This window comes from Micromonospora sp. WMMD730, from assembly GCF_049178955.1.
GTDB lineage: Bacteria > Actinomycetota > Actinomycetes > Mycobacteriales > Micromonosporaceae > Micromonospora > Micromonospora wenchangensis.
The window spans coordinates 1,832,806-1,948,148 of the sequence record NZ_JBMHML010000002.1; the positions used below are offsets into that span (position 1 = coordinate 1,832,806).

Genomic DNA, 115,343 nt, shown 5'->3' on the forward strand with positions numbered 1-115,343 from the left:
GACCTGGTAAAGCGGTACACCGGCGGGGAGAGCATCCGCGCGCTCGCCGCCTCGACCGGGCGATCCTACGGGTTCATCCACCGTGTGCTCACCGAGTCCGGTGTGCAGCTGCGGCAGCGCGGCGGCGCCCGGCGTCGCAAGAAGGCGTGACCCGCCCACCAGCGTCGTCCGTCAGCACGCCCCGGGCGGTCCGGTGACCGCCGAGACGACCGGGGTGCTACTGCACTGCGACGGGCCGGTCGCGACGGTCACGTTGTGCCGGCCCGACGTGCTCAACGCCCAGACTCCGGCGATGTGGCGCGCGATGAGCGACTTCTCCCGGGACCTGCCGGGCGACGTGCGCGTCGTGGTGGTACGCGGCGAGGGGCGGTCGTTCTCCGCCGGCCTCGACCTGTCGGTGGCCGGTGCCCAGGGGCCGGGTTCCTTCGCCGAGCTGTCCACCCTGCCCGAGCAGGAGTGCGCCGACCGGATCGCCGGTTACCAGCAGGGCTTCACCTGGCTGCACCGCCCCGACGTGATCTCGGTGGCCGCCGTGCAGGGTCATGCCATCGGCGCGGGCTTCCAGCTCGCGCTCGCCTGCGACCTGCGGGTCCTCGCCGAGGACGCCAAGCTGTCGATGGCCGAGGTCACCCTCGGTCTGGTCCCCGACCTGGCCGGCACGAAGCGGCTGGTCGAGCTGGTCGGCTACGCCCGCGCCCTGGAGCTGTGCACTACCGGCCGGCGGATGGACGCCGCGGAGGCCGACCGGATCGGCCTGGCCAACCTGGTGGTGCCGAACGCCGAGCTGGACGCGGCGGTCGGTGACCTCACCGCCGGCCTGCTCGCCGGCAACCGGGACGCGGTGGTGGAGATCAAGGCGCTGCTCGCCGGCGCCGCCGGCCGCTCCCACACCGAGCAGCAGCGGGCCGAGCGTGAGGCGCAGACCCGCCGGCTGCGTGACCTGGCCGGCCGGGGCGAGTAGCCGGCCGGCGGTCGGTAAGGACTGCCCGGGAAGAGCCGGGTTACCGCCGAGGTTGTCGTAGGCGTGGGGAGAATCGACCCCGACGGTGCGTGCCGCCACGACACGGAGGTGACCGATGTCCAACCCGATGACGGGCGGCAACATGGCCGGCTGGAGCATGCTCCGGTCGATCCGCCACGGCGACGAGGTCTCCGCCCACCGGCTCAAGCGCGGCACCGCCAAGCGGATCATGGCGTTCGCCCACCCCTACCGGCGGGACATCGTCATCTTCCTGGTGACCGTGGTGATCGCCGCCGTGATCGGGGTGGCCACCCCGGTGCTCGCCGGGCACGTGATCAACGCGATCAGCCGCGGCGGGCCGGAGGCCGGTGCCACGGTCGTGCGGTTCGCCCTGGTCATCGGCGGGCTGGCCGTCGCCGACGCGATCTTCTCCCTGGTCCAACGCTGGTACTCGGCCCGTATCGGCGAGGGCATCATCCTCGACCTGCGCACCAGGGTCTACGACCACGTGCAGCGGATGCCGTTGCAGTTCTTCACCCGCACCCAGACCGGGGCCCTGGTCAGCCGGCTCAACAACGACGTGATGGGTGCCCAGCGGGCGTTCACCTCCACCCTGTCCGGGGTGGTGAGCAACGTGATCCAGCTGGTGCTCACCGCCGGGGTGATGTTCACCCTCTCCTGGCAGATCACCACGCTCTCGCTGATCCTGCTGCCGATCTTCGTGATCCCCGCCCGGCGGGTGGGCCGGCGGCTGGCCGAGATCACCCGGGAGTCGTACAACCTCGACGCCAAGATGAACGCCACCATGACCGAGCGGTTCGGGGTGGCCGGGGCGCTGCTGGTCAAGCTGTTCGGCTCGCCCGGCGTGGAGGCGGGTCGGTTCGCCGCGCGGGCCGAGCGGGTCCGCGACATCGGCATCCAGTCGGCGATGTACTCACGCACCTTCTTCGTGGCGATGCTGCTGGTCGCCTCGCTGGCCCAGGCGCTCACCTACGGGCTCGGCGGCTGGCTGGCGGTCACCGGCGCGGTCAGCGCCGGCACCGTGGTCACGCTCGCCCTGCTGCTCACCCGCCTCTACGGTCCGCTGACCGCGCTGTCCAACGTCCGGGTCGACGTGATGAGCGCGCTGGTCTCGTTCGACCGGGTCTTCGAGGTGCTCGACCTGCGCCCCGGCATCGAGGAGAAGCCCGAAGCGGTGCCGGTGCCCGCCGGTGCCGGGCGGGTCGAGTTCCGCGACGTCCGGTTCCGCTACCCGGCTGCCGCCGACGTCTCGCTGGCGTCGCTGGAGGAGGTCGCCACCCTCGACCGGACGGCCGGCGAGCCGGTGCTCAAGGGGGTGTCGTTCCGGGTCGAGCCGGGGCAGATGGTGGCCCTGGTCGGGCCGTCGGGGGCCGGCAAGTCGACCCTGTCCATGCTGATCTCCCGGATCTACGACGTCACCGACGGCGAGGTGCGGGTCGGTGGGGTCGACGTCCGGGACGCCACCCTCGCCTCGCTGCGCGACGAGATCGGCGTGGTCACCCAGGACTCCCACCTGTTCCACGAGACGATCGCCGAGAACCTGCGGTACGCCAAGCCGGACGCCACCGACGACGAGATCTGGGCGGCGCTGGCCGGCGCCCAGGTGGCCGATCTGGTGCGTGCCCTGCCCGACGGGTTGGACACGACCGTCGGTGAGCGCGGCTACCGCTTCTCCGGTGGGGAGAAACAACGCATCGCCATCGCCCGACTGCTGCTCAAGGCCCCGTCGATCGTGATCCTCGACGAGGCCACCGCCCACCTCGACTCGGAGAGTGAGGCGGCCGTGCAGCGGGCGCTGGCCGTGGCGCTGACCGGGCGGACGGCGCTGGTGATCGCGCACCGGCTCTCCACGGTCCGCGACGCCGACCAGATCCTCGTCCTCGACGACGGCCGGATCGTCGAGCGGGGCCGGCACGACGAGCTGGTCGCGGTGGGTGGGCTCTACGCCGAGCTGTACCGCACCCAGTTCGCGGTCGCCGAGTCGCCCACGTACCCGGATGCCGTCGAGCCGGCCGAGCCGATCGTCACCACCGTGCCCATGGGCACCTACGTCGCCCAGGAGGCGCGACCTCCGGCTGTGGCCAACTGACACGTCCCCGGTCAGGGGGCGGCCGGCGGTGTCCGTGCGGACCGCCGGGTGGTGGGCGCCGGTCGGCGGCGTGTTGTCGCCGGCGATACGGGATCAGGCCGGGGGGAGCGGCCCCGACCTGGTCCCCATTCTGACGCAATTCCCACGCCGGGCGCCGGAGGACGCGGGTCACCGGCTGGTTGAACCGATGGCCGTCAATTCGGTGCCCGTTTCGTCATGCCGCGCGTACCACTCAGAAGTAGATCGTGCGGGCCTTCGTGTACGTCGTGTACTGGTTGCCCGGGTAGAAGGTGGAACCGGACACCGTGACCTCGATGTTGGTGAATCCATAGGCGGAGACGAGGTCGCCGGTGAAGGTCTCGCAGTTCTGGTAGTAGACGGTGTGCGCGGCGCTGGCGGTGCCGCCCTTGATGGTCACCTGGGAACTCGGGTAGGTGCTCTGCCCGCACAGCGTCACCGAGTAGGTTGCCTGGTTACTGCCCGTACCCGTGATGGTTCCGGTGGCGGTGCCGAGGGACTGGCTGTTGTTGTAGCCACCCTTGACCGAGACGGTGAACGGTGAGGTGCCGGCCTGGGCGCTGACCGCGGGCAACACGGCCACCGCGGCGGCCCCGGCGGCGCCCGCAGCCAACAGGCGGACGAAGCGGGAAGAACGGACTTGTGGCATAACTGCTCCCGACGTGAGGGGAAATGCGTTAACGGCGTGTAGCCGATTGCGGTTCCAATGTTAGACCAACGTGAACTCGAAAGCACGCGCGAAATAAATCTACGTCAATTGCAGTGGGACCCGTCGTTCGCAATTTATTGCCTTGATGTCGGCATTTACACGACACATCGTGAACGCGCGACGCGGCCTACCGTGAGTGCGGGGACGGTCGTGGTCAGCCGGCGGGGGAGGGCGGCAGGCCGGTCACCGCGGCGCGCAGCTCGCCGAAGGCGTCCCCCAGGGTCTGCGGGGTGAAGTGGGCGTTCAGGCCGCTCGGGTTGGGCAGCACCCACAGCCGCGCGCCGGCCAGCGGTTCCGGCTGCGGGCCGAAGCCGGCCCGGGGCCGGGCGAACCCGATCCGGTAGGCGGTCACCCCGACCACGGCCACCCAGGTCGGCCGGTAGCGGGTCACCTTGTCGGTCAGTGTCCGCGCGCCCGCCAGCAGTTCCGCCGGGGTCAGCTCGTCGGCCCGGGCGCTGGCCCGCGCCACCATGTTGGTGATGCCCAGGCCGAACCCGGGCAGCATGTCCTGCTCGCTCGGGTGCAGTTGGCGTGGGGTGAAGCCGCCCCGGTGCAGGGCCGGCCAGAAGCGGTTGCCCGGCCGGGCGAAGTGCCAACCGGTGGCCGCCGACCACAGGCCCGGGTTGATCCCGACGAAGAGCACCGTCAGCCCGGGGCCGATCACGTCCGGGATGGTGCGGTCCGCCGCCGCGGCCAGTTCCGCCCGGTCCGGCCGCCGCACCGGTCCGGAGGTGGTGCGGGCCGGTGCGGGGGTGGCGACAGGTCCCGTCGAGCGGCGTTGCGGGGTCACAGGCTGCGCAGCGCGCCGCCGTCGACCGGCACGCTGACCCCGGTGACGTAGCCGGCGGCGGGGGAGAGCAGGAACGCGGCGACCCGCCCGAACTCGGCCGGATCGCCGATGCGGCGCAGCGGGATGCCGGCCTCCGCGGCGGCGCGGGCCGTCTCGTCGTCGCCGAGCAGTTCCCGGTTGCGGTCGGTCAGGAAGCGTCCGGGCAGCAGGCCCAGCACCCGTACGCCGCGCGGACCGTGCTCGTCGGCCAGGTCCTTGGCCACCCCGGCGAGGCCGGGCCGCAGCCCGTTGGAGATGCCGAGGCCGGTGATCGGGGTACGGGCCGAGGTGGACAGCACCAGCCCGATCGCGCCGCCCTCGGTGAGCGCGGCGGCCACCGTCCGGGCCGTCCGCACGGTGCCCAGGAAGACCGTCTCGAAGGACTCCCGCCACTGCGCGTCGCTCACCTGGGCGGCGGTGCCGGCGGGCGGCCCACCCACCGAGACGAGCGCCCCGTCGAGCCGGCCGAAGTGTTCCCGGGCGGCGATCACCAGCCGCTCGGGCAGGCTCGGGTCGGCCAGGTCGGCGACGAGGCCGATGGCGTGCCCGGGCCCACCCAGCAGGTCGACCGCCCCGGCGACCCGCTCCGGCGTCCGGGCCGACAGGACCACCCGCGCCCCGTCGGCGACCAGGCACCGTGCGGTCGCGAAGCCGAGCCCCCGGGACGCGCCGGTCAACACGTACACCCGATCGGTGAGTCCGAGATCCATGCCGCCGATCCTGCCGTATCCGGCGGTGGCCGGCGCGGCGGCCCGGTGGTCAGCGGCGGGTGGAGCGCAGCAGGCGTACCCGGCCGGCGAGCTGGAGGGCGACGGCGTCGCCGCTGCGGGCCAGGGCCGGCAACCGGCGGCGGCGGGGCGGATGCCGGCCGTCGTAGCGGTGGGTGGCCTCGCGGGCGGCCAGCTCCTGTGCGCCGAGCGGGGGGAGGGCGCCCTGGTCGCGCAGCGTGCGGGCGAGGTCCCAGCCGTCGCGCAGCGATCCGGCGGTGGGCCGGCCGGCCGCCCAGCCGGCGAAGGTGGCCGGCCAGGTGTCGCCGAGCCCGGCGGCGAGCAGCGGCCAGTGGCGGGCGACCTCCCCGGCCCGCTTGCGTAGCAGTGCCCGCCGGGCGGCGTCGACCCGGTCGGTGGCGAAGCCGGCGGGCAGCGGAGCCCCGGCGACCAGGGCGGCGACCAGCGCGGCCTGTCGGGCGGCCAGCCCTTCCGGTCCGGTGGCGTCGGGCAACGGGGCCGACCCGAGGGGGTGCGTCGGGCTCATGTGACGACCGGGTGGCCGGCGGCGGTGGCGAGGGCGTCCAGCTCGGCCCGCAGCACGTCGGCGGGCGGGTAGTGGCCGTCGCGTTCCAGCAGCAGGGGCGGCGGCCGGCGGCCGGCGGCCAGCGCGCCGACCAGCTCCAGCACCTCGGTGGGCACCGGATCGGTGTGCGTGTCGTGGTAGAGCCCGCCGTGCTCGGCCCCGCCGGCCACGTGCACGTAGGCGATCCGTTCCAGCGGCAGCCGGTCCAGCAGGGCCTGCGGGTCCTGGCCCCGGTTGCGGGCGTTGGCATAGACGTTGGCCACGTCGAGCAGCAGCTCCGCGTCGGTGGCGTCGAGGATCTCGGTGAGGAAGTCCGCCTCGTCCAGCTCGTCGTCGGGCCAGTCGAACAGCGCCGCGATCGGCTCCAACGCCAGCGGCACCGGCAGCTCCGCCCGGGCCCGCGCGACGTTCGCCGTCACCGCCGCCACCGCCTCCCGGGTCCGGGGCAGCGGCAGCAGGTGCCCGGCCTCCAGCCCGCCGGCCCGGACGAACGCGATGTGCTCGCTGACCAGTGGCGCGCCGACCAGCTCGGCCACCCGGGCCAGGTGCGTCACCCGGGCCGGGTCGACCGGCTCCGCGCCGCCGAGGGAGAGGCGCACCCCGTGCGGTACGACGGTGACATCGCGCTCCCGCAGCGCGGCCAGCCCCGGTGGGAGGGGGCCGTCGGGGGCGAGCGACTCCGCCACCACCTCGACGAAACGCAGGCCGGGCAGCTCGGCGACGAAACCGGCGATCTCCGGCCGCCAGCCGATGCCCACCCCCTGCGGCCGGGTCATCCGCCGCACCCGCCGCCACCGCCGCATCCTCCGCCGCCGCCGCAGGAGCTGCCGCCACCGCACGACGAGCCGCTGTCGCCCGACGAGGTGCTGCCGCCGCACGTGACACCCGTGGAACCGGTGTAGCCGCTGCCGCTGCCGGCGTTCAACGCCTGCCGCTGGATCTCCGCCTGTGCGGCGAAGCCGGGGTCGAGCGCGTAGAGGGAGACGGTGCCGAACAGGGCCACCCCCATCGCCGCGCCGGCCGGACCGTAGGTCGCGTAGGCCGGGGCCGAGTCCGGGGCGAGGTGGTGGTTGCTGCTGCGCAGGCGGCTCATCATCACGTTCGCCGTCCTGGTCCGCCGGGGCGTGCGGGCCACCAGGGCGAACGCCACCCCGAGCCCGGCCAGGGCGAGCAGCAGCCAGCCGACCGGCCGGCCGTTGACCAGCCCGGAGACCAGCCGCACCACACCCAGGCCCAGCAGCACCAGCAGCAGGTTCCGTCCGCGCCGCAGGGCCCGTACCCCGTCGGCGTCGATCAGCAGGCCGCGCTGCTCCAACCCCTGCCGCAGCTCCTGCAGGGCGCGGGACACCCCGGCGTCGCGGCGCAGCTCGCGGGCGGCGACCGACCGGCGGGCGGCGTGCCGGATCGCGTGGTCGAGCGGGGTGAGCCCGTGGGGTGCCGACTCGGTGGCGGTCAACCGGCCGTTCGCCCTGACGTCGATCGCGCCGGCGCCGCGCAGCCCACCCAGCGCCGCCCAGATGGCGAGCTGGTCGCCGCCGTTGAGGTAGGCGACCTGCTGCGGACCGAGCTGTTCGGCGCCGACCGCGTCGGGTCCGGCGGCCGTGCGCCGCCGGTGCACCAGCACGCCGATCACGGCGACGACGGCCACCAGGAGGTAGAGCTTCAGGAAGAGCGGGCCGGGGATGCCCCAGGTGTCGCCCGCTGCGGCAAGGGTGTTCATGGGCTGCTCCTGTCGCGCGAGGGGGATCGCGGCCCCATTGTGGGACAGCCCCGCCACGCGGGCACGGCGGCGGTGGGCGAGTTACCGAGCCGAGACCTGCCCGCTCCCACGGCTGCCGCCCCGGGGTGGGGTCAGCGGCGGCGGACGGCCTCCTCGACCAGGTCCAGCACCGGCCCGAGATCGCCGGCGGGCCGGCCCATCGCCAGGTGCAGCACCAGCCCGTCGTACGCCAGCTCCAGGAACTGGGCCAGCACGTCGATGTCGATGTCCTCGCGGAGCACCCCGGCCTCGCGTTGCCGCGCGAGCCGGTCCCGGGTCGCCTCGGCGATGGCGGCCGACCGTTGCGCCCACCGGCTGGCGAACGCCGGGTCGGTACGCAGCCGGCGGGACACCTCCAGTTGGCTGCCCAGCCAGCCGGTGGTGTCCGGGGAGACCGCGCGGGCGAGCAGGTCCCGCATCACCTGGACGAGGCCGTTGCGGGCCACCGTGGCGACCATCGCGGCGGCGTCGTCCTCGGCGACGGCGAGGAAGAGCGAGTCCTTGTCGCGGAAGTGGTGGAAGATGGCGCCCCGGGACAGCCCGGTGGCCTCCTCCAGCCGGCGCACGGTGGCTCCCTCGTAGCCGTGCCGGGCGAAACAGGCTCGGGCCGCGCCGAGGATCTCCTGGCGGCGCGCGTCGAGCTGGTCCTGACTTACTCTGGGCACGGGTCGATCGTCGCAGGTGACCGTGCGCAAGGCAAACCGTACGTACGGCTTGCTATTGGCCGTCACCTCGGCCTGCCGGACGCGCGTCCGGTTAGGATCGGCCGGTGGCGACAGCCCTGGTCACCTCCCCCCACCCGTGCCCCGCACCCGCCCGACCCCGGCCGCCCGACGGCCGACGACGGGTGGTTCGACCCTGTCGGCGGCGGTCCCCTCTCCCGTAAGGTGCCTCAGTGCCGTTGCTCCTGCTCGACCTGGACAACACCCTGCTCGACCGGGCCGGGCCGTTCCGCGCCTGGGCCGAGGGTTTCCTGGCCGAGATCGGCGCGCCGGCCACCGACATCGACTGGCTGCTGTCCATCGACGCCGACGGCCTGACCGACCGGTGGGACATCGCCGACGCCATCCGGGACCGGTACGCGCTGCGCATCCCCTCCATCGACCTGGTCGAGGAGCTGCACGACGGGGTGGTCGGCTACACCCGGCTGGATCCGCTGGTGGCCTGCGCGCTGCGGATCGCCGACGACGCGGGGTGGCTACCGGTGGTGGTCACCAACGGTTCGGTCCGGCTGGAGGACGCCAAGATCCGGCAGACCGGCCTGGACCGTTACGTCGCCGACTGGGTGATCTCCGAGGAGGCCGGTGTCAGCAAGCCCAACCCCCGGATCTTCGCGCTGGCCGCCCAGCGGGCCCGGCTGCCGCTGCGCGGCGCGTGGGTGGTGGGCGACAGCCCGGAGGCGGACATCGGCGGGGCCGCCGCGGTCGGCCTGCCCAGCGTCTGGCTGCACCGGGGTCGGAGCTGGACCGACACCCGGTTCGCCCCCACCCGTACCGTCGACTCGTTGATCGCGGCCGTCTCGGTGGTGCTCGCCGGCGGGTAAATCGGTTGTGTCCCGCGCGGGGCGTCGGCCAGCATGGGCCGGCGCGCACGCGCAGCCGGGCGGGGCCCGGTCGAGGAAAGGGGGTCGGTCATGGCCGTCTTCGCAGGGTCGTACCACCTGCCTCCATCAGCCTCGATCAAGGGATCACCAGCACCGTGCGCGAACACGACATCCCGGCGCCGCAGCGCCGTGGCCGCGGCAAGAGCCGCTTCGACGACGACGAGACACCCCTTCTGACGTACGGCCGGCAGCCGGCCGGCACCGCACCCGAGGACGAACCCGACCCCGAGCCGGAGGACCACTGGTCCTCCTGGGACCAGGCCGTGCACGGGCCCGAACCGCACCCGCGGTGGCTGGTCACCGAGCTGGCCGCCCGGGACACCGACCTCGGCGTGCTCAAGACCGGCAAGGAGGCGGACGTCCACCTCGTCCGCCGGGCGGTGCCCGACACCGACCGGTCCTGCCTGCTGGCGGTCAAGCGCTACCGCGACGCCCAGCACCGGCTCTTCCACCGTGACGCCGGCTACCTGGAGGGACGCCGGGTCCGCCGGTCCCGGGAGAACCGGGCGATGGCCGGCCGGACGGCGTTCGGCCGGCAGATGATCGCCGGTCAGTGGGCGGCGGCCGAGTTCGCCGCGCTGTCCCGGCTCTGGGAGGTCGGGGCGGAGTCCGGGCGGATCGCCGTGCCGTACCCGGTACAACTGCTCGGCACCGAGCTGATGCTGGAGTTCGTCGGCGACCCCGACGAGGGGACCGCCGCACCCCGGCTGGCCCAGGTACGCCCCGACCCGGACGAGCTGCGCTCCCTCTGGGAGCAACTGGTGGACGCCCTGATGGTGCTGGCCCGGGCCGGCTACGCCCACGGCGACCTGTCGCCGTACAACCTGCTGGTGCACGCGGGGCGGCTCGTCATGATCGACCTGCCGCAGGTGGTCGACGTGGTGGCCAACCCGCAGGGGCCGGAGTTCCTGGCCCGCGACGTGCGGGTGGTGGCGACCTGGTTCACCGCCCGGGGCCTGCCCGCCGCCGACACCGATCCGGCTGCCCTCACCGCGCTGCTGCTGCGGGAGGCGGGGATGCGCTGACGCGGCGACGCCCCGGACGGCCGACGGCCGTCCGGGGCGTCGGGGGCGTCACTGGAGGTAACGCTCGACCTCCGACACCGGCCGGGCCCCCTGTGCCTCCGGGTCGCCGTGCGCCTCCCGGGCCGCCCGGCGGCGGCGCAGCAGGTCCCAGCACTGGTCCAGGGACTCCTCCAGCGCGCGCAGTTGTTCCTTGGCCTCGTCGTCGGTGCCGGATTCGTGGGCCTGGGCCGCCGACCGGAGCCGGTGCTCCTCGTCGACCAGTTCCGAGATCCGGTGCAGGATGCTCTTGTCGTCCATGCCCCTGAGCCTGGCACAGCGGGGTCGGCCGCGCCCGCGATCGGGGTCGGTCGTCCCGGCGACGGTCCCGTCCGACCCGCCGCCGGCCCGGCACCGCCGTCGGGCCGCTACCATCCATGGTGGTCACCATCGCCTCCGACCTGCGGCACCGGCCCCGCCTCCATGATCAGCATGGCTTGAGCGATGGTGCTGCCGACTGCTAGCGTGCGCCGGGTTCAGGTGTGTCGTGACGCGTCGGGCGTCCGGCGGCCACGGTCCGGCCCGGGGGCGGTGTGATGGGTTCCGGCAGCACACGTCTGCGTACCAAAATCGTCGCCCTGCTCACCTCGCTCGTCGCGCTCTGGTCCTTCGCGGCCTGGGTGACCGTCCAGGACGGCTTCACCCTGCTGTTCGTGCAGACGCTCAACAGCCGGGTGGCCGACCCGGGCCAGGCGCTGCTCACCGCGTTGCAGGACGAGCGCCGGCTCGCCAACGCCTACCTGGGCGAACGCGGCCAGCCGCAACTCGACGCCCTGACCGCCCAGTGGCAGCGCACCGACCTGGTGTCGGACGACTTCGGCACGTCGGTGGGCAGTTGGCAGGCCGAGCTGGCCACCGGGGAGGACACCCGCCGCCGGGTGGACGAGGTGCTGACCGGGCTCAGTGGTCTCACCGGCGTGCGGGAGTCGGTGCGCGACGCGGGGGTGAACCGGGCCGAGGCGTCGGCCGCGTACACCGCCATCCTGGCCGCGGTGCTGCGGATGTACGGCTCGCTCGGCCAGCTCGACGATCCGCGGATCGCCGCCGAGAGCGAGACCCTGGTCGACCTCTACCAGGTGCGGGAACTGATCTCCCAGCAGGACGCCCTGATCACCGGGGTGCTCGCGGCGGGCCGGATGACCGGCGACGAGTACGCCCGCTTCGCCCAGCTGGTCGGCGCCCAGCGCTACCAGACCGCGGAGGCGGCCGGCGAGCTGTCCCCGGCCGACCGGGTCCGCTACGACCAGCTCGCCGGCTCCGACGCGGTGGCCCGGTTCCGGGTGCTGGAGGACCGGGTGATCCAGCAGGCCCGGTCGGGGGCCACCCTGCCGTTGACCGCGCAGGAGTGGCAGTCGACCGTCGGGCCGGCGATGCAGGCCCAGGTGGACTTCGGGGTGACCATCGGCGACGCACTGATCGACCGGGCCACCCCGGTCGCGGTGGGCGTCATCGTCCGGCTGGTGCTCGCCGCCGGCCTCGGCCTGATCGCCGTCGTCGCGTCCATCGTGGTGTCGATCAGCACCGCCCGGCACCTGGTCCGCCAGGTGGCCCGGCTGCGGGACGCCGCGCTGCGGCTGGCCCACGAGCGGCTGCCCGGGGTGGTGGACCGGCTCGGCCGGGGCGAGGACGTCGACGTGGCCCGCGAGGCCCCGCCCCTGGACTTCGGCGACGACGAGATCGGCCAGCTCGGGCGGGCGTTCAACGCCGTGCAGGAGACCGCCGTGCGGACGGCGGTGGAGCAGGCCGAGCTGCGTCGCAACGTCCGGGGGGTGTTCCTCAGCCTGGCCCGGCGGACCCAGGCGCTGGTGCACCGCCAGCTCACCCTGCTCGACGCGATGGAGCGGCGCGAACACGACGCCGAGGAACTGGAGGACCTGTTCCGGGTGGACCACCTGGCCACCCGGATGCGGCGCAACGCGGAGAACCTGATCGTGCTCTCCGGCGCCACCCCGGGCCGGGCCTGGCGGCGCAACGTGCCCATGGTGGACGTGGTGCGCGGCGCGGTCGCCGAGGTCGAGGACTACACCCGGGTGGACGTGCTGCCGCTCGGGCCGGTCGCGCTCGCCGGCCGGGCGGTCGGTGACGTGATCCACCTGCTCGCCGAGCTGATCGAGAACGGGCTGTCCTTCTCGCCGCCGAACACCACGGTGGAGGTGCGGGGTCGACTGGTGACCGCCGGGTACGCCATCGAGATCGAGGACCGTGGCCTGGGGCTGACCGGGGAGGAACTGGTCGCGGCGAACCGCCGGATCGTCGACCGTTCCGAGTTGAACCTGGCCGACGCCGCCCGCCTCGGCCTGTACGTGGTGAGCCGGCTGACCGAGCGGCACGGGGTGAAGGTGCAGCTCAAGGAGTCCGCCTACGGGGGCACGACCGCAGTGGTGCTGATCCCGTCGGAGCTGGTGGTGCCCGGTGACCCGAGCCCGTCCGGCGCCCAGCCGGTCCTCGCCGCCGGCCCGGTCACCGCCGCCGCGCCGCCGACCCTCGCGGCCCCGCCACCGGCCACCGCGCCGCCGGTCCCGGCCGCCGCGCCGCCGACCGCCGCGACAGCGCCGCCGGCCACCCCGTCGCCAGCCGGTACGACCACGTCGGCGGCCCCGTGGGCTGTCCCGCCGTCGGGCGCGGTGACCCCGGCCGGGCTGCCCGCCCGCTCCCGCAAGCGGCCCCCGCGCCCGCCGGGCCCGGCCGCCGCCCCGCCACCGGTCAGTGACGCGCTGCACGGGCCGACCGTCCCGACCGGCCTGCCGGTCACCGGTTTCCGACCGTCCACCCCGGAGCCTGCGGCCACCGACGCACCCCCACCCGGCGGGCGGTGGACGGCCATGTCGGCCGATCCCGGACCCGCCCCGGCGACCGCCGGCCCGGTGGACGCGGGCCTGGTCGACGCGGGTCCGGTGGACGCGGGTCCGGTCGACACCGGCACGGTCGACGACGCCGGACCGGTCGACACCGACCCGGCCACGAGCCGGTCGGGCGGCTCAGACCCGGCCGACCGGGCGACCGGGGACGGGCGGACGGCGGACGACGGTGTCGACCCGCCGTCGCCTACTGTGGAAGGGCCGGTGACCGACGCGGGACTGCCGGTGCGGGTGCGCCAGGCGAACCTGGCACCCGGGCTGCGGGCCTCGCCGAGCGCCGGGGAGACCGCGGCCGCAGGCACCCCGCGGCGTGCTCCCGAGCAGATACGCCAACTGATGAGCGCCTACCAGTCGGGCACCCGACGCGGTCGCAGCGACGCGGCCCGGCTGCTGGAGGGCACCCGCGCCGGCGACCGGCCGGACGCTGCGGACAACCCGGCGGGCTGACGGCGTCGCGACGGATGCGACGCCGCCGACGGGACGGCAACGAGCACGGCGTACGCGCCGGGGAAGAGGACGACGAGTGGGGCAGACGACGGCATCCGGTGCCGACCTGACGTGGTTGCTCGACGATCTGGTCAGCCGGGTCAAGCAGGCTGAGCACGCCGTCGCGCTCTCCACGGACGGCCTGCTGATGGCCGCGTCCGGGGGGATGGGACGGGACGACGGCGAACACCTCGCCGCGATGGCCGCCGGCATCCAGAGCCTGGCCCGGGGCGCCGGCAAGCGTTTCGGCGGCGGGCAGGTCCAGCAGACCATCATCGAGATGGAGTCCTCGTTCCTGTTCGTCACCGCGGCCGGGCCCAACGCCTGCCTGGCGGTGCTGGCCGGCACGGACGCCGACGTCGGCCTGATCGCGTACGAGATGGCGATGCTCGTCGCCCGGGTGGGCAAGTACGTGGCGTCCCCGGCCCGGGGCGTCGATCAGCCGTCCGGCGGGAACTGACCGCGATGGCCGGTGACGGCGACCCCGTGGACGAACAGTGGGTCGACGAGCACGCGGGCCCGGTGGTCCGTCCGTACGCGGTCACCCGGGGTCGGGCCCGCCCGGTCACCGGCTCCTTCGACCTGATCTCGCTGGTCACGGCGACCCGGACGAACGCGGTCGAGGAGGCCGGGCTGGGGCCGGAGCACGTGGCGATCGTGGCGCTGACCCAACGCATGCAGTCGGTGGCCGAGATCGCCGCCCGACTGGACCTGCCGGTGGGCACCGTACGGGTGCTCCTCGGTGACCTGGTGGCGCGGGACCTGGTCCGGGTACAGGAACCCCGGGAGCCGGCCGGTGTCAACGACGAGAGCATCTACGAGGCGGTGATCAATGGACTACGGGCACTCTGAACGTCCGGCGGGGGCGCGGGTGCTGCCCACCGCGCTCAAGGTTCTGGTGGCGGGCGGTTTCGGGGCCGGCAAGACGACCCTGGTCGGGGCGGTCAGCGAGAGCCGTCCACTGCGGACCGAGGAGGTGCTGACCGAGACCGGCATCGGCGTCGACGACCTGTCCGGTGTGGAACGCAAGAGCACCACCACGGTGGCGATGGACTTCGGCCGGATCACCATCAGCAACGACCTGGTGCTCTACGTCTTCGGCACCCCCGGGCAGGACCGGTTCTGGTTCCTGTGGGACGAGTTGGCGGTGGGGGCGCTCGGCGCGGTGGTGCTGGCCGACACCCGACGGTTGGCCGACTGTTTCCCGTCCATCGACTACTTCGAGGGGCGGGGCACCCCGTTCGTGGTGGCGGTGAACTGCTTCGAGGGCGCCCGCCGGTTCGGCGTCGACGAGATCCGCGCGGCGCTGGACCTGGACCCGGAGGTGCCGTTGCTGCTCTGCGACGCCCGGCAGCGGGAGTCCGGCCGCAACGTGCTGATCACGCTGCTGGAGCACGCCATGAAGACCCGCGAGGCCCGCCGTCGGGCGGCCGGCGGCTGAGCACGACCGCACCGCGCGCCGACGCGACGGGCCCCCTCCGCCGGCGGAGGGGGCCCGTTCCGTGCACGGGGTACGTCAGCTCGCGATCATGCGGCGCAGCACGTACTGGAGGATGCCGCCGTGGCGGTAGTAGTCCGCCTCGCCCGGGGTGTCGATCCGGACCACCGCGTCGAACTCCACGCCGGTGTCGGTGTTGACCCGCACCGTACGCGGGGTGTCGCCGTCGTTGAGCGCGGTCACCCCGGTGATGGAGAAGGTCTCCGTGCCGGTGAGGCCGAGCGACTCGGCGGTGGTGTCCACCGGGAACTGCAACGGCAGCACACCCATGCCGATCAGGTTGGACCGGTGGATGCGCTCGTAGGACTCGGCGATGACCGCCCGGACGCCGAGCAGCATGGTCCCCTTGGCCGCCCAGTCCCGCGACGAGCCGGAGCCGTACTCCTTGCCGGCCAGGATGACCAGCGGCACGCCGGCCTCCTGGTAGGCGGTGGAGGCGTCGTAGATGGAGGTCTGCTCGCCGGTCAGGTGGTTGACGGTGAAGCCACCCTCCACTCCGGGGACCAGCTGGTTACGCAGCCGGATGTTGGCGAAGGTGCCCCGGATCATCACCTCGTGGTTGCCCCGGCGGGAGCCGTACGAGTTGAACTCGTGGCGCGGCACACCGTGCTCGGCGAGGTACCGGCCGGCGGGGGAGTCGGCCTTGATCGCGCCGGCCGGGGAGATGTGGTCGGTGGTGACCGAGTCGCCCAGCTTGGCCAGCACCCGGGCGTCGGCGATGTCGACGACCGGGCTGGGCTCCTGCTGCATCCCCTCGAAGTACGGGGGCTTGCGGACGTAGGTGGAGTCGTCGGCCCAGGCGAAGGTGTCGCCGGTCGGGGTGGGCAGCGACTGCCAGCGCTCGTCACCGGCGAACACGTCGGCGTAGGCGGCGCTGAACCCGGTCGCGCCGATCGCCTGGGCGATGACGTCCTGGATCTCGGCGGTGTTGGGCCAGATGTCGCGCAGGAACACCGGGTTGCCCTCGGTGTCCTCGCCGAGCGGCTCGTTGGCCAGGTCGATGTCCATCGTGCCGGCCAGCGCGTACGCCACCACCAGCGGCGGGGACGCCAGGTAGTTCATCTTGACGTCCGGGTTGATCCGGCCCTCGAAGTTCCGGTTGCCGGACAGCACCGACACGACGGCCAGGTCGCCGGAGTTGACGGCGGTGGAGACCTCCTCCGGCAGCGGGCCGGAGTTGCCGATGCAGGTGGTGCAGCCGTAGCCGACCAGGTTGAAGCCGAGCTTGTCGAGGTACGGCGTGAGACCGGCCCGCTCGTAGTAGTCCATGACGACCTTCGAGCCGGGCGCCAGCGTGGTCTTGACCCACGGCTTGCGGCTCAGGCCCTTGTCGACGGCGTTGCGGGCCAGCAGCGCGGCACCGATCATCACCTGCGGATTGGACGTGTTGGTGCAGGAGGTGATCGCGGCGATCACGACCGCGCCGTGGTCCAGCTCGTACTCCACGCCGTCGCTGCCGGTGACCCGGACCGGGTTGCTGGCCCGGCCCCCGGCGCCGACGGCGGCGGTCTCCAGGTCGCGCGGCTCGTCGGCCGGGTCGCTGAAGTCGTTGGCGGGCGGGTCGCTGGCCGGGAACGACTCGGCGCTGGCCTCGTCGGCCGGGCCGTTCGCGCCCCGGGGGAGCTGCTCGCGGGCCACGCCGGGCTTGAGGTCGCGCTCACCGGCGGAGTCGTCGGCGACGTAGTCGGTCAGCGCCGAGCGGAACAGCGTCTTGGCGACCCCGAGCGGGACCCGGTCCTGCGGGCGCTTCGGCCCGGCCAGGGACGGCTCGATGGTGCCCAGGTCCAGCTCCAGGCGCTCGGAGTACGCCGGCTCACGCTCCGGGTCGTGCCAGAGCCCCTGCTCCTTGGCGTACGCCTCGACCAGCGCCACCTGGGAGGCGTCCCGGCCGGTCAGTTCCAGGTAGCGGACGGTCTCGGCGTCGATCGGGAAGATCGCGACGGTGGAGCCGTACTCGGGGGACATGTTGCCGATGGTGGCCCGGTTGGCCAGCGGCACGGCGCTGACGCCGGGGCCGTAGAACTCGACGAACTTGCCGACGACGCCGTGCTTGCGCAGCATCTCGGTGATGGTGAGCACCAGGTCGGTGGCGGTGGTGCCGGCCGGCATCTCGCCTGCGAGCTTGAAGCCGACGACCCGGGGGATGAGCATGCTGACCGGCTGGCCGAGCATCGCGGCCTCGGCCTCGATGCCGCCGACGCCCCAGCCCAGCACGCCCAGGCCGTTGACCATGGTGGTGTGCGAGTCGGTGCCGACGACGGTGTCCGGGTACGCCTGGCCGTTCCGCTCCATGATCGTCCGGGCCAGGTACTCGATGTTGACCTGGTGCACGATGCCGGTGCCGGGCGGGACGACCTTGAACTCGTTGAACGCGGTCTGGCCCCAGCGCAGGAACTGGTAGCGCTCCCTGTTGCGCTCGTACTCCAGCTCGACGTTGCGGGCGAAGGCGTCCTCGCGGCCGAACAGGTCGGCGATGACCGAGTGGTCGATGACCAGCTCGGCCGGTGCGAGGGGGTTGACCTTGGTGGCGTCGCCGCCGAGGTCGCGGACCGCCTCGCGCATGGTGGCCAGGTCGACCACGCAGGGTACGCCGGTGAAGTCCTGCATCAGCACCCGCGCCGGGGTGAACTGGATCTCCACGCTCGGGTCGGCGGTGGGGTCCCAGGAGCCGAGCTGGGAGATGTGGTCGGCGGTGATGTTCGCGCCGTCCTCGGTCCGCAGCAGGTTCTCCAGCAGGATCTTCAAGCTGTAGGGCAGTCTGTCGTGCCCCGGCACCTGGCTGATCCTGAAAATCTCGTAGCTCGCGTCTCCGACGCGTAGCTGGGTCTTCGCACCGAAGGTGTCGAGGCTCGCCACGTCGTACTCCTTCACACCAGCGACCGTGAGTAGTCCTGAGCAGTCTGTCGCACCGGGCGGAACGTCGCCCAGGTTAGGTAACACTTACTGCCGATTCGTCGTCTTCCAACAAAACCGTACGTCCGTCTTGCTATCCACGCAACCTCGTGCCAGGGTTCGGGACGAGGAGGTGCCACCATGATCCACCATGTGCTGCTCGCCTGCCCGCCCGGTGCCGAGGCCTCGTCCCGGGCCTTCTACGTGGGCATCCTCGGCCTGACCGGGAAACCCAAACCCCCGGCCCTCGCCGCCCGTGGCGGCTGCTGGTTCACCGGGTACGACGCCGAACTGCACCTCGGCGTCGAGGCCGACTTCCGGCCCGCCCGCAAGGCGCACCCCGCCCTGCTGCGCCCCGATCTCGACGCCCTCGCCGACCGGCTGGCCCGCGCCGGCCACCCGGTCACCTGGGGTGACGACGACGAGCTGCCCGGGATGCGCCGCTTCCACACCGCCGACCCGCACGGCAACCGGCTGGAGTTCGTCGCCCCGCTGCCCGACCGGACGGCACCGCCGCCGGCCCCCGGTCGCTGAGCGCCACCGTGTCGGACCCCGCCGCTACGGTGTGCCGATGGCGTCGGTCAAGCAGGTCCAGATCACCTTCGACTGCGCGGAGCCCGAACGGGTCGCCCGCTTCTGGTGTGCGGTGCTCGGTTACGTCGTGCCGCCACCGCCGCCGGGGTTCGCCGACTGGGGCGCGTTCGACAGCGCCCTGCCGCCCGAGCGGCAGGGCTCCGCGTTCGCCTGCGTCGACCCTACCGGCGCGGGCCCGCGACTGTTCTTCCAGCGCGTGCCCGAGGGCAAGGTGGTCAAGAACCGGCTGCACCTCGACGTGCGGATCGGCCCCGGCCTGGTCGGCGAGGAGCGGTTGGCCGCGCTGGAGGCGGAGTGCGCCCGGCTGGTCGCTCTCGGCGCGACCCGGGTACGCCTGCTGACCGCCGACGGGTACGACGAGTCGTGCCTGGTGATGCAGGACGTCGAGGGCAACGAGTTCTGCCTCGACTGAGCCACCGCCGTCGGCCCGCACTATCGTTTCCGCGTGCACATCCGTTTCGACGTCCCCGCCGACCCCGCCTACCCGGGCCGGGTGGCCGCCGCGCTCAGCAGCGTCCGGTTGCGTCGGTTCACCCTGATCGGCGCGGCGCTGGCGGCGGCCGGGGCGGCCGGCCTGCTGGTCTCCCGGGGCGGCCGGCTCTCGTCGCTGTGGCTGGTGCTGCTCGTGGGCGGGCTGCTGTCGATGCTCTACGCGCCCTGGGTGCGCTGGCGGGCCCGACGCCGCTCCGACGACTACGCGGTCGAGGGCGGTTACGACATCACCGACGACAACATCATGATGCGCAGCGGCTCGGAGTCCGGCGGCATCGCCTGGGACGGGGTGGCCCAGGTACGGCAGGCCGGCGACTTCTGGATCGTGTACGTCGGTCGGATGCCGGCGACGGTGATCCCCCGCTGGTTGATGTCCCCCGGGGACGCCGAGACGTTGCGTGCCTTCATGGCCGCGCGCGGTCTGCTCCAGCCCCGGTGAACGGCCCTGTCGGACAGGTCGTCGCTCCCCGGCCGACCGGGGAGCCGAGGTGACGGGTAACCGGTCGCTGCTGCCGACCTTCGTCGAGGGCCTGGCCGCGCACCTGGCCGGGCACGGGTTCACCCGCGAGGGCGGCACCCGGATCTTCCGCCGCTACGCTCCGACCGGGGCCGCTCTGATCATGGAGGTGCAGTCCTCGGACCACTCCACCAGGACGACGAAAGCCTTCTACCTCAACGTGGCATTCGTGCTGGCCCCGCAATGGGAGAGCTGGCGTCGCCGGACCGGGCTGCCGGATTCCGCGCTGCCGAGCAGCGTCAACGGGATCTGGCGGCACCGGATCGGGCACCCGGTGCTGTCCGGGGGCGACCAGTGGCGCATCCACAGCACGACGGCCGCGACGGTGGCGCGGGAGGTGCGGCGACGTGTCGACGAAACGGTGCCGCAGCTCCTGCCGATGCTGGAGCGCGACCAGCTCTTCGTCGACGCTGCCCGGATCTTCGCTGCCCGCTCCTGGCAGGTGCGCGCCTGGCTGTTGGCGGTGCACGGGCCCTCGGAGGAACTCGACCGGATGTTGGCCCGGTGTCCACCGAATGCGGCCAGGATGATCCGCGACCACCTGGCCGGCTCCGGAGACGGATCGTCCGGGAAGCCACCGCTTGGCCGGCCATGGCCGACCCCCGGTCGGGACGACCACGCCCGGCCCGCCGCCGACGCGGCACCGGCCGTGCGGGGTTGGACCGCCGAGGAGGACCTCGTCCCCCTGCTGCGACGGATCAGCGGATGCATCGCCTACCCGTACGACGACCTTGACGAGGCGGCGCTCACCGGCGCGCTGGACGACCAGCCGGCCGACGGCGGGTTCTGCTACCCGCTCATGGGCATCCCCCCACTGACGGTGCGGTTGGCCCGCCCGCCCGGCGGCACCCGGATCAGCGTCGAGGTGGACGGACCCCTCGATCCGGTCCTGACCGACCGGCTCGGCACCCTGCTGACGGAGCGGTAGCGCGGACCCCACCGCGTGGGCCCGACCCGCAGCCGGAGTCCGCCCCGGGCCCGGACGGCCGGGCCCCCGAGTGCCCCGCCCGGCCCGTCCGGCGCGGGTAGGGTTCGAGGTCGGGTCGGAAGGGGTGCGCAGTGGTCGACGTTCAGCACTGGCTCGTAGCGCTTCCCCCGGGGGTGGTCTACCTGATCGTCGCCGGGGTGATCGGCGTCGAGAGCATGGGTGTCCCGTTGCCGGGCGAGATCGTGCTGGTCAGCTCCGCCCTGCTGGCCGCGACCGGGGTGGTCGAGCCGCACTGGGTCGCCACCGCCGCGGCGTTCGGCGCGATCGTCGGCGACTCCGTCGGCTACGCGGTGGGTCGCCGGGGCGGCCGTCCGCTGCTGGCCCGGCTGGGCCGGCGCTTCCCGAAGCACCTGGGGCCCGCACAGCTCGCCCGCGCCGAGCAGAGCTTCGCCCGGCACGGCGTCTGGGCGGTGTTCTTCGGCCGGTTCGTCGCCCTGCTGCGCATCCTGGCCGGGCCGCTGGCCGGCGCGCTGCACGTGCCGTACCGGCGGTTCCTGGTGGCCAACGCGGCCGGCGGCCTGGTCTGGGCCTTCGGCACGACCTACCTGCTCTACACCCTGGGCCGGGCGGCCGAGCACTGGCTCAAGGACATCTCCTGGGCCGGCCTGGTCCTGGCCGTGCTCGGCGGGGTGGCCAGCACCTGGTGGCTGCGCCGCCGGGCCCGCCGGCTGGAGTCGACGACGACCACCGACGAGGCCGAACCGGTGGCGGCCGGCACCGACCGCTGAGCCGCCACCGCTGCGGCCCCCGGGCACGGGAGCGAGCCGGCCGTACCGACGACAATCGGGCCGCCCCCGGGTGGGGGCGGCCCGATCGGTGTCCGGGGTCAGGACGGGCAGCGGGTCAGGACGAGTAGCCGCGGGTGGCGATCCAGTCGGCGAGGTTGTCCACGCTCATCCGGTAGGACGCGGTGTTCGGGTTGGCCGAGTCACCGATGGTCACGGTCTTCCCACCGTCGCGGTAGCCGATGACGCTGATGTAGTGGCCACCCTCGAAGGAGTGGGCGTTGCCGTCGGTGTCCACGGCGGTGCCGGCGATGTTGGCCACCACGGCCCGACCGTCGTCGACGGTACGCACGATGTCGGCGCGCAGCTCGTCGGTCTGCTTGTCGTCGGCCTTGGCGCTGCGGATCTCGGTGCTCTCGTACGCCTTGCGGCCGGTCTCCTTGTTCAGCACGGGGGTGATGTCGTTGATGCTGTCGGTGCCGGCCTCGGTGGTGCGCATCTCCTTGGCCATGGCGTCGACGTCAATCTTCTTGCCCTGGACGGACAGGGCGTTGCGGGTCGCGGCGGGGCCGCAGTAGTAGAAGTTCGGCTGCGCCTGGTAGTCCATCGTCAGCTCACGCTCGCCGGCGGGCCGGCGCTCGGCCTGCACGGAGGCGGGTGCGCCGGTGCGGGCCTCGGCGGCGTAGGCGGCGGTCAGCGGGCCGGCGATGGCACCGGTGGTGAAGGCGAGGCCGGCAGCGGTCAGGGCGGTCTTGCGGATCAGATCGGTACGCATGGTCGCGTGCTCCTCTGCATCGGGGGTGTGGCGTACGCCCACAGGGGGGTGGGGCGTGGCCGGAAGTTCGGGGGGATCGCCCGGCGATCGGGGGGACCTGCTCGGGCGTCCGGGGATTGTCAACCGACCCGGTGGCGACCGCATTCCGCGATCGGGGTTCCGGGGCCGTCCCCCTGGGGCGGGGGAGTGGCGGTGGTATGCCAGGTACAACGCCCCGCCCCCGGCGGCGATTCCGCCGTGCGGGTGGCCCCGGCCACGCGACGATCGGGCACGAACGGGTCTGTCCGGTGCGGGACCTCGCGCCCCGAACCGGACATCCGGCCCGTCACCGGACCCCGCGCGGTGGGCGGACGACCCGGCTCAGTCGGCCCGGATCAGGTCGACCACCGCGTCCCGGGCCGCCCGGACGGCCTCGCGGGACTGCTCGGTGTGGTCCAGGATGTCGAAGGCGTGCTGACCGTCCGGCACCTCCACCAGACGCACCGGTCGCCCGACCTGGGCGGCGGCGTCGAGGAACGCCGCGATGCCGGCCAGCAGCCCGGGGAGCTTGTCCTGCCCGGCCCGGGTCAGCACCACAGGCGTCGTCGAGCCGGCACCGAGGGCGTCGAGGGGGAGGAACCGTGCCGGCACCTCCCAGCCGGGCAGCGGGACGAGCAGCGGATAGGTCAACGCGATCCCCCGCACCCAGTCCGGTGCGGCGCGCAGCCAGTCGGCCGACAGCAGGCTCCCGCCGGAGAAGAACCAGAGCACCACCCGCTGCGGGTCGACCCGGGGGTCGGCCCGGACGGCCTCGACCAGGCCGGCGATCTCGTCGGCGGTGGCGGGCAGCCCGGCCAGGTCGGTCACCCGGTAGCTGATGACGGCGGCGACCAGGCCCTGCTCGGCGAGGAGCGCCCCGTAGCCCCGGTAGAGCAGCCAGTCCCGGGGGTCCGGCGCGCCCGGCGGAAGCGGGGCACCGTGCACCACGACCACCACGGGGTGCGGGCCGGGGCCGGCCGGCAGGTGCAGGTCGACCTGGCCGTGCCGCTCCACCGGCGCGGCGGGCGGCGCCAACACGAAGGGTTGCTGCTCGACCGCATCGTCCATGCCGGGGAGCCTAGCCCTCCACGGCCCGTCGAACCGTCCCGTCGGGACCACCGTGGACACCGCCCGTGGCCGAGCGGCCACGGGCGGCCGTGGGAACGGTCAGGCCGGGTCGTCGCCGGACGTCGCGGCCTGGGCGTGCCGCTCCCGCAGCCGGTCCCGGATCTCCTCCGGGGTGTACGCGCGACGCCGCCGCTCGGCGCGGGCGACGACCACCCCGGTCGCGGCGACCCCCGCGAGACCGGCCAACCCGAGGACCTTCCACCACTGCATCCGTTGCCGCATCGGCCTAGGGTAGACGCCCATGAGCATCAGCCTGGACGAGGCCGTCGACCTGACCCGTACCGGTGACGTCTGGGTGTTCCGGGGGCGCAGCGTGCCGGACCGGGCCATCCAGTTCACCACCAACAGTCCCGTCAACCACGTCGGTATGGCGGTGGTGCTGGACGACATGCCCCCGCTGATGTGGCACGCCGAGCTGGGCCGGTCGCTGCGGGACATGTGGACCGGCACCCACCAGCGGGGTGTGCAGCTGCACGACCTGCGCGACGCGGTCTGCGTCTGGGCCAACCGGTACGGCCAGCGGGCCTGGCTGCGTCAGCTCGAACCGTCGGCCGATCCGACCATGGAGCAGGCGGTGCTGCGGACGGTGGCCCGGCTCGACGGCACCCCGTTCCCGTCCACCGCCCAGTTGGCCTGGCGGTGGGCCCGGGGGCGGGTGCCGCAGCTGCGCCTGCCGCTGCCGGGCCGGCGGGACCGGGACGACGAGCCGGCCGACCGGGCGGCGGGTGACAGCGCCCTGGAGACCGCGTACTGCGCCGAGGTGGTGGCGGTGACCTACGAGGCGATGGGGCTGTTGCCGCCCGGCCGGCGGCCCAACTGGTACGACCCGGGCCGGTTCTGGAGCGGCGACGACCTGGATCTCGCCGGCGGCGCGCGGCTCGGCGCGGAGATCGAGGTGCGTATCCCGCCCCGGTGAGGTTTGCCGGCGGCCGGGGGCGGCAATTGGTGACGCCGTGAGAGCTTCCACCGACCTCGACACGTTGAGCGACTTCTTCGACAGGTACGGGGTGGCGCTCACCACCGGCGACGTGCCCACCATCGCCGGCTGCTACGCCCTGCCGGGGCTGGTGGTCGCCGACACCTACAGCTTCTCGTTCAGCACGATGGCGGCGGTCGCGCTCTCCTTCGTCGGTGCCGCGCCCGACTACCGGGAACGGGAACTGGTCGCGGCGCACGCGCTGATCGAGGAGGTGGAGCCGGTCTCCGCCCTGCTGACCATGGTGTCGGTGCGCTGGGAGTTCCTGGACAGCCAGGGCCGGGCGGTGCCCGGGGAACGCTACCGTTACCTGCTGCGCGGCACCGAGGACGGCCCGGCGATCTGCACCGTCATCCGGACCGGCTGACCGTTCGGTCGCCCCTGCCACGCCCCCGGTGATCATCCCTACCGGACGGTCGCTAATCTCTGCGTCCAGGGTCGACCGAGGAGGGCCATGCCGGGCACCCGTGGGACGCGGTGGACGTCCCGACTGCCCCAGGCGGTCGCCGCGACGCCCTGGCTGCTCGCCTCGGTCGGGGTGATCGTGCTGCTCCTGCTGCTGGTCAAGGCGCTGGTGGCGGTGCTGGGTCACGATCGGTACGCCGAGCACGGCGCCGGGTCACGCAGCGAGGCCGTGATGGTGCCCGGGGTGCCGGTGACGACCGCGCCGGCGTCGGCGACGCCGACGCCGTCGCCCACCCGCACCCGACGGACCAACGGCGGCGGGACCGGCGTGGTCCCACCGGCGGCCGGTCGGACGCCTGTCGCGTCCCGGTCGGCCAGTCCGTCGGCGTCGGTGTCGCCGACGACCGTGGCCCTGACGCCGACGCCGGTCACGCTGCTCAACGACGACGCCCCGGGCATCACCTACCGGGGGCGGTGGGCGGTCTCCCGGAACCGGCCGTACGGCGACCACCGCGACGACGTGCACTACACCATCCACGACGGGGATTCGTTCAGCTTCACCTTCACCGGCACCGGTCTGGACTACATCACCTCGCGGGACCCCGAGTACGGTGACGCCGACGTGTGGGTCGTCGACGCCGGTGGGCGACCGGTGAAGCAGCAACGGGTGAGCGCGCGGGCGCACCGTTACCAGCCGCAGCAGACCGTGTTCAGCGTGCAGGGGCTGCCGGTCGGGCAGTACACCATCTGGGCGGTCAAACGCGGCGGGGTCTACTTCCAGGTGGACGCGCTGCGGGTGCGCGGCTGACGGGACGAATCAAACTGTCCGGTTAGGACAAAGTCCGGACGTTGGGTACTTTCCGACAATCGCCTGAATCGTTACTCTTCTCGGACGGGGCCGACCAGGGAGGGTCATGTCCGGCATGCGTCGCGCGCAACCGCGGGCACACGGAGCGGGTGCGTTGGCGTCGTCGCCATGGGTCGTGGTCGCCACCGGGGTACTGGTGATGGTGGTGCTCCTGATCGTCGCGTTGGCGTCGTACCGCAGCCGGGGGCCGGCGTTCGAGGCCCGGCCGGCCGATCCGCTGCCGACGTACTCGCTGCCGGGCTCGGGGGCGACCAACCCGGCCCGGGTGGCGGCGAACCTCCCCGAACCGGTGGTCCCCGGGCTGACGCCCCGCCGCACCGACACGCCTCCGGTCGAGGTGCCCGTGGTGGTCGTACCGGGCGAGCCGTCGGGCGGGGACGACCTGTCCGACCCGCCGGCCGGTGGGGTCGAGTCACCGCCCGACGACCCGGGCGGTGAGCAGCCCCGGCCGACCACCCCCGCGCCACCGCCACCGCCCGCCGCGCCGCCGTCGTCGCCGGTCTCCGGCCGGTTCAGCGTGCGGGACAGTTGGAACAACGAGGCGTTCATCGGTGAGGTGCTGCTCTACAACCGCGACCGGGTGTCCCGGCCGTGGACGGTCCGGTTGGTGCCGCCACCGGGCAGCCGGCTGGTCACCTCGTGGGTCGAGGGCGCCCCGCAGGGCACTCCCCGGATGTCCGGCGGGGTGTTCACGTACACCAGCGGGGTGAACGTCGGGCCCGGTGCCTCGGTGCCGTTGCGGTTCCACTTCGAGAACACCGGCGGCAGCATCCGGCCGTCGCGGTGCACGGTCGACGGGGTGCCCTGCTCCGGCCTCTGACCCACCGGCTGCCGGTCCGCCGCGCCGACCACGCCGCCGTCCGGCCGTGGGCGCTGCCGCCGTCGGTGATCCCGAGTTCTGCAAGGTTACTGCCGTATTGCCGCAGTGTTTGCAAGGTATTGCAGATTTTTTCGGCAAGGGCTAGCGTGCGGGCGAATCAGCGACCATAGGAAGGCCGTCGATGACACCCCCGCTGCCGCGCAAGGCGCTGCTCGCTCTGGTCTCCACCCTCACCCTCGCTCTCGTCGGCGTCCCGGTCGCCGTCCGGCAACTCGGCGCCGACGCCACCGACCGGCCGTCCACCATCGACGCCCTCGCCGCGGCCGGCGCCGCCCAGTGGGGCGCCGAACCCTCCACCGACGCGCTGCTCGCCGCCGGCACCGGTGAGGGACGTAACGAACAGTTCTACTTTGTCCTGCCGGACCGCTTCGCCAACGGCGACCGCCGCAACGACACCGGCGGCCTGACCGGGGACCGGCTGCGTACCGGCCTCGACCCGACCGACAAGGGCTTCTACCACGGCGGCGACCTCAGGGGCGTCATCGACAAGCTCGACTACATCCAGGGGCTCGGCACCACCGCCATCTGGCTCGCACCGGTGTTCAAGAACCGGCCCGTGCAGGGCAGCGGCGCGGACGTCTCCGCCGGCTACCACGGCTACTGGATCACCGACTTCACCCAGGTCGACCCGCACTTCGGCACCAACGAGGAGATGAAGCGGCTGGTGAAGCTGGCCCACCAGCGGGGCATCAGGGTCTACCTCGACGTCATCGTCAACCACACCGCCGACGTCATCAAATATGCCGAGGACAGGTACGCGTACGTCGACAAGAAGACGTCGCCGTACACCGACGCGCAGGGACGCGAGTTCGAGGACCGCAACTACGCCGACGGCACCCGGGCCTTCCCGAAGGTGAACCGGGACTCCGGGGCGTACACGCCGACCTTCGCCAGCCCCGCCGACGCGAAGGTCAAGGTCCCGGCCTGGCTGAACGACCCGACGATGTACCACAACCGGGGCGACTCCACCTTCGCCGGTGAGAACAGCGAGTACGGCGACTTCTACGGCCTCGACGACCTGTGGACCGAGCGGCCCGAGGTGGTCCGGGGCCTGACCAAGGCGTACGGCGACTGGATCGCCAGCACCGACGTCGACGGGTTCCGGCTGGACACCGTCAAGCACGTCAACCTCGACTTCTGGCCGCAGTTCAGCCAGGGCATCAAGCGCGCCGCCGACAAGGCCGGTAAGAAGGACTTCTTCATGTTCGGCGAGGTCTACAGCGCCGACCAGGAGGTCACCTCCACCTACGTGCGGCGTGGCGGGCTGCCGGCCACCCTCGACTTCTCCTTCCAGGAGGCGGCGCGCGGTTACGTCACCGCCGACGGATCGGCGAAGGCGCTGGCCGACGTCTACGCCAAGGACCCGCTGTACGCCGCCCGGGACACCGACGCCGGCCGGCTGACCACCTTCCTCGGCAACCACGACATGGGCCGGATCGGCTCGTTCATCGCCGCCGCCGGAGGTGACGACGCCCGTCAGCTCGGCCGGGACCGCCTCGCCCACCAGCTGATGTTCCTCACCCGGGGGCAGCCGGTCGTCTACTCCGGCGACGAGCAGGGCTTCACCGGGCCGGGCGGGGACAAGGACGCCCGGCAGGACATGTTCGCCACCCGCACGGCGGACTACCTCGACGACGACCTGATCGGCACCACCCGCACCCACGCCAGCGACCAGTTCGACACCACCCACCCGCTGTACCGCACCATCGCCGAGCTGGGCCGGCTGCGGGCGGCGCACCCCGGCCTGCGCGACGGCGTGCAGGTCACCCGGTACGCCGCCGACGGGCCGGGTGTCTTCGCCTTCTCCCGGATCTCCCCGGCCGACCGCACCGAGTACCTCGCCGCGGTGAACAACGCCGGCACCCCGCAGACTGTCACCGTGCAGACCTGGTCACCCGGCACCACCTTCACCGGCATCTACGGCGGCACGGCCACCCCGACCGCCGGCACCGACGGAAAGCTGAACCTGACCGTGCCCGCCGGTTCGGCCGTGGTGCTCCGGGCCGGTCGGCCCGTGCCGCAGGCCACCACGAAGCCGACCGTCACCCTCACCGAGCCGGGCACCGACCCGGTCGCCACCCGGGCCGCCGTCACCGCGCAGGTGACAGGTGACCCGCTGGCCACCGTCACCGTCGCCGCCCGGGTCGCGGGTGGAAAGTGGACCCTGCTGGGCAGCGCGCACACCGCGCCGTACACCGTGCACCACGACCTGACCGGGCTCGCCGGGGGCACCCGGGTCGAATACAAGGCGGTGGTCCGCGACGGGAAGGGGCGGACGACCGCCACCCGGTCGACCGGGGTGGTCGGCACCCCCGCGCAGGGCGCGTCCCGGGACTGGGTGGTGGTGCACTACCAGCGCCCCGCCGGGGACTACGCCGACTGGGGGCTCTACGCCTGGGGTGACCTCGACCCGGCGTACGTCACGCAGTGGCCCGCCGGGCAGCCGTTCGCCGGGGAGGACCCGTACGGCCGGTTCGCCTGGGTGAAGCTCAAGCCCGGTGCGACGTCCGTCGGATTCCTCGTGGTCGACAAGGCCGGCACCAAGGACGTCGCCAACGACCGCACCATCGACGTGACCACCACCGGCGAGGTCTGGGTCAAGCAGGGCGACCCGGCGCTCTATCCCACCCGGCAGGCCGCCACCGGCGAACCCGACCCACCCGTCGACGCGGGCACCGCGATCATCCACTGGCGCAAGGCCGACAACGACTACGCCGGCTGGGGCCTGCACCTGTGGGACGGGGCGGCCAACCCGACCGACTGGGCCAGCCCGCTGCCGCCCGAGAAGGTCGACTCGTTCGGCGCGCTGTTCCGGGTGCCGCTGGCGGCCGGCGCGACCGGGCTCAACTACATCATCCACCGGGGCGACACCAAGGATCAGCCCGACGACCAGCGACTCGACCTGACCGGGGTCGGCCACGAGGTCTGGCTGCTGGGCGGGGTGCCCGGCCGGCTGCTCCCCGCCACCGCCACCGGCACGACGAAGGACCTCGACATCACGAAACAGCAGGCGCAGTGGATCGACAGGTCCACCGTCACCTGGGCCGTCGGCCCGACCGACGGCAGGGCGTACGCCCTGGTGGCGGCACCGGCGGGTGGGCTGGGTGTGGTCGACGGCGAGCTGTCCGGGACGTACACCTCGCTGCCGTTGCGGGCGCAGCGCAACGGGCTCACCGAGGCCCAGCGGGCGGCCTTCCCGCACCTGTGGGCCCACCAGGCGTTCCACCTCGACCGGGCCGACCTGGCGAAGGTGCCGGCGGCGCTGCGCGGGCAGCTCGTGGTGACCGAGCGGGACGCCCGGGGCGCGCTGCTGCGCGCGACCGGGGTGCAGATCCCCGGAGTGCTCGACGACGTCTACCGCGCCGCCACCGACGCGACGCTCGGGGTCACCTTCAGTGGCAAGGTGCCCACCCTCGCGGTCTGGGCGCCCACCGCCCGCACGGTCACCCTCGAACTGTCCGACACGCCGTCGGCGTCGCCACGCACGGTGGCGATGCGTCGTGACGACCGCACCGGCGTCTGGTCGGTACGCGGCAGCCGCGACTGGACCGGCCGCTACTACCGCTACCGGGTGCAAGCCTGGCAGCCGGCCGCCCAGAAGATCGTCACCGCGTCGGTCACCGACCCCTACTCGGTGTCGCTCGCGGCGGACTCCACGCACAGCCAGATCGTCGACCTGACCGACCCGGCGCTCGCCCCGCCCGGCTGGTCCGGGCTGCGTAAGCCGGCCGCGCCGCCCGCGTCGCAGGCGCAGATCTCCGAGCTGTCGGTACGCGACTTCTCCATCGCCGACACCACTGTGCCGGCCGACCGGCGGGGCACCTACCTGGCCTTCACCGACCCGGGCACGGCCGGCATGAAACACCTGAAGGCGCTCGGCGACGCCGGGGTCAACTACCTGCACCTGCTGCCGGTGTTCGACTTCGCCACCATCCCCGAGAAGCGGGCCGACCAGCGGCAGCCCGACTGCGACCTGGCGGCGCTGCCGCCGGACTCCGACCGGCAGCAGGCGTGCGTCGCGGCGGTCGCCGACACCGACGGCTACAACTGGGGGTACGACCCGCTGCACTACACCGTCCCCGAGGGCGGCTACGCCGTCGACCCGGACGGGGCGCGGCGGACCGCCGAGTTCCGCCGGATGGTCGCCGGGGTCAACGGCGCCGGCCTGCGGGTGGTGCTGGACGTGGTCTACAACCACACCTCCGCCGCCGGCACCGACGAGAAGTCGGTGCTGGACCAGGTGGTGCCCGGCTACTACCACCGGCTGCTCGACGACGGCACCGTCGCCAACTCGACCTGCTGCGCCAACACCGCCCCCGAGCACGCCATGATGGGCAAGCTGGTGGTCGACTCGCTGGTCACCTGGGCGAAGCAGTACAAGGTGGACGGCTTCCGGTTCGACCTGATGGGCCACCACCCGAAGGCGAACATCCTGGCCGTCCGGGCCGCGCTGGACAAGCTGACCCTCGCCCGCGACGGTGTCGACGGGAAGAAGATCCTGCTCTACGGCGAGGGCTGGAACTTCGGCGAGGTCGCCGACGACGCCCGGTTCGTGCAGGCCACCCAGGCCAACATGGCCGGCACCGGGATCGGCACCTTCAACGACCGGCTCCGCGACGCGGTCCGCGGTGGCGGCCCGTTCGACGGCAACCCGCGCGTGCAGGGCTTCGCCTCCGGCCTGTACACCGACCCCAACGGCGACGACGTCAACGGCACCGCCGCCGAGCAGAAGGCCCGGCTGCTGCGCCACCAGGACCTGATCAAGGTCGGGTTGACCGGCAACCTGCGCGACTACCGGTTCACCGACTCCGCCGGCCGGCAGGTCACCGGGGCGCAGGTCGACTACAACGGCTCCCCGGCCGGCTACACCGCCGCCCCCGGCGAGGCGGTCACCTACGTCGACGCGCACGACAACGAGATCCTGTACGACGCGCTGGCGTACAAGCTGCCGACCGGCACCTCGGCGACGGACCGGGCCCGGATGCAGGTGCTGGCCCTGGCCACCACCGCGCTCGGGCAGGGCACCGGGTTCGTGGCGGCCGGGTCCGAGCGGCTGCGCTCGAAGTCGCTGGACCGCAACTCCTACAACTCCGGTGACTGGTTCAACCAGATCCGGTGGGACTGCGCCCGGGGCAACGGGTTCGGTGCCGGGCTGCCCCCGGCGGCCGACAACCAGGACAAGTGGCCGTACGCCAAGCCGCTGCTGGCCGACCCGGCCCTGGTGCCCGGCTGCGCCGCGATCGACCTGGCCGACGCCCGGTACGCGGAGCTGCTGGAGATCCGGCGGTCGTCGCCGGTGTTCGGGCTGACCACCGCCGCGCAGGTGCAGCAGCGGGTCGCGTTCCCGCTGTCCGGGGCGAAGGAGACCCCGGGGGTGCTCACCATAACGCTTGACGCCCGGGGGCTCGGTGGCCGGTGGAAGACCGTGACCGTGGTCTTCAACGCCACCCCGGCGACGGCGAAGCAGACGGTGGCCGGGCTCCGGGGCACCGACACCGCCCTGCACCCGGTGCTGGCCGGCTCGGCCGACCCGGCGCTGCGGACCGCGTCGTTCGACCGGTCGGCGGGCACCTTCACCGTGCCGGCGCGCAGCGTGGCGGTCTTCGTGCAACGCTGACGCGGACGACGACCGGCCCCCCTCCGCGTGTCGCGGAGGGGGGCCGGTGCGTGTCCTGCCCGGTGTGCCGCCGTCACCGGCCGCACGTCACCCGAGGATGCTCAGCCGAAGCAGTTCGGAATGGTGTCGCCCGGGATGGCCAGGCAGTTGGTCGGACGGTTCGCGACGATCGCGGACTTGTCGTCCACGTTCACCACGCCCTCGAAGGTGAACACACCGCCGGGGGCGAGGGTGGCGAAGTTGTTGGCGACCTTCGTCCGGCTGAGGTTGACCTCGCCGAAGATGTTGAAGATGCCGCCGCCGACGCCGATCGGACCGAGGGCCCGGTTGGCGACGACCTCGGACTCGCGCACCGTGGTGACGCTGTCCGCGTTGAACAGCCCGCCGCCGAAGAAGCCGGCGGTGTTCTCCTTGAGGTGGCTCTTCTCGATGGTGACCGCGCTGTCGAACGCGACGGCCACGCCACCGCCGACACCGGCGGTGCTGTTCTTGGCCACCGTCGAGTGGTCGACGTTGACCTGGGCGTCCGCCACCGCGAGACCGCCACCGGCGAGCACCGCGGTGTTCGACAGCAGTTCGGAGTAGCGCACGGTGGTGTTGCCGCCGATGTCGAGCACGCCACCGCCGAAGCCGAGCGTCTCGTTGTCGGTGACCTTGGACTTCTCGATCAGGACGGTGCCGCCGTCGACGTCCTCGGTGAAGATCTCCGCGGCGCCGTTGGAGACACCGCCGCCACCGACGATGGCGGTGTTGTCGGTGATCGTGGACTCGTCGACCGTGAGCAGGCCGGCGTTGAAGATGCCCCCGCCGAAGAAGAAGGCGGTGTTGTGGGCGACCTCGGTGTGCCGCAGCGACGTGGTGCCGAAGTTGGCCAGCCCGCCGCCGTTGCCGCCGGACTGGTTCAGCACGACCGAGGTGTCGAACAGGTTGGCGGTGCCACCCGGCTGCACCAGGATCCCGGCGCCGTCGTTGACGCCCGGCTCCTCGATCAGCGTGCTGACCTTCCCCGGCTTGGCCTTCGGCGCGGCCTTCACCGCGGCCTTGCGGGCGGCCTTCGGCGCGGCCTTCAGGCCGGCCTTCGGGTTCGCCTTACGGGCGGCGAGCGCCTGGGCCAGCGGGGTGCCGGCCTTGACCTGGGCGGCGATCGCCTGGGAGTCCGAGTAGGCCCCCCACACCGCTGCCGGGGAGACCGGCTGCAACGCCTCGATGGTCTGCCCACCCTTGATGGTCAGCCCCTTGAGGTTCAGGTGACCGCCCGGACCCACGTTGAGGATCCGGAAGTAGTCGGCGGTGGCGTCCCGGGTGATCGTGGTGTGCTCACCCCGCAGGGTGATGTCCTGGGTGATCACCGGCAGGCCGTTGCCGTCCTGGTTGCGGGTCAGGTTGTAGGTGCAGCCCTTGGCCAGGTCCAGCACACCGCCGTCGCGGCTGTTGGCGAAGACGATCGCCTGGATGAGCCGGTCGGTGTCGCAGGGCACCTCCTTCCCACGTTCGTGGTCCTTGCCGTCGCGGTCGTCCTTGCCGCCACGGTCCGGACCCTCCTCGCCGCGGCCCTCGTCGCCGCGACCCTGGTCGCCGTCCTTGGTGACCTGCTGAGTGGTGTTCCACTTCAGTCCGCTCACCCCGACCGCCCCGGCGCTGCCGGCGACGCCCACCGCGGCGAGACTGACCACACCTGTCAACCCGGCGACGCCACTGGCGAGCCAGAGCTTGCGACGGCTCCTGCTCCCCGTCGCCCGCGCGGAGGCTTCGTTGTTCGTTAGGTAGTTGGACATCGGAGCTCTCTGCCCTCTCCTCGTACCAGACAGGGTCGCCGCGCCTGAGCGGACGTCCCCTGCTACAAATCGGTTGTAGCTCCCGAAACCCACGGTATGAGAAGGTTCCTCGCTATGAGGTCAAACCCGAGGAAAGCCCGCCTTATTTACACGTTCCGGCGGTCGGTGACCCTGGGGACGAGCAGGCCCTCCGTGGTGTGATCCGCGCGGGAGCGCCGGTGCGGTGTGGGCAGCAACGACGACGGCCCCGCTGCCGGAGGCGTCCGCCGAGGGGCGGGACGCGTCCGACGGCGGGGCCGTCGCGGTGGGTGCGGGGGTCAGCCGGGCAGGTGGGGACCCGCCTCACGCTGCTCGGCCAGCCAGGTCTCCACCTCGTCCGAGCGGCGGGGCAGACCCGCCGACAGGTTCACCGAGCCGGTCGCCGTGACCAGGATGTCGTCCTCGATCCGGACGCCGATGCCGCGCAGCTCCTCGGGGACCAGCTCGTCCTCCGGCTGGAAGTACAGCCCCGGCTCGACGGTGAGCACGTAGCCCTCACCCAGCGCTCCGTCGCGGTACTTCTCCTTGCGGGCGTTCGAGCAGTCGTGCACGTCGATGCCGAGCATGTGGCTGGTGCCGTGCAGGGTCCACCGCCGGTAGACCGTGGAGGCCGGGTCCATCGCCTCGTCGACGCTCACCGGGAGCAGACCGAGATCCTTCAACGCCTCGGCGAGCACCCGCATCGAGGTCAGGTGCACGTCACGGAAGCCGACCCCCGGGCGGATCGCGTCGATGCCGGCCTGCTGTGCCGCGTACACCGCGTCGTAGACCTGGCGTTGCAGCGGGGTGAACCGGCCGTCCACCGGCAGCACCCGGGTCACGTCGGCGGTGTAGAGGTTGCGGTTCTCCACACCCATGTCCATCAGCAGCAGCTCACCCGGGCGGGTCGCGCCGTGGTTGTGCACCCAGTGCAGGATCGTCGCGTGCTCGCCCGCGCCGACGATCGAGCCGTAGCCGACGTCGTTGCCGTCGTGCCGGGCCCGCAGCGCGAAGATCCCCTCCAGCAGCCGCTCGGAGACACCCCGGTCGGCCGGCAGCGCGCGGGCCACGTCCTCGAAGCCGCGTACGGTGGCGTCGACCGCCTCCTGGAGCTGGGCGACCTCCCACTCGTCCTTGACCAGCTTCAGCTCGGCGATCGCGACCGCCAGCTCCCGGTCCCGGCCCGGCTGCCCCTCCTCGCGGGGGCCGTCCCACGGGCGTACCGCCTCGTCGACCCGCCGGTCGAAGCCGCGCAGCACCCGGGTCCGCCCCGGCGCCATCCGGGCCAGCGCCCCGTCCAGCGCGGACAGGTCCTCGGTGGCCAGGCCCAGCTCGGTGGACTTCTCGGCCAGGGTGTGCCGGCGGCCCACCCACAGCTCGCCGTGCCGGCTGCGGAAGAACTCGTCGGTCTCCCGCGAGGAGCGGGGGCGCATGAACAGCGTCGCGTCGTGCCCCGAGCCGTTGGGTCGCAGCACCAGGACGCTGTCCGGTTCGTGGTCGCCGGTCAGGTAGGCGAAGTCGCTGCCCGGCCGGAACGGGTGGTCGGTGTCGTTGGCGCGTACCTTCTCGGTGCCGGTGGGGATGACCAGCGTCTCGCCCGGGAAGGCCGCGGACAGGGCTTCCCGCCGCTTGGCGTGGTGCGGAACCTCCGGCCGGGGACCGACCGGCAGGCTGGTGTCCCGCCAGCCCTGCCGCATGAAGGACAGGAACGCCTCCGGAAAGTCCGGATCGTGCGATTCGGTGCCGTCCGCCGGCTTGCCGTCCGTCCGTTCCTCGGCCATGTCGGCTCCCTTCGCCTCGTCGCTCGTCCAGACGGTACTCCGGCTCCGCCCGGACGGGGTGCCTGCGGTCCCGCACCCGACGCCCCGCCCGCACCCGACGCCGTCCGGGTGGCCCGACCCCGTCCGGGGCCCGGGGTCGGGGCCCGGCGGATCGTGCCGTGGGGAGGGGGACAGAGCCTGCGGTGCCGCGCGGACGGATTGCGCCGCGTGGAAAGATGTCGGCCATGTGCGGACTCCTGGCCTTCTTCAGCGCGAACGGCAACGCCGCCGCCCACCGCGACAACATCGCGGGGGCGTTGGAATGCCTGCACCACCGCGGACCGGACGAGACAGGGGTCGAGGTGGTCGGCGACGCCACCGGCCACTACGCGGACGGGGTGTTCGCCCACAAGCGGCTGGCCATCATCGACGTGGCGTCCAGCCACGAGCCGCTGCCCTATGCCAACGGTCGCTACCTGCTGACCTTCAACGGCGAGATCTACAACTACATCGAGCTGCGTGAGGAGCTGGCCCGCAGCTTCGGCGCCCAGTTCGCCACCGCCGGGGACGGCGAGGTGATCGTCGCCGGCTACCACTACTGGGGCGAGCAGGTGCTCACCCGGCTGCGCGGCATGTTCGCGTTCGTCATCTGGGACCGGCAGGAGCGCCGGGCGTTCGGCGCGCGGGACTACTTCGGCATCAAGCCGCTGCACTACCTGGAGACCGCCGACGGGCTCTACCTCGCCTCCGAGAAGAAGGCGCTGCTGCCCTTCGCGCACTCCTACTACCAGGGTGACGCCGGCATCGACACCGCCAACCTCAGCCACTACCTGACCCTCCAGTACGTCCCCGAGCCCGGCACCCTGCACCAGGGGATCAGCCGGATCGGCTCCGGGGAGTACCTGACCTGGTCGCCGGGGGGCCGGCTGGACGTGCGGCGCTGGTACCGGCCGGTGTTCCGGCCCGCCCCGGTCGCCGACGAGCAGCGGCTCTACCACGAGATCCGGGAGACGCTGCGGGAGAGCGTCCGGATGCACATGCGCTCCGACGTGCCGGTCGGCTCGTTCCTGTCCAGCGGCATCGACTCCACCGCCGTGGTGGCCCTGGCCCGCGAGTTCAACCCCAACATCCTCACCTTCACCGTCGGCTACGACGTGCCCGGCTACTCCGAGATCGACGTGGCCCAGGACTCGGCCCGGCACCTCGACGTGACCACCATCGCCACCAAGATCGGCCCGCAGGACATGATCGAGGCGCTGCCGAAGATCGTCTGGCACCTGGACGACCCGGTGGCCGACCCGGCGCTGGTCCCGCTCTACTTCGTGGCCAAGAAGGCCGCCGAGCACGTCACGGTGGTGCTCTCCGGCGAGGGCGCCGACGAGTTCTTCGGCGGCTACACCATCTACCGCGAGCCGCTCTCCCTCGGCACCGTCAACGGCCTGCCCGGCGGGGTGCAGAAGGGCCTGCGGGCGGTCTCCAAGGCGATCCCGCAGGGGGTCAAGGGCAAGAGCTTCCTGGAGCGCGGCACCACCCCGATCGAGCAGCGCTACTACGGCAACGCCCGGATGTTCACCGAGGAGGAGAAGCGGCACCTGCTGCGCCGCTACGACCCGTCGGTGCGCTACACCGACGTCACCGCCCCGATCTACGCCGAGTGCACCGAACTCGACGACGTCACCAAGATGCAGTACGTCGACCTGTACACCTGGCTGCGCGGCGACATCCTGGTCAAGGCGGACCGGATCTCCATGTCGCACTCCCTGGAGGTCCGGGTGCCGTTCCTGGACCGGATGGTCTTCGACGTGGCGTCGACCATCCCGGTCGACCTGAAGCTGCCGCCCCGCTCCGACGCCACCAAGTACGCCATGCGCCAGGCGTTGCAGGGCGTCGTGCCGCCGGCCATCGTCAACCGCAGGAAGCTGGGCTTTCCCACCCCGACCCGGGTCTGGCTGCGCGGCGAGATGTACGAGTGGGCCCGGCACGTGCTGTCCACCTCCGCCGCCGGCGACCTGATCGACCTGTCGTACGCGATGCGGCTGCTGGAGGAGCACAAGCGCGAGGAGGCGGACAACTCCCGCAAGGTGTGGACGGTGCTGATCTTCTGCATCTGGCACGCCATCTTCGTGGCCAAGACCCTCGACCCGGGCATCCAGCGCAACCAGTCGGCGCTGCTCACCAAGCCGGTGGTCGGCAGCATGGTCCGCTGACCCCGCCCCCGGTCCCGTCGGCACCGCCGCGACGGACACCGGGCCCGGACGGACCGGAGGCCCCCACCCGATCGGGTGGGGGCCTCCGGTGTGCGCGTTCAGCGTCGGGTCACCGGCCGGAGCAGGAGACCGTCGGCAGCCCGTTGGTGCCGGAGCTGCTCGCCGTGAAGCCGAACGTGGTCGTCTTCTCCGGCGCGATCGAGCCGTTGTACGCGGCGTTGGTGACGGTCACCGTCGACCCGCTGGTGCTCAGCGAGCCGTTCCAGACCTGCGAGATCACCTGCCCGTTGGGCCAGGTCCAGCTCGCCGCCCAGCCCCCGTAGGTACGGGTGCTGTGGTTCATGATGGTGACCTCACCCTGGAACCCGCCGGACCAGGCGCTGACCACCTTGTAGACCGCCATGCAGTCGCTGTTGCCCGGCGGCGGGGTGGTGGTCGGCGGCGGGGTCGTGGTCGGCGGCGGCGGGGTGGTGGTCGGCGGCGGGGTGGTCGGCGGGGGCGTGGTCGGCGGCGGGGTGGTGGTCGGCGGCGGCGTGGTCGGGTTGTTGCCGCTGCCGACCCCGGTCACCTGACCGTTGCCACCGTCGAAGGTGACGTCCGAGCAGCCGAAGAAGTTCTCCTGGCTGTCCGAGCGCACCCAGCGGGAGTAGATGATGTGCCGGCCGGACTTGCCCGACGGCAGGTTCCCGCTGAAGTAGTAGTGCCCCTCGTTGGTGCCCGACGCGCCCCGCTGGGGCGGGTTGGTCACCGTGAGGAAGGGCTCCTCCAGGTCACTCCAGGCCAGCGGCCGGGTCGGGCTCCAGCTGTCCTTCGTCACGTAGAAGTAGAAGGTGCCCGGGTGGTGGGCCCAGTTGCTGTACTTGAAGTCCAGCCGTGCGCCGGACGTCAGGTGGGTCAGCGGCCAGTCGGTGCGGGCCAGGTCGTACCCGGCGAAACCGGTGTTGCCGCCGCTGCACAGCTTGCCGTCGGGGATGAACCCGACGGTGCGGCCACCGGCGTCCGAGCGGAGCACGCTGAACCAGTTGTAGAGGGAGTTGGTGCCGCTCTGGGCGACGGCGGCGGAGCAGGCCGGGTTGTTCGGCCTGATCTCACCGGTCGGGCTCAGGCCGTCCTGCCAGCACAGGTAGGTCCGGCTGCCCGGCACGATCGGCGTGCCGTGGGCGGCAGCCGGTTCGGCCTGCACCGTCAGGGCCACGGCCCCGAAGGCGAGGGTGGCGGCCGCGGTGAACAACGCGGCCGTACGGGAACGGAGCACGAGCTTCTCCTGATCCGCGGGGTGGCGCGAGCGCCCGCCCCGCACAAGGGTGGGGGATGCGTCGGTCGCGGCTCTGGCCGGCGGCCCGACAGGGGCCGACGGACGCGCGCCGTCGGCGGTCCGTGCCCACGGACCGGTGCCTCTCGCGTCAGACCCCAGCTGATCGCCGAGCGGGTGCGGCAGCCCTCCGCGCCGGCCCGGCACCTCAATACCATCACGCCCGGATGAACCACGCAATAGTCGTTGCTCGATGGGTGGGATCTGGTTGCCCGGCCGGCCCCGATCGGCATGGACCGTTGTGCCAGCCTGGTAGCCGGACGACGACGCGCTGGGAGGCGACGTGGGGTACGCGGTGGTGCTCGGTGAGGCGCTGATCGACCTGTTGGACGCCGAGTCCGACGGGCAGCCGGTGTTCCGGCAGGCGATCGGGGGCGGCCCGCTCAACGTCGCCGTCGGGGTGGCCCGGCTCGGCGGCACCGCCGAGTTCGTCGGCTCCCTCGGCGACGACGTGCTCGCCGGCCGCATCCGCGGCTTCCTGGCCGACGCCGGGGTCGGGCTGACCGGCGCGGTCACCGTGCCCGCACCCACCACGCTGGCCGTCACCACCCACACCGGGGCGGAACCGGACTTCCGCTTCTACGGCGAACCACCGTCGTACGGCCTGCTCACCGCCGACGACCTGGACGTGGCGCTGGTCGAGGGCGCGGACGTGCTCTACTGCGGCTCGATCGTGCTGCTGCGCCCCCCGACGCTCGCCGCCGCCCGGCGGGCCTGGTCGCTCGCGCCCGGCCTGCGGGTCTTCGACCCCAACGTCCGGCCCCGGCTGCTGTCCGGCCCGGCGGAACTGGCCGGCCTGCGCCAGGTGGTGGTGGAGTTCGCTGCCTCGGCGCACCTGGTGAAGCTCAGCGGCGCCGACGCCGCCCTGCTCTGGCCCGACGAGCCGGTCGAGGGGGTCGCCGCGTACCTGCGGGAGCTGGGCGCGGGCACGGTGGTGGTGACCCTCGGCGCGGACGGTGCCCTGGTCGCCGCCGGTCCCGACCCGGTCCGGGTGCCCGCTCCGAAGGTACGCGCGGTGGACGCCACCGGCGCGGGCGACTCGGTGATGGCCGCGCTCGTCGCCGAACTGCTCGCCGACGGGGAACCGACCGCGCCGGCCGACTGGCACCGGCGGGTGGCGTTCGCGCTGCGGGTCGCCGGCCTGGTCTGCGAGTCACCCGGCGGCGCGGTCGCCATGCCCACCCGGGACGCGGTCCGCCGCCGCTTCGCCGAGTGAGCGCGGCCCACCCGGTCACCGCGGCGACCGGGTCGACGGTCGTGCGCGGCGCGGTGGCAGCCTGCCCGGACCGGCCGCTGCGGCCGGCGGCTCAGGGCGTGCCGTCGAGTTCCCGGTAACCCCGGCGGGCGGCGACGAGACCGGGACGCGCGCCGAACGGGGACTCGGCGGCCACCCGCTCCGGCGGGGCCCCGCCCGTGTGCGCGGCCCGGATCAGCCAGGCCAGCTCGACCAGCCGGGCGTGCTGGGCCCGGACGAACTCCACGTCCACCGGCGTGCCGTGGCCCGGCACCACCACCGTGTCGGGGGTGGTCATCCGCAGCAGGTCGGCCACCGCGTCCGGCCACTGCAACGGGTACGACTCCTCGAAGGCCGGCGGCCCGGACTGCTCCACCAGATCCCCGGCGACCAGCACGTCGGCGTCCGGCACGTGCACCACCAGATCCGCGTCGGTGTGCCCGTGCCCCGGGTGCCGCAGCACCACCCGCCGGCCCCCGACGTCCAGCACCGTCTCGGTGTGCACGGTGTGCGTCGGGGCCAGCAGGGGCGTCCCGGCCAGTTCGGCGGCGAGCGTGGGATGTTCCGCCCGCATCTCCTCGTACGCCGCCCGGCGCAGCTGCTCCGGTCGGTCGCGCAGGGCGGCGGCGGCCACCTCGTGGGCGTACACCGGGCGGGGCGGGTCGGCGGCGAGCGTCGCGTTGCCGAAGCAGTGGTCGAAGTGGTGGTGGGTGTTGACGAGCGTCCACGGGTACGGGGTGACCGCCCGCGCGGCGTCCGCCAGCGCGGCGGCCTGCCCGGCGGTGGACAGGGTGTCCACCAGCAGCGCCGCGCCGTCACCGACCACCAGCGTGACGTTGACGTCGAGCAGCGGCTCGCGCAGCACGTGGACCCCGTCGGCGACCGCCGTGAACCGGAACGTCACGACGCCCGCACCGCCCGTGCCACGAAGCGCTGCCGGTCGACGAGCGCCCGTTCCACCCGGCCCGAGGCCACGGTGGTGTCACCGTCGGTCACCGTCACCGCGAACAACAACCGCCGGCCGTCGGCCTCGACCAGCCGGGCGTGCGCCACCACCGTCCGCCCGACGGGGGTGGCGGCCAGGTGCGCGAGCTCCACCCGGACCCCGACCGTGGTGCTCCCGGCGGGCATCGCGGCGGCCGTCGCGGCCACCGTGGCCGCCTCGGCGAGGGCGAGCACCCGGGGGGTGGCCAGCACCGGCACGTCACCGGAGCCGACGGCTGCGGCGGTGTCGGCCCCGGTTACGGTCAGTTCGACCCGGGCGGTCAACCCCGGTGGGAACGGGGCGTCCGGTTGTTCCTGCATCCGCTCAGCCTAGTGGGGGTCACCGGGACCGACCGGACGACGGGCCGGCCGGGACACCCACCCGTCGACGCACCGGTGGTCGGCGGTGGTCGATGCGTCGCCCACCGTTAACCTTGACGGCGATGGCCGTTGTGACTGAGCCCCCGCCCCCCGTCCCGACCGACACCCCCGACCCGTCCGCCGGCGGGCGACGGCGGGTGACAGCGATGTCCGTCTGGGCCGTCGCCTTCGTCGTGACCTGGCTGGCCATCGGCCTGCCGACCGACCCGGCGTACGCCTTCCTGTGGATCTGGGCGGGCACCGTCGCCTGGAACTGGGGCCGGCCGTGGCGCAGTCACCTGCGCTTCGCCCGGGACTGGATCCCGGTGGTGCTGCTGCTTGCCGTCTACAACCTGTCCCGGGGCTTCGCCGACAACGGCCGGACCCCGCACGCCTACGAGCTGATCGTCGCCGACCGGGTGATGTTCGGCTGGGCCACCGGGGGCGAGGTGCCGACGGTCTGGCTCCAGCAGCACCTCTACCGGCCCGACGTGCGTTGGTGGGACGTGCTGGTGAGCTGGGTCTACTTCTCCCACTTCGTGGTGACGCTGGCCGCCGCCGCCGTGCTCTGGCTGCGCAGCCGCGAGCGCTGGGCGGCGTACATGCGGCGCTGGGGTTTCCTGTGCGCGGCGGGCCTGGTCACCTACTTCGCCTACCCGGCCGCGCCGCCCTGGTGGGCGGCGCAGAACGGTCTGCTGAGCGAGGTCGCCCGGATCTCCACCCGGGGGTGGAAGGAGTTCGGCATGCACGGCGCGGGCAACCTGCTCAACGCCGGGCAGATCGCCTCCAACCCGGTCGCCGCGATGCCGTCGCTGCACACCGCCTGGGCGCTGTTCGTGGTGCTGTTCTTCCTGCGTTCGACCCGTCGCCGGTGGTGGCCGCTGCTGCTCGCCTATCCGCTGGCGATGACCTTCACGTTGGTCTACAGCGGCGAGCACTACGTCATCGACGTCCTGGTCGGCTGGGCGTACGTGGGGATGACGTTCCTGGTCGTCGGGCTGGCCGAGCGGGCCTGGCGGGCCCGCCGCGCCCGGCGCGGTGCCCCCGACGACGGTCCGCCGCCCGGCGGATCCGCCCCCACCCCGGTCACCGTCAGCGGGAACGCCGGACGCTGATCAGCGGGCCCGGCGGGCGGCGTGCGCCCGCGCGGTCAGCTCCGCGGCGAGCGCCCACGCCTGCGCCAGGTCACGGTCGTGCGCGGCGGCCCCCGACCCGCCGGCCGTGTCGACGTGCACGGTGGCCAGCCGCAACCGGCGCTGCGCCGGCCCCTGCACCACCCGCACGCTCTGCATCCGGGCGTACGGCACCAGCGTCAACTGCCGGGTGAGCAGGCCGGAGCGGACGGCGAAGACCCGCTCGTGCAGGCCCGCGCCGAGCACCCGGGCGCTGAGCGGGCGCAACCAGCGGGCCCGGCCCGGCGGGGGCGTCAGCGGCAGCGCGGTCAGCGCCACCCCGGGCAGCACCTCGTCGACGATCGCCGCCCCGACGGTCAGGTCACCGACGGGCAGCAGCCGGTCGGGCCGGTTGCGGTCGTCGGCCTCGCCGCCGGAGTAGCCGGCGACCTCCAGCCGCAGCCGCAGCCACCCCTTCATCCGCCAGAGCAGCGGCCAGGTCACCCCGACGGTCTGCACCCGATCCAGCGGCACCGTCTGCACCCGGGTCTCCAGCAGGCCGTTGTGGATGCGTAGCCGGTCGGCCTCGCGGGCCAGCCGGAAGTTCCAGTCGTCGAGGACCCGGCGGACCGGTTGCAGCAGCACACCGGCCATCGCGGTCAGGGTGCTGGCCACCGCGATGAACGACCAGGAGCCCTCGGAGAGGAACTGCGCCACCACGAAGGCCACCCCGACCGGCAGCAGGAACGCCTGCGGGGTGAGCAGCTGGCTGACCAGCAGGTCGGTGTTGGTCACCGCGTGCAGCGGCCGGCCGGCCGGCTCCCGGTCGACCGGCGCGCCGGCGTCCCCGCCCGGCGGCACGACGGCTGTCGACTGCGGGCCGGGGCCGGTGGTCGCCCCGTCGGGCAGGCCGGCGGCCACGGCGAGCAGCCGTTGCCGTAGCCGGGCCGCGTCGGCGACCGACAGGTACGCCAGCGGCGCTTCGGTCTTGCCGCCGCCGACCACCTCCAGGCGCAGCTCGGCCAGGCCGGTGAGCTGCGCCAGCAGGGGGCGGACCACCTCCACGGCCTGCAACCGCTCCAGCGGGATCGCCCGGGTCCGCCGCCACAGCAGCCCCTCGTACACCCGCAGTTCCCGCCCGACGATGTGGTAGCCGGTGTTGTACCAGCTCACCACCGCCAGCACCGTCGCGCCCAGGGCGAGCACCGCCACCAGCACCGCGAACCAGCCGAAGCCGACCCGGGACAGTGTCGACCAGGAGAGCCCGGCGATCACCACGACCAGGGACTTCGCCCCCTGCAACACCGGGCTCAGCGGGTGCAGCCGCTGCCGTGGCTCGGCACCGGCCGGCCCGCCCGTCCCCACCGGCGGGGCAGCCGGAGCCGCCGGGACGTCGGGTGCCGTCGGGGCGTGCGGGGGCGTCGGGTGGGGTGCGCCGGGGCCGGGGGAACCGTCGGTCACAGTCCCTCCGCCCGGTCCTCACCGAGGGCGGTGAGGCGGTCGCGGAGCCGGGCCGCCTCCGCCGGCCGCAGGCCGGGCACCCGGGCGTCGGTGGCCGCCGCGGCGGTGTGCAGCTGCACGGTGGCGAGGTCGAAGGCGCGTTCCAGCGGGCCCGCGCTGACGTCGACGAACTGCATCCGCGAGTACGGCACGATGGACAACCGGCGGACCAGCAGCCCGTGCCGGACCAGCAGGTCGTCGGCGCGTTCGGCGTACCCCCAGGCGCGCACGGCGCGGACGATCGTCACCACCCGCCAGGCACCGCCGAGCAGCACCACGGCACAGCCGGCACCGAACAGCCAGTGCCCGGTGAACGCCCAGCCCAGCGCCAGCCCGACCAGCAGCACCGCCAGGCCCATCGCCAGGCGGAGCAGTTCGACCCAGATCAGGTCGGTCGAGATGGGCTGCCAGTGGACCGTGTCCGGCCAGGGTTCCAGGGCGCTCACCGGGGACTGGGGTGGCTCGGCAGCGTTCACGCTTCGAGGGTATGCGATCCGGGGAGCGCGGTGACGTCACGGAGGAAGCCGCGGGCGTCGAGGAAGTCGCCGAGGCTGCCCCGGTGGGCCGGGCAGGCGAGCCAGGTCTTGCGCCGCTCGGGCTCGTGCAACCGGGGATTGTTCCAGCGCAGTGCCCACGCGGCGGGCGCGCGGCAGCCCCGGGACGAACAGACGGGTGGCTCGCCTGCGGGGGTGGGATCGGTCACCAGGGGAGTGTAGGCGCGCGCCGGGGCCGGGGTCGTGCGCCGGGACCGGGGAGGTGCGCCGGGCCGGAGAAGCCGGGGCCGGAGAAGAGGTGAGCGCCGGGCGGCCACGGGGGGAGCCGCCCGGCGACGGGGTGAATCGTACACGTGGCAGGCCCCTTCGTGTCCAGCCTCGTTCAGCGATTCGGTGATCCGGACGGCGTACCCGAAATCGGGTTCTCCCCACCTCGGCTCTCAGCCGGGCATGCGAGTCTTGTTACCGCACCACGCCACGACGACCGAACATGCTGTGGAGGACCGGTGGCCCAGCCGACCACGCCCGACGCCCCGACCCCGAACGGGACGGCCCCCGAGACACCCGCGGCGGTGACCACCCCCGCCCAGGACGCCACCCTGCTGGAACGGGCCCTGTTCGAGATCAAACGGGTGATCGTCGGTCAGGACCGGATGGTGGAGCGGATGTTCGTGGCGCTCCTGGCCCGGGGGCACTGCCTGCTGGAGGGGGTGCCCGGGGTGGCCAAGACCCTCGCCGTGGAGACGATGGCCCGGGTGGTGGGCGGGCAGTTCGCCCGGGTGCAGTTCACCCCGGACCTGGTGCCGGCCGACATCATGGGCACCCGGATCTACCGGCAGTCGAGTGAGAAGTTCGACGTCGAGCTGGGCCCGGTCTTCGTGAACTTCCTGCTCGCCGACGAGATCAACCGGGCCCCGGCCAAGGTGCAGTCGGCGCTGCTGGAGGTGATGAGCGAGCGGCAGGTGTCGATCGGCGGGCAGAGCCACCGGGTGCCCGACCCGTTCCTGGTGATGGCGACCCAGAACCCGATCGAGCAGGAGGGCGTCTATCCGCTGCCGGAGGCGCAGCGGGACCGTTTCCTGATGAAGATCGTCGTCGGGTATCCGACCGACGCCGAGGAGCGGGAGATCGTCTACCGGATGGGGGTCGCCGCGCCCGAGCCGGCGCAGGTGTTCGACACCGACGACCTGCTCGCCCTGCAACGCAAGGCCGACCAGGTCTTCGTGCACAACGCCCTGGTCGACTACGCGGTACGGCTGGTGCTGGCCACCCGCAGCCCGGCCGAGCACGGGATGCCCGACGTGGCCCGGCTGATCCAGTACGGGGCCAGCCCGCGTGCCTCGCTCGGCCTGATCCGGGCCACCCGGGCGCTGGCCCTGCTGCGCGGCCGGGACTACGCGCTGCCCCAGGACGTCCAGGACATCGCGCCGGACATCCTGCGGCACCGGTTGGTGCTCAGCTATGACGCGCTCGCCGACGACGTGCCCGCCGACCACGTGGTGCACCGGGTGATGTCGACCATCCCGCCGCCCTCGGTCGCGCCCCGGCAGCAGGCGTCCGGGCCGCCGCCGGTCAGCGGCCCGCCGGCCGCCGGCTGGCCCGGGCAGCACCCGTGACCGCACCGGTACGCCCGGCCGACGCCAGTGGGGAGCGGACCGAGGCGGTGCTGTCCCGCCTGCAACTGCTGGTGACCCGCAAACTCGACGGGCTGCTCCAGGGCGACTACGCGGGCCTGCTGCCCGGTCCGGGCAGCGAGGCGGGGGAGTCCCGCGAGTACCGACCCGGCGACGACGTACGCCGGATGGACTGGCCGGTGACCGCCCGCACCACCACCCCGCACGTGCGGCGTACGGTGGCCGACCGGGAGTTGGAGACCTGGCTGGCGGTGGACCTGTCGGCGAGCCTGGACTTCGGCACCGGCCGGTGGCTCAAGCGGGACGTGGTGGTCGCCGCGACGGCCGCGTTGACCCACCTGACGGTGCGCGGCGGCAACCGGATCGGCGCGGTGATCGGCACCGGGGCCCCGCCGCCGGCCCCGCCCACCCGCCGGTGGCGCTCCGCCCCGCCACCGGCGCCCACCGGGCCCGGGGTGCTGACCCGGGTGCCGGCCCGGTCCGGCCGGCGGGAGGCGCAGGCGCTGCTGCGCGCGGTGGCGCACACCCCGCTGCGCCCCGGACGCGGCGACCTCGGCGCGCTGGTGGACCTGCTCAACCGGCCGCCGCGCCGCCGGGGCCTGGCGGTGGTGATCTCGGACTTCCTCGCGCCGCCCGTGCAGTGGGGCCGGCCGCTGCGTAAGCTGCGGGTCCGGCACGACGTGCTGGCCATCGAGGTGGTCGACCCGCGCGAGCTGGAGTTGCCCGACGTGGGGGTGCTGCCGGTGGTGGACCCGGAGACCGGGGAACTGCACGAGGTGCAGACCGCCGATCCGCGACTGCGCCGCCGCTACGCCGAGGCGGCCGCCGCCCAGCGCGGCGCGATCGCCACCGAGCTGCGGGCCGCCGGGGCCGGGCACCTGATGCTGCGTACCGACCGAGACTGGCTGCTGGACATGGTGCGATTCGTGGCCGCCCAGCGGCACGCCCGCACCCGGGGGACGACGCGATGATCCGTCTCATGCAACCGTGGTGGCTGCTGGCCCTGGTGCCGGTACTGGTCCTGGCCGCCGCCTACGTCTGGCGGCAGCGCCACCGCCGGGCGTACGCGATGCGGTTCACCAACGTGGACCTGCTGCGTACCCTCGCGCCGAAGGGGTTGGGGTGGCGACGGCACGCGGCGGCGACCGCGCTGCTGCTGGCGATGGTGGCGCTGGCCACCGGGATGGCCCGCCCGGCGATCGACACCGAGGAGCCGCTGGAGCGGGCCACCGTGATGCTCGCCATCGACGTGTCGTTGTCGATGCAGGCCGACGACGTGTCGCCGAACCGGTTGGAGGCGGCGCAGGAGGCGGCCAAGCAGTTCGTCGGCGAGCTGCCGGCCAGCTACAACCTGGGGCTGGTCTCCTTCGCCAAGGCGGCGAACGTGCTGGTGGCGCCCACCAAGGACCGGGCCGCGGTGACGGCGGCGATCGACGGGCTGACCCTGGCCGAGGCGACCGCCACCGGCGAGGCGGTCTTCACCTGCCTGGAGGCGATCCGGTCGGTGCCGGCCGACGGCGCGGCCGGTATCCCGCCGGCCCGGATCGTGCTGCTCTCCGACGGGTTCCGCACCTCGGGCCGGTCGGTGGAGGAGGCCGCGGCGGCGGCGCAGGCGGCGAACGTGCCGGTCTCGACCATCGCGTTCGGCACGGACTCTGGGCAGGTCGACATCGGCGGTCAGTTGCAGCGGGTGCCGGTGGACCGGCTGGCGTTGGCCCAGCTCGCCGAGACCACCGAGGGCTTCTTCTACGAGGCGGCCTCGGTGGCCGAGCTGAAGCAGGTCTACCAGGACATGGGTTCGTCGATCGGGTTCCGCACCGAGCCCCGCGAGATCACCCAGTGGTACGCGGGGGCGGCGCTGCTGCTGGCGCTCTGCGCGGGCGGGCTGAGCCTGCTCTGGACGTCCCGGATGCTCTGAGGTCGGCCGGGACGTCCCGGGGTGCGGTGCCCGTACCCCGGGACGTCCCGGCGGTGATCCGGGTCCGGGGCGTCCCGGCGGTGCTCGCGGGTGCGGGGCGCGCGGGTCGGCGCGGCGGTCTCAGTGACCGCCGCCGGCCAGCACGAACACGACGGCCACCCAGACGGCGGCGAGGGTGAAGCCCAACGGGGCGACGTAGCGGCTCATGAACGGCTCCGGTGGCGACTGGACGGTCCGCGGGGCGGGCGGGACCGCAGGGGTTGATCAGGGCGCGCACACGAAGTCGTGACCGGGGTGCTCCACGGGGGCGTCCCGGCGCGGGACGGCACCACCTACCGGTCTGTCGGCCGGGGCCGCAGGCGGGCGGTGACGGGGAGCGGGAGCTGGGTCAGCTCGACCGACTGAGTCGTGGCTCAGCGGGGCTGACGGACGGCCCGGCCACGACTGGGAGGATCGCTATCTCGCACAGCGATCACCTCCTGCGGTCGGCGGGGCCAGAAACGCGAGTCGCATTCGGCTCGCGGACGCTGATCATCGTACAACGGGGGCACCCGCGACGCGCATTCGGCCGACCCGGCCCCGGACGGTGGTCGCCTGCTCCCGGAGGGTGGTCGCCCCGCGATTCCTCCCGGCCGCCGCGCCGGGCCCGGTGGCGCACTGTTAGCGGTTACCTGCCGGTAACGCCTAGGCTCCGACCGGAATGATCAGCGGAACCGAAGGGGGACCCGTGGCCCGCACCGTGCTGGTGACCGGCGGCAACCGGGGAATCGGACTGGCCATCGCCCAGGCGTTCGCCAAGCAGGGCGACCGGGTCGCGGTCACGCACCGCAGCGGCGACGCGCCGGAGGGACTGTTCGGCGTCCGGTGCGACGTCACCGACAGCGCCTCGGTCGACGCCGCGTTCACCGCCGTCGAGGCCGAGCTGGGCCCGGTCGAGGTGCTGGTCGCCAACGCCGGAATCACCGACGACACGCTGCTGATGCGGATGTCCGAGGAGCAGTTCACCGGGGTGCTCGACACCAACCTCACCGGCGCGTTCCGCTGCGCCAAGCGGGCCTCGTCCAAGATGCTCCGGGCCAAGTTCGGCCGGATGATCTTCATCTCGTCGGTGATCGGGCTCTACGGCGGCGCCGGCCAGGTCAACTACGCGGCCAGCAAGGCCGGCCTGGTGGGGGTGGCCCGGTCGATCACCCGGGAGCTGGGCAGCCGCAACATCACCGCGAACGTGGTCGCACCGGGCTTCATCGACACCGAGATGACCGCCGCCCTGCCCGAGGAGCGCCGTACCGAGTACCGCAAGGTCATCCCGGCCGGGCGGTTCGCCGCGCCGGACGAGGTCGCCGGGGTGGTCACCTGGCTCGCCTCGGACGCCGCCGGCTACATCTCCGGTGCCGTCATCCCGGTCGACGGCGGCCTCGGCATGGGTCACTGAGAACGTACGGAGGAAGCCAACACATGTCAGGACTGCTCGCCGGTAAGCGGCTGCTCGTCACCGGCGTCATCACCGACGCCTCGATCGCCTTCTCGGTGGCGAAGCTCGCCCAGGACAACGGCGCCCAGGTCGTGCTCACCGGCTACGGTCGACTCTCGCTGGTCGAGCGGATCGCCCGGCGGCTGCCCCAGCCGGCGCCGATCATCGAGCTGGACGTGACCAGCCCGGAGCAGCTCGCCGGCCTGGCCGACCAGGTACGCGAGCACGTCGACGGCCTCGACGGGGTGGTCCACTCGATCGGCTTCGCCCCGCAGAGCTGCCTCGGCGGCGGCTTCCTCGACGCCTCCTGGGAGGACGTGGCGACCGCGCTGCACGTCTCCACGTACTCCTACAAGTCGCTGGCCATGGCGGCGCTGCCGCTGATGTCGCCGGGCGGCTCGGTGGTCGGGCTGACCTTCGACGCCACCAAGGCGTGGCCGGTCTACGACTGGATGGGGGTGGCCAAGGCCGGGCTGGAGTCCGCCTCCCGCTACCTCGCGCTGCACCTGGGCAAGAAGGGCATCCGCAGCAACCTGGTCGCCGCCGGGCCGCTGCGCACGATGGCCGCGAAGTCCATCCCCGGCTTCGAGCAGTTCGAGCAGGCGTGGACCGAGCGGGCCCCGCTCGGCTGGAGCCTCACCGACCAGGAGCCGGCCGCCCGCGCCTGCCTGGCCCTGATGTCGGACTGGTTCCCGGCCACCACCGGCGAGATCGTCCACGTCGACGGCGGTTACCACGCCCTGGGCGCCTGAGCCGCACGCGGGGGCCCCGGACCGGGGCCCCCACGTAACCTGCGGGACCAGGGGCCGTCGTCAGGCCGTCGCCGACCGCGGGGGAGAATGACCCCATGTCGTACGACGCATTGGTGCTGGTCTCCTTCGGTGGCCCGGAGCGGCCCGAGGACGTGCTGCCCTTCCTGGAGAACGTGACCCGGGGGCGGGGGGTGCCGCCCGAGCGGCTGGCCGAGGTCGCCGAGCACTACCTGCACTTCGGTGGGGTCTCCCCGATCAACCAGCAGTGCCGCGAGCTGCTCGCCGCGATCCGGGCCGACCTCGCCGCGCACGACGTCGACCTGCCCGTCTACTGGGGCAACCGGAACTGGGACCCGATGCTCGCCGACACCGTGGCGCAGATGCGCGACGACGGGATCACCCGGGCGCTGGCGTTCGTCACCAGCGCGTACGGCGGCTACTCGTCGTGCCGGCAGTACCAGGAGGACATCGCCGCCGCGCGGGCCGCCGTCGGCCCGGACGCCCCGGTGATCGACAAGCTGCGCCAGTTCTGGGACCACCCGGGCTTCGTCGAGCCGCACGCCGACGCGGTGCGCTCGGCGCTGGCCCAGCTCGACCCGGCCCGGCGGGACACCACCCGGCTGGTCTTCACCGCGCACTCCATCCCCACCTCGGCGGCGGCCACCGCCGGCCCGCACGGCGGCCGGTACACCGCGCAGCTGGCGGAGACCGCCCGCCTGGTGCACGCCGTCGCCGCACCCGACCTGCCCTACGACCTGGTCTGGCAGAGCCGCTCCGGCCCGCCGCAGGTGCCCTGGCTGGAGCCGGACGTCAACGACCACCTGACCGCCCTCGCCGGGCAGGGGGTGACCGGTGTGGTGGTCAGCCCGATCGGGTTCGTCTCGGACCACCTGGAGGTGGTCTGGGACCTCGACACCGAGGCGTCCGAGACGGCCAAGCAGCTCGGCCTGGACTTCGTCCGGGCGGGCACCCCCGGCACCGACCCGAGGTTCGTGGCGATGGTGCGCGAACTGGTGGCCGAACGCACCACGCCCGACGGGCCGGCGACCCGCCGCCGCCTCGGTGAGCTGCCGATGTGGGACACCTGCCCGACCCCGTGCTGCGTGCCGGCTGCCCGCCGCCCCTGATGCCGACGACCCGCCCTCCCCGACACCCCCTTGGGACGACAGATGCTTGACCGCAAGCCGGTGCAGAGCTGGCTCACCGACATGGACGGCGTGCTGGTGCACGAGGGCCAGCCGGTGCCCGGCGCGCCGGAGTTCATCAACCGGCTCCGGTCCTCCGGTAAGCCCTTCCTGGTGCTCACCAACAACTCCATCTACACCCCGCGCGACCTCCAGGCCCGGCTGACCCGGATGGGGTTCGAGGTGCCCGAGGAGGCGATCTGGACGGCGGCGCTGGCCACCGCCCAGTTCCTCGCCGACCAGCGGCCCGGCGGCACCGCGTACGTGATCGGGGAGGCGGGGCTGACCACCGCGCTGCACGCCGTCGGTTACGTGCTGACCGACTTCGCCCCGGACTACGTGGTGCTGGGGGAGACCCGCACCTACAGCTTCGAGGCGATCACCAAGGCGGTCCGGCTGATCAACGACGGGGCGCGGTTCATCTGCACCAACCCGGACGTCACCGGCCCGTCGGTGGAGGGCGCGCTGCCCGCCGCCGGGTCGGTCGCCGCGATGATCTCGAAGGCGACCGGGGTGGAGCCGTACTTCGTCGGCAAGCCGAACCCGATGATGATGCGCTCGGCGTTGAACACCATCAACGCCCACTCGGAGAGCACCGCGATGATCGGCGACCGGATGGACACCGACATCCTGTGCGGCCTGGAGGCGGGGCTGGAGACGATCCTGGTGCTCACCGGGATCAGCACCCGGGCCGAGACGGAGCGCTACCCGTACCGGCCGTCGCGCATCGTCGACTCGGTGCTCGACCTGATCGACGAGATCTGACCCGTACCGGCCCGCCCGACCGGGTGCGGGCGGGGGGCCCGGTGCGGGCGGGCGCGGTCAGGGACGAAGCGGGGCGTTGCAGGCGGCGACCAGCGCCTGCCGGCAGGCGGTGGTGAGTGGGCGCAGCGCCGCGTCGCGCTGCTGCGCCTCATGGTTGTTGATCGCCCCGCCGGGCGCGCTCTCCCCGGCCAGCGCGAGCACCCGGTCGAGCACGGCGGCGCGGGCGAACAGCCGCCGGGAACGCGGGTCGAACCCGGGGGGCAGGTCGGTCGCGCCGTCCGGGCGACGCAGCGCGGCGAGCGCCCCGGCCAGCTCGGGCCGCCACTGGGCCACGTCGAGCCGGGTCAACGCGGCGGTGGACTCGGCCAGCGCGGTGGCGAGTTCCGCCTCCGCCTCGGCGGCCCCCGGCGCGGTCAGCGACGCCCTCGCCGCGTCGGCCGGCAGCGGGTAGACCCGCCACAGCACCGTCTCCCAGGTCATCCCGGAGCCGGAGGTGTGGGTGCGCACCTCGGGGATCAGCCCGAGCGCACCGGCCACCACGGCCTCCCCGGCCAGCAGCGCCGCCCCGGCGAAGTCGCCCGGACCGGGCAGCCCCCGGGGGTCGCCCGGCGCGGGCAGCACCAACCGGATCTCGTCGGGGGAGAGCTTGGCCAGCGCCGGCAGGGCCTCACGCAGCGGCACGTCCCGCCAGGTGCCCGGCGCGTCGGCGACCAGGTGCTCCTCGTCGCCGGCGACCGACTCGGCGACCTCGTCGAAGGGCACGAGGCCGGCCCGCCAGGCGCGTACCCAGGCCACGAAACGGCTCGACCGGCGCGCGGCCATTGTGGCCGCGCCCGTTGCGGGGGAGGACATGCCGAAAAGGGTACGTGCTCCCCGCCGCCCCTGTCTCGACTGCCGGATCGTCGGCTGTCCGGTCCGCCCGCCGCCGCAGGTGGCGGGCCATGCGGGCACGGCCCGCTGCGGCGCGGACACGCGCCCGGCGGGGTGCGCGGCCGGGCGGGACGGTGGCCGGACGGCCGGCGTGTCGGATCGGGCGGGCGCGTCGGGAGGTGCCGGGGCGCGACGGAGACTAGCGTGCTCGACATGGCGGGGCGATACGGCGAGGACGTGCTGGCGGGCGACTGGCGGCGACGGAAGGTCACCCCCGAGGTCGACGCCGAACCGGAGCTCGTGGTGGAGGACGCCGACTCGGGGTTCTGCGGCGCGGTGGTCGGGTTCGAGGCGTCGGCGGTGGTGCTGGAGGACCGGCACGGCCGGCGGCGGGTCTTCCCGCTGCTGCCCGCCGCGTTCCTGCTCGACGGGGAACCGGTGACCCTGCGCCGGCCGGCCCGTGCCCCGGTGCCCGCCGCCCGCCGCCGGACCGCCTCCGGGTCGATCGCCGTGGCCGACGTGCGGGCACGGGTGGCCAAGGCCAGCCGGATCTGGGTGGAGGGCGTGCACGACGCCGCCCTGGTGGAGCGGATCTGGGGCGACGACCTGCGGATCGAGGGCGTGGTGGTGGAGCCGCTGGACGGCATCGACGCCCTCGACGCCGAGGTACGCGACTTCGCTCCCGGCCCCGGCCGCCGGCTCGGGGTGCTCGTCGACCACCTGGTGCCCGGCTCCAAGGAGAGCCGGATCGTGGCCCGGGTGAACTCCCCGCACGTGCTGGTCACCGGTCACCCGTACGTGGACGTGTGGCAGGCGGTCAAGCCGACCGCGGTGGGCATCCGGGCCTGGCCGGTGGTGCCGCCGGGCCGGCCGTGGAAGGAGGGTGTCTGCGCGGCCCTCGGGGTGGCCGAGCCGGCCGACATGTGGCGGCGCATCCTGTCCCGGGTGGACAGCTTCGCCGACGTGGAGACCCCGTTGATCAACGCGATGGAACGCCTGATCGACTTCGTCACCGAACCCGACTGACACCCACGGCCGGCCCGGCCCCGGCGGGGCGGTCAGGGCTCCTGGTCGGGGGTACGGGTGAAGACGAAGGTGCCGATGTCCAGGCCCACCGCCCGCCCGTCCGGGTCGCGCAGCACGGCGAGGACCTCGCTGTCCTCCTCGCCGGAGCGGCCCCGCCAGCGGTCCGGTCCGGTCCGGGTGAACCGCAGCGTCGGCTCGCCGGGCCGGCCGGCCCACAGGTCGCCGGCCGGGTCGGCCCGGACCTCGTACTCGATGCCCATCCACCACCAGCGGCCGGTCAGCTCGGCCAGTTCCGCCGGGGGTGGGGCGGCGGCCGGACGCCAGGGCACGACCGGGGTCGGTTCGGCGTCCAGGACCAGGGTGAGCAGTTGCCGGGACAGCCCGCCGATGTGCCCGGTGCGAAAGCCGTACGAGTTGGCGAAGCCGACCACGGCGGTCCGGCTGGGCCGGTGCACGGTGAGGGCGGCCACGTAGCCGGGCATCGAGCCGCCGTGGCCCACGTACACCCGGTCGCCGTCGCGGTACAGCTCCAGCCCCAGCCCGTGCCCGCCGCGCCAGGAGTCCAGGTCGTTGATCATCACCGGGGTGCACATCTCGGTGAGGGTGTCGGCGGCCAGCACCTCGTCGGTGGGGTCGGCCAGGAACGCCGCCCAGCGGGCGAGGTCGGTGACCGTCGACCAGAGCTGCCCGGCCGGGGCCATCGCCCCGGTGTCGGTACGCGGCTCCTCCCGCAGGGTGTCGTGCCACGGGTGCACCACGTACCCCGGCGCGTAGGGCTCGGTGGCGCGGTAGGTGGTGCGGCGCAGCCCCAGCGGGTCGAGGACGCGCTCGGTGAGCAGCCGCGCCCAGGGCGTCCCGGTGACCCGCTCCAGCACCCCGCCGAGCAGCCCGTACGCCAGGTTGGAGTAGTGGTAGCCGCGCCAGGCGGGGTGGCCGATCTTGTCCGTGGTGAGGCCGGCGACCAGGGTGGCCAGGTCGGTGCCCTCGGTGCGTTCCCACCACGGGCCGTCGGGCTCGCGCTGCAGGCCGCTGGCGTGGCTGAGGAGTTGGCGCAGGGTGAGCGCGCCGACGGCGGTGCCCGGCAGGTGCCGCTCCAGCGGGTCGTCCAGGGTGAGTCGGCCGGCGTCGCGTTCCCGCATGACCAGCGTGGCGGTCATGGTCTTGGTGATCGAGCCGAGCCGGTACTGGAGGTCGGCGTCGGGGCGCGGGTGGTCGCCGGCGGTGGCCAGGTGGACCAGCGCGCCGTCCCGGACGATCCCGAGCGCCAGCGAGGGGGCGCGCCCGGCGGCCTGGGTCTGCGCCACGAGGGTGTCGATCCGGCGGGCGGTCTCGGCGAGCAGGGTCACCAGCAGCTCCTTCGCGGGGTCGGTTCGGGCCTGAACCGAGCTTACTGATCACCAGAAGTGGGTGGATTCGCGTGGACGTGTCACGATCGAGGGGTGGACGCCGTGGTGTGGATCGTGCTGGGTGTGCTGTTGGCCGTCGCCGAGATCTTCACGACGACGCTGTTTCTGATGATGTTCGCGGTCGGCGCGTTCGCCGCCGCCGGGGCCGCCGCGCTGGGTGCGCCCGTCGCCGTGCAGGCGGTGGTCTTCGCCGTGGTGTCGGCGCTGACGGTGGCGCTCGCCCGGCCGACCATCCGCCGGCACATGCGGCCGTCGATCGACAGTGGCGAGCAGCCGTTCGGGGTGCAGGCGCTGGAGGGCGCCACCGCCCTGGTGATCGAGCAGGTCGATACCGAGCGGGGCATGGTGAAGATCGACGGCGAGTTGTGGACGGCACGTCCGTACGACGCGACGCAGACCTTCGCACCAGGTGTGCGGGTGCAGGTGATAAAGGTCCAGGGCGCCACCGCCCTGGTGTGGCAGGACGACATTTCCTCCCCCGGCGAGCTGCCGGAAGCGAAAAGGTGACGGTATGGAATTTCTAGCGGTCCTGTTGGTGGCCGTGGCGTTGATCATGGTGGTGACGTTGGCGAAGGCGGTACGCATCGTGCCGCAGCAGCGTCAGGACGTGGTGGAGCGGCTCGGCAAGTACAAGCGCACCCTGAACCCGGGCCTGAACCTGCTGGTCCCGTTCGTCGACGCGGTGCGTACCAAGGTCGACATGCGCGAGCAGGTGGTCAGCTTCCCGCCGCAGCCGGTGATCACCTCCGACAACCTGGTGGTGTCGATCGACACCGTTCTCTACTACAAGGTGGTCGACGCGGTCCGGGCCACCTACGAGATCGCGAACTTCATCCAGGCGATCGAGCAGTTGACCGTCACCACGTTGCGTAACGTGATCGGTTCGCTGGACCTGGAGCGGGCGCTGACCAGCCGCGAGGAGATCAACCGGCACCTCTCCGGGGTGCTCGACGAGACCACCGGCCGGTGGGGCATCAAGGTGACCCGGGTGGAGATCAAGGCGATCGAGCCGCCGGCGAGCATCCGCGACTCGATGGAGAAGCAGATGCGCGCCGAGCGGGACCGCCGGGCGGCGATCCTGACCGCCGAGGGGCACAAGCAGTCGCAGATCCTCACCGCCGAGGGCGAGAAGCAGTCCGCGGTGCTGCGCGCCGACGGTGACCGGCAGGCCCGGATCCTCCAGGCCGAGGGTCAGGCCAAGGCGATCCGGACCGTCTTCGACGCGATCCACACCGCCAACCCGAGCCAGAAGGTGCTGGCCTACCAGTACCTCCAGGCGCTGCCGCAGATCGCCAACGGCACGGCCAACAAGGTCTGGATCGTCCCGGCCGAGCTGACCAAGGCGCTGGAGGGCATGGGCGGCGCGCTGGGCGGGCTGAGCCGGATGGTCGGCGACGAGCCGGCTCCCGAGGCGAAGCACACCGCCAGCGAGGTCGAGCGGGAGGCCGCCGAGGCGGCCGAGGCGGCGGCGAGCGCCGCCCAGCAGATCCACGACGAGGTACGCGTCGCCGAGGCGCAGGCCACCGGCGGCAACGTGCCGAAGGGGCTGCCGGCGCCCGAGCCGGTCTCCCCGGCCAGCCTGGTCAGCGACCCGGCCGACCAGCGCGAACGGGCCTGATCCCGCCGCCGCCCACCCCGGGCGGCAAATGTGAGAAACGCTCATCCGGCGCCCCGGCGCCTGCCACGATCGGTCCTGAGGGACGGGTGGTGGTCAGGCCCGGGGCGTCGACGCGTTCCGTGTCACCCGTCGCCGCAGACGGGTCGGCCCCGCGGCCCGCCCGTGCAGGTAGCCGGCGACGCCCGGCGGAGCGGACGAGGTGAGGCATGAAGGACCCGGCGCAGCGGCTGTTCTCCCGTACCCCTGTTCCCGGTGCACACGACCCGGCCGGGCCGCTGGGCACCCGGCGCACCGGCGGCGGCTTCGGGGTGCTGCCCTTCGTCGGCGACCCCGGACCGGCCGCGCCGGCCACCGACGCCAGTTGGGCCTGGTCGCTGCGCCGGCTCGCCCGCGCCGCGGTCTGGCTGCTGCCCGCCTATGCGGTGCTGACCGGCACGGTGGCGATGGCCAGCGACGGCGGGGTCGGCAACGACCCCTACCCGGCCGACGGTCAGCCGCTCTACCTGCTCGGCTGGGTGGCGGCGATCTGGCTGGGTCTGCTCGCCCTGCTCGCGCTCACCGGCCTGCTCGCGGCCACCCGCAGCCGGCGGGGCGCGGTGGCCGGGTTGCTGACCAGCATCGGCGGTACGGTGCTGATGCTGCCCTTCGCCGGCCTGGCCGCGTCGACCCCCGTCTTCGGCACCACCGCCCGGACGCTGGTGCTGCTCGGCGCCACCGGTTACACCGTGGGTTGGCTGCTCATCGGCTGGGCGGTGGCCCGGTCCGGGGCGTTCGCGATCGGCGACGGGGCGATGCTGATGATCGCCGCACCCCTGCTCGGCCTCGGCGGCGCGCTGTTCGGCCCGTTGCAGACCTTCGGGGCGATCTTCGTGCTGGTCGCCGGCATCGGCATCGGCTACCGCTCCGGCCGGCTCGTCCCGGCCACCGTCGCCCGCGACGCCGCCACCGCCAGCGTCACCACCCCCTGACCCTCCCTCCCCACCACCCTCCCGCCCCGGTGATCAAGAGCTTTCGGTCAGGAATCCGGACGGGACGCGCCCAAACCTCTTGATCACCGAGCCGGGGGAGAGACGGGATGGACCGGACGGACGGGGACGACAGGGCATCCGGACGGGGAGGTCGCTGGCAGGTCACGGTGAGTTACCTGACAATCGGGTGCCGGAGTGGGCTGCTGGTCCGCGCGGTGGCAATGCTTACCCGCATGTCCTCACCCCGGACGCCGCTGACGCGGCTGCTCACCGTGCTGCTCGCCGGCCTGCTGGCCGGCCTGGTCCTCGCGGTCGCCGCGCTGCCGGGCAACCTGCTCGCGGGACTCGCCACCAGGGCGGTGCTCGGGGCGTTCGACGACCTGCCGGCGGCGCTGCGCACCCCGGCCACCCCGCAGCGCTCCTACCTCTACGCCAACGACGGTAGGACGCTGCTCACCACGTTCTACGACGTCAACCGCACCGACGTGCCGCTGGCCGAGATCGCCCCGACGCTGCGGCAGGCGATCGTCGCCGCCGAGGACCGCCGCTTCTACTCCCACGGCGGGGCCGACCTGCGCGGCATGGCGCGGGCCCTGGTCGCCAACGTCACCGGCGGCGGCACTGCCCAGGGCGGCTCCACGCTGACCATGCAGTACGTGCGCAACGTGCTCAAGAGCGACCCCAGCCGGACCGCCGAGGAGCGGGAGGCGGCCACCGAGCAGACCGTCGGGCGCAAGCTCCAGGAGATCCGGTACGCGACCGAGCTGGAGAAGACGCTCAGCAAGGACGAGATCCTCAACCGCTACCTCAACATCGCCTACTTCGGCTCCGGCGCGTACGGGGTCGCCGCCGCCAGCCAGCGCTACTTCGGCAAGGCACCGGCCGACCTGACGCTCGCCGAGTCGGCGCTGCTCGCCGGCCTGGTCCAGTCGCCCGACGAGTACAGCCCGATCGACGGGGACCGGGACGCGGCCCTGAAGCGGCGCGGGTACGTGCTCGACTCGATGATCGCCACCGGCGCGATCACCGCCGCCCAGGCCGACGCGGCCCGCGCCGAGAAACTGACCCTGCACCCCACCGCCCAGCCCAACGGCTGCACCGCCACGGTCACCGCCGACGCGGGCTTCTTCTGCGACTACCTGCGCCGCTGGTGGCTGGAGCAGCCCGCCTTCGGGGCGACCGCGCAGGAGCGGGAGCAGGCGCTGCGCCGGGGCGGCTACCGGGTGGTCACCTCCCTCGACCCGGACGTCCAGGCCACCGCCGCCGCCGAGGCCCGCAAGGTCTACCCCGCCGACGACGCCCGCGCGCTGCCGATCGCCGCCGTCGAGCCCGGCACCGGCCGGGTGCTCGCCCTGGCCGTCAACCGGGAGTACGGGGTGGGCGACGGGCAGACCGTCAACCCGCTGGTCTCCGGCGGCGGCAGCATCACCGGCTACCAGGCCGGCTCGACGTTCAAGCTGTTCACGATGCTGGCCGCGCTGGAGAACGGTCGTACCCTGTCCACCGGGTTCGACTCGCCGAGCCGGCTGACCACCCGGTTCCCCGCCGAGGGGGAGGCCTCCTGCGGCGGCAGGTGGTGCCCGGCGAACGCCAACCCGGCGCGGATGGACGGCTACCGGATGATGTGGGACGGCTTCGGCCGCTCGGTGAACACCTACTTCGTCTGGCTGGAGGAGCAGGTCGGCCCGGCCAAGGTGGTGGAGATGGCGCAGCGTCTCGGGATCACCTTCCGGGCCCGGACCGACGCCGACCTCGCCGCGCACGACGCCGACAACTGGGGGGCGTTCACCCTCGGGGTGTCCGCGACCACCCCGCTCGACCTGGCCAACGCCTACGCGACGGTGGCCGCCGAGGGGACGTACTGCGCGCCGACGCCTGTGGTGTCGGTGACCGGCCCGGACGGTTCGACCGTGCCGGTCGGTCAGCCGGCCTGCCGGCAGGTGCTGTCGGCGGACGTGGCGCGGGCGGCCACCGACGCGGCCCGCTGCCCGGTCGGGCAGCAGTCGGCGTACGGGCAGTGCAACGGCAGCACCGCCGGTGGGGTGGACGGGATCGTGGGCCGCCCGGTGGCCGGCAAGACCGGCAGCTCGGAGCAGAACGCCACCGAGACCTTCGTCGGGTTCACCCCGCAGGTGGCGGTCGCGGGCATCGCCGCCAACCCCGACGACCCGAGCGACGCGGTCGGCGCGGCCGTGCAGGGTGAGGTGATCACCGCGGTGGCCCGGACCATCCGTACCGCGGTCGACGGCCTGCCGGTACGGGACTTCACCGCCCCCAGCCGGGAACTCGCGGGCAACCCGCAGCGTCCCGCGCCCCGCCCGACCCCCCGGGCCCCGGAGCGGGAGGACCAGAACCTCCCCCTGGACCTGCTCCGCTGGCTGCAGAACCGCCGGGGCTGACCCGCTGTCGCCCGACCCGGGCTGCATGATCGGGCCTGCGCCGCTCCGCTCGGAGAGCCCACCCGCGATGTCGCCGAAACAGCGGTGTCCCTCCCGCCGGATACCGCTGTTCCGGGCCACCGCCGGGCGGGCCTGCGCTGTTCCGCGTTAACGCCGGGCGGGCCTGTCTACCGCCGGGTGGTGACGGGGGTGACCGCCCGGTCCAGGGCGGCGGCCACCGTCGTCGGGTCGGCGTCGCCGTCGATCAGGGTGAAGTCGGCGAACCCGGCCAGCGCCCGGTAGCCGGCGTCCAGCGCGGTCAGGTGGGCCAACTCCTCGGTGTCGATGCCCCGGGTCAGCACCCGCTGCCGGGCCAGCTCCGGGGTGACCGCCAGGAAGCAGACCAGGTCGGGCTTCGGGAAGACGGCGTACGCGGCGCGGACCAGGCGGACGCCCCGGTCACCCCGGGCCCGCATGATCACGTACTGGCACCAGGTCCAACGGTCCATCACCCCGACCCGCCCGGTCAGCCGGGTGACCGCCACCGCGCGGGCCAGCGCCAGCCAGCGCACCGTCGCCTCCAGCAGCGGATAGCAGCGCCGGCCGAACAGGTGCACGCCGTCGCGGCGGCCCACCGCCTGCGCCAGCCGGTTCCACAGTGGCCGGCCGCCGGCGTTCTCCAGGTAGACCGCCGGCACGCCCGCCGAGGTCAGCCGCCGGGCCAGCGCCCTGGCCTGGGTCGACTTGCCGGACCCGTCCACGCCCACCAGCGCCACCATCGTCGATCGTCGCACCCCGGGCACGCTAGCCCTCCCGGGCAACAACTCCGGGCCCACCGCCGGGCCGGGCGAGCCATGATCGACACCGCGTCCCATGATCGCCCGACCCGACCGGGTGCGTGACGATCGACAGGGCGGCGGGCCCGGCCCATGATCGACCCATCATCGCCACACCAGCGGTGTCGGTCCCGCGCCGACCCCGCTGGTGTGGCGACATGGCGAGCGGCCCCGGCCCCGGCCCCGGCCCCGGTGGCGGGCCAGCGGCGGGGGTGGGTCAGCGGCGGCGGGGGCGGGTCAGTGGCGGCGGGGACGGTAGGTGGCCAGGGTGGCGGGGATGCCCCGGCGGACGATGCCGGCCCGGTCGGTGTCGCCGCGCAGCAGGGCCGCCGCCGTCTTGCGGGCCTGGTCGAGGGTGAAGTGCGGGGGCAGCATCAGCTCCGCCGGGTCGACCACCGCGTTCACCACCACCGGGCGGTCGGCGGTCAGCACCCGTCGCCACAGGCCGTCGACCTGGTCGGGGGAGTCGACCAGCACGCCGTCGAGGCCCAACACCTCGGCCCACCTGTGGTACGCGACGTCCGGCAGATCCTGGCTGGCCGGATAACGCGGGGTGCCCTCGGTGGAACGCTGTTCCCAGCTGACGAACGCCAGATCCCGGTTGTTGAGCACCAGCACCACGAAACGCGGGTCGGCCCACTGCCGCCAGTTCTTCGCCACGGTGATCAACTCGTTGACCCCGTTCATCTGCATCGCCCCGTCGCCGATCAACGCCACCACCGGACGGTCGGGGTGGGCGAACTTCGCCGCCAGGGCGTACGGCATGGCCCCACCCATCGACAGCAGGGTGCCGGAGAGGCTGGCCAGCATGCCGGGGCGGACCTGGAGGTGGCGGGCGTACCAGGCGGTGGCGGTGCCGCAGTCCACCGCGATCATCGCGTCGTCGGGCAGCACGTCGTTGAGGGTGTGGAACAGCAGTTGCGGGTTCACCGGGTGCGCGGGCTGCCCGGCCAGTTCCGCCTGGGCCTGCCGCCAACCCGAGGTGGCGTCGGCGATCGTCGCCCGCCAGGCCGTCGGCGCGGGCCCGTCGCCCAGCTCCCGCAGCAGCGCCCGCAGGGTCGGGCCGGCGTCGCCGGTCAGGTTGACCTCCGTCGGGTAACGCAGCCCCATCCGGGTGCCGTCCAGGTCGATCTGCACCGCACGGGCCTGCCCCTGCGGCGGATAGAACTCCGAGTACGGCATGTTGCTACCGACGATCAGCAGCCGGTCGCACTCCTGCATGAGCTGCCAGCTCGGCCGGGTGCCGAGCAACCCGATCGCCCCGGTCACCCACGGCTCGCGGTGGTCGACGGCGGTGAAGCCGAGCAGGGCGGTGGCCACCCCGGCACCCAGCCGGTCGGCGATCAGCCGTACCTCCGCCTCGGCGCCGAGCGCGCCCTGCCCGACCAGCATCGCCACCTTCTCGCCGCCGCGCAGCACCTCGGCGGCGCGGCGCAGTTCCGCCTCCGGTGGCACGGTCGGCATGCTGCTGGGGGCCGCGCTGGTGTGGTAATAGCCGTGCGCGTGCGGGGGGTCGGGCACCGCCGGCTCGTCCTGCACGTCCAGCGGGAGCACCAGCGCGGTCACCGTCCGGCGGGACAGCGCGGTCCGGCAGGCCCGGTCCACCAGGTGCCGCACCTGGGACGGGTCGTCGAGCTGGGCCAGGAAGTCCCCGGCCACGTCCTTGTAGAGGGCGAGCAGGTCGACCTCCTGGTAGTAGCCGCCGCCCTCGGCGGTGAGCGCGGTGTTGCCGACCAGGGCCACCACCGGCTGGTGGTCGAGCTTGGCGTCGTAGAGGCCGTTGAGCAGGTGGATCGCGCCGGGGCCGCTGGTCGCCAGGGCGCAGCCGAGCGGGCCGCCGCCGTACTTGACGTGGGCGCTGGCGGCGAAGCCGGCGGTCTCCTCGTGGCGTACCTGGACGAACTCCACCCGGTCGCCGGCCCGTTGCAGGGCGGAGGTCATCCCGTTGATGCCGTCACCCGGGTAGCCGAAGTAGCGGTGCACCCCCCACTCGGCGAGCCGGGCCACGATGTGATCGGCGACCGTGGCGTTTCTCGGCAACCGGCCGTCGGTGGTGCCCGCTGCGCTCATCGTGGTGGTCCCTCCGGTCGCGTCCGCTTCCCGCCCCCCTTCCCGCTTCCTTCCCGCGCTTTCGAACCGCAAACCCGAGCATTCGTGCCACCTGTCCGGGCGGGCGGCGGACCGGCCGTCTAACGGAGCTGATTTCCGCCAATGGTGGTGGCGTCGCCTTTCCGGTCACGGCCCCCCGCCGATCGGTCGTCGCGGTCGGCCGCACCTGGTGAGGCCAACAGTTTTTCCGCATGCCAATATTGGTGACCTCGTCGATGTCGATCACTGATATTTCGGAGTTCCTGCCGTGAATGAATTACCTCCGCTCACCGTGCTGCTCTGCGACAACGACCAGGCGGCGGCGGGTCGGCTCTATCGCGAGCTGGCCGCCAGCCCGATGGTGGACCGGGTGCTGGTCGCCGAAGATCTCGACGACGCGGCCCAGCGGATGGCGGGCGGCGGCTACGAGGTGGTGGTCGTGGATCCCCTCAACCTGGGGCTCGGTGCGACAAGCGACTTCGTCGCCCGGATCCGGGGCCGGGATCCGCTGGTGGCCTTCGTGCTGCATGTCGACGTGGCCGAGACGGAACGACCGGCGAGCGTCTTCTACCAGGGCGATCGGGCCCGTTTCCGGGAACTGTTCGTGCTCGACAAGCGCGTACCGGACGAGATGCTGCCGGCCGAGACCCGGACGGTGCTGGCCCGGTGCCAGGCGCACCGGTTGCTGGCCGAGGGGCAGCGCAACGCGACCAGGCTGCTCGACGAGGTGTACGGCATCGCCGAGGCCAACCAGGACCCCTCCCTGCGGCAGCTCGCCGAGTCCGTCGACACCGCCCGGATCCTGGACCGGGTGCCGGTCGAGCCGGCGCTGGTGCAGCCGGCGCCGGTGCCCAACACGGTCTTCCTCTCCTACCGTTTCGTCGAGGAACAGGGGTACGTCGAGGGGCTACGTGGTCTCCTCGAGGACAACGGGTTCCAGGTGGTCACCGGCCGGGCGGCCGAGGGTTACGTCGGCAAGGCGGTGCTCAACCGCATCCGCGAGTGCGAGGCGTTCCTGTCGGTGATGACCCGTCACCAGCGGCTGGCGGAACCGGCCGACAACTACACCACCAGCGCCTGGCTGATCGAGGAGAAGGGTGCGGCGCTCGCCTTCAACAAGTACATCGTGTTGTTGGTGGAGACGGGGGTGGGCGACATCGGCGGCCTCCAGGGGGACTGGCAGCGGCACGAGTTCACCCCGCAGACCTTCCTCACCGCGGCCCGCGCCGCGATCCGGCAGTTGAGGGCCCGATTCGACACCCGGGGGTGAGCGCGCCATCGGCCGATGCCGCACCGGTCCCTCGTCCGTTCGGCTACATTGGCAGGTACTAATGGGTCTGCTGTCTGGAACTAGTTCCTGATATAGCTGGTCCCCGGTATTGATCGAATTGCAGATCGCGCAACGACCTGCCGTGCAGGCATGGAAGGGATGCGCGACTGTTCTACTCTGAGGCTCGCGATGAAATCTGGCACAGTCGGAGGGTGTTGTGGCAGATGCATTCGATCCGGTCCGGTTCGACGGCGACCTCGCGATGCTCGATTCCTCGCCGCCATTGCATCGGTCCGGTCGATTGTCGGACACCCGACAATCCCCTTTCTTCGAAAACGATCGACACCGTCGGACGGCGATCGAGGCGATCCGGGCGGGTCGGATAGCGTTGAAATACGCCTACGCCGGCAGTGCCGCCTACACCCACGACGCGTACGCCCGGTCCGACGACTACCTGGCGATGCTCGTCTCGGCCCGGCAGGAGGCGGAGGCGTTGCTGGGCTCCGGCATCCTCGACCCGTCGGCGACCACGATCGCCGAGATCGGTCCGGGCAACGGCCGCCGCAGTGGTGCCTTCCTCGCCCGGCTGGCCGACGGCGGTCGCCCCTGCCGGCGCTACCTCGCGCTGGACTTCAGTGCCACCCTGCTCTCGCTGGCCTGTGCCCGGCTCACCCACTCCGCCGGAGCGGCGATGACCGTCGACGCGCGGCTGTGGGACATCGAGTGCGGCTCTTCCGACCAGGTCGAGCGCTGGCGTCCCGCGGACGGTCCGGTGGTGAGCTGCCTGCTTGGGCACACCCTCGGCAACGTCGACTCACCGGCCGCCGCGTTGGGCAACATCCATGCCGGGCTGCGCCCGGGTGACGTGCTCCTGGTCAGCGTCCTGCTCCGGTGCGACGAGGGGACGGCCACGACGCTGGCCCCGTACCGCGGCCCGGAGTTCCGGGCGGCGGCGCTGGAGCCGCTACTGGCCGCCGGCATCGCCGAGGCCGACCTGGAGTTCGACCTCTCCTTCCACGATGGCGTGGTGACCGGTGCGGCGGTGCTGGAGCGGGAGGTCGTCGTCGACGGCGCGTGCCTGCCCGCCGGGCACCGGATCCACTGCTTCCAGTCACGTCGATTCAGCTGCTCGGACGTCACAGGTGCCGTCGCCCAGGCGGGTTGGCACGTCCGCGACGTCGTCACGGAACCCGGAGGCGTCCATCTGGTCGTCACCGCGACTCGAGGATAGGGAGTGGGTATGCCGATGGGTGGTCAGGACGAGGGGCCGGGCCGCAGATCGCCGGCCGATCTGATCGAACGGGCACGGCGGGCGAGCCTGTTCTACCGGGCCTCCTACGAGGGCACCGACCCGCATCAGGTGCGGTTGCCGGCCGCGGCCGGCGACGAGCTGATCCAGGGCATCGCGGCGGGAGTCGACACCGAACTCTGCCAGATCGTCCCGTTCGCCGCGGCCGGTCAGTCTTCGCAGGCGCCGTTCTCGCGCGCCGTCTGGCGTCAGCTCGCCGCCCGTTGCGTCGTGCAGCGGCTGTATCTGGTGCCGACCGGCGGGGTGGACACCGACGAGGTCGACCGCCAGATCGTCGAGGACCGGCACCACAAGCTGCAGGCGTTCAGCGTCCCGATCTCCCTCGCCGGTGAGATGGCCACCGTGCCGATGAACGACATGTGGCTGATCGACCGGAGCGTGGTGGTGCGGCAGGAGACCGGCACCGACGGCCTCGCCTCCTGGGTGGTCACCGGGAACTCCGAGGAGGTCGACCGGGCCCGCCGGCTGTGGGAGGAGCTGATGGGGCGACGATGCGCCCCCACCGCCGTCGCCCGACAGTATCCGGCCGGTCCGGAACTGACCCGCTGGATCCTCCGGTCGGCCAGCATGCTCTACGCCATGGCGCCGATGTCGTGCACCGCCTCGCACTTCGACCGTAAGAGCTGCGTCTGGTACCACAGCGCCTGGCAGTACCTGCGCCTGTTCGACATGGTGAGCAGCCCCAACTGGCACGCCACCTTCTACGCCACCCAGCTGGTCGAGGCGGTGCGGGGCGGTGCCCGGCGGATCCTGATCAGTGGCGCGGCCGACTACACCATGCTGGCGTTCGTGCTGGACGCGGCCCGCGCCCTGACCGGCAGGCTGCCCGACGACCTGGACGTGCACGCCCTCGACCTCTGCGAGACCCCGCTGCTCGCCTGCCGCTGGTACGCCGCCCAGGTGGGTGCGGAGGTGACCGTTCACCGCCGGGACATCACCCGCCCCGACCAGGTCGACGAGCTCGCCGACGACGGCTTCGACCTGGTGGTGACGGACGCGTTCCTGACCCGCTTCGACCGGCGGGCGGTGGACACCGTGCTCCAGAGCTGGTCCCGGCTGTTGCGACCGGGCGGACGGGTGATCACCACGGTCCGGCTGCATCCGGAGAACGAGTGGCCGCGCCGGGGTCCGGAGCCGCTCGACGAGGACGGCGAGGCAACGGAGGAGGAGCCGCAACAGGGCGGCCAGCCACGGATGACCAACCTGGTCGACGACTTCGAGCTGCGGTTCCGGGAGCGGGCGGCCGGCTGGCGCACGCTGCTACCGGTGGAGCTGGAGGAGCTGTCCCGAGCCGCCCGACGCTACGCCGCCCAGATGACCAGCAACGACCTCGGTGACGCGGCCGAGGTGCAGGAAGCCTTCCGGCGCAGCGGTTTCCGACTGTCCACCTGCGACGTCGGGCGGGTCGGCGGCGAACTGGTCGGCACGGAGTACATCAGACTGACTGCCGACTCATCGAGCGACAGGACGGTTACCAGCGGCTAACATCGGAGTCCTGTTGAGGAGACTCGCAGGGTGCGGCGCCGAAAGGGGTGAGGCGTCATTGTCCGATGGTGTGTACGCGCGGTGGGAGGCGGTTGAGGCGCTGGCACCCGAGGCCGGTGCGTACGACGTGCTGCTGGCGGCACGGTCCGATCTGATCAGGCAGCGCGACGAACTACTTGCCGGCCGGGAGGCGGCACTGAGTTTCCGGAAGCCGTCGATCCAGTTCCGCGACCGGACGGACGAACTCGTGATCGAGGTGCAGGCCGTCGGTGGAGACGTCTACGTCCGGCTGACCCCGGAGGTGATCCGCGCGGCGGTCGACCACCGGGACACCACCCCGCTGGACCTGCTCGCCGCCGGCCTGCTGGCCAGGGGAACGCTGGAGCGTGGCTGGCGGCCCCAGCGGGTGGGGCAGGCGCACGCACCGGGGCCGGAGACCCGGGCCTACTACGAGCGCATGTACCGCAGCACGCCCGCCTCCGCGAGGGTGGAGGGGCATCTGGACGTGGGCAACGACGTGGTGGTCATCGGCGACCCTGGTTCCGGCAAGTCGGCCCTCGCTGCGATCGTCGCCGATCGTTGGCTTGGTGCCGGAGGCGGGATGGTCTGGCTCAACCTGACCGACCCGGCCGACGGCCCGGAGTCCATCCTCGGCGCGCTGCTGCGGCACCCGGCCAACCAGCGCCGGCACCATCTGCTCGTGCTGGAGAACCTGCACGCCAACCTGCTGATCCTCGACGAGGTCTTCGCCGTCCGCGCCCGGTTGCGCGGGGAGTTCGGTCTCACGGTGCAGGTGTTGGCCACCAGCTGGAAGTCGGCCGGGGCCCTCCTGCGCGGCAGTGACCCGACCCGGGACCTGCACCAGGTGCAGGCTGAGGGGCGTGACCTGGTCCGGCAGCTCCTCGCCGACAGCGGTATCGGCGAGGCCGACCAGCGCGCGATCCGGCTCCTGGCGGAGGAGGACGCGCACATCGCCCTCACCGCGATCGACCTGTACGGGCGGGACGGCCGGGTGCCGACAGAGGCGGACCTGCAGGAGCACTACACCAGGCAGGTCGACGCTCCGGGCGAGCGGCGGATGCTCTACGTGCTCTCCTGCCTCGGTGTGCTCGAACTCCCGCTGTCGACCCGCGAGGCCGCTCAGTTCGGCACCGTGCCACAGCGACTGCGGGGCCTCGATCTCATCCACCAGGTGGACGGTGCCTACCAGGTGGGGCCCCGCCGCCGGGCGAAACTGGTGATGAACCACGCCCGCCACCACTGGGACGCCGACCGGCTGTGGAAGCGGCCGGAGCAGATCGTCTGGTTGCACCTGCAGCGTGGGGGCGAGCGCATGATGAAGGCGATGCTGAGCCGGCTCGACCGGCTGGTCTCACCGGGCGAGGCCCGTCGTGACGAACTCTATCTGCTCACCACCTGGGACCATCTGAGCCAGCTCGGCAAGTGGCTACGACGGCAGACCGCCAACGACCGCACCTGGGGCGGCAATCTCGGTGCGGCCGTCTTCGCCGCCAGCGCCCTGGCCCAGCTCAACCACGTCGACTCGTGGCGACAGATCGCCGAGGTGGTCCGCGACACGTGGCGCTACGACGATCCCGACCAGGACCTTCCGGTGCCGGCCGGCGCCAACACCGAGGACCACCAGGACTTCGTCGAGATCAAGGCGGCGATGGCCGAGGAGGACGCCCTGCTCGGGCCGGCGCCGCACCTGGCCGGTCTGACCGCCGAAGACCTGGACACCGACCTGATGTACCGCAACTGGGTGCTCGGGCTGCTGCTCGGTTTCGAGGGCTCGGCACCCCCGGAGGCCCACGACGAACAGCGGATCACCCGGCTCGTGGAGATGGCCGAGCAGGCCGCGGAGGACGACGGGAACTTCTATCCGGCCCGGGTGCCGTGGGTGACCGCCCGGGTGGTGCTCGGGCTCTGCCAGGCCGGTCTGCGACTGGATACCCCGGTGGTTCACAAGGCGTGCCAGTGGCTGTTGCGCGGAGTCGACGAGGGCGGGCCGTTGGGCGGCTGGTGGCGCAGTGGCACCGGCACCTGGAACCGGGCCGAGGCCACCACGGCGATGTGTCTGTCGGCGCTGACCCGGGCCGGGGTGGCCCGGAATCCGTCGATCGAGACCGCCTACGCCTGGTTGATCGGCCGGGAGGCGGAGTGGACGATTCCCGGCCGGGAGATCGACCTGGCCCAGGTGCTGGAGGCGACCCTGCTCTGCACGGAGAGCACCACCGGCACGCACGAACACCTCAAGACCCTGTTCTCCCGGATGAAGCAGGAACTTCGTGGTACGCGGCGCCTGCCGGGCGGGCCCGAGGAGCGGCTGCGGCTGCCTTTCGTCGCCTCCCAACTCGCCGACACCCTCTGGCAAGTGGTGCAGATGGAGAGCCTGAAACTCTACGGTGACGTGTTCAACGACGGCTGGCCGCAGACGCCGGTCGAGCCGGTACCGGGAGCCGCCCCGGAACCCGACGGCCACCACCGGGGCAACACCCTGACCACGCGACAACTCGCCGAGTGGCAGCAGGGTGTCGAGCAGATCCGCCAGACCATCCGGGAACAGATCGCCAAGCGGGACGGCACGATCCGCACCCGCGCGGTGGTGCAGGTCATCGAGCGTTACCAGGAGTTCCGGGCCCAGATCGCCGCCCTACAGCGCCAGCTGCACGCCGACGTCGACCGCGACGTGTTGCGGCAGATCAACAAGCTGGGCCGGGATGTCTGCGGTGCGGCCTGGTATCCGCCATGGCCGTTCGACACCACCGGCGACGACCCGGACGACGAACCGGACGGTGACCGGTGACCACGGTCCTGCCCGCGCCGTCCACGCTGAACTTCCTGGCCGGCCTCTTCGCGGGCGCGGGCATCAACATGCTCACCTCGGTCTCCACCGGCCCGCCCGCCTCCACGGTGTCCACCGGCAAACTGGCCCTGGACAGCACGCTCTGGATGGTCGCCGCCGGCTTCCTGACCTGGGCGGCGCACCTGCTCCAGGCGGCCGAGCGGGAGGCTGACCTCTACATCGACCGCGACTTCAGCGAGGCCGAGAAACAGGAGATCCGTCAGGAGTACCTGCGCCGAGCGCTACGTCGTGCCCGACTGCCGCTCTGCCTGACCCTTCTGGCGTTCCTGGGCGCCGTGCTGCTGCTGCCGGGGTTGATCCGGTGGGAGCACCTCCTCGGGGTGCTCGTGAACTGAGTCCGTGGGGACGGGCAGAATCGGGCGGTGCCCGTTCACGAGATCACCGACCCCGACGACGCCCGGATCGCCGACTACCGGGCGTTGACCGACGTCGAGCTGCGTACCCGTTGGGAGCCCCCGCACGGGTTGTTCATCGCGGAGGGGGAGCTGGTGCTGCGCCGGGCGTTGCGGGCCGGCTATCCGGCCCGGTCGTACCTGGTCGACGCCAAGCGGGTCGACCAGCTCGCCGACCTGGACACCGGGGACGCCCCGGTCTACGCGGCCACCCCCGACGTGCTGGAGAAGGCGACCGGCTTCCACGTCCACCGGGGTGTGCTCGCCTCGTTCCACCGCAAGCCCCTGCCCACCGCCGCCGAGGTGCTGGCCGCCGCCCGTCGGGTGGTGATCCTGGAGGACATCAACAACCACACCAACCTCGGGGCGATCTTCCGGGGGGCCGCCGCGCTCGGCATCGACGCCGTGCTGCTCTCGCCGTCCTGCGCCGATCCGCTCTACCGGCGCAGCGTGCGGGTCAGCATGGGGGAGGTGTTCGCGGTGCCGTACGCGAAGCTGGACCGCTGGCCGGTCGGCCTGGACGAGGTACGCGCGGCGGGGTTCACCGTGCTCGCGATGACGCCGGCGGCGGACGCCGTACCGGTGCAGCGGTTGACCCCGGCGCAGCGGGCGCGGGCGGCGCTGCTGCTGGGGGCGGAGGGTCCCGGCCTGACCGGGGCGGCGCAGGCGGCCAGCGACGTGCGGGTGGTGATCCCGATGCGGCGCGGCGTGGACTCGTTGAACGTGGCCGCGGCGGCGGCGGTGGCGTTCTGGGAGTTGGGCCGGGACGACCCGGTCGACGGGTAGCCGCCACGACCCCCGACTCATTTGCATGAGAATGCGGGCAGGTGCATAATCTTCCTTGTGTCCAAGGTTCTCACCTCCCTGCCCATCGGCGAACGTGTCGGCATCGCCTTCTCCGGCGGCCTCGACACCTCGGTCGCGGTCGCGTGGATGCGCGACAAGGGCGCCGTCCCGTGCGCCTACACCGCCGACATCGGCCAGTACGACGAGCCCGACATCGACTCGGTGCCCGGACGTGCGCTCAGCTACGGCGCCGAGGTCGCCCGCCTGGTCGACTGCCGCGCCGCCCTGGTCGAGGAGGGGCTGGCCGCGCTGACCTGCGGCGCCTTCCACATCCGCTCCGGCGGCCGGGCCTACTTCAACACCACCCCGCTGGGCCGGGCGGTGACCGGGACCCTACTCGTTCGGGCGATGATCTCCGACGACGTGCAGATCTGGGGCGACGGCTCGACCTTCAAGGGCAACGACATCGAGCGGTTCTACCGCTACGGCCTGCTGGCCAACCCGCAGCTGCGGATCTACAAGCCGTGGCTCGACACCGACTTCGTCACCGAACTCGGCGGCCGCAAGGAGATGTCGGAGTGGCTGCTGGAACGCGGCCTGCCCTACCGGGACAGCACCGAGAAGGCGTACTCCACCGACGCCAACATCTGGGGCGCCACCCACGAGGCCAAGACCCTGGAACACCTCGACACCGGCATCGAGACGGTCAGCCCGATCATGGGGGTCCGGTTCTGGGACCCGTCCGTGGAGATCCCCACCGAGGACGTCACCATCGGCTTCGACCAGGGCCGCCCGGTGACGATCAACGGCAAGGAGTTCGGCAGCCCCGTCGACCTGGTGCTGGAGGCCAACGCCATCGGCGGCCGGCACGGCCTCGGCATGTCCGACCAGATCGAGAACCGGATCATCGAGGCCAAGAGCCGGGGCATCTACGAGGCCCCCGGCATGGCGCTGCTGCACGCCGCCTACGAGCGGCTGGTCAACGCCATCCACAACGAGGACACCCTGGCCAACTACCACCACGAGGGCCGCCGCCTCGGCCGGCTGATGTACGAGGGCCGCTGGCTCGACCCGCAGGCGCTGATGCTGCGCGAGTCGCTGCAACGCTGGGTGGGCACCGCCGTCACCGGCGAGGTGACCCTGCGGCTGCGCCGGGGCGAGGACTACTCGATCCTGGACACCACCGGCCCCGCGTTCAGCTACCACCCGGACAAGCTGTCGATGGAGCGTACCGAGGACTCGGCCTTCGGCCCGTCCGACCGGATCGGCCAGCTCACCATGCGTAACCTCGACATCGCCGACTCGCGGGCCAAGCTGGAGCAGTACGCCACCCTCGGCCTGGTCGGCGGGGCGACCCCGCAGCGTGCGGTCGGCGCGGCGCAGGCCGCCTCCACCGGGCTGATCGGGGCGATGCCGCAGGGCGGCGCGGAGGCCATCGCCTCGCGGGGCGTCGCCACGGCCGACGACGAGGCCCTCGACCGGGCCGCGATGGAGTTCGGCGTCGACTGACCGTCGCGCCACCGGCCGGGACGGTCACCGTCCCGGCCGGTGGGGCCGCCCCCGTCGTCGGGGCGGCGACGCACGGTGGATGGCCGGGCTCGGGGTCACGGAGGGTAGCGTGTCGCCCGTGTTCCCTACCGTCCGTGAGGTGCTCGCGCTGGACCCGGTCCGCCGCGGCGCGCCCCGGCTGGTCGCCGGGGAGGCCGGCCTGGACCGGCCGGTGCGCTGGGTGCACGTGGCGGAGGTGCCCGACATCGCCACCCTGCTCGGCGGGGGTGAACTCGTGCTCACCACCGGCATCGGACTGCCCGCCGACGACACCGGACTGCGTGCCTTCATCGGCGACCTCGCCGCGGTGGGCGTCTCCGGACTCGTGGTCGAGCTGGGCCGCCGCTACCCGACCGAGGTGCCCCGGGTGATGGCCGTGGCCGCCGCCCGACGCGGGCTGCCCCTGGTCGAGCTGCGCCGGGCCACCCCGTTCGTGCGGATCACCGAGGCGGTGCACGCCCTGATCGTCGACGCCCAACTGCACGAGCTGCGGGCCGCCGAGGAGATCCACCAACGCTTCACCGAACTGTCCGTCGAGGGCGCCGGGGCCGCCGAGGTCGTCCGGCAGGCCGCCGCGCTGGCCGGCTGCCCGGTGGTGCTGGAGAACCTGTCCCGGCAGGTGCTCGCCTACGACCCGGCCGGGGAGAACGCCGAACTGCTGCTGGACGGCTGGGAGCAGCACTCCCGACGACTGCGTCCCGCCGGCCGCACGGCGTACGACAGCGACAGCGGCTGGCTGGTCACGACCGTCGGCGCGCGCGGACAGGACTGGGGTCGGCTGCTGCTGCGCTGGCCGGCGCGGGCGGGCCTCGGCGACGGCCGGCCCGTCGGCACGCCGCCAACCCGGCTGACCATCCTGGTGGAGCGGGCCGCCTCGACCCTGGCGCTGGGCCGGCTGATCCGCCGCGACGCCGAAGGACTGGAACGGCAACTGCACCACACCCTGCTCACCGGCCTGCTCGACCACTCCCGGCCGGTGGACGAGATCGCCCTGCGGGCGCGGGCGCTGGGGGTGCCCCTGGAGCGTCGGCACCTGATCGGCGTCATGGTCCGGCTCCGCCGCGACACCCCGGCCGAGCACGCCGGACCGGGCGAGGGCGGCCCGGCCGACGCCGAGGCCGGCCCGGCCCGGCTACGTGACCTCGCCGAGGCGGTCGGCCAGGCGCTGCGGGAGGCGAAACTGACCGGGCTGACCAGCCCCGTCGACGACCAGGCGGTGGGGATCCTGCTCGCCCTGCCGGACGCCGCCGCCGAGGACCGCGCGCTGGCCGCGTTCGCCGCCGCGCTGCGCCGCCGCCACCCCGACCAGCCGGCGCGCGTGCTCGTCGCCGCCGGGTCCGGGGTGGCGAGCCTGCGGGAGGTACGCCGCTCGCTGGTCGAGGCCCGCCAGGTCGCCGAGGCCGCCCGCCGGGACAGCCGGGACCTGCCGGTCTTCCGGCTGCCGCACGTCGGGCTGGCCGGACTGCTGCACCTGTTACGCGACGAGCCCCGGTTGCAGACCTTCGTCGAACGGGAACTCGGCGCGCTGCTGGCCCACGACGCCCAGCACCCCCGGGAGCAACTGCTCGGTACCCTGCGTGCCTACCTGGAGCAGGGCCGGAACAAGTCGGCCGGCGCGGTCGCCGCGCACCTGTCCCGACCAGCCTTCTACGAACGGCTGGCCCGGATCGGCCGGATCCTCGGCGTCGACCTCGACTCGGTCGAAGCCTGCCTCTCCCTGCACGTCGCCCTGCTGGCCCTCGACGCCATCCGCACCCCCTGACGCACCTCCCCACCCCGCCGCCCTTCCGCCCCGCCGGCCCGTGCCCGCCCGGCCCGTGCCCGCCCGGCAGGTCTCCGGTGATCAAGAGAAATGCGTCAGATTCCGTCGGCGGGGTGACGCGAACCTCTTGATCACCGCCCGCGCGGCCTGCCCGTCGACCGCGATCAAGAGGTTCGCGTCAGATTTCGCTGGCCGGGTGACGCATTCCTCTTGATCACCGACCGTCCGGCCGTCCGACCGACCCTCCGGCCGGCGGGTTCGCCGTGATCAAGAGGAATGCGTCAGAATTCGCCGCCCCGGTGACGCGAACCTCTTGATCACCGGGGTGATGGGGGCCTGGCGAGGTGGGCGGGGTGGGCGCGGGGGAGTGGGGTCAGGTCAGGGTGTCCAGGGTCTTGGCGTAGGCGGCGGGGACGTGGTGGGGGCCGGCGGGGGTGAAGACGTCGGAGGTGGCCGCCGTCGACCAGGCGGCGGCGGGGACCGCGTCGACCAGGGCGCGGACCACCGGGGCGTCACGCCACTGGTCCTGGGCGGCCAGCAGGCTCAGCGCGACCACCGACTCCTCCACCTCGCCGACGCACTCGAACGGCTTGTGCCCGTCCACGCCGAGCAGTTCCCGGTAGCCGGGGATCTGCGTCTCGTCGGCCAGCAGGTCACCGCCGAAGATGCCGACCACCCGGTCCCGGGGCATGAACGGGGCCATGGCGAGGAAGACGAACCGGCACTTCGGGCAGTCGCGGCACCAGCGGGCGCTGGCGTCGCGCAGCTTGAACGCGGCGTTGCAGCTGGTCACCACCGCGTCGTACCGGTCGATGGTGGCGAACAGCCGGGCGATGTGCAGCTCCGACAACGGGCGCAGCAGCGAGAAGTACGGCTCGGTGAGCCCCGCGTGCCCGGCCAGCGCCGCCCGCAGCAGCCCCTCCGCCTCGACCCCCTTCGACCACTGGTGGTTGATCTCGTGACCGTTCCAGATCAGGTTCGGGTCGGACGCGGAGCGCTCGTTGGACATCACCACCGGCCCGAGCCCGTGCAGCACGGCGGTGGCGACCGCGATCAGCGAGTTGATCGCGGTGACCGGGATGTGCCCGTTGCGTGCCCCGGCCGCGTTCAGGTCGAACAGCACCGGGTCGAGCCGCCGGCGGGCGGCCAGCGCCGGCAACCCGGACGCCTCGTTCACCGCGACGATCACGTGGTTGGGGTTGACCGAGAACGGCACCGGGTCGAAGCCGCCCCGGCGCAGCGCCTCCAGGCTGACGATGGAGTCCTTGCCCCCGCCGACGGCCGACAGCGGACGCCTGTCGGAGTCGTCGTACACCCGGGGTGGCGGGACCTCGCCGGCCGGCACCTCGGGACGCAGCTCCAGCACGTGCGGGAGCTGGTTGCGGTAGGCGTACTCGGCGAGGCCCTTGGTGTAGACGGCGGTGACCAGCGCGGTGGCGGCCCCGCCCAACGGCGTCGGCAGCACCAGGCGCGGCGGGGCGGCGGCCTTGTAGTAGCTGACCCCGGCCACCACGTGCAGCAGTTCCAGGACCCGGCCCAGGGTGGCCAGCGTCTGCGCCGACGGCGGCGTGGCCGGCACCGGCAGCGTGATCACCTCGGTGAACCGCTGCTCGCCGTCGGGGCCGGTCAGGAGGTAGTCGAACGACGCCGCGCCGGTGGCGGGCTCGAACGAGTACGACGGGAAGGTGAAGGCGTCCATCCGCCGGAGCTGCTCGTTGGGCACACGCCATACTAGGCCCTGGTTCGTCCGGCCGGGTCCGCTGTGCCGGACCGGGCCACCGCACCACCGTCGACACCCGAGGGAGAGTTCGTGCGCCTGTCCGATCTGCGCGGCCGTACCGTCGCCGTCTGGGGGGCCGGCCGGGAGGGCCGCGCCGCCGTGACCGCCATCGCCGCGCACGGCCCGGCCGACCTGGTCGCCGTCGACGACAGCGCGAACTTCCTCACCGTGGCCTGGGAGGGCCCGCTCGCCGAGGCCGCGCCGCTGGTCACCGGGGAGGAGGGGTTCGCCCGGCTGGCCGCCGCCGAGATCGTCGTCCGCTCACCGGGGGTGCCCAACACCCACCCGTGGCTGGTCGAGCTGCGGGCGCGGGGGGCGACCGTGACGCAGGGCACCGCGCTGTGGATGGCCGACCACGCCGACCGGACGATCGGGGTCACCGGCAGCAAGGGCAAGTCGACCACGTCCAGCCTGATCAGCCACCTGCTCGCGGCGGTGGACCGGCCCAACGTGCTGGGCGGCAACATCGGCGTGCCCACCCTCGACCTGCCCGAGGCCGAGCTGTACGTGCTGGAGCTGTCCAGCTACCAGTGCAGCGACCTGGCCGACTCGCCCCGGGTGGCGGTGGTCACCGCGCTGTTCCCCGAACACCTGGACGCGCACGGCGGCGAGGCCGAGTACTACCGCGACAAGCTGAACCTGATCGCGTACGGCCCGCGCACCGTGGTGGTCAACGGTAACGACCCGCGCCTCGCCCTGGAACTGGGCGACCGGGCGGCGGTGCGCGCCGGCCTGCCCGACTCCGTGCACGTCGCCACCGGCCCGGACGGCACCGACTGGTTCCACCTCGGCGACCGGCCGCTGTTCGCCCGGGGGGTGCTGCCGTTGGTCGGCCGGCACAACGCGGGCAACCTCTGTGTGGCGCTCGCCGTGCTCGACGCGCTCGGGGTCGACGTCGTCGCCCACAGGGACACCCTGGCGGTGGCGGTCGCCGGGTTCCACGGGCTGGCCCACCGGCTCACCGAGATCGTCGACCCGTCCGGCCTGACCTTCGTCGACGACACCCTCGCCACCAGCCCGTACGCGGCGATGCACGCGATCGACGCGTACGACGGGCGGCCGTTGACGGTGATCGTCGGCGGCACCGACCGGGGGTTGGACTACACCCCGCTGGCCACCCACCTGGCCGAGCGGGAACTGACCGTGATCGGCATCCCGGACAGCGGTCCCCGGATCGTGGCGGCGCTGGCCGGACTGCCGAAGGTGCGTACCGAAACGGTGGACGACCTGGCGGACGCGGTCCGGTTGTCGCGGGCGGTGACCCCGACCGACGGGGTGGTGCTGTTGTCCCCGGCGGCGCCCAGCTACGGCCGGTTCCGCAACTTCGAGCACCGGTCCGAGGTGTTCGCCGAGGCGATCCGGGCCACCGCCGCCGGCTGAGCCCGCCCGCGCCGCCGGTGCCGTCCGGCCGCGCCGCCCGCCCGGCTGCCCACGCCGCCCGCCAGACCGTGCCGCCCGCGCCGGTCGGGTGACGTCGTGTCAGGCGGGGGCGGCGGTCGGGCGACACAGTGGCAGTTGTCGGCGGCCGGCCGGGGTGGCAGCGTGCGAGGCACGCGAACCCCGCCGCGGAAGGGTGTGCCGATGACCGCCGACGACCTGCTGGCCCGACACCGGGCCGTGCTCCCGTCCTGGATGCCGCTCTACTACGCCGAGCCGATCGAGCTGGTCGCCGGGTCCGGCCGCCGGGTCACCGACGCCCAGGGGCGCAGCTACCTGGACTTCTTCGGCGGCGTGCTGACCAACATGATCGGCTACGACATCCCGGAGATCCGCGAGGCGGTGGAGCGTCAGCTGCGGACCGGCCTGGTGCACACCTCCACCCTCTACCTGATCCGGCAGCAGGTGGAGCTGGCCGAGAAGATCGTCCAGGTCGCCGGTATCCCGGACGCCCGGGTCTTCTTCACCAACTCCGGCACCGAGGCGAACGAGGCCGCGCTGCTGGCCGCCACCAGCTACCGCCGCTCGCACCAGATCCTCGCCGTCCGCAACAGCTACCACGGCCGGTCGTACGCAACGATGGGGATCACCGGCAACCGGAGCTGGACGGCCAGCGCGCACAACCCGCTGCAGGTGGCCTGGCTGCACTCCGGGGAGCGGCTGCGCGGGCTGCTCGCCCGGCTGCCCGCCGACGACCGGATCGACGCCGCCGTGGAGGACCTGCGCGAGGTGCTCGCCACCCAGACCAGCGGCGACGTGGCCTGCCTGATCGCCGAGCCGGTCCAGGGGGTCGGCGGTTTCGTCGCCCCGCCCGACGGGCTGTTCGCCGGCTGGCGCAAGGTGCTCGACGAGCACGGCATCCTGCTCATCTCCGACGAGGTGCAGACCGGCTGGGGGCGCACCGGCGCGCACTTCTGGGGCTACCAGGCGCACGGGGTCACCCCGGACCTGCTCACCTTCGCCAAGGGCATCGGCAACGGCTTCGCGCTGGCCGGCGTGGTCGGCCGGGCCGAGATCATGGAGTCGGTGCCGGCGATCAGCTTCTCCACCTTCGGTGGCAACCCGCTCTGCACCGCCGCCGGCAACGCCGTCCTGGACTACCTGCGTGACCACGACCTCCAGGCCAACGCCGCCCGGGTGGGCGCGATCCTCGTCGACGGCCTGCGGGCCGCGGTCGCCGACCTCGACGGGGTGGCCGAGATCCGGGGCCGCGGGCTGATGCTCGCCGTGGAGTTCGTCCAGCCGGGTGGCACGGAGCCCGATCCGGCGCTGACCGGCCGGGTCGTCGAGGCGTGCCGGGCCGGCGGCCTGCTGGTCGGCAAGGGCGGCCTGCACGGCAACGTGGTGCGGATGGGTCCACCGTTGACCCTGACCGAGGCCGAGGCCCGGGAGGGGCTGGCCATCCTGGTCGAGGCGATCCGGTCGACGGTGGCGGCGGAGGCGGCGCGGTGAACGGGGCGACCCGGCGGACGTCACCCGGCCCGCAGGCCGCGCCCACCGTGGACGGTGCCCGGATCGGGCACTTCGTCGACGGTGCGCGGATCGACGGGACGTCCGGCCGGCACGGGGACGTGTTCGACCCGGCGACCGGTCGGCGTACCGGACTCGTGGCGCTGGCCGACGCGGCGGACGTCGCGGTGGCGGTCGAGGCCGCCGGGCGGGCCGCCCGGAGCTGGCGGGACGCCTCGCTGGCCCGCCGCACGGCGGTGCTGTTCGCCTTCCGGGAGCTGGTCCACGCCCGCCGGGACCGGCTCGCCGAGGTGATCACCGCCGAGCACGGCAAGGTGCTCGCCGACGCCGCCGGCGAGGTGCAGCGCGGCCTCGAGGTGATCGAGTACGCCTGCGGTATCGCCTCGGCACTGCGCGGACGGTTCAGCGAGAACGTCTCCACCGGGGTCGACTCGTACAGCCTGCGGCAGCCGCTGGGGGTGGTGGCGGTGATCTCGCCGTTCAACTTCCCGGTGATGGTGCCGCTGTGGTTCGTGCCGGTGGCGGTGGCCTGCGGCAACGCGGTGGTGCTCAAGCCGAGCGAAAAGGACCCGGGTGCGGCGCTGCTGCTGGCCGAGTGGTTCGTCGAGGCGGGCCTGCCGGCCGGGGTGCTCAACGTGGTCAACGGCGACGCCGAGGCGGTCGACGCGCTGCTGGACCATCCCGACGTGCGGGCGGTGTCGTTCGTCGGTTCCACCCCGGTCGCCCGGCACGTGCACCGGCGCGCGACGCTCACCGGCAAGCGGGTGCAGGCCCTCGGCGGGGCGAAGAACCACCTGGTGGTGCTCCCGGACGCCGATCTGGACCTGGCCGCCGACGCGGCGGTCAACGCCGGGTTCGGCTCGGCGGGCGAGCGGTGCATGGCGATCTCCGCGCTGGTGGCCGTGGAGCCGGTCGCCGACGCCCTGGTGGCGCGGATCGCGGCGCGGATGACCGGGCTGCGTACCGGCGACGGGCGGCGCGGCTGCGACATGGGGCCGCTGGTGACCGCCGCGCACGCCGCCCGGGTACGCGGGTACGTCGAGGCCGGGGTGGCCGCCGGGGCGGTGCCGGTGGTCGACGGCCGGGACGTCGTGCCGGACGGGGACCCGAACGGGTTCTGGCTGGGCCCGACGCTCTTCGACCGGGTCACCCCGGACATGTCGATCTACACCGACGAGATCTTCGGCCCGGTGCTCGGTGTCGTCCGGGTCGACTCGTACGACGCGGCGGTCGCGCTGGTCAACGCCAACCCGTACGGCAACGGCACGGCGGTCTTCACCAACGACGGTGGGGCGGCCCGGCGCTTCCAGCATGAGGTGGAGGTCGGCATGGTCGGGATCAACGTGCCGATCCCGGTGCCGATGGCCTACTACTCGTTCGGCGGGTGGAAGGCGTCGCTCTTCGGTGACCTGCACGCCCACGGCGAGGACGGGGTGCGGTTCTTCACCCGGGGCAAGGTGGTCACCAGCCGGTGGCCGGACCCGCGCCACGGCGGGGTGAACCTCGGCTTCCCCACCCAGACCTGAGCAGCCATGGCACACCCGGCAGGCACGGGTGACCGTGTCCGGTGGCGGGGCCGTGCGGGCGTACGGTCAGAACGGTGCGGGTCCGCGGCCCGCCAGCGACATCAACACCTGCGTGGCGAGTAGTTTGCGTAAGCCGGTGACGGCGACCGTTCCGACGCGATCGTAGGGCAGTTCCAACTGCAGTCCCTCGACGGCGTTGCGAAGGTCCGTCGTGATCTCGTCCGGCCGGAAGGTGCCACCCCAGCCGTTGAGTCCACCGCGATGGTTGGTGCTGAGGGAAGCCATGCCGGTTATGCGTGCGCCGCCGGCCAGGATCAGCCTCGCCGGACCCGAGTAGGTCGTCGTCAAAGTCATCAGCCTTTCAGGGTGAACGCTGCGCACCTCGGCCCCCGGCCGCGGTCATCAGGAGCCGGGGCGTCGGGCTGTGCTGCACCGGGACCAGGGTCGTACGTGCCCCGACCGTCAGGGCGGCGGTGCTGTGGAACGTGGCGCGTAGCGGGAGGGGTCTGCGTCGGCTCACGCCTGGCCGGGGCGGCCCTGGTCGCTCAGCCGCGATCGCCGTGGTGAGCGGTGGAAACGCCGAACGGCGGCCCGCTGAACCAGTCGGGCCGCCGTGCGTGGAGTGTGGATCAGAGCGGGCGGATGTTCTCCGCCTGCGGGCCCTTCTGGCCCTGGGTGATGTCGAACTCCACCTTCTGGTTCTCGTCGAGGCTGCGGAAGCCGCTCGCCGAGATCGCGGAGAAGTGGGCGAACACGTCGGCACCGCCGTCGTCGGGGCTGATGAAGCCGAAGCCCTTGTCGGCGTTGAACCACTTCACGGTACCTGTGGTCATGTCTGCTCCTCTGCAGGCTGGGGAGAGACCGCACTGCGCGGACCCTTAGCCGCCGAGTTGATAACCCGCATCGAAACGACACGAAAAACGAAAAGCGCCCGGATGGGTTTCAGATAACCCATCAGGCGCCCGGAAACGTCTACGGAAATCAAAACTGCAACCCGCTCACCGTAGCACGCGATCCGTCGCGACTCCGGGGCGGGGGTGGGCCTGGACGTGATGTCGCGTACCCACCGGACCGCCGGTGGGTAGGCGGCAATCGCCATATCCATCGATGTTCGCCATCGTGCCGACCGCGTCCGGAGGCGTCCCGGTGAAAGACCCAGCCGGTCGGCGGCATCGGCGGAACTCGCTCACGAGCGACCCCGGGGAGAGTCGCCCTCCCCGTCGACGGGCGGGTCCGGCACGAACAGCGGGTGCAGAGCCGCTGGATCGGTGATCCCCGGCAGGTCGCGGACGGCGAGCCAGGCCGCCGCGCAGGCACCGTCGCCGGCCGGACGCAGCGGCGCGACCGGCCACCGCCGGGCCAGTTCCGCGGTGACGGCGACGGCCAGTGGGGTGCCACCGGTGAGCAGACCGCCGCCGAGGACCACCGGGTCCACCGCGCCGGCCGGTCGGATCCGCGCGACGCTGTCGGCCAGCAGCCCGGCGGCCCGCTCGATCAGCGTGACGGCGACCGGTTCGGTCTCGGCGGCGGCGACCACCAGCGGGGCGAGCCGGGCCAGCTCCACCGCCGGCCGGCGGGTGACCGCCTGCACCACCGCGTCCACGGTCTCCCGGGGCCGGTCGGCGACCCGATCGTCCCCCAGCAGGGTGGCGAGCACCCGGCGGCCCAGTGGCCCCGGCGTCCGGGCCGCGTCCAGGTCGGCGAGCAGACGCCGGACCGCCTCCCGGCCCAGCCAGAACCCGGAGCCGGCGTCGCCGAGCAGCCAGCCGTGCCCGTCGGCGACCCGGTCCAGTCGCCACCGGCACACCTGGGCGGCGATCGCCCCGGTCCCGGCGATCAGGATCGTGCCGTCGGCTGCGGCGGTGCCGGAGGCGTACCCGACGAGGGCGTCGCTGTGCACCGTGTACGGGCAGCGCAGGCCGGCGTCCGACCAGGCCCGGTCGAAGGCGGCCCGGCCGGCCGGGTCGGCGCGCAACCGGCCGGCCCCGGCCAGCCCGATCGCTCCGGCGCGGACCCGGGTCGGGTCGACGTCGCGCAGCGCCTCCCGCAGCGCGGTCGACAGTTCGGCGGCGGCCCGTTCGGCGCCGTGGCTGGTGGGGTTGCCGCCGCCGGCCCGGCCGGTGCCGAGGCGTTCGCCGGTGAGGGTCAGGGCGGTCGCCCGGGTGGACGTACCCCCGACGTCGAGGCCGACCACGACGGTGCCGGACATCCTCGCGGGCCTCCCGGGGGTGTGCTGGTTCGGGGGTGTCCATGCTGGTCGGTGCGGTGCCGCAGGGCAAGACCGGGGGGTGGGAGCGGGCCGCGCGCCAGGTAACAGTTTGAAAACTTCGCCCATGGTCTTGACAGGAAGGGGCCTTCAGTAAGAACTTTTACCACTAACAGTTAACACTCTTTTCCGAAAGGCGTGTCGATGGCCGAGCTCGAGACGGACACCACCGCGGCGACCGCGGTGGTCGATGCCGAGCCCGTCGACCGGCGCGGCGCGGACGGGGTGCTGGCCAGGGTCCGGGCCGGCACGGGAGAGTTGACGGGAGCGTTGCGCCGGGTCGCCGAGCAGGTGCTCAGCGACCCGGAGGCAGCGGCCCGCGCCACCATCGTCGAGCTGGCCGAACGCAGCGGCACCTCACCGGCGACCATCACCCGGTTCTGCCGGGCGATGGGCTTCGACGGCTACGCCGACCTGCGCCTGGGCATCGCCTCCGAGACCGGCCGGGCCCGCTCGGCCGGCTGGACCGTCGACATCGGCCGGGAGATCCAGCCCGGCGACCCGCTGGAACGGGTGCTCGACCAGATCATGGCCGCCGACACCCGGGCCATGCACGACACCGCCACCCTGCTCGACCTCGCCGAGGTCGAACGGGCCGCCGTCGCCATCGCCGGCGCCGCCCGGGTCAACATCTTCGGGGCCAGCGGCAGCGCGCTGGTCGGCGAGGAGATGCAGTTCAGCCTGCACCGCATCGGGGTCGCCGCGTGGGCCTGGAGCGACGTGCACGAGGGACTGGCCAGCGCCGCGCTGCTCGGCCCCGGCGACGTGGCGCTGGGCATCTCGCACACCGGACAGACCCGGGAGACCATCGAGATGCTGGCCGAGGCGGGCAGCCGGGGGGCCACCACCGTGGCGCTGACCGGGTTCCCGCGCTCGCCGCTCGCCGAACTGGCCGACACCGTCCTGCTCACCGCCAGCCAGGCCACCACCTTCCGGCCGGACGCGCTGTCCGCCCGGCACCCCCAACTCGTCGTGCTCGACCTGCTCTACATCGCCGTGGCGCAGCGCACCCACGACCGCGCCCACGCGGCCTTCCGGCGTACCGCCCAGGCCGTGCAGGGGCACAAGGCCGCGAAGGGGACCACCTCATGATCAGTGCCCAGGGGTACGCGCGGGCCGTCCGGCCCGTCCTCGACCGGCTGCTCGACACCCAGGCCGAGGCGATCGGCCGGGCCGCCGACCTGATCGCCACCAGCCTGCGGGCCGGCGGGGTGCTCCAGGCGTTCGGGGCCGGCCACTCCGAGGCGTTCGCCGCCGAACTGGTGGCCCGCGCCGGTGGCCTGGTCCCGACCAACCGGATCGGCCTGCACGACCTGGTGCTGCACGGCGACGCCCCGCGCGACGTGCTCACCGACCCCAAGCTGGAACGCGACCCGGCCGTGGCCCACCAGCTCTACCCGCTGGCCCGGCCGCAGCCGGCCGACGTCTTCCTGATCGCCTCGCAGTCCGGCATCAACGGCTCGGTGGTCGAGCTGGCGACACTGGTCACCGGGCACGGCCATCCGCTCATCGCGGTCACCTCGGTCGCGCACACCGCACGGGTCGCACCCCGCCACCCGTCCGGGCGTCGACTCGCCGAACTCGCCGACGTCGTGCTGGACAACGGCGCACCGTACGGCGACGCACTGCTGCCGCTGGAGGGCGGCGGCGCGGTCTGTGCGGTCTCCTCGGTCACCTCCGCGCTGCTGGCGCAACTGGTGACCGCGGAGGTCGTCCGACGGTTCCACCAGGCCGGAGAGGTACCCCCTATCTACCTCTCCGCCAACGTCCCCGGTGGGGACGCGCACAACCTCGCCCTCGAGTCGCGGTACGCCGGGCGTCTCCGGCGAACCGCCTGACCCGGACACCCAAGGAGAGACGACGATGTCGAATACCCCCGAGACCCCCGCCGCGCTGAGCCGGCGCACCCTGCTGGGCCGCACCGCCGCGGCGGGCCTGCTCGCCACCCCGGTGGTCAGCCTGCTGGGCGCCTGCGCCACCAGCGGCTCCGACGAGACCACCACCAAGGCCGAGGAGGGCACCAAGAGCGCCGCCAACCCGCTGGGTGTCGCCGAGGACGCCCCGCTGGAGGTGGTCATCTTCAACGGCGGCTACGGCGAGAAGTACGCCACCGACGTGCACGAGCCGCTGTACAAGAAGGCGTTCCCCAAGGCGGAGATCAAGCACCAGTCCACCCAGGCGGTCTCCACCGTGCTCCAGCCCCGGTTCGCCTCGGGCAACCCGCCGGAGTTCGTGAACAACTCGGGCGAGAAGCTGATCGACTTCGGGTCGCTGGTCGCCGACGGGCAGCTGATGGACCTCACCGAGCTGTGGGACGCCCCGTCGGTCGACGACCCGAACAAGAAGGTCCGCGACACCGTCGTGCCCGGCACGGTCGAGGCGGGCTCGTTCAACGGCAAGCCGTACGTCCTGTACTACGTCTCCACCGTCTTCGGCATCTGGTACTCGGGCAAGCTGTTCAAGGAGAACGGCTGGGCGCCCGCGAAGACCTGGTCGGAGTTCACCGCCCTGCTCGACGGCATCAAGTCCAAGGGCATCACCCCGTACGGCTACGCCGGGGCGAACGCGGCCTACTACCAGTGGAACGTCATCCTGACCCACGCCGCGAAGATCGGCGGCACCGACGTACTCAAGAACATCGACAACCTGGAGGACGGCGCCTGGCAGCAGGACGCGGTCAAGCAGGCGGCGCAGGCGTGGGAGGAGATCGGCGCCAAGTACGTCGACAAGAGCTTCGAGGGGCTCAAGCACACCGACGTGCAGCTGCGGCAGAACCAGTACAAGCTGGCCCTCTACCCCAGCGGCGACTGGCTGGAGGGCGAGCAGAAGAAGGACACCCCGGCCGGCTTCGACTACCAGCTCATGCCGGTGCCGAGCCTCACCGGCTCGGACAAGCTGCCGGCGACCGCCGTGCGGGCCACCGCCGGTGAGGGCTACTTCGTCTCGGCCAAGAGCAAGAACCCGCGCGGTGGTCTGGAGTACATGCGCCAGATGCTCTCGGTCGCCGGGGCGAAGGGCTTCACCGAGGTGGTCAAGGCCCCGACCGTGGTCACCGCCGGCAGCTCAGGCTTCGCCTTCCCGCCCGGCGTGGCCAGCTCCCAGGCCGCCCTCGCCGCCGCCGGCAAGGACGTGTTCAACCTGTACTTCGACGGCTGGTACAAGGAGCTGGACACCGAGGCGCGCACCGCCACCAACGAGCTGATGTTCGGCCGGATCAAGGCCGACGCCTTCGTGGAGCGGATCCAGAAGCGGGCCGACGCCATCAAGAAGGACAGCTCCGTCGCCAAGTTCACGCGCTGACCGATCGGAGTAGCGGGATCATGCGGCACGGCAAGTATCCGTTCGTGATCGGGTTCCTGTTCGCCCCGGTCACGCTGTACGTGGTCTTCGTCATCGCACCGTACGCGCAGGCGTTCCAGATCTCGATGACCAACTGGCGGGGGTTGTCCGCCCCGCAGTGGGTGGGCTTCGACAACTACCGGCGGCTGCTCGACGACGGGCGCTTCTGGCAGGCCGTCCAGCACCACGGCGTACTGCTGCTTGCCCTGCCGCTGATCACGATCGCCATCGCGTTGTTCTTCGCCTTCCTGCTCAACGTGGGCGGGCGCAGCGTGGGCGGCCAGCGGCAGGGGGTCCGGGGGTCGAAGTTCTACCGGGTGGTGTTCTTCTTCCCCCAGGTCCTGGCGGTGGCCATCATCGCGGTGCTGTTCCAGATGGTCTACCGGCCCAACGAGTCCGGCCTGATCAACGGCGTGCTGATGAAGCTCGGGCTGGACCCGGTGCTGTTCCTGGTCCGGCCGAACCTGGCCCTGTGGTCGATCATCGCGGTGCTGGTCTGGCAGGCCGTCGGCTTCTACGTGGTGCTCTTCTCGGCCGGGATGGCCTCGATCCCGGGTGAGATCTACGAGGCGGCCGAGATGGACGGGGCGAGCAAGGTGATGCTGTTCTTCCGGGTCACCCTGCCGCTGCTCTGGGACACCCTCCAGGTCGCCTGGGTGTACCTCGGCATCGCCGCGTTCGACGCGTTCGCCATCGTCGCGGTGCTCTCGGTGGACAGCGGCGGCCCGGACGGCGCGACGACGGTGCTGGCGGTGGAGATCTACCGCAACGCCTTCGTCTACTCGAAGTACGGCTACGCCTCGGCGATGGGTGTGGCGCTGTTCTTCCTCACCCTCACGTTCGCGGCGCTGACGCTGCGGTTGACCAAGCGGGAAAGCGTGGAGTACTGAGATGGCCGCACAGACGACGCTGCCGCCGGCCGCGGCGGACACCCCGCCCGGCCGGCCCGCCGCCCGCACCCGCAAGGGCCGGGGCGAACACCACGAGGTACGACTGTTCAGCGGGCTCGGTCAGCTGGCGCTCGCCGTCTGGGCGGTGATCGTCATCGTGCCGATCCTCTGGACGTTCCTGGCCGCGTTCAAGAACACCGGCGAGATCTTCAGCAGCCCGTGGACGCTGCCGGCGGAGCTGCGCTGGGAGAACTTCGGCCGGGCCTGGACCAAGGCGCACGTCGGCCGCTACTTCCTCAACAGCGTCTTCGTGGTGTCGTGCAGCACCTTCGGCACCATGCTGTTCGGTTCGATGGCCGCGTACGTGCTGGCCCGGTACAAGTTCCGGGGCAACCGGGCGATCTACTACCTGTTCGTCTCCGGGTTGGCCTTCCCGGTCTTCCTGGCGCTGGTGCCGCTGTTCTTCGTGGTCCGCAACCTGGGCCTGCTGGACACCCACACCGGCGTGATCCTGGTCTACATCGCCTACTCGCTGCCGTTCACCATCTTCTTCCTGGCCGCGTTCTTCCGGACGCTGCCGAACTCGGTGGCCGAGGCCGGCATGATCGACGGCTGCTCGCACACCCGGCTGTTCTTCCAGGTGATGCTGCCGATGGCGAAGCCGGGTCTGATCAGCGTGGCGATCTTCAACATCATCGGGCAGTGGGCGCAGTACCAGTTGCCCCTGGTGCTGCTCTCCAACGCCAAGGACAAGTGGGTGCTCACCCAGGGCATCGCCGACATCTCGGTCAACGCCGGTTACGAGGCCGACTGGTCCGGCCTGTTCGCGGCGCTGACCATCGCCATCCTCCCGATGATCATCGTGTACGCGATCTTCCAGCGGCAGATCCAGTCCGGTCTGACCTCCGGCGCGGTCAAATGACCGGTCGGGGTGGTGGGGCCGCCTCACCCCGCCACCCCGCCGGTGACCCGCAGCGCCCCGACGGGTGATCCGGGTCGGGGTGTCACAGGGGCGGGGCACAATCGGGCCGTGGCGGTGCTGGCAGTGGCGGCGGGGGAGCGGGGCGGCGGCGCCCTGCAGCCGCTGGACGCCGCCGGTCACCCGGCCGGGCCCGTCGAGCCGGTCGACGACCTGCCCGCCGCCGTGGCCGCCCGCGAGGCGGCCGAGCGCCCCCGCTGGGTCTGGGCGTCCGGTGCGACGCTCTACCCGGCCCTGCTGCGCGCCGGGGCGCGGGTCGAGCGCTGCCACGACATCGAGCTGACCGAGGGGCTGCTGCTGGGGCACGCCGGCCGGTGGGGTGAGCCCCGCTCGCTGGCCGCCGCGTACGCCCGGCTCACCGGGGCCGCCGTGCCACCCGACCCGCCGCCCCGGCCGGCCGCGCCGCCGGGGCACGGGCAGGCCGCGCTCTTCGAGGCCGTCGCCGGCCCGCCGGCCCCCGGCATCGACGCCCTGACCCGGGTGTACGCCGACCAGCTCACCCGGATCGCCGCCACCGCCCAGCCCGGCCGGTTCCGGCTGCTGGTGGCCGCCGAGTCGGCCGGTGCGCTGATCGCGGTGGAGATGGCCGCCGTCGGGCTGCCCTGGCGTGCCGACGTGCACGACGAGATCCTCGCCGAGCTGCTGGGTGAGGCGTCGCCGGTGGGTGGGCCGCCCCGGCGGCTGGCCGAGCTGGCCGCCCGGGTCGCCGAGGCGTTCGGCGTCCGGCAGGTGCACATCGACTCCTCGGCGGAGCTGCTGCGCGCCTTCGCCCGGGTCGGTGTGCAGCTACCCAACACCCGGGCGTGGGTGTTGCGCGGCGTCGACCATCCGGCCGTCCCGCTGGTGCTCGAATACAAGGAGCTGTACCGGATCTGGACGGCGCACGGCTGGGCCTGGCGGGACGCGTGGGTCCGCGACGGCCGGTTCCGCCCGGAGTACGTCCCCGCCGGGGTGGTCTCCGGCCGGTGGGCGACCCGGGGCGGCGGCGCGTTGCAGATCCCGAAGGTGATCCGGCGGGCGGTGGTGGCCGATCCGGGCTGGCGGCTGGTGGTGGCCGACGCCGGTCAGCTGGAGCCCCGGGTGCTCGCCGCGGTCTCCGGTGACGCCCGGCTGGCCACCGCCGGGGCGGCCGGGGACCTCTATGCGGCGCTGGCCCAGGACTCCTTCGGCGGTGACCGGGCCCGCGCCAAGCTCGCTCTGCTCGGCGCGATGTACGGGCAGACCGGGGGTGGGGCGCTGCCGGCCCTGGCGGTGCTCAAGCGCAGCTATCCGACCGCCTTCGGCTACCTGGAGGCGGCGGCGCGGACCGGGGAGGCCGGTGGCCTGGTCCGGTCCTGGCTGGGCCGGACCTGCCCGCCGGGGGCGGTCGGGTCCGGCGACGCCGACGACGCCCCGGTGGACCCGGACGCCGGGGCGGATCCGCGCTCGCCCCGGGCGCGGGCGGCCCGCTCCCGGGGCCGCTTCACCCGCAACTTCGTCATCCAGGCCACCGCCGCCGAGTGGGCCTCGACGCTGCTCGCCTCGCTCCGTGGTGAGCTGGCCGGGCTCGGTGGGGAGCTGGTCTTCTTCCAGCACGACGAGGTGATCGTGCACTGCCCGGCCGAGCTGGCCGACCCGGTGGCCGAGGCGGTCCGCCGCGCCGGGCAGCGCGCCTCGGCGCTGCTGTTCGGCCCCACCCCCGTGCGCTTCCCCCTCGACCTCTCCACCGTCACCACCTACGCCCAAGCCTGACCCCCCTCACCCCCTCGCCCGGCCCCGTTGCGGTGTCAGCGCCCGGTGATCAAGAGGTTCGCGTCAGATTCGCCGCCCGCGACGACGCAAACCTCTTGATCACCGGGGCGAGCCGGCGGGGCGAGCCCGGCGGGGCGAGCCGGGCGGCGGGCGTGGTTGGGTTCAGGGTATACGCGTGAAATATCCGTTTCGTGCCGACACTCATCCCTCGGGGGCTCGTTGCACCCGGTGTGCGTATCGCAGGAATGATCATCGCGGCGGGTGGGGGGCGCCGGCTCGGCAGCCCCGAGGCGTTGCTGTGTCGGGGGGACCGGCTGCTGGTCAGCTGCATGATCGACACGATGGTCGCGGCCGGCTGTGAGCAACTGGTGGTGGTGCTGGGGGCGGCGGCCGACGAGGTCCGGGCCGCGGCCGACCTGAGCCCCGCCACGGTGGTGGTCAACCGGGCCTCGGGAGCCGGGGTCGGCTCGTCCATCCGGGCCGGCCTGGCCGCGTTGGCCGACGAACGGGTCGAGGCGGTGGTGGTGGTGCCTGTCGACATGCCCGGTCTCACCCCGGAGGCGGTCCGGCGGGTGGCCGCGCTGCCGTACCCGGACGTGCTGGCCTGTGCCACCTACGACGGGCTGCGCGGGTACCCGATGCTGTTCGGCCGTCGGCACTGGGCCGGCATCGCGACCCTGGCCGGCGCCGACATCGGGGCCCGACCGTACCTGCTGGCGCACAAGGACCAGATCGTCGACATCGCCTGCGACTCGGTGGCCGACGGCAGCCGGGTGGACACCCCGGAGCTGATGGCGCTCTACGGCCTCACCGTGCCACCCCAGCGGGTCGGCGTCTGACCGCGCTCAGCCGCCGGGCGGGCGGCAGATGTCGACGGTGTGCCGGGGGCGTAGCCGCCCGTCGAACGCGACGGTGACCGCCGGCCGGTCGACCAGCGAGAACCGGACCGTCCGCTCGCCGACGAACTCGGCGTCGATCCGCTCCCGGGGGCGCTCGTGGCGGCAGGTGACCAGCTCCCGGTCGGCGTCGTGGCTGAGCAGCCCGGCGCGGGCGCGTACCCGCAGCTCGGTGTGCGGCAGGTCCTTCCAGTCGCGGGTGTCCAGCCGGACCACCGCGTACCGGCCGTCGGGGGAGACGGCCAACGTGGAGTCCCGCTCGACGGTCGAGGCGAAACCGGTGCGGTACATGCCCCACGCGCCGGTGCCCACGCCGAGCAGCACCGCGCACCCGAGCGCGGCCGACCGTAGCGCCGTCGCGGCGGGCGGTTGCCGGGCGGCCAGCCAGCCGGCGAGCACCAGCGTCAGCGCGGCCAGCGTGGCGAGCCCGAGCAGGGGCAGCGGCCGGTGCAGGGAGCGTGCCGCCGGATAGAGCCGGGCGTACCCGGCGTCCCAGAGCACGCCCGCGAAGAGGACCAACGACAGTAGCGTCAGCAGGCCGGCGAGGAGCCGCCCGCGACCGGAGCCGGCGAGGGGGCGGGTCCCGGGGCCGGCCGACATGCTACGCATCGTAGGCGTACGGAGCGCTCCCGGGCCGTCCCACGTTCGGCTGGTCCCCGTGCCACCCGCAGGTGGGCCGCGCCCGGTCAGACCTCGATGTTGAACCGTTGCAGCACCGACGGGGCGACCAGGCCGACGGCCGCGAGCACGGAGAGCACCGTCAACGCGGTCCGCAGCACCACCACCTCGGCCTTGCTGCCGGTACGCAACGCGATGCTGTTCGGTAGCCCGATCATCGTCCACATCCGGCGTTTGATCGGGATCGGCCAGAGGATGGGCACCCCCGCCTTGGTGATCATGTCGCCGAGGATGTGCACGAAACAGCCCACCCCGACGGCCAGCCCGATCATCGGATAGCCACGGTCACCTGGCAGGTTGGCGAAGGTGAACCAGGCGGCGGCGGCCGAGACGAGGGTGACGATCACCCAGCCGGCCCGCTCGGCCCACTGGTCGAACAACCCCCGCAACGCCAGCCCGATCATGAAGAACAGGATGCTCACCACCGCCCACTTGCCGTACGCGGTGCACAACGCGGTGGTGCCCCAGCCGACCAGCACGGTGAACGGGATGGTGTGGGTCAGGGTGCGGTGACCGTTGTTACGGCGCGGGTCACGGCTGAGCTTGGTGGCGTAGTAGACGCCGAGCGAGATCTTCTCCATCACCTCGGCGACGAACAGCGAGAACACCCCGAAGGTGCGGGCCACCGTCGCGCCGCCCTGGTTGCGGGTGACCTTGCCGGAGAGGTCGAGGTCGGGAAAGAGCGCCCCACCTGCGCAGACGGCGGTGCCGACGGCCAGGGCGAGCGGTGACTGGTGGTAGTCGGCGAAGTAGTCCAGTGCCCACGACCCGGTCAGCCACACCGCAGCGCCCGACAGCGCGTGGGACGGTCCCATCATGTCGCCTCGCCCCTCCCCGTTTTCTTGATCGACAACGCTACGCCACTGTGTCAGAACCGCCGTCGCCAGGGCAACAACCTGGTCGGTCCACAGGGGATGGTGTCACGCGGCAGGACGGAAGCTCTGCCGGATCATCAGGAAGTATGTCGCGTTGACCTGCCAGTCGAACTGGTCTGTCAGCCATGAGACGGTGTAGGCCCGCTGCGGGGCGACCCGGACCAGCAGCCGGGCGGTGTGCAGCCGGGCCCCGGTCGGGCCGGTCCACTCGCACTCCCACAGCGCGCCGCCACGGAACATGTCCAGCGCGGAGATGTCCACCCGCCGGTAACCGGTGAGCCGACCGTCGTCGGTGAGCCGGCGCTCCTCGGCCCGCCAGTGGGCGACCGGATCGGCCGGGGCGACGCCGGGGGCGATGCTGAGCACCCGGGGGCCACCGGGCTCGCGCAGACAGGTCACCGTGCCGTCGGTGTAGCGCAGCCAACCGGCCGGCGCGGCGATCCGGAAGCCGTCCGGGTCGGCGTACCAGGTCCAGCCCGTGACCAGGCCGAACCGCTCACCCGGCGGCGGCGGTGCGGACCGGACCGGTGTGGCGTCGGCCGGCGCGGGCGCGGCGCACGGGAAGGCCGCCGGTCCGGCCGTCCCGGTGCCGGCGTCACCGCCCGGCGTCGACGACGGGCCGGTGCCGTCGCGCAGCGCGACCACCGCCCCGACCCCGGCCAGCAGCGCGCCCGCGACGGCCACCGCGACCAGGGCGGTCCGCTGCCGCCGCCGACGCGGCGTACCGGCCGGCAGCGGCGGGGTGTCCCCGCCGGCCGGCACCGTGGGGGGTGGTGGGGTCGGGGTGGACGCCTGCGGCGCGGGCGGCGTGGTGGGCGTCGCCGCGAGCGCCGCGCCCAGCCGGGTCTGCGTCTCGTCGGCGGTGAACCGTCGTTCCGGTTCGCGGCGCAGCAGGCCCTCCAGCACCGGGCGCAGCGCCCCGGCCCGGCGCGTCGGGTCGGGCGGCTCGGTGGCCAGCGCGCTCAGCGTCGCCATCGCGCTGCCCCGGGCGTACGGCGCCCGCCCCTCCACCGCCGCGTAGAGGGTGGCCCCCAGCGACCACAGGTCGGTATGCGGGCTGGACACCCCGTCGCGGGCGCGCTCGGGGGCGACGAACTGCGGTGAGCCGAGCACCATCCCCGGCCCGGTCATCGCCCCGTCACCGCCGTCGAAGGTGGCCAGTCCGAAGTCGGTGAGCACCACCCGCCCGTCGTCGGCGACCAGGACGTTGTGCGGCTTGACGTCGCGGTGCAGCACTCCGGCGGCGTGGGCGGCGCGCAGGGCGGCCAGCACCGCCAACCCGATCCGGGCGACCCGGTGCGGGGGCAGCGGTCCCTCCTCGGTGAGCAGTTGTTGCAGCGAGCGGGACGGGACGTACTCCATCACGATCCAGGGGTTGTCACCGTCGTGCACCACGTCGTAGATCCGGACCACGTTGGGGTGGTTGAGCCGGGCCGCGGTGCGGGCCTCGCGCAACGTGCGCAGCCGTAGCTCCGCGCGTTCGTGCGCGGCGAGCCAGTGCGGCGGGACGACCTCCTTGACCGCGACGTCCCGGTGCAGCATCTCGTCACGGGCCAACCAGACCCGGCCCATCCCGCCGGTGCCGACCAGAACGAGTAGCCGGTACCGCCCGGCGACCCGCTGCTCGTGCACGACGTTTCCCCCTCGCTGCCCCGCCACCAGGATATCCGTGGTGGCCGGGGTGTTCGCGGCGACGGATTCGGGGGACGCAGCGCGGGAAGCCGGCCGTCGGCGGGCCGGGGCGGGTCAGGTGGGCGAGGTCACTTCCGTCGACCGGCCCCGGAAGCTCTGCCGGACCACCGTCAGCTCGTCGGTCGCGTCGTCCCAGTCGTCGTCCGCCGACGACCAGCTCAGCATGAATCCGGACAGGTCCCGGCCGGGGATCAGCCGGACCCCGTGCTCCCGGCCGCCGAACGGGGTGTCCCAGCGGCACTCCCACTGGGCGCCGTCACCGTCGAACGCCGCCAGCTTGATCTTGTCGTACCCGGGCAGGGCGCCGAAGCCGAGCTGGGTGCGTTCCTCGGCCCGGAGCCGTTCCAGCGCCCCGCCGCCGCCACCGGTCAGCGGTTCCACGCTCAGCGTCCGGCGGCTGCCCGGGTCGCGGAAGCAGGCCACCTGCCCCTCCTGGGTACGCAGCCAGCCGATCGGGACGGCGAGCCGGTAGCCGACGCCGTCGTACCAGGTCCAGCCGGACGGGGGACGGAAACCGTCGTCCACGGTCGCCGGTCGGCCGGTGACCTGCGTGCCGACCGGGTCGGGACGCAGGCACGGCAGCGGCGGCGGGGCGAGGTCCTGTGCGCCGGGTGGCGGACCCGGCCGGCCCGGACCACCGGCCGGCGGACCGTACGGGCGGGTCGAGGGGGTGCTGCTGGCCGGCACGTCGGTGTGCCCCGGTGCGGCCCGGTGCTCGTCGTCGTTGATCGCGGCGGTGGTGCCGATGCCGGCCGTCGCCCCCACCACGATGGTCACCCCGGCGAGGATCCAGCCCCGGGCGCTGCGGGGCAGCCGGGCGAGCATCCCGGCCGGGCCGCCCGTGCCGGCCGCCCGCCGTGACCCCGCGCCCGCGCCGGTGCGTCCCGGCCCGCGCCCGCCCGGCCCGGCTGCGCCCGGGCCGGGGCCGGCCACCTGACCTGCGGCCGGCTTCGCGCCGGAGGTGGTCGGATCGCCGGTCGGTGCGCCGCCGCGACCGTCGGTGTCGCCAGGCCCCGGCGGGTAGCCCCCCGGATCACCCGAGGCGGCCACGACCCGACCGGGCGGGGTCGCCTCGGCCGGCTCCCGCCCGGGGCCGCCGGGCCCGGCGGCCCCGGGAGCGCCCACCACCTGTGGGTGACCGGTCGGCTCGGGGCCGGGGGAACCGGAGGACGTGGGGGAGACGGGCCGGTCGGCCGCGTCGGCGGCGGCCCGGCGGCCCGGTGGTCCCCAGTCCCGCTCGGCGTCGAGGTCCGCGCGGGTACGCGGGGGCGTCGGCGGGTCGCCCGTGCCGGGCGGCGGGGCCGGCCGGGCCACGCCCATCGGCCGGGGGACGGGCAGCACCACCGTGGGCGGCTCGGGCCGGGGCGTCGCCCGGGTCACCTCCTCCAGGCGGCGGGCGGCCTCGTCGTGGCGGATCCGGTGCCGGGGGTCGCGGACCAGCAGCCCGTCGAGCACCGGACGCAGCGGCCCGGCGTGCGGGGCCGGGTCCGGTGGGGAGGTGGCCAGGGCGGCCAGGGTGGCCATCGCGGTGCTGCGGGCGTACGGGGAGCGGCCCTCGACGGCGGCGTGCAGGGTGGCGCCGAGCGACCACAGGTCGGCCTCCACGCTGGACACCCCGTCGGCGGCGCGTTCGGGGGCGACGAACTGCGGGGAACCGAGCACCATCCCGGGGCGGGTCATCAGCCCGTCACCGCCGTCGAAGGTGGCCAGCCCGAAGTCGGTGAGCATCACCCGCCCGTCGTCGGCGACCAGGACGTTCTGCGGTTTCACGTCGCGGTGCAGCACCCCGGCGGAGTGCGCGGCGCGTAACGCGGACAGCAGCGCCAGCCCGACCTCGGCGGCGCGGACCGGGTCGACCGGGCCGGTGGTGTCCAGCACCGTCTGCAACGACCGGGACAGGACGTACTCCATCACGATCCACGGCCGTTCCTCGACCTGCACCACGTCGTAGACCCGGACCACGTTGGGGTGGTTGAGCCGGGCCGCGGTGCGGGCCTCGCGCAGCGTCCGCAGCCGCACCTCGTCGCGTTCGTCGTCGGCCAGCCAGGCGGGGGGCACCACCTCCTTGACCGCCACCTCGCGGTGCAACACCTCGTCGCGCGCCAGCCAGACCCGGCCCATGCCACCCCGGCCCACCAAGTTCAACAGGCGGTACCGGCCGGCGATCACTACCTGCTGCACCGTTCTCCTCACCATCGGCCGAGGTACACCGTAGCCAATGGATCGGGGCGGACCTATCGGTTGTCAGGTCTCGATCCGGTCAGCAGGCCGCGCCGTCCCATTGCAGCAGGTTGCCCTCGGGGATGGTGATCCGTTGCCGACCACCGGCGAGCAGGCCCGCCGCCCGCCGGGCCTGGAAACCGTCGTGGTCGCGGCGGGCGGCGGCGTAGCTGCCCGCGGTACGCGCGGCGATGGCCGCCCAGCCGTACCGCTCGCCGACCATGGTGCGGGCCCGCCGGGCCACCCGACGGGCGAAGACCTCGTCGCCGACGAGCCGGTCGACCGCCCCGGCCAGCGCGCCCGGGTCGCTGTGCGGGAAGGTCACCCCGGTGACCCCGGGTTCGACGATCTCGGCCAGCCCGCCGGTGCTCGCCACGGCCAGCGGCGCGCCGGCCGCCGCCGCCTCCAGGGCGATCATGCCGAACGGCTCGTAGAGGCTCGGTACGACCGTCGCGTCGGTGGCGGCGAGCAACGCCGGGAGCTGCCCGGCGTCGAGGAAGCCGGTGAACCGGACGCTGTCGCCGACGTGCAGCCGGCGTACCTGGTCGACCAGCTCGTCCCTGTACGGGCCGTCCCCGGCGATCACCACCCGCAGCCCCGGGTGCCGGTCGCGCAGGTGGGGCACGGCGTCGACGAGGTGCTGCACGCCCTTCTCGTAGACCAGCCGACCGGCGTAGCCGACCAGCGGGCCGTCCCCGGCGAACCGGGCGCGGGCCGAGGCGACCGCCCGGGGCCGGGCCCGGAACGCCCGGTCGTCGACCCCGTTGGGCACCACGTCGACCCGCCCGGCCGGTACGTCGAACAGCCGGCTGACCTGGGCTCGCATGTAGCCGGAACAGGCGATCACCCGGGCCGAGGCGTTGCTGAGCCAGTGCTCGACGCCGTGGATGGTGCGGTTGAGTTCCCCGGGCAGCCAGCCCTGGTGCCGGCCGGCCTCGGTGGCGTGGATGGTGGTGACCAGCGGCAGGTCGAGGTGTTCGGCCAGGGTGACGGCGGTGTGCCCGACCAGCCAGTCGTGGGCGTGCACGACGTCGTAGTCGGCGGTGTCGGCGGCCCGCAGGGCGGTCCGGGTCAGGGTGTGGTTGAACGCCATCGTCCAGGCCAGCAGGGAGCCGGTGGCCAGCGGGAAGGTCACCGGGTCCTCGGGGGCGCGCAGGACGCGTACGCCGTCGGCGTACTCCTCCAGCGGCGCCCCCTCGGCGTGCCGGGTGACCACGGTGACCTCGTGCCCGGCGGCGGCCAGGGCGGTGGCCAGCGCGTGCACGTGCCGGCCGAGGCCGCCGACCAGCACCGGCGGGTACTCCCAGGACAGCATGAGCACCCGCTGGTGCCGGGCGGGGTGGATGTCGATCACGTCGGCGTCCGGTGACATGCGGCCCCCTTCGGGTGGTGTCCTGGGCGCGCGCCGGTAGGACACCATGAGGGTGTCCGTGCGCGGCCCGGGGTCGGGGCCCATCCTGCCGACTACTGGATAACCAGCGGAGACGCCACCGTTGCCGGTGTGTAACGGGTACCTATCGGGCCCGTCGGACGCGCAGCAGCTCGGCCACCGACCACGCCTGGAACGGGCATCCGGTGGCGGCGTGCGGGGCGGTGGCGTCCGCCGTCTCGCTCACCGAGCCCAGGCCGAATTCCCCCAGATGTCCGACCAGACCGACCAGCAGGTCGTCGGTGGGCAGTCCGGCCTTCCGGTACGCCTCGACGAACGGCCCGACCAGCCACGGCCAGACCGTGCCCTGGTGGTAGGCGCCGTCCCGCTCCGCCGGGCCACCCCGGTGCCGGGGCGCGAACTCCGGCGCGTCGGGGGCGAGGCTGCGCGGCCCGAGCGGGGTGAACAGCCCGGCCGCCACCCGACGCAGCGCCACCGGGTCCGGCTCCAACGGCGCGTACGGCAGCGACCAGGCGAGCAGCTGGTTGGGGCGCAGCAGGTCGTCGTCGTGGTGCGCAGCCCCACCCAGCGGGTACGCCGGGGCGGGCGCGTCCACCACGTCGTGCAGCCAGCCCGCCGGGGTGGGGAACCGCTTGCCGAACGACTCCCGGGCCCGGTCGTGCAGCCGCCACAGCTCGTCCGGGTCCTGCCCGGCCAGCTCGGTCAGCTCCGCCAACCCGGCCAACCCGTTGATCCACAACGCGTTCACCTCGACCGGCTTGCCGACCCGGGGGGTCACCGGCACCCCGTACACCCGGGCGTCCATCCAGGTCAGCGCAGTGCCCGGGGTGCCGCCCTGGGTGATCAGCCCGTCGTCCGGGTCGACGGCGATGCCGTACCGGGTGCCGGCCAGGTGCGCCCGCACCACCCGGTGCAGCGCCGGCAGCAGCTCGTCGCCCAGGTCGGTGTCGCCGGTGACGGTGACGTGCCGGCCCACCGCGTGCAGGAACCACAGCGTCGCGTCGACCGTGTTGTACTCCACCCGACCGGTGTCGGCGGTGTTCGCCAGCATCCCCTCCGACAGCGTCGCCGCGTACGCCCGCAGCAGCTCCCGCCCCTCGTCGGCCCGCCCGGTGCACAGGAACAACCCCTCGTACGAGGTCATCGTGTCCCGCGACCAGGCCCCGAACCAGGGGTACCCGGCCACCACGTCCGGCCCGGCGGGGGTACGCACCACGAACGCGTCGGCGGCCAGCGCCAGGGTCGCGTCCACCGCGTCGGCCGGCTTCGCCGCCGCCACCACCGCCCGGTGCCGCTGCCGGGCCGCCGCCACCACCTGCGTCGCCGGGGGCGGCTCCTCGGCCAGGTCACCGGCCCAGGCCAGCACCGACACGGTGTCCCCGGGGCGCTCCAGCGCGCCGGAGAACCGCCCGGCGCACCACAGGTCCTCGTCGGGGTGCAGCCCCCGGGCGGCCTCCTCGCGGTGGTGCACGCCCAGCCACCACTGCCCCTCGGGCGTCCAGTCCGGGCCGGCGAGGCGGAACGCGCCCTCGACCACCGCGCCGCCGTCGGCCGGCTCCACCCGGGGCGTGGGGCCGTCGGCCCGCCGCTCGCCGTGCGCGTCACGCCAGGTGCAGGCGGCCGAGAGGTCCAGCCGGACCGGGCCGCCGGCCACCAGCCGGTGCACCACCGCCACCGCGGACCGGCCGTGGGTCATGGCCAGCTCCCGCTCGATCACCACGTCGCCGATCCGCCACCGCCAGCGCGGCAGCCCGTCGACCAGGTCGAACCGTTCGAGGTATTCGTAGCCGCGCGGGTCGACCACCCCGGAGTTCCACTCGTGCGCGCCGAGCCGCACCCGGGCCCCGGACGGCAGGACCACCGCCGGGTCCAGGCTGACCAGTCCCACCCGGCGGGCGGCCGGAGTTTCCCCGGCGACCACCAGCAGAGCGTGGTAGCGGCGGGTCCGCAGCCCGCTCACCGTGCCCATGGCGTACCCGCCGAGACCGTCGGTGACCAGCCATTCCCGGGTCGCCCCGTCGGCCAGTTCACCGCAGACCCCCGGCCCGAAACCGAACTCGATCAACTTCTTTCCTCCTGTGGCGGCGAGGTGTAACACGCCACGACGACAATGGCCGCTGTGGTCAAGTACCCCGGCGGCGTCGAAAATGTGCAGGTGTTCACCGACAGATCGCCCTCCGACGCCCCGTCCCCCGACGCCGAGCGGCTCCGGCTCGCCCAGGCCGATGCCGGGGAGCAGGACTGGCGCGCATGGGGTCCCTATCTGTCCGAGCGGGCGTGGGGGACGGTACGGGAGGACTACAGCGAGCACGGCACGGCGTGGGACTACTTCCCCCACGACCACGCGCGGTCCAGAGCCTACCGGTGGAACGAGGACGGCATGGCGGGCGTCTGCGACGACCGGCAGACGTTCTGCTTCGCGCTGGCGCTGTGGAACGGGGTGGACCCGATCCTCAAGGAGCGGATGTTCGGCCTCGGCGGCGACGGCGGCAACCACGGCGAGGACGCCAAGGAATACTGGTGGTACCTCGACAGCACCCCCACCCACTCGTGGATGCGCTGGCGCTACCACTACCCGCAGGCCGCCTTCCCGTACGACGAGCTGGTCGCCGTCAACGCCCTGCGCGGCCGGGACGAGAACGAGTACGAGCTGGTCGACACCGGCATCTTCGACGACGACAGGTACTGGGCGGTCACCGTCGACTACGCCAAGGCGTCCCCGACCGACATGTGCATCCTGGTCACCGTCGCCAACCGGGCCGACGAGGCGGCCACCCTGCACGTGCTGCCCACGCTGTGGTTCCGCAACACCTGGGCCTGGGGCCCGCCCGGCGCTGACCGGGTGCCCCGGCTGACCGGTGACGGCGCCCGGCTGGTCGGCGAGCACTGGGTGCTGGGGCAGCTCCTGCTGGAGGGCGACGGCGAGCCGGTCCCGCTGCTCTGCGACAACGACACCAACGCCGAGCGGCTGTGGGGGCTGGCCGGCCGCTCGCCGTACCCGAAGGACGGGATCAACGACCACGTGGTGGCCGGCGCCGCCACCGTCAACCCGGACCGGGAGGGGACCAAGGGCGCCCTGCACTACGTGCTGGAGGTGCCGGCCGGCGGGCAGCGGCAGATCCGGCTGCGGCTGACCCGCACCGCCCCGCCGCCCGGGGCCGTCGCGCCGCCCCCGGCGGAGCTGGGCGCGGGGTTCGACGCGGTGGTGTGGGCCCGCCGGGCCGAGGCGAACCGGTTCTTCGCCGGGGTGATCCCGGCGGCGGCCAGCGCCGACGAGGCGCTGGTCGCCCGGCAGGCGATCGCCGGGCTGATGTGGGGCAAGCAGTTCTACCACTTCGACGTCAAACGGTGGCTGGAGGGTGATCCGGGGTCGACGCCGCCGGCCGGCCGCCGGCACGGGCGCAACAGCGCCTGGTGGCACATGACCAGCTTCGACGTGATCTCCATGCCGGACCCGTGGGAATATCCCTGGTACGCCGCCTGGGACCTGGCCTTCCACTGCGTCACCATCGCCCGGGTCGATCCGGGCTTCGCCAAGGCGCAGGTGCTGCTCCTGCTCCGCGAGTGGTACCTGCACCCCAACGGCCAGATCCCGGCGTACGAGTGGGCGTTCGGTGACGTGAACCCGCCGGTGCACGCCTGGGCGGCGTTGAAGGTGTTCGAGATCGACGGCGGGCGCGACCACGAGTTCCTCGCCCGGGTGATGCACAAGCTGCTGCTGAACTTCACCTGGTGGGTCAACCGTAAGGACACCGGCGGCAACAACCTGTTCGAGGGCGGTTTCCTCGGGCTGGACAACGTCGGCCCGTTCGACCGTTCGGCGGCGCTGCCGGTGGCCGGGGTGCTGGAGCAGTCCGACGGCACCGGCTGGATGGCGATGTACGCCCTCAACCTGCTGGACATGGCGATCGTGCTGGCCGAGCACGACCGGGCGTACGTGGACACCGCGACGAAGTTCTTCGAACACTTCGCGTACATCGCCGCCGCCGGCTACTCGCAGGGGCTGTGGGACGCCGAGGACGCGTTCTTCTACGACGTGCTGCGCCTCGCCGACGGCACCCAGGTGCCGTTGAAGGTCCGCTCGGTGGTGGGGCTGCTGCCGCTGGCGGCCACCACCCGGCTGAGCGCGCGGACCCTGCAACGCCTGCCCGAGCTGGGTGCCCGGCTGCGCTGGTTCCTCAGCCAACGCCCCGAGTACGCCGACGTGATCGGGGCGCGCCGGCTCGGCCCGGACGGCCGCCAGCAGCGGCTGCTGTCCATGGTCGGCCCGGAGCAGGTGGTCCGGCTGCTGGCCCGGATGCTCGACCCCGACGAGTTCCTCTCCGACTACGGCCTGCGCACGCTCAGCCGGGCCCACCTGGACAAGCCGTTCGCGGTCGACCTGGGCGGGCAGGAGTTCTGCGTCGGCTACGAGCCGGCCGAGTCGACGAGCGGATTGTTCGGCGGCAACTCCAACTGGCGCGGCCCGATCTGGATGCCGACGAACTTCCTGCTGATCAGCGCGTTGCGCGACTACGCGGCGTTCTTCGGCGACGATCTCCAGGTGGAGTACCCGACCCGGTCGGGACGCAAGTGCACCCTGGACGAGATCGCCGACGACCTGTCCGCCCGGCTGATCGCCCTGTTCACCCGGGACGACTGGGGCCGCCGACCGATCTACGGCGCGTGTCAGCTCTTCCAGACCCATCCCGACTGGCGGGACCTGATCGCGTTCCCCGAGTACTTCCACGGCGACAACGGCGCGGGCCTCGGGGCCTGGCACCAGACCGGCTGGACGGCGCTGGTGGCCGACCTGATCCTGACCCTGCGCCGGGACAACCCGGATGTGCCGGGCGGGTCGGGCCGCTAGCGTGTCCGTCGGCCGCCGCCGTCCGGGCGGGGCGATCGGTCGGGAGGGGATCGGATGAGTGCGGGTGCGACCGGAACGGCCCCGGGGGCGGGCGCGACGACGTTGATCTTCGACGCCGACGACACGCTCTGGGAGAACAACGTCCTGTTCGAGCGGGTGATCGACGACTTCCTGGACTGGCTCGACCACCCGACGCTCGACCGGGCCCAGATCCGTACCGTGCTCGACGACATCGAGCGGGCCAACGCGGTGGCCCACGGCTACGGCAGCAAGGTCTTCCTGCGCAGCCTCGGCGAGTGCCTGGAGCGGCTGCGGGAGCGACCGGCCACCGACCGGGAACGCGCGGACATCGACCGGTTGGCCACCGCGCTGATCAACCACGAGGTCGAGCTGATGCCCGGGGTCGCCGACACCCTCGACGCCCTGGCCACCCGCTACGACCTGCTGCTGCTGACCAAGGGGGACCGGGCGGAGCAGCAGCGCAAGCTGGACGCCTGCGGCCTGCTGCACCACTTCGCGGCAGCGCACATCGTGCCCGAGAAGGACACCGGCACCTACCGGTGGCTGGCCCGGGAGCACGGCTTCGCCCCGGCCGACGCCTGGATGATCGGCAACTCCCCGAAGTCGGACATCCTGCCGGCACGGGCGGCGGGGATGCGGGCGGTGTTCATCCCCAACGAGAACACCTGGGTGCTGGAGGACGACGACCTCGACCCGGCCGACACCGGGGTGATCCGGCTGGCCGCCTTCCCCGATCTGCTCGCCCACTTCTGAGAGCCAACAGCGTCCGGCCGGCTGACCGTGTCACGTCGGGATGCCGCAATTGCGCCTCGGCGGCAATCACCTCCGTGACCCCGTCGGCCTGCTTGCCCGGTCATCCGGCGGCTGCCTAACCTGGGCCGGCGTTCACGACCGATCGGGGTGGTCGGGAACGCGCCGAAGTCCGGCACCGGGGCACCGGGGAGCTGAGTGCTGGCGGGCCTGGTCCGCGTGCCGGGCCCGACGGGACCGGCCTGACCCGACCGTCGCGCCCGCACCGGCGTGCACCGCTGCCGGGCCGGACGGCTGGCGGTCAGGGTCGGGGAGTTGCGGACCCGACCCTGACCCACCGATCCGCGCACCGACACCGCTGCGGCCCCTCGGCGACGCTCGCGCGGCAGCCCGCCCCGGGACGGTGGGGCGTCGGAAACCCGTCAGTGGTGCGATCATGGGCGGAATGCGGACCACACCCGGGACGGACGGGCGCGACACGGACCCGGCGGCGGGCCGGGGGCGGCCGGTCCCGCCACCGAACCGGGCCTCCCGGTTGACCACCCTGCCCGCCGCGACCCGGCAGGTCGTCATCGTCACCGGCAGCGGCTATTCGACCACCTACGCCACCCTGGAGACGTTCCACCGGGCGGGCGGCCACTGGGTTCCGGTCTCCGCCCCGCTGCCCGCCCGGGTGGGCGCGAAGGGCTTCAGCGACCACCACACCGAGGGGGTGGCGACCACCCCGACCGGCGTGTACGCGTTCGGCCCCACCATGTACGGCATCGCCGCCGACCCGGGCGTACGTTTCCCGTACCACCGGGTGGTCACGAACGACTGGTGGAACGAGAACCCCGACTCGGCTGCCTACAACACGTTCCAGCACAGCACCACGAACCCGGGCGGCTACAGCGAGGCGCTGTGGCGGGAGGTGCCGGCGTACACCCACCTCGCGGTGATCACCTACAACATGCCGCCGACCGTGCCGAAGCCGGTGCCGGACGCGGGCAGCGGCATCTTCCTGCACGAGTTCAGCACCCCCGCCGGCGGCCCGACCGCCGGCTGCGTCAGCCTGTCCCACGCCGACCTGGTGTCGGTGCTGCGCTGGCTGGACCCGCGGTACGCGCCGCGCATCGTGATCTGCCCGGCGGCCAACCTCGGCCGCTACTGACCGACCGGGCTCCAGTTCCGGCCGGGGCGGACGTCCGGGTGGTGGCGGGGCCGGCGGACGCCGACCCCGCCGGGGTTCAGGAGATCTCGTTGCGGACGATCGCCACCGCGACCCGGCAGAACTCGTCCATGTCGGGGCGGAAGCCGGCGGCGATGTCCGGGTGCAGCCCGGAACGGGTCTCGTCGAGCAGTTGTTGACAGACCTGCTCGACCGGTTCGCCCGCGTAGCTGGCGCGGACCCGGTCGGTGGCGGCCTGCAGCGCCGAGGTCAGCTGATCCTCCAGCGGGCCGCGCAGCTTCTGCTGCACCGGGTCGAGCCCGCGCGGGTCGAGCGTGACATGTGGCTCCGACATCGGTGCTCCCTTCGTCGGCGTCCGCGGTACCCCACCGCGGACGTCGGTCAAACCACGGTGGGCGCGGCGGCCACCCGGACCTGGTACGAGAGGTTCTCCGCCGGTTCCTCCCGGTACGACAACCGGCGGATCTGCCGGTCGTCGGCGTAGAGCGCGACGTCGACCAGGACCCCGAGGTGGGCCAACCCGATGTTGGCCACCCGCTTCTTGTCCTGGAGCACCGCGCACACCCCGCCCAGCAGGGTGCTGGCGTCGGAGGTGCGGTGCCCGGGTGGGCACCGCAGGATCAGGTCGACCTCGACCGGCCCGGCCAACGGCGTCCAGCCGGTCTGCTGGGCCGCGGCGCAGGCCGCCTCGAGCAGGGCGCGTACCCTCGTCGCCTGCCGATGGCCGGCGGCGAAGATGGACAGCGCCTCGGTTTTCACCGGTGGCAGGCCGCTCACCTCGAACGTCAGGGCGAGAGCGCGGGTGTCCTGCACCACGGGGCACCTCCTCGTTGAGGACGATCCTGCCCGGACCGGTGGGCGCGCAGTGGGAGTTCGCGGGAGAACCCTCCGAACGGGCAGGCTGATGTCGGCCGGAGGCGTATCGACTACGACGGCGACGCGCTGGCTTGGTGGAGTGAGTGCGTCAACGCTAGTGCACCCGGCACGCCCGGGGACAGCCCACCGCGCCCGCCATCCGGACAGTCGTCGACAGCCGACGGGACGCGCGACGCCCGCCGGGAGGCGCGCTGCGCGTCGGGACGCGGGCGACCCGGTTGATCGACTCCTCGGGGCCGATGCTGCGGTGTCCGTCGCACCTTGATACCGCTGTACCGCCCCAACCAAGTCGATCTTGCCGGCCGGCTGGGCGGTGCGGCCCGGGGCGGGGCGACCGGGGCTCCGTCCAGGCCGTACGGTCGAAGTGGAGGGTGCCGCCCTTGCAGTCCCTGGTGTCGCGCACCAGCACCCGGCCGGCCAGGTGTTCCGCACGCTCTCCCACGTTCTGGCCGTCGCCCAACTGCACCCCGGGCACCCGCCGGCCCGGATGACCGGACGTCTCCTGTCCCGGGCGAGAGTCCGCCGCTGAACCGGACGCCCGGCTTCGAACCGGACCGATCCGGCACGAACGGCGCAGGCTGGCCCGAACGGCGCGAGCCGTGCCCCTGCCGGTGCGGGTCGACTCAGCCGGTCCGCACTCCGGTTACCGACAGGTTTCACGACTTCGCAGGTCGGGCAGTGTAGGCCCACGGAACGGCCGGGGCGGCGCGTTTCCGCACTTCACCGGCCCGGTAACGGCTTGCCGTGCACCGGGGCACGGGTGACCTCCCCGGTTTTCGCCGAAGAGAGGGGAGGGGCGATGACGGATCCCGGAACGGCCCGACACCGGCGTCGGCCGGCGCTCCGGGCCGGGGCGGCCGCCGCCGCGCTGGCGCTGGTCGCGCCGCTGGCCGCGTGCGGTGCCGACGACGGTGGCGGTGGTACGCCCACGATCAACCTGTACTACCCGCCCGAGCAGAACCTGCAGAAGGTCGTCGACGACTGCAACACCCGGGCCGAGGGGCGCTACAAGATCGCCTACCGGGTGCTGCCCCGGCAGGCCGACGACCAGCGGGTGCAGCTCGTGCGCCGGCTGGCCGCCGAGGACAGCGGGATGGACGTGCTCGGCCTCGACGTCACCTGGACCCAGGAGTTCGCCAGCGCCAAGTGGATCCGCGAGTGGACCGGCCAGGACAAGAGCGAGGTCGAACAGGGCACCCTCGCCGGCCCGCTGGACACCGCCCGCTACGAGGACAAACTCTACGGGGCGCCGAAGAACACCAACGTGCAACTGCTCTGGTACCGCAGCGATCTCGTCCCGGAGGCCCCCAAGAGCTGGGACGACATGATCACCGTCGCCAAGGACCTCAAGGGGCAGGGCAAGCCGTACCAGGTGCTCACCATGGGCGCGCAGTACGAGGGCCTGGTGGTGCTCTACAACACCCTGGCCGAGAGCGCCGGCGGCAAGATCCTCAGCGACGACGGCAAGAAGGCCGTGATGGACGAGGGCACGGTGAAGGCCCTCGACCAGCTCCAGCGGTTCGCCACGTCGGGCGTGACGTCTCCGTCGTTCAGCAACTCCACCGAGGATCCGGTCCGGCTGGACTTCCAGTCGGGTAACGGCGCCTTCCAGGTCAACTGGCCCTTCGTCTACCCGGCGTTGCAGGAGGCCGACCCGGAGCTGGCCAAGAAGGTCAAGTGGGCCCGGGTGCCCGGCGTCGACGCGAACACCCCCAGCAAGGTCACCATCGGCGGGGTCAACATGGCGGTCAGCGCCTACTCCAAGCACCCGACGGAGTCCTTCGAGGCGGCGAAGTGCCTCCGGGACGCCAAGAACCAGAAGTTCTCCGCGATCAACGACGGGGTGCCCCCGACCATCGAGGCGGTCTACGACGACCCGGAGATGGACGAGGCGTACCCGATGAAGGAGACCATCCTGGAGGAGTTGAAGGAGCCGGCGGTCCGTCCGCTGACCCCCGCGTACCAGAGCATCTCCACGGTGATGTCGGCGATCCTGTCGCCGCCGTCGGCGATCAGGCCGGAGCAGACGGCCAAGGAGTTGCGCGACGCGATCTCCGACGCCCTGCAGTCCAAGGGGGTCCTGCCGTGAGCCGGCGCACCCCGTTGAGCGAGAACAAGAAGGCCGAACGAAAGCTGGGCTGGCTGCTCTGCGCCCCGGCCGCGCTGGTCATGGTGCTGGTCACCGCGTACCCGATCATCTATTCGGTCTGGCTGTCGTTGCAGCGCTTCGACCTGCGCTTTCCCGACCAGCGCGAGTTCATCGGGCTGGAGAACTACGTGACCGTGCTGAGCAACGAGTTCTGGTGGACCGCGTTCGGGGTGACCATGCTGATCACGGTGGTCACCGTCGCGGTGGAACTGGTGCTCGGCATGGGGCTGGCCCTGGTCATGCACCGCACCCTGGTCGGCCGGGGCATCGTCCGGACCGCCGCGCTGATCCCGTACGGCATCGTCACGGTCGTCGCCGCGTTCTCCTGGCGGTACGCCTGGACGCCCGGCACCGGCTACCTGGCCAACCTCTTCGACGGCAGCGCGCCGCTGACCGAGCGGGCCAGCTCGCTGGCGATCATCATGCTGGCGGAGATCTGGAAGACCACCCCGTTCATGGCCCTGCTGCTGATGGCCGGGCTGGCGCTGGTCCCCGAAGACCTGCTCAAGGCGGCCTCCACCGACGGGGCGACGGCCTGGCAGCGGTTCACCAAGGTGATGCTGCCGGTGATGAAGCCGGCCATCCTGGTCGCGCTGCTGTTCCGCACCCTGGACGCGTTCCGGGTCTTCGACAACATCTTCGTGCTCACCAACGGCGGCAACGAGACCTCGTCGGTGTCGATGCTCGCCTACAACAACCTGATCCGGGGGCTCAACCTCGGCATCGGCTCCACGATGTCCGTGCTGATCTTCATCACGGTGGCGATCATCGCGTTCGTCTTCGTGAAGCTGTTCGGCACCGCTGCCCCGGGCAGCGACGACGGGGAGAGGCGCTGACATGGCCGACACCACCACCCGGGCGAAGCTGCGCTGGGGCCTGATCGACGTCATCGTCGTCGTGTTCGCCCTGGTCCCGGTGCTCTGGATCGCCTCACTGTCGTTCAAGACCCCGGCCACCCTCACCGACGGCAAGTTCTGGCCCCGGGAGTGGACGCTGGACAACTACCGGAGCATCTTCGACACCGACCAGTTCGTCCGCGCCCTGATCAACTCGATCGGCATCGCCCTGATCGCCACGCTCATCGCGGTGGTCCTCGGCGCGATGGCCGCGTACGCGATCAGCCGGCTGGACTTCCCCGGCAAGCGGCTGCTGGTCGGGGTGTCCCTGCTGATCGCGATGTTCCCGCAGGTGTCGCTGGTGTCGCCGCTGTTCGAGATCGAACGGCAGCTCGGCCTCTTCGACACCTGGCCGGGGCTGATCCTGCCGTACATCACCTTCGCGCTGCCGCTGGCGATCTACACGCTGTCGGCGTTCTTCAAGCAGATCCCGTGGGACCTGGAGAAGGCGGCGAAGATGGACGGCGCCACCCAGGGGCAGGCGTTCCGCCGGGTCATCGCCCCGCTTGCCGCGCCGGGGCTGTTCACCACGGCGATCCTGGTCTTCATCTTCTGCTGGAACGACTTCCTGTTCGCCATCACGCTCACCTCCACCGAGCGGGCCCGGACGGTGCCGGTGGCGCTGTCGTTCTTCACCGGCGAGTCGCAGTTCGAGGACCCCACCGGGGCGATCTGCGCCGCCGCCGTGGTGATCACCATTCCGATCATCCTGTTCGTGCTCTTCTTCCAGCGCCGCATCGTCTCCGGTCTGACCTCCGGCGCCGTCAAGGGATAGGTGACAAAATGGCTGACATCGTGCTGGACAAGGTGAGCAAGAGCTTCCCCGACGGCACCGTCGCGGTGCAGGACGTCGACCTGGAGATCGCCGACGGCGAGTTCGTCATCCTGGTCGGCCCGTCCGGCTGCGGGAAGTCCACCACTCTCAACATGATCGCCGGGCTGGAGGACATCAGCTCCGGGGAACTGCGCATCGGCGGGGAACGGGTCAACGACAAGGCGCCCCGCGACCGGGACATCGCGATGGTGTTCCAGTCGTACGCGCTCTACCCGAACATGACCGTCCGGGAGAACATGGCGTTCCCGCTGCGGCTGGCCAAGCTCGACAAGGAGACCATCACCGCCAAGGTCGAGGAGGCGGCGAAGGTGCTGGAGCTGACCCCGCTGCTGGACCGCAAGCCGGCCAACCTCTCCGGCGGGCAGCGGCAGCGGGTGGCGATGGGCCGGGCGATCGTCCGGCAGCCCAAGGCGTTCCTGATGGACGAGCCGCTGTCCAACCTGGACGCCAAGCTGCGGGTGCAGATGCGCACGGTGGTCTCCCGGTTGCAGAAGAAGCTCGGCACCACCACCGTCTACGTGACCCACGACCAGACCGAGGCGATGACCCTCGGCGACCGCGTGGTCATCATGCGGGGTGGCGCGATCCAGCAGGTCGGCCCGCCCCAGGAGCTGTACGACCACCCCCGCAACCTGTTCGTCGCCGGGTTCATCGGCTCGCCGTCGATGAACTTCCTGCACGCCGCCGTGGAGGAGGGGAAGCTGCGCACCGCCCTGGGTGACGTGCCGATCGGCGAGCGCATCCGCCGGGAGCTGGAGGGGGCCGACGCGCCCCGGGAGCTGATCCTGGGCATCCGTCCGGAGCACTTCGAGGACGCCGAGCTGATCGACGACGAGGCGCGGGCCCGGGGCATGGAGTTCACCGCCCCCGCCGAGATCGTCGAGTCGATGGGCTCCGACAAGTACGTCTACTTCACCGTCGAGGGGCAGCGGGCCAGCGCCGCCGAGCTGGAGGAGTTGGCCGCCGACGCGGGGGCCGACTTCAGCGGCGGTGGCGGCAACCTGGTGACCCGGCTGTCGGCCGAGTCGCCGGTGCAGGAGGGCGAGGACCGGCGGATCTGGTTCAACCTGGAGAAGATCCACCTGTTCGACCCTGCTTCCGGTCGGAACCTGACCCTGCACGAGGGCCGGTCGGCCGGCGCCCTCGGCGACTGACCCACCCCCTCACCCCGGATCGGTGGCCGCACGCCCACCCGCCCCCGGCGGCGTGCGCCCACCGATCCCCCTGCCCCCCTGCCCTGCGGTCCCCGGCCCCCGGCGGCCCCCGATCCCTGCGGCTCGCGGTCCTGGCACCCGTAGCTCCGCCGCCCTGGCACCCGCGGCTCCGCGTCGCCGCTGCGTCGTGCCTCTCAGGTGTCCGGCGCCCCGCCCGCCCTGCCGGACCGCTCACCCTCCCGTCTCGTCCGCCCTGCCCGTCTGCCCGCGCGTTCGGCAGCCCGTGCCGATCGACACGCACAGTGACATGACATCGAGCGCACCACATCACCTCCGGACACTTTGCTCTGCTGCCTTCGACGCGACGGCTGCTCTCCGTGTCTGTCGCGTCTACGGCAGCAGAGCAAAGTGTCCGTGAGAGGTTGGTGTTGGTCGGCGGAGTGTTGTGGCGAAATTGCAGCTCAATGAGGATCCTCCCGCTCCGGCGGGCTGTTGACCCCAGCGGCGGCAGATGATCTGCGATCACTCTCGGTGATATCGGCCCTGATTGCGCAGGGTGACTGCCCGCCCTCGCCCCGGGCCGCGCGGAGCCGGATGCGGCACGCCGCCGTCCTGCGCCAGGCCGGTCGGGTTGTCGGGACCGGGGGACCAACGACGCGGCGGGCCGGGGGTGCCGGCGGGGCGGGAGCGCCGGCGGGCCGGGATCGTCGGCTGCCTGAGGGAGTGGGCGGGACCTACCAGGTCAGGTGCAGCGGCAGGCCGAGGAAGCGGGCGTAACCCTCCAGCGCCGCCTCGACCCGCTGCCGGGTCGGCCCGTCCAGCGGGACCAGCGGCTGCACCGTCACGGTGACCCTGGTCCGGGCGAGGCGGCGCTTCCAGGTGCCCACCACCCGGCCGCCGCGCACCACCGTGGACTGGAAGACACCGTTGCCGCCGGGGATCACCGCCTTCAGGTGCGCCGGCTCGACCATCAGGGTGCGGTCCTTGAAGCCGAGCAGATACTCGTCGAAGCCGGGCAGCACGTGTACGTCGTCCACCGGCAGCCGGGGCGCGTCCAGCAGCGCCGGGTCGAGGTACGACTCCACCCCGTCGACCCGGACGGCGGTCAGCGTGCCGGCGTCGGTGGCGACCGCGACAGCCCGTTTCGTGTCGGCGGCGGTCAGCCCCGTCCACCCGGTGAAGTCGCGCCGGGTCGTCGGCCCATGGCTGCGGAAGTACCGCCCGGCCAGGATGCCCAGCGCCTCGTCCCGCTCGGGCCGGTGCGGGTCGGGGACCCACTCGTCGAGCAGCGCGAAGGTCTGCTCGGTGCCCACGTGCGGGGCGATGCAGGTGACGCCCCGCTGGCTGGCATACCAGAGCAGGTGGTAGCCGCGTTGACCGCAGACGTCGACCCCGGCGGCGGTGAGGGCGTCCAGGCACTGCGCGCGGGTCAGCCGGCCGCCGCCGGCCAGCGCCGTGCCGAGCACGTCGGCGGCCCGGTCGGCCTCGGCCTCGGTCAGCCCGAGCGTGGCCCGTCGGGCCGGTGCCCCGGCCAGCGCCCGGACGCCGGTGAGGTCGAGCATCCAGCGGGCGTCCCGGCTGGGCACCAGGTGCACGGTGCCGCGCATCGGCCAGGTGCGCAGCGCCTCGCGGCGTTCCAGGGCGGCCCGGACGTCGGCCTCGGTGTGGCCGGGCAGCCGCAACCCCAGTGACCACAGGCCGCTCGCCGCGTCCTGGGCCTGCATCGCCCCGAACCACTCCACCACGTCGGCGACCCCCGACGGGCGGCCGGCCGGATGCTCCCGCAGGGCCAGCGCGGTCATCCGCAACGTCAACGCCTCGTCGCCGGTCAGCTCCACCACGCCGGTCAGCATAGGAGCAGGTACCGACACCGGGCGGACACCCCCGACCGCGCTACGCCGGTCGTCGAACCGGCGGAGCGCGATCCCCCGTGCAGGTCCCCCCGGGTCACCGGTGGTGACCCCTACCCCCCGGCATCCGTGCCCACCAGCATCCGCCTCCCGACCCCCGTGGGAGCCTTCTCGGCTGGAACTTGCGCAAATCTTGAGCCGCCGGGATCACCCGCCGGGGCGGCCGGCCGGGGCCGAGACGCCCCGTACCGCCGCGGATCAGTCGAGGCGGCGGTGCATCACCAGCAGGTCGACCGGGCCGAGACCGGGGTGGCGGAACCCCTCGGGCACCCGGCCGACCACCGTGAACCCCAACGACCGCCACAGCGCCACCGCCCGGGTGTTGCTGGCGACCACCGCGTTGAACTGCATCGCCCGGTAGCCGTCCCGCCGGGCCAGCTCCAGCACGTACGCCCCGAGCGCCCGACCGACGCCGCGACCCGCCGCGGCCGGCGCGACCATGAAACTCGCGTTCGCCACGTGGTCGCCCGGACCCTCCTGGTTGGCGACCAGCTTCGCCGTCCCCAGCACCGTCGCGTCGTCGTCCACCGCGACCACCGTGCGGCCGGGCGGGGCGACCAGCCAGCGGCGGCGGGCGTCGTCCTCACCCACGTCGCGCGGCCAGGTGTACGTCTCGCCGGCCGCCACGATCTCGCGCAGGAACGGCCAGATCGCCGGCCAGTCTTCGGGGGTGGCGGCGCGCAGCTGCATGTCCGGATCATGCCACGGGCGGATGTTTGACCCGGCAAGCACCGGGTAGTCGCCGGAGCTGACCCGAACCGAGGAGGACACAGACGATGGACGGCCAGGTCAAGGTAGCGGTCATCTACTACAGCGCGACCGGGATCACCTACCAGATGGCGCAGGCGGCCTGCGAGGCCGCCGGTGAGGCGGGGGCCGAGGTGCGCCTGCGCAAGGTACGGGAGTTGGCGCCCGACGAGGCGATCCGCTCCAACGCGGGCTGGCAGGCGCACCGGCTGGAGACCCAGGACGTGATGGAGGCCGAGATCGACGACCTGGCCTGGGCCGACGTGGTCATCTTCGGTTCCCCCACCCGGTACGGCATGATCGCCGCCCAGCTCAAGCAGTTCATCGACACCACCGGCCCGCTGTGGGCCAACGGTGCGCTGGCCGACAAGGTCTACAGCGGCTTCACCTCCACCGCCACCTCGCACGGCGGCCAGGAGGCGACCCTGCTGTCGCTGTTCACGGTCTTCTACCACTGGGGTGGCGTGGTGGTGACCCCCGGCTACACCGACCCGAGCCAGTTCGTCGCCGGCAACCCGTACGGCGCCTCGCACACCAGCAACAACGGTGAGGTCGCCCCGGACCACGTGGCGCTCGCGGCCACCGCGCTGACCGCCAAGCGGGCGGTCCGCATCGGCGGCGCTGTCAAGCGTGGCCTCGCCGGCTGAGTCGCCGGGTGGGCCCGGTGGGCCGGGCGCCGACCCGGCCCACCCGGTGGCCCGCCGCTACCCGCCCACCGGCCCGCCACCCGCCGTCAGTGCCGGTCGGGCCAGCACCTGCCCCAGCAGCTCGGCCAGCACGGCCAGACCGTCCCGGCTGAGCACCGACTCCGGGTGGAACTGCACCCCGGCGAAGGTCGCCCCGCGCAGCGCGTGCACCGACCCGTCGGCCGGGTCCCGGGCCAGCTCCACCGGCCCGTACGGCGACCCGATCCGGTCGGAGTCCGCCCGCGCGGTGAACGTCGAGTAGAAACCCACCCGGCGCGGCACCCCGAACAGCGACACCTCCCGTTGCAGGCCCTGGTAGGGCGCGGCGCGGCGGTGCAGTGGCAACCCCAGCAGCCCGCTGAGCAGCTGGTGCCCCAGGCACACCGCCAGGGTGGGTGACCCGGCGTCGAGCCGCGTGGTCAGCAGCGTGCGCAGGGCGGCCATCTTCGGGTCGTCGACCGCCCTCGGATCGCCCGGTCCGGGGCCGACCACCACCAGGTCGTACCCGGCGTCGGAGCCGGGGGCGTGCCAGGGCCGCACGTCCACCGTCAGGCCCAGGGCGCGCAACTGGTGGGCGAGCATCCCGGTGAAGGTGTCCTCCCCGTCGACCACCAGCGCCCGCCGGCCGGCCGCCCCGGGCAGCACCGTCGCGCCGGGGGCGCGCTGGTCGAGCCAGAACCGGGCCAGCGGGGTGTTGCGGGCGGCGAGCACCGCCCGTACCTCGGGGTCGTCGGCCCACCGCACCGGCGGGTACGGCCCCTCGGTCGACGCCTGCGGGCCGAGCCCCAGTGCGGCGAGCACCCCGGCGGCCTTGGTGTGCGTCTCGGCGACCTCACCGGCGGCGGTGGAGTGCCGCACCAGGGTCGCCCCGACGGGCACCCGCAGCCGCCCGGTGGGGGAGATCTCGGCGGTCCGGATCAGGATGGGCGCGTCCAACGTCTGTCGGCCCTGGGTGTCGCGGCCCAGCAGCGCCAGCACCCCGGAG

Annotated in this window: 99 protein-coding genes (2 of these 99 only partly in view); 60 read left to right on the forward strand and 39 right to left on the reverse strand. The window is 73.1% G+C overall.

All coding sequences use genetic code 11. The features are described from left to right. The 3 genes from ACN265_RS08325 to ACN265_RS08335 all read left to right on the forward strand — a co-directional run. Positions 1–150: the 3' portion of a helix-turn-helix domain-containing protein gene (locus tag ACN265_RS08325; RefSeq protein WP_007072022.1), read on the forward strand. Its footprint begins 78 nt before the window's first position; the window shows 150 of its 228 coding nt (coding positions 79–228); its start codon lies beyond the left edge, outside the window; its stop codon occupies positions 148–150. Between the two features lie 43 nt (positions 151–193). Next, positions 194–961 carry an enoyl-CoA hydratase/isomerase family protein gene (locus ACN265_RS08330; RefSeq protein ID WP_421406616.1) on the forward strand — a complete coding sequence of 256 codons (768 nt, stop codon included), beginning with the start codon at positions 194–196 and terminating at the stop codon, positions 959–961. Positions 962–1,088: 127 nt separating this feature from the next. Then, a complete protein-coding gene (locus tag ACN265_RS08335) occupies positions 1,089–3,071 on the forward strand; it encodes an ABC transporter ATP-binding protein (RefSeq protein WP_421411424.1) in 1,983 nt (660 codons plus the stop codon). 232 nt (positions 3,072–3,303) lie between these two features. Here the strand turns inward: ACN265_RS08335 and ACN265_RS08340 are convergent, their stop codons facing one another. The 7 genes from ACN265_RS08340 to ACN265_RS08370 all read right to left on the reverse strand — a co-directional run bounded on the left by ACN265_RS08340 (position 3,304) and on the right by ACN265_RS08370 (position 8,344). After that, complete coding sequence (locus ACN265_RS08340; protein ID WP_420119019.1) at positions 3,304–3,738, reverse strand: hypothetical protein; 435 nt, start codon at positions 3,736–3,738, stop codon at positions 3,304–3,306. Between the two features lie 214 nt (positions 3,739–3,952). Beyond that, positions 3,953–4,519, reverse strand: coding sequence for a G/U mismatch-specific DNA glycosylase (gene mug, locus ACN265_RS08345; protein ID WP_421411426.1), 567 nt, complete (start codon positions 4,517–4,519; stop codon positions 3,953–3,955). Between the two features lie 65 nt (positions 4,520–4,584). Beyond that, positions 4,585–5,337: an SDR family oxidoreductase gene (locus tag ACN265_RS08350; protein WP_377684696.1), complete on the reverse strand. Its 753-nt coding sequence runs from the start codon at positions 5,335–5,337 to the stop codon at positions 4,585–4,587. 49 nt (positions 5,338–5,386) lie between these two features. Further along, a complete protein-coding gene (locus ACN265_RS08355; RefSeq protein WP_421406619.1) occupies positions 5,387–5,881 on the reverse strand; it encodes a hypothetical protein in 495 nt (164 codons plus the stop codon). Beyond that, positions 5,878–6,696, reverse strand: a complete 819-nt coding sequence (locus tag ACN265_RS08360; protein WP_421406621.1) for a DUF692 domain-containing protein — start codon at positions 6,694–6,696, stop codon at positions 5,878–5,880. The genes ACN265_RS08355 and ACN265_RS08360 overlap by 4 nt, the downstream gene beginning before the upstream one ends. After that, positions 6,693–7,640 (reverse strand): TIGR04222 domain-containing membrane protein, encoded by a 948-nt coding sequence (locus tag ACN265_RS08365; RefSeq protein WP_421406623.1) that lies wholly within the window; start codon positions 7,638–7,640, stop codon positions 6,693–6,695. The genes ACN265_RS08360 and ACN265_RS08365 overlap by 4 nt, the downstream gene beginning before the upstream one ends. 131 nt (positions 7,641–7,771) lie before the next feature. Further along, on the reverse strand, positions 7,772–8,344 hold the full coding sequence (locus ACN265_RS08370; protein ID WP_204926115.1) for a TetR/AcrR family transcriptional regulator: 573 nt from the start codon (positions 8,342–8,344) through the stop codon (positions 7,772–7,774). 230 nt (positions 8,345–8,574) lie between these two features. Here ACN265_RS08370 and ACN265_RS08375 point away from each other — a divergent pair, with 230 nt between their 5' ends. Then, entirely contained in the window at positions 8,575–9,222 is a 648-nt protein-coding gene (locus tag ACN265_RS08375) for an HAD family hydrolase (protein WP_204926116.1), read from the forward strand. A 155-nt stretch (positions 9,223–9,377) separates the two neighbouring features. Next, complete coding sequence (locus ACN265_RS08380) at positions 9,378–10,307, forward strand: serine protein kinase RIO (protein WP_204926117.1); 930 nt, start codon at positions 9,378–9,380, stop codon at positions 10,305–10,307. Between the two features lie 48 nt (positions 10,308–10,355). Here the strand turns inward: ACN265_RS08380 and ACN265_RS08385 are convergent, their stop codons facing one another. Beyond that, entirely contained in the window at positions 10,356–10,604 is a 249-nt protein-coding gene (locus ACN265_RS08385) for a DUF2630 family protein (RefSeq protein ID WP_088645025.1), read from the reverse strand. Positions 10,605–10,879: 275 nt separating this feature from the next. On the opposite strand from ACN265_RS08385, the gene ACN265_RS08390 reads away from it, so the two are divergent. From ACN265_RS08390 to ACN265_RS08405, 4 genes are all read left to right on the forward strand, one after another. Continuing rightward, complete coding sequence (locus ACN265_RS08390; protein WP_421406626.1) at positions 10,880–13,648, forward strand: nitrate- and nitrite sensing domain-containing protein; 2,769 nt, start codon at positions 10,880–10,882, stop codon at positions 13,646–13,648. 76 nt (positions 13,649–13,724) lie between these two features. Further along, positions 13,725–14,147 carry a roadblock/LC7 domain-containing protein gene (locus ACN265_RS08395; RefSeq protein WP_204926119.1) on the forward strand — a complete coding sequence of 141 codons (423 nt, stop codon included), beginning with the start codon at positions 13,725–13,727 and terminating at the stop codon, positions 14,145–14,147. A gap of 5 nt (positions 14,148–14,152) precedes the next feature. Next, positions 14,153–14,539: a DUF742 domain-containing protein gene (locus ACN265_RS08400; RefSeq protein WP_420119124.1), complete on the forward strand. Its 387-nt coding sequence runs from the start codon at positions 14,153–14,155 to the stop codon at positions 14,537–14,539. Next, a complete protein-coding gene (locus ACN265_RS08405) occupies positions 14,520–15,128 on the forward strand; it encodes a GTP-binding protein (RefSeq protein ID WP_204926120.1) in 609 nt (202 codons plus the stop codon). Before ACN265_RS08400 ends, ACN265_RS08405 begins: the two co-directional genes overlap by 20 nt. A 75-nt stretch (positions 15,129–15,203) precedes the next feature. Here the strand turns inward: ACN265_RS08405 and ACN265_RS08410 are convergent, their stop codons facing one another. Next, entirely contained in the window at positions 15,204–18,056 is a 2,853-nt protein-coding gene (locus ACN265_RS08410) for an aconitate hydratase (protein ID WP_421406629.1), read from the reverse strand. Between the two features lie 162 nt (positions 18,057–18,218). Between ACN265_RS08410 and ACN265_RS08415 the strand changes: the two genes are divergently transcribed. The 5 genes from ACN265_RS08415 (at position 18,219) to ACN265_RS08435 (ending at position 21,396) form a co-directional block, all read left to right on the forward strand. Beyond that, positions 18,219–18,611 carry a VOC family protein gene (locus tag ACN265_RS08415; protein ID WP_421406631.1) on the forward strand — a complete coding sequence of 131 codons (393 nt, stop codon included), beginning with the start codon at positions 18,219–18,221 and terminating at the stop codon, positions 18,609–18,611. A 37-nt stretch (positions 18,612–18,648) separates the two neighbouring features. Beyond that, positions 18,649–19,083, forward strand: coding sequence for a VOC family protein (locus ACN265_RS08420; RefSeq protein WP_421406633.1), 435 nt, complete (start codon positions 18,649–18,651; stop codon positions 19,081–19,083). A 33-nt stretch (positions 19,084–19,116) separates the two neighbouring features. Beyond that, positions 19,117–19,602, forward strand: coding sequence for a YcxB family protein (locus ACN265_RS08425; protein WP_421406635.1), 486 nt, complete (start codon positions 19,117–19,119; stop codon positions 19,600–19,602). 49 nt (positions 19,603–19,651) lie between these two features. Continuing rightward, positions 19,652–20,608, forward strand: coding sequence for a DUF4304 domain-containing protein (locus ACN265_RS08430; protein ID WP_421406637.1), 957 nt, complete (start codon positions 19,652–19,654; stop codon positions 20,606–20,608). 131 nt (positions 20,609–20,739) lie between these two features. Further along, complete coding sequence (locus tag ACN265_RS08435) at positions 20,740–21,396, forward strand: DedA family protein (protein ID WP_208569160.1); 657 nt, start codon at positions 20,740–20,742, stop codon at positions 21,394–21,396. A 115-nt stretch (positions 21,397–21,511) separates the two neighbouring features. On the opposite strand, the gene ACN265_RS08440 is transcribed toward ACN265_RS08435, so the two are convergent. From ACN265_RS08440 to ACN265_RS08450, 3 genes are all read right to left on the reverse strand, one after another. Beyond that, positions 21,512–22,168, reverse strand: a complete 657-nt coding sequence (locus ACN265_RS08440; protein ID WP_420115433.1) for a C39 family peptidase — start codon at positions 22,166–22,168, stop codon at positions 21,512–21,514. A gap of 360 nt (positions 22,169–22,528) precedes the next feature. Then, on the reverse strand, positions 22,529–23,254 hold the full coding sequence (locus tag ACN265_RS08445) for an alpha/beta hydrolase (RefSeq protein ID WP_420115432.1): 726 nt from the start codon (positions 23,252–23,254) through the stop codon (positions 22,529–22,531). 99 nt (positions 23,255–23,353) lie between these two features. After that, on the reverse strand, positions 23,354–23,536 hold the full coding sequence (locus ACN265_RS08450) for a hypothetical protein (RefSeq protein WP_204926255.1): 183 nt from the start codon (positions 23,534–23,536) through the stop codon (positions 23,354–23,356). A gap of 19 nt (positions 23,537–23,555) precedes the next feature. Between ACN265_RS08450 and ACN265_RS08455 the strand changes: the two genes are divergently transcribed. The 5 genes from ACN265_RS08455 (at position 23,556) to pulA (ending at position 32,060) form a co-directional block, all read left to right on the forward strand. Continuing rightward, a complete protein-coding gene (locus ACN265_RS08455; protein ID WP_204926129.1) occupies positions 23,556–24,230 on the forward strand; it encodes a hypothetical protein in 675 nt (224 codons plus the stop codon). A gap of 37 nt (positions 24,231–24,267) precedes the next feature. Beyond that, entirely contained in the window at positions 24,268–24,657 is a 390-nt protein-coding gene (locus tag ACN265_RS08460) for a hypothetical protein (protein ID WP_204926130.1), read from the forward strand. Positions 24,658–24,744: 87 nt separating this feature from the next. After that, on the forward strand, positions 24,745–25,503 hold the full coding sequence (locus ACN265_RS08465) for a hypothetical protein (RefSeq protein WP_420115431.1): 759 nt from the start codon (positions 24,745–24,747) through the stop codon (positions 25,501–25,503). 154 nt (positions 25,504–25,657) lie between these two features. Next, a complete protein-coding gene (locus tag ACN265_RS08470) occupies positions 25,658–26,383 on the forward strand; it encodes a cellulose-binding protein (protein ID WP_421406642.1) in 726 nt (241 codons plus the stop codon). A gap of 181 nt (positions 26,384–26,564) precedes the next feature. Then, positions 26,565–32,060: a pullulanase-type alpha-1,6-glucosidase gene (gene pulA, locus ACN265_RS08475; protein WP_421406644.1), complete on the forward strand. Its 5,496-nt coding sequence runs from the start codon at positions 26,565–26,567 to the stop codon at positions 32,058–32,060. A 101-nt stretch (positions 32,061–32,161) separates the two neighbouring features. Here the strand turns inward: pulA and ACN265_RS08480 are convergent, their stop codons facing one another. Continuing rightward, entirely contained in the window at positions 32,162–33,835 is a 1,674-nt protein-coding gene (locus tag ACN265_RS08480) for a right-handed parallel beta-helix repeat-containing protein (protein WP_420119618.1), read from the reverse strand. A 317-nt stretch (positions 33,836–34,152) separates the two neighbouring features. Beyond that, positions 34,153–35,634 carry an aminopeptidase P family protein gene (locus tag ACN265_RS08485; RefSeq protein WP_421406646.1) on the reverse strand — a complete coding sequence of 494 codons (1,482 nt, stop codon included), beginning with the start codon at positions 35,632–35,634 and terminating at the stop codon, positions 34,153–34,155. Between the two features lie 224 nt (positions 35,635–35,858). Here ACN265_RS08485 and asnB point away from each other — a divergent pair, with 224 nt between their 5' ends. Beyond that, positions 35,859–37,820 (forward strand): asparagine synthase (glutamine-hydrolyzing), encoded by a 1,962-nt coding sequence (gene asnB / locus ACN265_RS08490; protein ID WP_420119620.1) that lies wholly within the window; start codon positions 35,859–35,861, stop codon positions 37,818–37,820. Between the two features lie 109 nt (positions 37,821–37,929). On the opposite strand, the gene ACN265_RS08495 is transcribed toward asnB, so the two are convergent. After that, entirely contained in the window at positions 37,930–39,075 is a 1,146-nt protein-coding gene (locus ACN265_RS08495; protein WP_357931942.1) for a lytic polysaccharide monooxygenase, read from the reverse strand. A 340-nt stretch (positions 39,076–39,415) separates the two neighbouring features. On the opposite strand from ACN265_RS08495, the gene ACN265_RS08500 reads away from it, so the two are divergent. After that, entirely contained in the window at positions 39,416–40,348 is a 933-nt protein-coding gene (locus ACN265_RS08500; protein ID WP_204926138.1) for a carbohydrate kinase family protein, read from the forward strand. Positions 40,349–40,439: 91 nt separating this feature from the next. On the opposite strand, the gene ACN265_RS08505 is transcribed toward ACN265_RS08500, so the two are convergent. Together ACN265_RS08505 and ACN265_RS08510 are read right to left on the reverse strand one after the other, a co-directional pair. Beyond that, positions 40,440–41,270, reverse strand: coding sequence for an MBL fold metallo-hydrolase (locus ACN265_RS08505; protein ID WP_421406649.1), 831 nt, complete (start codon positions 41,268–41,270; stop codon positions 40,440–40,442). Further along, positions 41,267–41,671: a thioesterase family protein gene (locus tag ACN265_RS08510; protein WP_421406651.1), complete on the reverse strand. Its 405-nt coding sequence runs from the start codon at positions 41,669–41,671 to the stop codon at positions 41,267–41,269. The genes ACN265_RS08505 and ACN265_RS08510 overlap by 4 nt, the downstream gene beginning before the upstream one ends. A gap of 122 nt (positions 41,672–41,793) precedes the next feature. On the opposite strand from ACN265_RS08510, the gene ACN265_RS08515 reads away from it, so the two are divergent. After that, the gene (locus ACN265_RS08515; RefSeq protein ID WP_421406652.1) at positions 41,794–42,825 is read left to right on the forward strand and encodes a phosphatase PAP2 family protein; all 1,032 of its coding nucleotides are present in this window, start codon (positions 41,794–41,796) and stop codon (positions 42,823–42,825) included. Here ACN265_RS08515 and ACN265_RS08520 read toward each other — a convergent pair whose 3' ends face one another. The 3 genes from ACN265_RS08520 to ACN265_RS08530 are packed head-to-tail and all read right to left on the reverse strand — an operon-like array spanning position 42,826 to position 45,025. Continuing rightward, complete coding sequence (locus ACN265_RS08520) at positions 42,826–44,283, reverse strand: PH domain-containing protein (RefSeq protein ID WP_421406653.1); 1,458 nt, start codon at positions 44,281–44,283, stop codon at positions 42,826–42,828. Then, complete coding sequence (locus tag ACN265_RS08525) at positions 44,280–44,798, reverse strand: PH domain-containing protein (protein ID WP_307826231.1); 519 nt, start codon at positions 44,796–44,798, stop codon at positions 44,280–44,282. The genes ACN265_RS08520 and ACN265_RS08525 overlap by 4 nt, the downstream gene beginning before the upstream one ends. Next, positions 44,795–45,025, reverse strand: coding sequence for a hypothetical protein (locus ACN265_RS08530; protein WP_204926143.1), 231 nt, complete (start codon positions 45,023–45,025; stop codon positions 44,795–44,797). The genes ACN265_RS08525 and ACN265_RS08530 overlap by 4 nt, the downstream gene beginning before the upstream one ends. A gap of 297 nt (positions 45,026–45,322) precedes the next feature. On the opposite strand from ACN265_RS08530, the gene ACN265_RS08535 reads away from it, so the two are divergent. The 7 genes from ACN265_RS08535 to ACN265_RS08565 all read left to right on the forward strand — a co-directional run bounded on the left by ACN265_RS08535 (position 45,323) and on the right by ACN265_RS08565 (position 52,540). Beyond that, the gene (locus ACN265_RS08535; RefSeq protein WP_204926144.1) at positions 45,323–46,432 is read left to right on the forward strand and encodes an AAA family ATPase; all 1,110 of its coding nucleotides are present in this window, start codon (positions 45,323–45,325) and stop codon (positions 46,430–46,432) included. Then, a complete protein-coding gene (locus tag ACN265_RS08540) occupies positions 46,411–47,421 on the forward strand; it encodes a DUF58 domain-containing protein (protein ID WP_421411428.1) in 1,011 nt (336 codons plus the stop codon). Before ACN265_RS08535 ends, ACN265_RS08540 begins: the two co-directional genes overlap by 22 nt. Then, positions 47,418–48,368 carry a VWA domain-containing protein gene (locus tag ACN265_RS08545; RefSeq protein WP_421406654.1) on the forward strand — a complete coding sequence of 317 codons (951 nt, stop codon included), beginning with the start codon at positions 47,418–47,420 and terminating at the stop codon, positions 48,366–48,368. The genes ACN265_RS08540 and ACN265_RS08545 overlap by 4 nt, the downstream gene beginning before the upstream one ends. A 727-nt stretch (positions 48,369–49,095) precedes the next feature. Next, complete coding sequence (fabG, locus tag ACN265_RS08550; RefSeq protein ID WP_421406655.1) at positions 49,096–49,800, forward strand: 3-oxoacyl-ACP reductase FabG; 705 nt, start codon at positions 49,096–49,098, stop codon at positions 49,798–49,800. 23 nt (positions 49,801–49,823) lie between these two features. Continuing rightward, positions 49,824–50,591 carry an enoyl-ACP reductase FabI gene (gene fabI / locus ACN265_RS08555; RefSeq protein WP_204926147.1) on the forward strand — a complete coding sequence of 256 codons (768 nt, stop codon included), beginning with the start codon at positions 49,824–49,826 and terminating at the stop codon, positions 50,589–50,591. A gap of 95 nt (positions 50,592–50,686) precedes the next feature. After that, positions 50,687–51,718 carry a ferrochelatase gene (locus tag ACN265_RS08560; RefSeq protein WP_421406656.1) on the forward strand — a complete coding sequence of 344 codons (1,032 nt, stop codon included), beginning with the start codon at positions 50,687–50,689 and terminating at the stop codon, positions 51,716–51,718. Positions 51,719–51,760: 42 nt separating this feature from the next. Continuing rightward, positions 51,761–52,540 carry an HAD-IIA family hydrolase gene (locus tag ACN265_RS08565; protein ID WP_421406657.1) on the forward strand — a complete coding sequence of 260 codons (780 nt, stop codon included), beginning with the start codon at positions 51,761–51,763 and terminating at the stop codon, positions 52,538–52,540. Positions 52,541–52,597: 57 nt separating this feature from the next. Here ACN265_RS08565 and ACN265_RS08570 read toward each other — a convergent pair whose 3' ends face one another. Continuing rightward, positions 52,598–53,392 carry a hypothetical protein gene (locus ACN265_RS08570; RefSeq protein WP_421406658.1) on the reverse strand — a complete coding sequence of 265 codons (795 nt, stop codon included), beginning with the start codon at positions 53,390–53,392 and terminating at the stop codon, positions 52,598–52,600. A 231-nt stretch (positions 53,393–53,623) separates the two neighbouring features. Here ACN265_RS08570 and ACN265_RS08575 point away from each other — a divergent pair, with 231 nt between their 5' ends. After that, a complete protein-coding gene (locus tag ACN265_RS08575) occupies positions 53,624–54,436 on the forward strand; it encodes a DUF3097 domain-containing protein (RefSeq protein WP_421406659.1) in 813 nt (270 codons plus the stop codon). A gap of 32 nt (positions 54,437–54,468) precedes the next feature. Here the strand turns inward: ACN265_RS08575 and ACN265_RS08580 are convergent, their stop codons facing one another. After that, a complete protein-coding gene (locus tag ACN265_RS08580; protein WP_421406661.1) occupies positions 54,469–55,782 on the reverse strand; it encodes a serine hydrolase domain-containing protein in 1,314 nt (437 codons plus the stop codon). 93 nt (positions 55,783–55,875) lie between these two features. Here ACN265_RS08580 and ACN265_RS08585 point away from each other — a divergent pair, with 93 nt between their 5' ends. The 4 genes from ACN265_RS08585 to ACN265_RS08600 all read left to right on the forward strand — a co-directional run bounded on the left by ACN265_RS08585 (position 55,876) and on the right by ACN265_RS08600 (position 60,827). After that, positions 55,876–56,349 carry an NfeD family protein gene (locus ACN265_RS08585; RefSeq protein ID WP_421406662.1) on the forward strand — a complete coding sequence of 158 codons (474 nt, stop codon included), beginning with the start codon at positions 55,876–55,878 and terminating at the stop codon, positions 56,347–56,349. A gap of 4 nt (positions 56,350–56,353) precedes the next feature. Continuing rightward, positions 56,354–57,460 (forward strand): SPFH domain-containing protein, encoded by a 1,107-nt coding sequence (locus tag ACN265_RS08590; protein ID WP_421406663.1) that lies wholly within the window; start codon positions 56,354–56,356, stop codon positions 57,458–57,460. Between the two features lie 206 nt (positions 57,461–57,666). After that, positions 57,667–58,428: a hypothetical protein gene (locus ACN265_RS08595; RefSeq protein ID WP_420115978.1), complete on the forward strand. Its 762-nt coding sequence runs from the start codon at positions 57,667–57,669 to the stop codon at positions 58,426–58,428. A 167-nt stretch (positions 58,429–58,595) separates the two neighbouring features. Next, positions 58,596–60,827, forward strand: a complete 2,232-nt coding sequence (locus ACN265_RS08600; RefSeq protein ID WP_357931910.1) for a transglycosylase domain-containing protein — start codon at positions 58,596–58,598, stop codon at positions 60,825–60,827. A gap of 167 nt (positions 60,828–60,994) precedes the next feature. Here ACN265_RS08600 and ACN265_RS08605 read toward each other — a convergent pair whose 3' ends face one another. Continuing rightward, positions 60,995–61,600 carry a dTMP kinase gene (locus ACN265_RS08605; RefSeq protein ID WP_421406664.1) on the reverse strand — a complete coding sequence of 202 codons (606 nt, stop codon included), beginning with the start codon at positions 61,598–61,600 and terminating at the stop codon, positions 60,995–60,997. Between the two features lie 279 nt (positions 61,601–61,879). Further along, entirely contained in the window at positions 61,880–63,712 is a 1,833-nt protein-coding gene (locus ACN265_RS08610) for a thiamine pyrophosphate-requiring protein (RefSeq protein ID WP_421406666.1), read from the reverse strand. A gap of 286 nt (positions 63,713–63,998) precedes the next feature. On the opposite strand from ACN265_RS08610, the gene ACN265_RS08615 reads away from it, so the two are divergent. From ACN265_RS08615 to ACN265_RS08650, 8 genes are all read left to right on the forward strand, one after another. Beyond that, a complete protein-coding gene (locus tag ACN265_RS08615; RefSeq protein WP_204926158.1) occupies positions 63,999–65,000 on the forward strand; it encodes a hypothetical protein in 1,002 nt (333 codons plus the stop codon). 388 nt (positions 65,001–65,388) lie between these two features. Next, positions 65,389–66,231 (forward strand): L-histidine N(alpha)-methyltransferase, encoded by an 843-nt coding sequence (locus ACN265_RS08620; protein ID WP_421406667.1) that lies wholly within the window; start codon positions 65,389–65,391, stop codon positions 66,229–66,231. Between the two features lie 15 nt (positions 66,232–66,246). Next, on the forward strand, positions 66,247–67,794 hold the full coding sequence (locus ACN265_RS08625; protein WP_421406668.1) for a class I SAM-dependent methyltransferase: 1,548 nt from the start codon (positions 66,247–66,249) through the stop codon (positions 67,792–67,794). 58 nt (positions 67,795–67,852) lie between these two features. Further along, a complete protein-coding gene (locus ACN265_RS08630) occupies positions 67,853–70,600 on the forward strand; it encodes a hypothetical protein (RefSeq protein ID WP_421406669.1) in 2,748 nt (915 codons plus the stop codon). Then, a complete protein-coding gene (locus tag ACN265_RS08635; protein WP_204926162.1) occupies positions 70,597–70,995 on the forward strand; it encodes a hypothetical protein in 399 nt (132 codons plus the stop codon). Before ACN265_RS08630 ends, ACN265_RS08635 begins: the two co-directional genes overlap by 4 nt. Positions 70,996–71,022: 27 nt before the next feature. Beyond that, on the forward strand, positions 71,023–71,838 hold the full coding sequence (locus ACN265_RS08640) for a TrmH family RNA methyltransferase (protein WP_357931896.1): 816 nt from the start codon (positions 71,023–71,025) through the stop codon (positions 71,836–71,838). A 57-nt stretch (positions 71,839–71,895) separates the two neighbouring features. After that, the gene (argG, locus tag ACN265_RS08645; protein ID WP_420115987.1) at positions 71,896–73,347 is read left to right on the forward strand and encodes an argininosuccinate synthase; all 1,452 of its coding nucleotides are present in this window, start codon (positions 71,896–71,898) and stop codon (positions 73,345–73,347) included. 79 nt (positions 73,348–73,426) lie between these two features. Then, a complete protein-coding gene (locus ACN265_RS08650) occupies positions 73,427–75,148 on the forward strand; it encodes a PucR family transcriptional regulator (RefSeq protein WP_421406670.1) in 1,722 nt (573 codons plus the stop codon). A 373-nt stretch (positions 75,149–75,521) separates the two neighbouring features. Here ACN265_RS08650 and ACN265_RS08655 read toward each other — a convergent pair whose 3' ends face one another. Then, positions 75,522–76,871 (reverse strand): hypothetical protein, encoded by a 1,350-nt coding sequence (locus ACN265_RS08655; RefSeq protein ID WP_421406671.1) that lies wholly within the window; start codon positions 76,869–76,871, stop codon positions 75,522–75,524. Between the two features lie 87 nt (positions 76,872–76,958). Here ACN265_RS08655 and murD point away from each other — a divergent pair, with 87 nt between their 5' ends. The 3 genes from murD to ACN265_RS08670 all read left to right on the forward strand — a co-directional run bounded on the left by murD (position 76,959) and on the right by ACN265_RS08670 (position 81,361). Beyond that, positions 76,959–78,308, forward strand: a complete 1,350-nt coding sequence (gene murD / locus ACN265_RS08660) for a UDP-N-acetylmuramoyl-L-alanine--D-glutamate ligase (RefSeq protein WP_421406672.1) — start codon at positions 76,959–76,961, stop codon at positions 78,306–78,308. 201 nt (positions 78,309–78,509) lie between these two features. After that, complete coding sequence (locus ACN265_RS08665) at positions 78,510–79,817, forward strand: aspartate aminotransferase family protein (RefSeq protein WP_420115991.1); 1,308 nt, start codon at positions 78,510–78,512, stop codon at positions 79,815–79,817. 62 nt (positions 79,818–79,879) lie between these two features. Next, positions 79,880–81,361, forward strand: coding sequence for a CoA-acylating methylmalonate-semialdehyde dehydrogenase (locus ACN265_RS08670; RefSeq protein ID WP_421411430.1), 1,482 nt, complete (start codon positions 79,880–79,882; stop codon positions 81,359–81,361). 66 nt (positions 81,362–81,427) lie between these two features. Here the strand turns inward: ACN265_RS08670 and ACN265_RS08675 are convergent, their stop codons facing one another. From ACN265_RS08675 to ACN265_RS08685, 3 genes are all read right to left on the reverse strand, one after another. Then, positions 81,428–81,715: a hypothetical protein gene (locus ACN265_RS08675; RefSeq protein ID WP_421406674.1), complete on the reverse strand. Its 288-nt coding sequence runs from the start codon at positions 81,713–81,715 to the stop codon at positions 81,428–81,430. Positions 81,716–81,990: 275 nt separating this feature from the next. Then, positions 81,991–82,194 carry a transcription antiterminator/RNA stability regulator CspE gene (gene cspE, locus ACN265_RS08680; RefSeq protein WP_013283833.1) on the reverse strand — a complete coding sequence of 68 codons (204 nt, stop codon included), beginning with the start codon at positions 82,192–82,194 and terminating at the stop codon, positions 81,991–81,993. A gap of 353 nt (positions 82,195–82,547) precedes the next feature. Then, a complete protein-coding gene (locus tag ACN265_RS08685) occupies positions 82,548–83,570 on the reverse strand; it encodes an N-acetylglucosamine kinase (RefSeq protein ID WP_421406676.1) in 1,023 nt (340 codons plus the stop codon). 201 nt (positions 83,571–83,771) lie between these two features. On the opposite strand from ACN265_RS08685, the gene ACN265_RS08690 reads away from it, so the two are divergent. The 7 genes from ACN265_RS08690 to ACN265_RS08720 all read left to right on the forward strand — a co-directional run bounded on the left by ACN265_RS08690 (position 83,772) and on the right by ACN265_RS08720 (position 91,405). Continuing rightward, on the forward strand, positions 83,772–84,719 hold the full coding sequence (locus tag ACN265_RS08690) for a MurR/RpiR family transcriptional regulator (RefSeq protein WP_204926171.1): 948 nt from the start codon (positions 83,772–83,774) through the stop codon (positions 84,717–84,719). Next, positions 84,716–85,465: a sugar isomerase domain-containing protein gene (locus ACN265_RS08695; RefSeq protein WP_208570897.1), complete on the forward strand. Its 750-nt coding sequence runs from the start codon at positions 84,716–84,718 to the stop codon at positions 85,463–85,465. Before ACN265_RS08690 ends, ACN265_RS08695 begins: the two co-directional genes overlap by 4 nt. Positions 85,466–85,490: 25 nt before the next feature. Beyond that, positions 85,491–86,927 (forward strand): N-acetylglucosamine/diacetylchitobiose ABC transporter substrate-binding protein, encoded by a 1,437-nt coding sequence (gene ngcE / locus ACN265_RS08700; RefSeq protein WP_363651697.1) that lies wholly within the window; start codon positions 85,491–85,493, stop codon positions 86,925–86,927. A 20-nt stretch (positions 86,928–86,947) separates the two neighbouring features. Further along, complete coding sequence (locus ACN265_RS08705; RefSeq protein ID WP_204959073.1) at positions 86,948–87,856, forward strand: carbohydrate ABC transporter permease; 909 nt, start codon at positions 86,948–86,950, stop codon at positions 87,854–87,856. Between the two features lies 1 nt (position 87,857). Next, positions 87,858–88,778, forward strand: a complete 921-nt coding sequence (locus ACN265_RS08710) for a carbohydrate ABC transporter permease (protein ID WP_219463627.1) — start codon at positions 87,858–87,860, stop codon at positions 88,776–88,778. 108 nt (positions 88,779–88,886) lie between these two features. Beyond that, positions 88,887–90,566 (forward strand): bifunctional 3'-5' exonuclease/DNA polymerase, encoded by a 1,680-nt coding sequence (locus ACN265_RS08715; protein WP_421406677.1) that lies wholly within the window; start codon positions 88,887–88,889, stop codon positions 90,564–90,566. Positions 90,567–90,811: 245 nt separating this feature from the next. Continuing rightward, entirely contained in the window at positions 90,812–91,405 is a 594-nt protein-coding gene (locus ACN265_RS08720; RefSeq protein WP_204926241.1) for a nucleotidyltransferase family protein, read from the forward strand. A 6-nt stretch (positions 91,406–91,411) separates the two neighbouring features. On the opposite strand, the gene ACN265_RS08725 is transcribed toward ACN265_RS08720, so the two are convergent. The 6 genes from ACN265_RS08725 to ACN265_RS08750 form a co-directional block, all read right to left on the reverse strand. Beyond that, positions 91,412–92,062, reverse strand: coding sequence for a hypothetical protein (locus ACN265_RS08725; protein WP_420115538.1), 651 nt, complete (start codon positions 92,060–92,062; stop codon positions 91,412–91,414). A gap of 86 nt (positions 92,063–92,148) precedes the next feature. Beyond that, positions 92,149–92,958: a metal-dependent hydrolase gene (locus ACN265_RS08730; protein ID WP_420115539.1), complete on the reverse strand. Its 810-nt coding sequence runs from the start codon at positions 92,956–92,958 to the stop codon at positions 92,149–92,151. A 102-nt stretch (positions 92,959–93,060) separates the two neighbouring features. Beyond that, on the reverse strand, positions 93,061–94,647 hold the full coding sequence (locus ACN265_RS08735; protein ID WP_421406678.1) for a serine/threonine-protein kinase: 1,587 nt from the start codon (positions 94,645–94,647) through the stop codon (positions 93,061–93,063). 114 nt (positions 94,648–94,761) lie between these two features. Beyond that, positions 94,762–96,888, reverse strand: a complete 2,127-nt coding sequence (locus tag ACN265_RS08740; RefSeq protein WP_421406679.1) for a serine/threonine-protein kinase — start codon at positions 96,886–96,888, stop codon at positions 94,762–94,764. 79 nt (positions 96,889–96,967) lie between these two features. After that, positions 96,968–98,299 carry a glycosyltransferase family 4 protein gene (locus tag ACN265_RS08745; protein ID WP_421406680.1) on the reverse strand — a complete coding sequence of 444 codons (1,332 nt, stop codon included), beginning with the start codon at positions 98,297–98,299 and terminating at the stop codon, positions 96,968–96,970. A 142-nt stretch (positions 98,300–98,441) separates the two neighbouring features. Further along, a complete protein-coding gene (locus ACN265_RS08750; RefSeq protein WP_421406682.1) occupies positions 98,442–100,382 on the reverse strand; it encodes an amylo-alpha-1,6-glucosidase in 1,941 nt (646 codons plus the stop codon). A 45-nt stretch (positions 100,383–100,427) separates the two neighbouring features. On the opposite strand from ACN265_RS08750, the gene ACN265_RS08755 reads away from it, so the two are divergent. From ACN265_RS08755 to ACN265_RS08765, 3 genes are all read left to right on the forward strand, one after another. Beyond that, entirely contained in the window at positions 100,428–103,166 is a 2,739-nt protein-coding gene (locus tag ACN265_RS08755) for an MGH1-like glycoside hydrolase domain-containing protein (RefSeq protein WP_421406684.1), read from the forward strand. A 54-nt stretch (positions 103,167–103,220) separates the two neighbouring features. Continuing rightward, the gene (locus ACN265_RS08760) at positions 103,221–103,940 is read left to right on the forward strand and encodes an HAD family hydrolase (RefSeq protein ID WP_421406685.1); all 720 of its coding nucleotides are present in this window, start codon (positions 103,221–103,223) and stop codon (positions 103,938–103,940) included. A 442-nt stretch (positions 103,941–104,382) separates the two neighbouring features. Further along, positions 104,383–105,087 carry a L,D-transpeptidase family protein gene (locus ACN265_RS08765; RefSeq protein ID WP_421406687.1) on the forward strand — a complete coding sequence of 235 codons (705 nt, stop codon included), beginning with the start codon at positions 104,383–104,385 and terminating at the stop codon, positions 105,085–105,087. Between the two features lie 76 nt (positions 105,088–105,163). Here ACN265_RS08765 and ACN265_RS08770 read toward each other — a convergent pair whose 3' ends face one another. Both ACN265_RS08770 and ACN265_RS08775 read right to left on the reverse strand, forming a co-directional pair. Next, positions 105,164–105,439 (reverse strand): hypothetical protein, encoded by a 276-nt coding sequence (locus ACN265_RS08770; protein ID WP_204926184.1) that lies wholly within the window; start codon positions 105,437–105,439, stop codon positions 105,164–105,166. A gap of 47 nt (positions 105,440–105,486) precedes the next feature. Further along, positions 105,487–105,918 carry a hypothetical protein gene (locus tag ACN265_RS08775; protein WP_204926243.1) on the reverse strand — a complete coding sequence of 144 codons (432 nt, stop codon included), beginning with the start codon at positions 105,916–105,918 and terminating at the stop codon, positions 105,487–105,489. An 862-nt stretch (positions 105,919–106,780) separates the two neighbouring features. Between ACN265_RS08775 and ACN265_RS08780 the strand changes: the two genes are divergently transcribed. The 4 genes from ACN265_RS08780 to ACN265_RS08795 are packed head-to-tail and all read left to right on the forward strand — an operon-like array spanning position 106,781 to position 111,015. Next, on the forward strand, positions 106,781–108,070 hold the full coding sequence (locus tag ACN265_RS08780; protein WP_357931853.1) for an ABC transporter substrate-binding protein: 1,290 nt from the start codon (positions 106,781–106,783) through the stop codon (positions 108,068–108,070). Continuing rightward, entirely contained in the window at positions 108,067–108,966 is a 900-nt protein-coding gene (locus ACN265_RS08785) for a carbohydrate ABC transporter permease (protein WP_421406688.1), read from the forward strand. Before ACN265_RS08780 ends, ACN265_RS08785 begins: the two co-directional genes overlap by 4 nt. A 1-nt stretch (position 108,967) precedes the next feature. Further along, entirely contained in the window at positions 108,968–109,801 is an 834-nt protein-coding gene (locus ACN265_RS08790; RefSeq protein WP_420117168.1) for a carbohydrate ABC transporter permease, read from the forward strand. An 8-nt stretch (positions 109,802–109,809) separates the two neighbouring features. Further along, a complete protein-coding gene (locus ACN265_RS08795; protein ID WP_421406689.1) occupies positions 109,810–111,015 on the forward strand; it encodes an ABC transporter ATP-binding protein in 1,206 nt (401 codons plus the stop codon). A gap of 734 nt (positions 111,016–111,749) precedes the next feature. On the opposite strand, the gene ACN265_RS08800 is transcribed toward ACN265_RS08795, so the two are convergent. Both ACN265_RS08800 and ACN265_RS08805 read right to left on the reverse strand, forming a co-directional pair. Beyond that, a complete protein-coding gene (locus ACN265_RS08800) occupies positions 111,750–112,868 on the reverse strand; it encodes a winged helix DNA-binding domain-containing protein (protein ID WP_420117177.1) in 1,119 nt (372 codons plus the stop codon). A 255-nt stretch (positions 112,869–113,123) separates the two neighbouring features. Next, positions 113,124–113,615 carry a GNAT family N-acetyltransferase gene (locus ACN265_RS08805; protein WP_420117166.1) on the reverse strand — a complete coding sequence of 164 codons (492 nt, stop codon included), beginning with the start codon at positions 113,613–113,615 and terminating at the stop codon, positions 113,124–113,126. A gap of 86 nt (positions 113,616–113,701) precedes the next feature. On the opposite strand from ACN265_RS08805, the gene wrbA reads away from it, so the two are divergent. Continuing rightward, the gene (gene wrbA / locus ACN265_RS08810; RefSeq protein ID WP_420117165.1) at positions 113,702–114,319 is read left to right on the forward strand and encodes an NAD(P)H:quinone oxidoreductase; all 618 of its coding nucleotides are present in this window, start codon (positions 113,702–113,704) and stop codon (positions 114,317–114,319) included. A gap of 57 nt (positions 114,320–114,376) precedes the next feature. Here wrbA and ACN265_RS08815 read toward each other — a convergent pair whose 3' ends face one another. After that, positions 114,377–115,343: the 3' portion of an anthranilate synthase family protein gene (locus ACN265_RS08815; RefSeq protein WP_421406690.1), read on the reverse strand. Its footprint extends 953 nt past the window's final position; the window shows 967 of its 1,920 coding nt (coding positions 954–1,920); its start codon lies off the right edge, out of view; it ends in the stop codon at positions 114,377–114,379.

Bases quoted from the DNA above. Each gene is read 5' to 3' on its own strand.
- ACN265_RS08335 (WP_421411424.1), top strand. From the start codon at position 1,089: ATGACGGGCGGCAACATGGCCGGCTGGAGCATGCTCCGGTCGATCCGC.
- ACN265_RS08340 (WP_420119019.1), bottom strand. From the start codon at position 3,738: ATGCCACAAGTCCGTTCTTCCCGCTTCGTCCGCCTGTTGGCTGCGGGC.
- ACN265_RS08350 (WP_377684696.1), bottom strand. From the start codon at position 5,337: ATGGATCTCGGACTCACCGATCGGGTGTACGTGTTGACCGGCGCGTCC.
- ACN265_RS08355 (WP_421406619.1), bottom strand. From the start codon at position 5,881: ATGAGCCCGACGCACCCCCTCGGGTCGGCCCCGTTGCCCGACGCCACC.
- ACN265_RS08360 (WP_421406621.1), bottom strand. From the start codon at position 6,696: ATGACCCGGCCGCAGGGGGTGGGCATCGGCTGGCGGCCGGAGATCGCC.
- ACN265_RS08365 (WP_421406623.1), bottom strand. From the start codon at position 7,640: ATGAACACCCTTGCCGCAGCGGGCGACACCTGGGGCATCCCCGGCCCG.
- ACN265_RS08385 (WP_088645025.1), bottom strand. From the start codon at position 10,604: ATGGACGACAAGAGCATCCTGCACCGGATCTCGGAACTGGTCGACGAG.
- ACN265_RS08390 (WP_421406626.1), top strand. From the start codon at position 10,880: ATGGGTTCCGGCAGCACACGTCTGCGTACCAAAATCGTCGCCCTGCTC.
- ACN265_RS08400 (WP_420119124.1), top strand. From the start codon at position 14,153: ATGGCCGGTGACGGCGACCCCGTGGACGAACAGTGGGTCGACGAGCAC.
- ACN265_RS08405 (WP_204926120.1), top strand. From the start codon at position 14,520: ATGGACTACGGGCACTCTGAACGTCCGGCGGGGGCGCGGGTGCTGCCC.
- ACN265_RS08415 (WP_421406631.1), top strand. From the start codon at position 18,219: ATGATCCACCATGTGCTGCTCGCCTGCCCGCCCGGTGCCGAGGCCTCG.
- ACN265_RS08420 (WP_421406633.1), top strand. From the start codon at position 18,649: ATGGCGTCGGTCAAGCAGGTCCAGATCACCTTCGACTGCGCGGAGCCC.
- ACN265_RS08440 (WP_420115433.1), bottom strand. From the start codon at position 22,168: ATGCGTACCGATCTGATCCGCAAGACCGCCCTGACCGCTGCCGGCCTC.
- ACN265_RS08445 (WP_420115432.1), bottom strand. From the start codon at position 23,254: ATGGACGATGCGGTCGAGCAGCAACCCTTCGTGTTGGCGCCGCCCGCC.
- ACN265_RS08450 (WP_204926255.1), bottom strand. From the start codon at position 23,536: ATGCGGCAACGGATGCAGTGGTGGAAGGTCCTCGGGTTGGCCGGTCTC.
- ACN265_RS08455 (WP_204926129.1), top strand. From the start codon at position 23,556: ATGAGCATCAGCCTGGACGAGGCCGTCGACCTGACCCGTACCGGTGAC.
- ACN265_RS08465 (WP_420115431.1), top strand. From the start codon at position 24,745: ATGCCGGGCACCCGTGGGACGCGGTGGACGTCCCGACTGCCCCAGGCG.
- pulA (WP_421406644.1), top strand. From the start codon at position 26,565: ATGACACCCCCGCTGCCGCGCAAGGCGCTGCTCGCTCTGGTCTCCACC.
- ACN265_RS08480 (WP_420119618.1), bottom strand. From the start codon at position 33,835: ATGTCCAACTACCTAACGAACAACGAAGCCTCCGCGCGGGCGACGGGG.
- ACN265_RS08485 (WP_421406646.1), bottom strand. From the start codon at position 35,634: ATGGCCGAGGAACGGACGGACGGCAAGCCGGCGGACGGCACCGAATCG.
- asnB (WP_420119620.1), top strand. From the start codon at position 35,859: ATGTGCGGACTCCTGGCCTTCTTCAGCGCGAACGGCAACGCCGCCGCC.
- ACN265_RS08510 (WP_421406651.1), bottom strand. From the start codon at position 41,671: ATGCAGGAACAACCGGACGCCCCGTTCCCACCGGGGTTGACCGCCCGG.
- ACN265_RS08515 (WP_421406652.1), top strand. From the start codon at position 41,794: ATGGCCGTTGTGACTGAGCCCCCGCCCCCCGTCCCGACCGACACCCCC.
- ACN265_RS08545 (WP_421406654.1), top strand. From the start codon at position 47,418: ATGATCCGTCTCATGCAACCGTGGTGGCTGCTGGCCCTGGTGCCGGTA.
- fabI (WP_204926147.1), top strand. From the start codon at position 49,824: ATGTCAGGACTGCTCGCCGGTAAGCGGCTGCTCGTCACCGGCGTCATC.
- ACN265_RS08560 (WP_421406656.1), top strand. From the start codon at position 50,687: ATGTCGTACGACGCATTGGTGCTGGTCTCCTTCGGTGGCCCGGAGCGG.
- ACN265_RS08565 (WP_421406657.1), top strand. From the start codon at position 51,761: ATGCTTGACCGCAAGCCGGTGCAGAGCTGGCTCACCGACATGGACGGC.
- ACN265_RS08570 (WP_421406658.1), bottom strand. From the start codon at position 53,392: ATGTCCTCCCCCGCAACGGGCGCGGCCACAATGGCCGCGCGCCGGTCG.
- ACN265_RS08575 (WP_421406659.1), top strand. From the start codon at position 53,624: ATGGCGGGGCGATACGGCGAGGACGTGCTGGCGGGCGACTGGCGGCGA.
- ACN265_RS08590 (WP_421406663.1), top strand. From the start codon at position 56,354: ATGGAATTTCTAGCGGTCCTGTTGGTGGCCGTGGCGTTGATCATGGTG.
- ACN265_RS08595 (WP_420115978.1), top strand. From the start codon at position 57,667: ATGAAGGACCCGGCGCAGCGGCTGTTCTCCCGTACCCCTGTTCCCGGT.
- ACN265_RS08610 (WP_421406666.1), bottom strand. From the start codon at position 63,712: ATGAGCGCAGCGGGCACCACCGACGGCCGGTTGCCGAGAAACGCCACG.
- ACN265_RS08625 (WP_421406668.1), top strand. From the start codon at position 66,247: ATGGGTGGTCAGGACGAGGGGCCGGGCCGCAGATCGCCGGCCGATCTG.
- ACN265_RS08650 (WP_421406670.1), top strand. From the start codon at position 73,427: ATGGCCGGGCTCGGGGTCACGGAGGGTAGCGTGTCGCCCGTGTTCCCT.
- ACN265_RS08665 (WP_420115991.1), top strand. From the start codon at position 78,510: ATGACCGCCGACGACCTGCTGGCCCGACACCGGGCCGTGCTCCCGTCC.
- ACN265_RS08675 (WP_421406674.1), bottom strand. From the start codon at position 81,715: ATGACTTTGACGACGACCTACTCGGGTCCGGCGAGGCTGATCCTGGCC.
- cspE (WP_013283833.1), bottom strand. From the start codon at position 82,194: ATGACCACAGGTACCGTGAAGTGGTTCAACGCCGACAAGGGCTTCGGC.
- ACN265_RS08685 (WP_421406676.1), bottom strand. From the start codon at position 83,570: ATGTCCGGCACCGTCGTGGTCGGCCTCGACGTCGGGGGTACGTCCACC.
- ACN265_RS08690 (WP_204926171.1), top strand. From the start codon at position 83,772: ATGGCCGAGCTCGAGACGGACACCACCGCGGCGACCGCGGTGGTCGAT.
- ACN265_RS08695 (WP_208570897.1), top strand. From the start codon at position 84,716: ATGATCAGTGCCCAGGGGTACGCGCGGGCCGTCCGGCCCGTCCTCGAC.
- ngcE (WP_363651697.1), top strand. From the start codon at position 85,491: ATGTCGAATACCCCCGAGACCCCCGCCGCGCTGAGCCGGCGCACCCTG.
- ACN265_RS08705 (WP_204959073.1), top strand. From the start codon at position 86,948: ATGCGGCACGGCAAGTATCCGTTCGTGATCGGGTTCCTGTTCGCCCCG.
- ACN265_RS08710 (WP_219463627.1), top strand. From the start codon at position 87,858: ATGGCCGCACAGACGACGCTGCCGCCGGCCGCGGCGGACACCCCGCCC.
- ACN265_RS08720 (WP_204926241.1), top strand. From the start codon at position 90,812: ATGATCATCGCGGCGGGTGGGGGGCGCCGGCTCGGCAGCCCCGAGGCG.
- ACN265_RS08725 (WP_420115538.1), bottom strand. From the start codon at position 92,062: ATGTCGGCCGGCCCCGGGACCCGCCCCCTCGCCGGCTCCGGTCGCGGG.
- ACN265_RS08730 (WP_420115539.1), bottom strand. From the start codon at position 92,958: ATGATGGGACCGTCCCACGCGCTGTCGGGCGCTGCGGTGTGGCTGACC.
- ACN265_RS08745 (WP_421406680.1), bottom strand. From the start codon at position 98,299: ATGTCACCGGACGCCGACGTGATCGACATCCACCCCGCCCGGCACCAG.
- ACN265_RS08755 (WP_421406684.1), top strand. From the start codon at position 100,428: ATGGCCGCTGTGGTCAAGTACCCCGGCGGCGTCGAAAATGTGCAGGTG.
- ACN265_RS08760 (WP_421406685.1), top strand. From the start codon at position 103,221: ATGAGTGCGGGTGCGACCGGAACGGCCCCGGGGGCGGGCGCGACGACG.
- ACN265_RS08765 (WP_421406687.1), top strand. From the start codon at position 104,383: ATGCGGACCACACCCGGGACGGACGGGCGCGACACGGACCCGGCGGCG.
- ACN265_RS08770 (WP_204926184.1), bottom strand. From the start codon at position 105,439: ATGTCGGAGCCACATGTCACGCTCGACCCGCGCGGGCTCGACCCGGTG.
- ACN265_RS08780 (WP_357931853.1), top strand. From the start codon at position 106,781: ATGACGGATCCCGGAACGGCCCGACACCGGCGTCGGCCGGCGCTCCGG.
- ACN265_RS08790 (WP_420117168.1), top strand. From the start codon at position 108,968: ATGGCCGACACCACCACCCGGGCGAAGCTGCGCTGGGGCCTGATCGAC.
- ACN265_RS08795 (WP_421406689.1), top strand. From the start codon at position 109,810: ATGGCTGACATCGTGCTGGACAAGGTGAGCAAGAGCTTCCCCGACGGC.
- ACN265_RS08800 (WP_420117177.1), bottom strand. From the start codon at position 112,868: ATGCTGACCGGCGTGGTGGAGCTGACCGGCGACGAGGCGTTGACGTTG.
- ACN265_RS08805 (WP_420117166.1), bottom strand. From the start codon at position 113,615: ATGCAGCTGCGCGCCGCCACCCCCGAAGACTGGCCGGCGATCTGGCCG.
- wrbA (WP_420117165.1), top strand. From the start codon at position 113,702: ATGGACGGCCAGGTCAAGGTAGCGGTCATCTACTACAGCGCGACCGGG.